Raw genomic sequence first — 99822 nt, forward strand, 5'->3', positions numbered from 1 at the left:
CTCCAGCATGAAGACCGCCGTGGCATAGGACATCGCCCAGTTTATGGTGGAGTAGCGCAGCCATAAAAATTGCCAGGCACAGAAGAGCCAGGCCAGGGCGAGCGTCGCCAGGGCCGCGGCGCGAGCGCGCCGGCCATCCGTTGCGGTGGCGAAAAGAATGGCAAGCGCTCCGGCAATGAAGACGAGCTGAAGCGGCCAGAGCCCCTGATTGTAGCGCTCGACAAGGCGAAAATAGACGCGCGGCGAAAACATAAGGAAATCCGCGAGCGTATAGGTCGCCCATTCCGACATCACGTCAAATCCGTATCACGCCGCGACAGGATCATGCTTCACAGCGCCTCCACATAGGCGGCCATGCGGCGGCGCAGCTTCTCGCCGGGCAGGATGCCGCTCGCAGCCTCCAGATTCTCCCGTACATGGTCGACGCGCGTCGTCGCCGGGATTGCGCAGGTGACCGCCGGATGCGAAATGATGAACTTCAGGAGAAACTGCGCCCAGCTGCGGGCGCCGGTTTCCGCAATCCAATCCGGCAACGGTTCGTCTTCGACCTGCCGGATCAGATCGCCTTGCCGGAAGGGCCGGTTGACGATCACGGCAATGCCCTTCTCCTGCGCCAGCGGCAAAATGCGCTCCTCCACCTCGCGGTCGAGGATATTGTAGGTGACCTGGACGAAATCGATCGGCTGGGTCGCCATGACCTGCTCGATCTCGCGGTGCCTGCGCCCTTCCGAGGTGGTGATGCCGACATAGCGCAGCCGGCCCGCCGCCTTCATGTCGAAGAGCGCGGGCAGGTGCTCCTCCCAGGAGACGAGATTGTGAACCTGCATGAGTTCGAATTTTTCGACGCCCCAGTAGTCCTTCGATGCCTCGATCTGGGCCGCGCCTCCGGCCGGGTCCGATATCCAGACCTTTTCCGCCGAGAAGAGCCGCTTCGGGTATCCGAGCTTGCCGAGACCGTAGCCGATCGTCGGCTGGGACGATCCGTACATCGGCGAGCAATCGATCATGCGACCGCCGCCTTCGAAAAAGGCGGCGATCACGGCGGCGCACTCGTCCAGCAGGACAGGATCGTCTCCGACATTGAAGGTGATCCAGGTGCCGAGGCCGACCAGCGGCAGCGGCTCTTCGCTTTTCGGTATAACGCGAGTCAGGGGGCGGGCAGCCCCGCCCGCCGCCAACCGTGGCACGAACGGCAGCGACACGCCGATGCCAAGCCCCTGAACGACTGCGCGCCGCGTGATGGTCATCGCTCGCCCCTACGGATCGAAGCTCTCAGCGACCTTTCGCGACCAACCGGACGCATGGTGCTGCGGGTTGGGCGGGATAATAACCTCTGCGGCGCTGTTCCGCAGCCACGAAGTCGTGAGCGGCGTCATCAACTCTCGCGATATGCCCGCTCGAGTGCGGCGATATCGAGCTTTACCATGCCGAGCATGACCTCCGTCACGCGCTTCGCTCTTTCGCGGTTCGCATCGGAAATCATCTCGCCGAGGACGCGGGGCACGATCTGCCAGGACAGGCCCCAGCGGTCCTTCAGCCATCCGCACTGTTCCGCTTTGCCGCCATTGTCGAGGAAGGCGTTCCAGATGCGGTCGATCTCTTCCTGGCTGTCGCAGGCGACCTGGATCGAGAAAGCGTGGTTGAAGGGATCGAAAGGACCGGCCTCGAGTGCGGTGAAATTCTGATCGTCAAGGGTGAATTCGATCACCTTGACGGTGCCCGGCGGGCCGCTGGGCGTTTCGGCGGGCAAGGTCGTGGTGGCGGACAGGGCGGAATTCGGGATCGTGGCCACGTAGAACTCGACCGCCTGTTGGGCGTTTTCCGGGAACCAGAGATGGGAGATGATCTTGGGCATGGAAGGATTTCCTTCGATAAGTGGACATTCTGTACGGCCCAAGGACGTTCGGGAGCCGCGGCTCCCGACGGACCGGTCAGAATATCTTCCACGCCTGCAGGGGGAAGAGCGGATAGAATGGGTGCAGTTTTCCGCCCGCATGCCGCTCCGGCCGCTTGAAGCATGATCGGGACTCAGGGACGAGGGAGGCTAGTTCCGGTGCGGGCTCCGCGGGACCGCGGCAGGTTCCAGTTCATTGATGCCGTCAGCGTGCTGATCGTTCGCAGGAGAGGCCTCGATTTCGAGATTGTGCTTTGCATGGCGCATGTGCTGCCATTCCTTCTCAAGGCGCAGGAATACGTCCGTCGGCATGAATTTTCGCTGCATTCGACCCTCCACACGGCTGCGTCAGTGAACACGCAAGGAGCTGCTTTGGTTCCCGCGGCAATTTGCAAATTGTAAAGAATACCGTTTCCGTTCTGCCAAGGATCGATACGGCTAGTCCCGACGCCGACCCAATAGGTGAACCCGCGCTGCTGCTGATCGGTTATGCGGCGGGGTCCACCTATCGCCCCTCGAAACTGGTGAGGCCGCCTCCTCAACAATATCCGGCGGGCGGCCTCAAGGCATACGCCTCAACCCGGATTTCACTCCCGGCGCGCGCTCGCGTCAAGGTTTAGCGTTTACTCAATTCGAGTTAGGAAAGATGTACCGGGCGCGTGTGCCTGCCGGGCAAGCCGAATGCGATACGGCCTATATGGTCTGCAGCGTCCAGGAGGTCGCGCCGGCGATCAGCCCCAGGGCGAGGGCAATCGCGATCGCATACCTCATCATCTTCATCCGTCGTGTCCGTTCGCCGGTCCAATCGTAGCTCATCATGCGCTCCGAGATGTGCAGCTCAAACGTTAAGATTGAACGCATTTTCTTAACAAAACGGAAACCAGGCGCTACCAGTTTTGAGTCCCGTTGATTGTAAGTTCCTGTCGGAGCGCCGTCCCGTTATCAAATTGTTAAGATTGCGTAATCGGCTTGCGCGTCCCCTTTCGGTAAAATAAGCGTAAAATTATATCAAAGTAAAGATGAATGTTCAGTGCCTGTATGCCTCGTGATTATTATTTAGGCTAAGAAGACAATTTACCATTATTTGAAAAATGCGTGGCCGCTTAACTATTCGCCGGCGTATTCAGTCTATATTTAGGGTGTCATTGCGGGCGTGAGAGCGATCGGGCATGTGCGGATTCGGCGGGTATCTTGGTTCAATACGGGACGGTAAACCCCTTCTCGAAAGGATGGCGGCCGCCATTGGCCACCGTGGGCCGGACGAGCGCGGGATATTCACGACCCCGGGGGCGGGCCTCGGCCACGTCCGGCTGTCCATTGTGGGGCTCGGCGACGGCCAGCAGCCGATGTCCGACCCGAGCGGCGAACTGACGATCGCTTTTAATGGCGAAATCTTCAACTATGTGGAGTTGCGCGATGAGTTGCGCGCCAAGGGACGCCGCTTCCGCACCGCCAGTGACACGGAGGTGATCCTCCATCTTTACGAGGAACTGGGCGAAGACTGTCTCTCTCTCCTCAACGGCGATTTCGCCTTTGCGATCTGGGACGCACGCCGGCGCCGGATGATGCTCGCGCGCGACCGTATGGGTGTGCGCCCGCTCTTCCACACCATGAGCGGTGGCACGCTCTATTTCGCATCCGAGGTAAAGGCGCTTCTGGAGGTTCCGGGCGTCTCCGCAGAGATCGACCCGATCGCACTCGACCAGATCTTCACGCTCTGGGCGCCGATCGCGCCGCGTACGCCCTTCCGTGACATCCTTGAGCTCGAACCCGGGCATCTGATGATCGCCGATCAGAACGGCGTCACCACACGGCCCTATTGGCAGCTCGACTATCCGGACCGGGACACGCGCTCCGTCTATACGAGGGAAAGCCACGCGGCCGAGGAACTGCGCGATCTGCTGACGGATGCGACGCGCATCCGCATGCGGGCCGACGTGCCCGTCGGGGCCTATCTTTCCGGAGGCCTCGATTCGTCCGTCATCTCGGCGCTGGCGGCCGGGATGACGCCGCAAGGCTTACGCACCTTCTCCGTGACTTTCGACAGCGTGGAACATGACGAAAGCGCATTCCAGGAGGAGATGGCAGCGGCACTCGGAACCGAGCACAGCGCTGTGGCGTGCGGCGCCGGCGACATCGCCGGAGACTTTCCCGATGTCATCCGTTTCACCGAGAAGCCGATCATCCGCACTGCGCCCGCGCCGCTTTACAAATTGTCGCGCCTGGTGCGCGAGGCGGGACTGAAAGTGGTACTGACGGGCGAGGGCGCCGACGAGGTCTTCGCCGGTTACGACATCTTCAAGGAGGCGCGCGTCCGCCGTTTCTGCGGCAGGCAACCCGGTTCGCGCAGCAGGCCGCATCTCTTCCGCAAGCTCTACCCCTATCTGCCCGGCCTCCAACAGCAGTCGGCCGAATATCTCGCCGCCTTTTTCGGCGCTGGCGACGTGGCGCTCGATGATCCGCTCTTCTCGCATCGGCCCCGCTTCAAAGGCACGGCGGCGACCAAGATGTTCTTCTCCGCGGACCTGCGCGCGGAACTCAAGGATTATGACGCGGCGGAAGAACTCGTCGGGCGGCTTCCCGCAGCCTTCGGCCGCTGGCACCCGCTGCATCAGGCCCAATATCTCGAAAGCCGTTTCCTGCTGCCCGGATACATTCTCTCCAGCCAGGGCGATCGCATGGCGATGGCGCACGGCATCGAGGGCCGTTTCCCGTTCCTCGACCACCGCCTCGTCGAATTCGCCGCCAGGCTGCCGCCCGAAATGAAGCTGAAGGGCCTCGTCGAGAAGCATGTTCTGCGCGAGGCGACGAAGGACCTGCTGCCGCCGGCGATCGGCCGGCGGACGAAGCAGCCCTATCGCGCCCCGGACAGCCACTCCTTCAGCGGAGCGGGCGAACTCGACTATGTGCGCTCGGCCATGAGCGGCGACGCGATCGCCGCCGGCGGGCTCTTCAACGCCAAAGCGGTGGCGAAGCTCTACGAGAAATGCCAGTCGCGCCCGGCCTCAGGGTTCCGCGACAATGCGGCCTTCGTTGGCATCCTGTCGACGCAGCTGTGGCTGCAGACATTCACCGGCCGCAGCCTTCGCAAGGCTGCGGCTGCGTAAAAACCATTGGAAGAAAGGATAGTGGAATGACACAGGCGATTAAGGACAGGGTCAGGGCATTCGTCATCGAGAACTTTCTCTTCGGCGACAGTGCATACGAACTCGCCGACGATGCTTCGCTGATCGAGAACGACATCATCGATTCGACCGGCGTTCTGGAGCTGGTGGCCTTCATCGAAGACGATTTCGGGATCGTGATGGCCGATGCGGATATCGTCCCGCAAAATCTCGACTCGCTCGCGCGGATTGCGGCTTTCATCGAAGCGAAAGCCGCCGTGCCGGTTTCGGCGTAGAGGGGAAAGGCGGGGGCATCATCATGCGGTTCGAGCAATTCCTTATCAGGAACGCCGCGGCCAACGGGGCAAAGACGGCGCTGATCACCGATCGCCGGCGGCTCAGCTATGCCGAACTCGACGATCTTTCAACACGCCTTGCCGCCGCTCTTGCTAAAAACGGCGTGAAGCCGAACGATCGGGTTCTGGTCTTTATGGACAATTGCTGGGAGGCGGCCGTCGCGATCTTCGCGATCCTGAAGGCCGGAGCGACCTTCAGCCCGATCAATGCATCGACCAAGGCGGACAAGCTTGCCTATATTGTCGCCGACTGCGAGGCGGCGGCTATCCTGACGCAGGCCAAGCTGATGCCGGTCGTTGCAGAGGCGCTGGCGCTTGCTCCGGGCCATGCGCCATTCGTCGCCTCGACCGCCGCGCCAGGCGCCCGCATCCCGGACGGTGCCGCGTCCTTCGAGGAATGCCTGACGGTTGCCCCCGCGCCAGTCCGCCACGGCGGCATCGACGTCGACCTCGGCATGCTGATCTATACCTCCGGCTCGACCGGCCGTCCCAAGGGCGTGATGATGACGCATCGCAACATCGATGCGGCCTCGGAATCGATCACCACCTATCTCCGCAATACGCCCGATGACGTCATCCTGAACGTACTGCCGCTCGCCTTCGACTACGGTCTCTACCAGTTGCTGATGTCGATCCGGCTCGGCGCAACGCTCGTGCTCGAAAAATCCTTTGCCTTCCCGCAGGCGATCTTCGACCGCATTCGGGCCGAGGGGGTCACCGGATTCCCGCTCGTGCCGACCATGGCGGCGATGATCCTGCAGATGCGCGATCTCGAACCCGGGTTCCTGCCGAGCCTTCGCTATATCTCCAACACGGCGGCGGCCCTCCCGCCGGCGCATATCGCTCGGCTGAGAGAGCTTTTCCCAAGTGCCCGGCTTTATTCCATGTATGGCCTGACCGAGTGCAAGCGCTGCACCTATCTGCCGCCGGAGGAACTCGACCGCCGTCCCGGCTCCGTCGGGATCGCGATACCGAACACCGAAGCGTTCGTGATCGACGACGAGGGAAACCGGGTACCGCCCGGTGTACCCGGCGAACTGGTCATTCGCGGCCCGCATGTGATGCAAGGCTACTGGCACAACGAAGCCGCGACCGAGCGCATGCTGCGCCAAGGCCCAAATCCATGGGAGAAAGTGCTTCACACCGGTGATCTGTTCCGTACCGATGAGGAGGGGTTCCTGTATTTCGTCGGACGCAAGGACGACATCATCAAGACGCGCGGCGAAAAGGTGGCTCCCAAGGAGGTCGAGACCGTGCTGCATGCGCATCCGGGAATTGCCGAGGCCGTGGTCATCGGTGTTCCCGATCCGGTGCTCGGGGCGGCGATCGGCGCTCTCGTCGTATTGTCGGACCCGACGCTGACGGAGAAGGACATCATCCGTCATTGCACCCGCCATCTCGAGGATTTCATGGTGCCGAAGATCGTAGAGTTCCGTACCGAGTTGCCGAAGACGGATACAGGAAAAGTCAGCCGCCGCCTTGCGGCCGAAACATTGGAGCCAGCAGAATGAATATCCGTCCGGACCAGAACGGGCTTGTCTTCTCGGCCGACACTTTGAAAATCGACGAAGCTGCGGAGACCGACCGTATCGTCGCCGGTTTGCGCGCTCAATTGCGCAGCCTGCGCAAACGCGGCCTCGTGCTCGGCCTTTCAGGCGGCATAGATTCGAGCGTCTCGGTTGCGCTGGCCGTACGCGCCGTCGGCGCGAAGAACGTCTTCTGTCTTTTCATGCCGGAGAACGATTCGGATCCGGAGAGCCTGCGCCTCGGCCGGCTGGTCGCCGAGACGTTCGGTGTCGAAGCGGTGGTCGAGGACATCGGACCGACGCTCGACGCCATGGGCTGCTATCGGCGGCGCGATGAATTCATTCGCGAGCTCGTCCCCGATTACGGGCCGGGCTGGGCGTCGAAGATCGTCATCGCCAATGCGCTCGAAGGCGAGGGCTACAACATCTCCTCGCTCGTGGTGCAGAATCCGGAGGGCAAGCAGATCAAGCTGCGTATGCCGCCTTCCGTCTATCTCGGCATCGTCGCCGCGACGAACATGAAGCAGCGTACCCGCAAGCAGATCGAATATTATCATGCTGACCGGCTGAACTTCGCCGTGCTCGGCACGCCGAACCGACTGGAATACGACCAGGGCTTCTTCGTCAAGAATGGCGATGGCGCGGCCGACGTCAAACCGATCGCCCATCTTTACAAGTCACAGGTCTACGCGCTTGCCGGGCATCTCGGTGTTCCCGAGGAAATCCGCCGCCGGCCGCCGACCACCGACACCTATTCGCTGGAGCAGACGCAGGAGGAGTTCTATTTCTCCCTGCCCTATGACCGCATGGACCTCTGCCTCTTCGGTCTTAACAACGGAATCGGCGCCGACGAGGTCGGACGCGCGGCAGATCTCAACGCTGCTCAGGTCGAGCGCGCCTGGGCGGACATCGCCGCCAAGCGCAAGGCGACCCGCTACCTGCATCTCGGCCCGCAACTCGTGCAGCCGGTCGAGGAGATCGAATAAGATTCCGATCGCACGCCCCGTCTCTAAACGGGGCGTGCGATCGGCCGGCCTATTGAGACGGTGCAGGCGTGGTCGGTGCCGGTGCCGGTTCCGTGGGCGCGGGCTCCGTCGCCGGAGGCGGTTCTGTCGCCGGGGGCGTTTCCGCTGTTCCTGGCATGAAGAATATGACCGCGAGAATGATGATCGCGAGGACGATGATGCCAATGATCACGTTTCGGTTCATGCTACTTCCTCCGCTGCTGACGACCATCTTCGATCGACATCACGACGGCGAGTAGAGACGCTGCCGTCCTGCGTTCAACCGGAGATGCGCCGTTAGCGTAGCATGAGTCTCGCCAAGCAATAACATACCAGCTGAGTTGGCTGGCTTTTCTGCCGGCTCGATGCTCTGCCGAGACCGGATGCGCAGCGTGCCGGCCGGTTTTTCATCGCCGAAAAACACCCTGCGGAATCGGAACTTCCGATCGCTGCCTGGGCGGTGCCATAGTTCGCGGGCGCATTGTTTCACAAAGGGAAGAAAGACCATGCTTGCCAGTGACCTCTCAGCGATCGGGCACAGACCTTTGGGACGCTCCGGCCTCTCCGCCGGACCGATCGGCCTCGGCTGTTGGGCGATCGGAGGCTTCTTCACCCTCGACGGGAAGCCGGATGGCTGGGGCAAGGTCGATGACGAACAGTCGATCCGCGCCATACATGCCGGGCTCGACATGGGTGCATCGCTGATCGACACCGCCGACGCTTATGGAACCGGCCACAGCGAGGAGGTCATCGGTCGGGCTCTGAAGGGGCGACGTGCCGACACTGTCGTCGCAACGAAGTTCGGATATACCCATGACCGCGCCAGACGCGCCCTCGTCGGCAAGGATGTCAGCCCTGGCTATATCGAACGGGCCTGCACGGCATCGCTCCGGCGTTTGGGCACCGGCCACATCGACCTCTATCAGATACATGTCGGCGACTTGACGCACGATCAGGCGGATGCCGCCGGCGAGACGCTCGAAAAGCTGGCGGAGAGGGGTGCCATCCGTTTCTGGGGCTGGAGCACAGACGACGCCGCCGGCGCGAAGCGGATGGTGAAGTTTCCGCATTTCGTTGCGGTTCAGCAGGAACTCAACGTTTTCACGGACGGGCCGGATATGCTGGCAATGTGCGAGAACAACGGTCTTGCGAGCCTGAACCGGTCACCACTGGCGATGGGATTTCTGACCGGCAAGTTCAGCCCTGAAATGCGCCTGCCTGACGACGACGTGCGCGCGGCAGGTCATAGCTGGGTGCGGTTCTTCGAGGACGGCCGACCGCGTGGCGACTATCTCGAGCGCCTTGCGGAGCTCAGAGAGCTGCTTCAGACCGGAGGCAGAACTTTGGCTCAAGGTGCGCTGGGGTGGCTGCTCGCCCGTTCGCCCAACACTTTCCCCATACCCGGCTTCAAGACGGAGACGCAGGTTCGCGAGAATCTGGCCGCGATGCAGATGGGGCCACTGCCGGCTGCAATAATGGCGGAGATCGATGCGCTTCTCCGCAGCCGACCGGCCGGCGGAGACCGCCCGCCACGCGGGCGGTGACCGGCAGCCGTTTACGGCAATTCGATCGATGTGGGCGTTCGCGATGGCGATCGGAACTCCATTCGAAAGTGTTGCCCTCCTGCAACGGAATTCACCCGCCGTCTGCAATTCGAAATTGCGTGCTTGCCGAAGCGCCGGTCTCGTGCCAAGATCAATTCATCCGCAATTCAAATCAGAGGAGGCGTAGGATGCATTCCAAGCTCGTGTTTGTGCGCCTCTGTGGCGGAACGGCTTCCGTGCCTTCGATGCGCACTGCATCTGGACTCAGCCTGCGCTGATTCGAGGCTCCAAGCCCGGATTTCCGCCATCTGGCACTTCTCAATTGACCTGACGTGATCGGCTGACGGAGCGGTTGTTCGCATTCCTGCGTTCCGCATCCTCACGTCTTTTTACCCTCGAAAGGACCTGGCTGCGTCATTGCGCCGGGACGGACAGTCATGCGTGAACCACAATCCATAGTTGTCGACCCCCTCGCGTCGACGGTTGATGAGCTCTACAGGAAATTCGGTGTCTGGAAGACCGCCCGCGCGCTGATGTCAGCCGCCTGGAGGCGCCGTCAGGCGAAAAACCAGATCTCCCACTTGTCGAATCGGATGCGCCGGGATGTCGGTCTTCCGGAGGAGGAAGAGGAGGTTCCTATCTGGGATATATGCGCCTTCATTCAGTCCAGGGCGGCACGTCCGGATTGACCTGCAGAGGCGGCAGGCGCCGTAAGAAGGTGCGAAAGGGAGAGGAACGCAGAGCTCCTCTCCCTTTCTGATGTCCCTCTTCCGGCCTCGTCAGCCCTGTGCAAGCTCCAGTCTTCAGCATTGCCTCCTAGAACTGGTCGCCGGTTCCGTCGAGTCTCCTTGCGGACAGGCGGTCTCGCGCGTGACGGAAATCTCCGACGTCATGCAGGGGTGAAACGGACCGAAGATCAGGCAAAGAAGGAGGCCCGGTTAACCATTTGTTAACCATGGCTCGCCTACATCTTGGCAACCAAAAATTAACGAAGATGACCAAAGTGCTAACAGACGCTCGCTCGATCCGCATCAAGGGCCGCTCCTTCCTGGCGCTGGTGCTTTCCCCGGAACTGCCGCTCGACTGGTGGCTCGGCCGGCTTGATGACCTCGCTTCGCGTTCGGCGGGCTTCTTCCTGGGGCGCCCGGTGGTGCTCGACGTGGCGGATCTCGAGATCGACCGGAAACAGTTGAAGAGTCTGCTGGAGGAGCTCGGTCAGCGCAATGTCAGGGTCATGGGGATCGAAGGCGGACGTCCCTCGCTTTTCGAGCCGGGAATGCCGCCTGCCATGAAGGGCGGCCGGCCGGCTCCCGATTTCGAGGTGCCCGAGGCGGATCCGGCCGATGCGCCCAAGGCCGGCAAGGGAAAAGCGGCTGCGCCGGTTACGACCGAGGACGTTCAGCCGGTTCGGGCGACGGCGTCGATCATCGTCAGGGAACCGGTTCGGTCCGGACAGTCGGTCATCTTCCCGGAAGGCGACGTGACGGTGATCGGCTCCGTTGCATCCGGCGCGGAGATCGTCGCAGGAGGTTCGGTCCATATCTACGGGACGCTCAGAGGGCGGGCGCTGGCAGGCTCGGTCGGAAACGCGTCTGCACGCATCTTCTGCCGCCGGCTCGAAGCGGAGCTGCTGGCTATCGACGGCGTCTACAAGACCGCCGAGGATATGGCGCCCAATCTGCGCGGGCAGTCGGTCCAGCTGTGGCTGGAAGGCGATTCGATCATGGCGGAAAGGTTGAACTGAGCCGGTCGCCGGCTGGATTTATCGAATTAGAGCGGGGATGCGGGCGGAAAACCGCCCACAGTTTCCTCCCGCTCTGACAACAGGAGCGGGAAGATGGCGAAAGTAGTTGTGGTCACATCTGGAAAGGGCGGCGTCGGCAAGACGACGTCAACTGCCGCACTGGGTGCGGCGCTGGCGCAGCGCAACGAGAAAACGGTCGTCGTCGATTTCGACGTCGGGCTGCGCAATCTCGACCTCGTCATGGGCGCCGAGCGCCGGGTCGTCTACGACCTCGTCAACGTGATCCAGGGCGACGCGAAGCTGCCGCAGGCGCTGATCCGAGACAAGCGGCTGGACACGCTCTTCCTGCTGCCGGCATCGCAGACCCGGGACAAGGACAGCCTGACCCCAGAGGGCGTCGAGCGGGTGATGGAAGAACTCAAGAAACATTTCGACTGGATCATTTGCGACAGCCCGGCCGGGATAGAGCGCGGCGCGACGCTCGCGATGCGCCACGCTGACCTGGCCGTCATCGTGACCAATCCGGAAGTCTCCTCCGTTCGCGACTCCGATCGCATCATCGGCCTGCTCGATGCCAAGACCGAAAGGGCAGAGCGCGGAGAGCGGGTGGAAAAGCATCTGCTCCTGACTCGCTACGATGCCGTTCGCGCCGAGCGCGGCGACATGCTCAAGGTCGATGACGTTCTCGAGATCCTGTCCATCCCGCTTATCGGTATCGTTCCCGAAAGCATGGACGTCCTCAAGGCTTCCAACCTCGGTGCCCCGGTGACGCTGGCCGACAGCCGCAGCGCTCCGGCACTCGCCTATCTCGACGCTGCGCGCCGGCTTGCGGGCGAAACGGTGCCGATGACCGTTCCGGGCGAGAAGCGCGGTTTTCTGGGCAAGATATTCGGACGGAGGGCAGCATGAGCATTTTCCGTTTCTTCAGCAAGCAGACCTCCGCGCCGACGGCGCGCGAGCGCCTGCAGGTGCTGCTGGCGCATGAGCGGGCGTCGGTCGGCCAATCGGATCTCGTGGCGGTGCTCCGGGAAGAAATTCTCGCCGTCATCGCCAAGCATGTCCAGGTCGACCGCGACAAGGTCAACGTCACGATGGAGCGCGGCGAGCACGTCACGACGCTCGAAGTCGACCTCGAGATCCCGATGAAGGCGGGCGTGCGGGCGGCCTGAGCCGGCCGTGCCGACCCCGCTGCAGCATCGCCGGCCTACCGGATTGCGCAATGGCAAGCCCATCTATATCCCTTTACTGCAGCCTCCTGTTCGGGAGGCTGCAGTACCGTTTTCGCCTGGGCATCGCGCCCTTTGCCGGACTTTGGTCCGAATCGCATCGGACGATCGTCCGACCGGCGAAAGCGAAACGTCTGAAACACCCCGATTGCAGTTGACGCACTGACCAGACCGTGAACAAAGATGGCGCAACAGCTGGCGGAAGCGAATGTCAGGCTTTCCCGGTGGACTGTTGTCGCGTCGGCGTCGATACCGACGATCGGTGATAGCGTCAAAGCGTTCGCGAAACCGCGAACGGACGCCGGCCGGTGAACCCTTCAGGAGGAGCGCGATGGTCACGCGTCGAAACTTTCTTGCAGCGCTATGCTGGGTTTCGGTCGGCCTTCCCGTTGCCGTGTCGCCCTATAAGATCGCCCTGTCAGGTTCGAGCCTCGAGCTGAGACCGCAATCCGCTCTCGCCAAAGGAGGCGGTAGTGGCGGTGGGCGCGGCGGCGGCGGTGGCGGAAACGGCGGTGGTGGCGGAAACGGCGGCGGTGGCGGCGGCGGAAACGGCAGAGGCGGCGGCTCGAACGGCAAGGGCGGCGGCAATGCGAATTCCGGCCGGGCAAGTGGAAAAGCAGCGACGGCGATAGAAAATGGCGGCTCCATTCTGCGCGTTCGCCACAGCGACGGCATGAGCGAAGTGATCGAAGGCGCGCGTTACATCATGAAGGATTCGCGCGGGCGCACGATCGTCAACCGGCGGGCAACGTCGGCCGACCGGAAACGGCTTCTGTCCTTCATTGACTGACGGGGCGCCAGTCGAGCGCGTCGCGCAGCACCATGGCCGCCTCCGTCCGGTTGGCGACGTCGAGCTTCGCCATGATCTGCGTCATGTGATGCTTTACGGTTTTTTCGTGCAGATCGAGCTTCCGGGCGATCTGCTTGTTGCTCATTCCCGAGGCGACGAGGTGAAGGACCTCCTGTTCCCGGCGCGTCAACTCGGCAACGAGGTTGGATTTGGTCGGAGCCGGATTGACCAGCTGTCCGGTCAGCAGCTTGGCGGAAAGGGTGGGCGCGACATAGCTCTCCCCTGAGGCGACCGTGCGAATGACCTCCGCCAGCGCCCTCGCGCCGATCCCCTTCAGAATGTAACCCTTCGCGCCTTCCTTGAGAGCCGCCGCGACGTCGTCATTTGCCTCGGAAACGGTAAGCATGACGATCTTCTGCGAGGGCGCGACGGTCAGGATCGCCGGAATAGCGGCGAGGCCGCCGCCCGGCATGGAGATGTCGAGCAGCATGACATCAGGGTCGAGGGTTTGCGCAATCGAGATCGCTTCGTCCCGCGACCCGCCTTCCGCGACGATCTCGAACCCGTCGATTTCCGACAGGCTCCGGGTCACACCCTCTCTGAACAAGGGGTGATCGTCGATCACGGCCACTCGAATTCCCGTCATCATGCCTGCTCCATTTCCTCAAAGCCGAGCGACATCCGAACGATGGTGCCCGGTGCGTTGGCGTCGATCTCAAAAACCCCGCCGAGGCTCTCGACCCGGCCCCTGAGCCCGGCGAGGCCGAGGCTCGTCGGCCGCACGTCGTCAGGGTTGAAACCCGGCCCGCCATCTGCGACCTCGACGGTGACCTTGTCACCGTTCGTGCTCTGCGTCACCCGTTGTGCGACACCGCCGCCGTGACGATAGGCATTGTTTAGCGCTTCCTGCACGAAACGGTATATGCAGATTTTCGCCGAAGCGGAAAGGCGCTTGGGCGGATCGGCCATCGACAGGTTCACGGCCGTTCCCGTTCTCTGCTCATGCGCGCGAACGCAACGCTCCAGAATTTCCTTCAGACTGGCGGTCTCTATCTGCGGCAGCACCAGTCCGCTGCACAGCGTCCTGATCTCGTTCATCGCCTCATCGAGGCTTCGCTTGATAGCGGCGATCTCGCGCTCGCGCAGTTCGGCGGGTGTCGAGGGGCTGACGAGCTTGTTGCTGTCCAGCCGGAGGGAAGCATAAGCTACGAGTTGCGCCGGTCCGTCATGCAGGTCGGCGCCGATCCGCCGCAACAGGGTCTCGTTCAGCGCGGTCGCTCGTTGGGATGCCTGGCGCAAGCGCCCACGCAGTACCTCGTTCTGCGCAAGCAGCGCCGAAAGTTCGTCGACGCGCTGCCCGAGCGCATGGCGCTGCTTCTCAATCGTTCTGCTGCCGCGCAGGACGATGGCCGAAAGCGCGATGAAAAACGCAAGCGTAAAGCCGGCAACAGCGATCCACGTGTGCAGCCGAGCCCGATTGAGGCTCTGTTCGAATTCGTCGGCAATCTCGTGGAATTCCGAGACGGCGACCACCTCTCCGGACCAGGGTTGGAGAACAGGATTGTAGATCTCGAGGAGAGGCGTGCTTGAGAGACGCTCCGTCTCGCCGTCGGCCTCGTCAAGAGGCCTGAAGCGGGCGACCATGTTACCATCGAACGCTGTCGTCAGTTCCGGTCCGAGTTCGAACTTCTGCCCGACCATGGCCTTTTCGCTTGAGTAGAGAACGGTGCCGTCGGCACGCCAGAGTCGGAACGAAGCGAGCCGATCGCCCAAGGCGCCCTGGCCAAGCGTTTCGTCAAGCGCCCGCGCGACCGAATCGTCGAGCACCTGCGTCGTTTGCATGTCGGGCAGGAGCGGCGCTATCACGCTGTCGACATAGAGTGCCGTGGTCGCCGCGGAGTTCCGCGTGACCGCTTCCTCTATCAGGCTCGTCACGAAGGCGCCGACGACAAGCATCGCGGCAACCGCTACCGAGCCGCCGATAAGCAGGAACTGTTTCGCCAGTGGCTGCGAGTTCCACCGTCTGATGAGGTCGTCGGCGCGCACGAGAAATCTCACGATGGCCCGCTCAATTCGTCGCCGGCACTGCTGCTTTGCTTGCAACCGCCAGATTAGCATCTCCGGCCGACCGGTCAACGCGTGCCATCCCTTACCCCTTGGTCATAGCGCATTTTTGGACTTTTGACGACTGCGCCCCCGGACCTAAGTCCAATCAACCAGCGCATTGGTCCGGGGACGGTGGAACCCGCCACAGTTGCACGCTATCGCTTAGCCAATTGAAGCAGAAGATCGGCCGGAGCAACAACGGCCGCGACATTCGATAGGAGGTCCTCATGCCTGTTTCCAAATTCGTTGGCCGAGGTCTTATTGCGCTGGCGCTCGCAGCTGTGCCCCTGGCGGGCATTGCGCCCGGTATGTCGGACATCGCCTTTGCCAAGGGCGGCAATGGCAACGGTGGGGGCAATGGCGGTGGCGGCAACGGTGGTGGTGGAGGCAATGGCGGCGGCCATGGCAAGAGCGGAAGCCACGGCAATAGCGGAAGCCACGCGAAGACCCGGTCCGATTCAGGCAGGTCGGGCGGTGAACGCGCGGGCACGCCGCGTTTCCTCCAGGATTTTTTCAAGCACGGCAGGAAGTCCGAAAGGGCGGCCACCGGCAAGTCCGGTAAGGCAGTCAAAGCAGTCAAGGCCACCGAAACGGCTGTCCCCACGCCGAAGCCTAAGAATCCGCAGGCCGAAACGGCTAAGCTGAGCTCGCTCGGCCGGAACTATCACGCCTACCTGAACTCGAACGATCCGCGGATGGCGGCCATCTCCGCCTATGCGATCGCCTATGCCGAGTTCGAGGCCGAATTCGGCTCCGACGTCATCCCGACCGATCCGGCTCTCAGCGACGAAGCGCTGCGCGAGGCGATTGCAAGCTTCACGAATGGCGGCGAAGTGACGGACGCAACATTGGCGGACGTCAAGGAAACGCTTGGCGTCGGACCGTCCGTTGGAAAGATAGACGATATTCGTGAGCACCTTCTCGACACGACGCCCGACGAGGACATCGCGATCGAAGACTGACCGAAGAGGCGCGTCGCCGGATGGAACATCTGAGAAGATTCGACCGCGTCGTCGGCGCCGTGACCCAGGCGATGCGGGAGGGGCGGATAGGCTTTTCCCTGCAGCAGGTCAATGCGGTCGACGATACCGGCGAGGTGCTCTATTCGGAATGCCTCGGCAGGCTCGTGGAGCGTGACGGAGCGGTCAGGACGAGCGAGGAATTCATTGCTTTTCTCGAAGGGTCGGGACGTGTTGCGTCATTCGATCGATACATGGTCGGTCTCGCATTCGAGTGGCTCGACTGCAATCCGTCAGGCGTACTGGGTTGCGATATCTCGGCCGCTAACATTCTCGACGAGAGCACTTGGTCGGAACTTTACGATCTGCTTTCGCGAAACCGGGAAATGGCTTCTCGCCTGGTTCTCGAAATAACGGAGTGCCTGCCGCTGGCGACTCTGCCGATGGCGGCGGAGTTCATCGACGGCGCACGATCACTGGGCTACAGAATCGCCTTGGACAGTTTCGGAACGGGTCACTCGACGCCGGAATCGCTGTTGTCCGTTCCCGTCGACATCGTGAAACTGGACGCATTCTTCATCGGCCGCGGCCAGGATCGGGGCAGGGGGTTCCTCCACCATTTGGTGGGGCTCGCTTCCTGCGTTGCGCCGACGGTGATCATCGAGGGCATCGAGACCTACGGACAGCTCGAAGCGGTCAAAAAGGCCGGCGCAACGCATGTGCAGGGCCTTCTTCTGTCCGAGCCGACGCTGCACCCCGTCTATTGCGGCCAGCCGGCGCCGCCGCCGGCCGCCATCCTCAGAACGCCGGGATGCCGGCAGTTGCATTCCTGAAGCGCGGGCGCACGCATTCGAATTCCTGCCCCGCGCTTGACGGCCCTTCAGGTCGGCGTTTGGAGAAACGCTTCCGCGCTGCGATTGCAGTTGTCAAACATGTGATCGACCGTGAGTTTAGTAAACGACGCGAGTCGGCTAATCGTCTCCGGGTGACCTCGGATTCTCTCTTCGTACCTGCTTGAGATGTTTAGCAAAATCCAATTACAAAGACGCACGCTTCTTCTGGGAGCGATCTCCGCAACCGCAGCAGTCGCTGGGTGCTCGACCTCTGCTCCGCGGGTGGAGCGCGTTCCCGCGCCGCGCCTGGTGAGCCGCCCGATGGGGCTGGCAAGCGATGCCGAACTGGAAGCCAGATATGCCGCCGTCGAAGATGGTGGACATTTAATTCCGGCGATCCCCTACAGGCAGATGGATCCGAAATACTTTCGTCAGCGGGTACCCGATCCGACCGGAGAACCGGCCGGAACGGTGGTCGTCGACACGCCCGGGCGGTTCCTGTACCTGATCGAACCCGGGGGGACGGCGATGCGCTACGGCGTCGGGATCGGCCGCGAGGGCTTCGCCTGGCAGGGCGAAGGGATCATACACTGGCGCCAGCCCTGGCCGCGCTGGAAACCGCCGGCCGAGATGATCGCGCGCAAGCCGGAGCTTGAAAAATATTCCGTTGCGAACGGCGGCATGGCCCCCGGCATCGACAATCCCCTGGGTGCCCGCGCGCTTTACATCTTCCAGAACGGGCAGGACACGCTCTACCGTCTGCACGGTACCCCCGAATGGGACTCGATCGGCAAGGCGGTCTCGTCTGGATGTGTTCGCCTGGTGAACCAGGACGTCATCGATCTTTACAAGCGTGTACCCTATCATGCGCCGATCGTCGTCTATCAGAAGCCGCTGCCTGCGCAGGCTCAGGTTTAAGACCGTCTGAAACTGCCGCCGATCAGCCGGCTCCAATGTTCCCCCGCAAGGCCGTTGATGAAACCCTGTGCGTGACGAAAGGCGTCGACGAGTTCTTCCTCGCGGGAGTGGACGACGGTCGAAGCAGCATGGATGAAGCCGATGCGGCGGCCCATCATGGCCTCCAGCAGCGCCGGTTGGGTTCGGCCGCGAACCGCCGCGGCGCCGCGGGCGGCCGCGTGCTCAATCAGGCAGTCGAGGATCGGCCCGGCCTGCCCCGGCAGGGCGAGAAGCTGGAGCACGCGGGCCGTTCCGCCGGGCTGCAGGTGGTAGAAAAAAGCTCCCACGGGCGCACCGCTTCGCGTTCTCACGGCCGCCAATACCGGTTCACCGAAGTCCGGCTTCTTCTCCGCGTCTTCGAGGATGTGATCGAGCTGTCCCTCTGCCCAGGCCGGCCGCACGGCAAATTGCCTGGTCAGCGGCGCGAAGAGCTCGGCAAAGCCATGCCGGTCGATGTCGGCGACCTCTAGCGACCCGCGTGTGGCGGCGGCCTCGGGTACGCCCGACCAGCGCAGCTCGCCGCGTCGCAACCTGCCGCGATGACGGCGGTCGAAGGCATGAGCCAGCGGCCGCAGTGCCCGGGCGGGGCCGAACCGGCTCGCGACGAGATCGAGGCCGAAGGATGCAGGCCTGATGACGCGCATCCAGTCCAGGCTGTATTGCGGCAGCACGACGCCACGCAGCTTCGTCCACATCTGCGTCGAAACTTCGCTCGCCGTTTCGCTGAAGGAAAGGTCCTGCGGTCCGGCAAGGAACGCTTTCAGCAGCCGCGCGCCGGCCATCGGATCGCTTTCGCGGCCGTCGACCATCAGCGAGCCGCAGATGGCGGCGCGCAATGGCCTGCCGCGATACGTCATTGCCAGAGTGTTTGCTCCGACGAAGCCGGAGATGCGGCCGTCATCGCTTCTATACACGAGCGGGCGGATTTCCAGGTCGTTACCCGGGGCATCGATATAGAGTTGCCGAAGATATTCGACGAACGCAGGCGGCGGCTCCTCCGTGCTGTTGCGGAAGACCTTCTGGAAGAGTCGCGCGACAGCCGGGATATCCTCGGCTGCGAGCGAACGGATGTCGCTCATCTGTCTGCCCCGTCAGCCGCAGCGTTTGCCGCTGCACCTCCCAGCCTGCGCGCGCATGCGACGCGCGGCCTGCCGGACGAATCCTCCGCGAATGTCACTGCCTCATAGGCCTTCGTTCGGGCGAGAAGGGCCGCGGCCTGGCGATCCTGTCCCTCACCGAACTCGAAGAGAAGCCAGCCGCCCGGTTTGAGGAAGGCGACGGCCTCGCGGATCAGCCGCTGATGGATGGATATGCCGTAGGGACCGCCGTCGAACGCCTCCCGCGGTTCGCTCGCGAGAAGGTGCGCGCTGTCGCCTTCGAGGCGGGATGTCGAAATATAGGGCGGGTTGCAGACGATCATGTCGACGGCGCCCGCGAGGCCTTCTCGCGCAAGGGCGGCGAAGAGGTCGCCCTGCCGGATGACGACCCGGTCGCCAAGCGAGAGGCGCTCGACATTGCGTCGCGCGAGCGCGACCGTGCTGTCGGTCAGGTCGGCGCCCCAGATACGCGCAAGCGATATCTCTGCGGCGATCCCCAGAGCGAGATTGCCGGAGCCGCAGCACATGTCGATCACTGCCGCCGGTCCGGTGCGCTCGCGCAGGATCGCTGCCGCGCTCCGGCCGAGGAGTTCCGTTTCTTCCCGCGGCACGAGCACGTCCGGTGCCAGTTCCAGCTCGATGCCCATGAATCGCACAAGCCGTGGCGCGCGACCTCCGGTCTGGCCGTCAATATGATTGTCGCCCTGCAGCACGAATGCTCCTTCGGTTGTCGGACTGGATGTCGATCCGGCTCACACTATCGCATGCAGGTAAACGGAAGCTGAAATACAAGTGCCTGACCGGACGGCAGAGCTGCAGGCGTACGTTAACCGGCCAATCATTTCTGCGTGCTAGCTTTCGCGGCGATCGGCGAGGGCGTCGGTGCAGATACGCAGCCCTGCGCCACCCCAAAGTCGAATTGTCAAGGCAGATCGGATGGCCCCGGAAGGTGTGACGGAACAGCGCGGATACAGACCATTCCTGCCGATGGTCATGTCCTATCTCGCTTCCGGCGGCAGTCTGGTTCTCGGTTCGGCGGCGCAGCTCCTTACCTTTGCCATCCTCGCACGCTGGCTCGGCGTCCACGAGTTCAGCGTTTTCGTCGCGATCACCGCAGTCGCCAACATCGCCGTCCATCTCTGCGGGCTCGGGGCGATGGAATGCCTGGTGCGTCGGGTCGCACGCGACCGCGCGATCTATCCGCAGATGCTCGGACACAATGTCATTTTCACGGTGGCGAGCGGGGCGGCGCTGGTCCTCCTGGGGGCGGCAGTCCTGCCGTTCTTCTTTACGCTTTCGCCGGACCCGGTGACGAACGCCGCCGTTATTACGCTGATGCTCGTCACCAATATCCTGCTGGTCCGGGTGATCGTTCTGACGGAGCAGATCTTCATCGCCCATACGGATTTTGCCTCGGCGAACAAGGTCGTCGTCGGCTTTGCGGCGGCGCGAACGGTCGCGGCGGCACTCGCCTGCATCGCCTTCGGCGTCACAAGCGTCGCCTCCTGGGCGGTGTGGCAGTTTCTCTGCCATGTCCTCGTTGCGCTCCTCTGCATGCGGGCAATCCGGGGACTTGGTGCGCCGCGCTACAGCATCGTACGGGAGGAAATTCCGCAGGGCCTTTATTTCAGCATTCCCTTCATTCTGCGTGCACTGCGTCAGAATGCCGACCTGCTTGTCTTGAGCCTCGTCACCACCGCCGAAATCGTCGCCAGCTACAGTGTCGCACGCCGCATGCTGGAGAGCAGCTACCTTTCGGTGGAAGCGCTAAACCGGCTTATCTATCCCGGCTCCGCAAGAGCTGCGGCGGCGGGGCTTCACCACGCGCTGCAGCGGGTGCGCAGGGTGCTCGCAGCCGCCACCCTCATCAGTCTCGGCGCGGCCACTGCCGTCTTCGTCCTGGCGCCGCTTCTGCCCTATCTCTTCGGCAACGAATATCTCTCGCTGGTCGGCTTCGTAAGAATCCTCTGCTGGGTCGTGGTACCGCTCGCGATGTGGTCCGTCGCCGTCGAAGCCCTCGGTGCCTCCGGCTACCATGCCGCCCGCGCGACGGTGATGGGGTTCGGCAGCGTTGCCGGTGCAGGTCTTGCGGCTTGGGCGAGCTGGTACGCACCTCCGACCGGCACATTCGTCTCCTTCTATGTGATCGAGATCGCGATGGTGGCCGCGTCATGGGGCGTATTCCTGCATTTCGTGCGGCGCGACCGGGTTCAGGCTGCACTCACCTTCGGCGCGAGCGGCGCATGAGGAGCAGCGAGCCGCAGGAAATTCGGATGGCAGAGGGGTTGTCGACCAATGCGGAGCGACGCGGTGGAGCGCGCGCCATGACGCCGGGTGACATTCCGGCGGTTGCTCGGCTCTTCAACAGGATTTTCCGCAAGCACGACCAGGCGCCCGGAGAGGATCTCCGCGGCTATCTCGAGACTGTCTTTTTCGGTAGTCCCCACTATTCTCCTGACCTCGGCAGCGTGGTGCACGAGAACGCGGCGAGCGGTATAGACAGCGCGATCCTCTCGGTGCCGATGGCGTTCATGGTCGAGGGCCGCCCGATCGTCGCGCGCCTTCTCTGCGCTTTCATGGCGGATGGAAAGGCCGGAGCGGTCGGGGCTGCGCGCCTCGCGCGCACCATGCGGGCGCCTCGCCAGGACATGTGCTTCTCGGACAATGCGTCGCCGGTCAGCGCCGACCACTGGGTCGCGGCAGGCGGCTTCGTCCTGCCGATCCAGAGCCTCGAATGGCAGCGTTCTTTTCTGCCTCTGACGGCGGCAGCAATCCTTGCGGGCACTCATTTCCCGATGGCGGGCTCGCCTGTCCTCGTCGGCGCCCTCAGGATTGTCGACCGCGCACTGCGCCGGCTGCGGCCCTCCATGCGGCCCAAGGCTCAGGGCGCGTGCCGGATCGAGCCGGCCAGCGCGGAGGAATTCCTGGAGTGCGCGGGCCCGATGCTGGAACGCTTTGCCGTCCGCCCGGCCTGGTCGCGATCCGAATTCGATTGGCTCATGCGGGTCGCTTCCATGAACCGGAATCTTGGGACGCTTCAGGGCAGGAAGATCGTTCTGGCGGACGGCCGCACGATCGGTGCCTTTCTCTTCTTCGGCAAGCAAGGCGCCGTGGCCACGGTGCTCAACCTCGTCTGCGAAGAGGGGCGCGAACTCGATGTCGCCGCGGCGACGTTCGCCCGGCTCGATGCGGAAGGCTACGCGCTGGCTGCCGGCATGGCTCAGCCGTTCCTGATGAACGCTATCTCGCGCCAGCGATGGCTGTCATTCCGGCACCGCGGCTACTTCTGCATGGTGACCCGCCATGCGGGCCTCAAGGAAGCGGCAGAGCGCAACGACATCTATGTCGGCGGCCTCGCCTCCGAGACCTGGAGCCGGCTGCTGACGGATTTTTAGCATTTCGTTGCCGTTGCAGGCGCTCGGCTTTTAAGAGTGCTCCTGAGGAAAGGCGCTTTTCCTGGACGTGCTCCAGCCGGTGCTGTTCAGCGGTGAAGGGAGGGCGCGGCTGGAGAAAACAGCAATCGTATGCCCAGGGCGATCATGACGCAGCCTGCGATGCGCTGCTGCCACGCCGCAAAGGCGCTGTTGTGCGACAGCCAGTTGCTGAACGCGCCGGAGGTCAGAGCCACCGTACCGAGGACCAGCAGCCCGGTGGCCTTCATCGTCGCTCCGAGGATGAGGAATTGCAGTGCCGGCGACCCGGCGGACGGCTCGACGAACTGCGGAAGCATCGCGAGCATGAAGGAAAGCGCCGCCGGATTCGTCAGATTGCAGATCATACCCTGCCGGAAAGGGCCGAGAAGCGACGCCGACATGGCGCGGCCCCGCGCTTCATGCAGAAGGGTTTTACTGCCCGCGGTCAGGAACCGTATCCCCGCATAGATCAGGTAGGCCGCTCCGATAAATTGCATGGCCTTGTAGAGCAGCGGCGATGACGCGACGACCGTGGCAAGGCCCATGGCAAGCAAGGGTATCTGGACAAAGCCCGCCGCGACGCATCCGAAAGCCGTTGCGAGCGCAGCCTGCCTGCCGTGGCCGATGCCGCGGCCGATGACGAGCATCATGTCCGGACCGACTCCGGACAATTGATAGGCGAGCACAGCGCCCAGAAATGCGGCATAGGTGGTCAGGTCGGGCATTCCTCAGGAACTGCGGAAGCGGATCGAAGTTCCCCGGCGGAAACGAATGCAGGACTGTGGAGCGCTTTGGAAAGAGTCCTGCCCGAAAGGTTACCGCCCGGACACTCGGCTTAACCGAAAATTCACCCTGCAAGCCCTAAATCTGCATGGGGAATGTTGCTTATGCGGAAATAAGCACCTTGGTGGCTCCAAGGGGATGGGGAAGAGCGGATGTATCGGCGCAGCGAGCCCGAGGGACAGGGCTTACGACGTGAACGGGCTTATCAGCGCCTTCGCTCGGGTGGAGGGTCGTTGCTCGACCTCGTGCCCGCGGTAGCGGAAGAGCCCGCTGCTCCCGAAGAAGTCGGCCCCGGGGAAGAGGCCAGGCCGACCGCCCGCGCAACCGAGATTCCCGCCGCCGTCCGTCACGCGCGCGCTCCTGAGGAGCAGCCTTCGCCCGTTGCCGATTTTTTCCCGCATCTCCACCTCATGGGCAGCATCGGGTTCGACGACATCTTTGTCTGGCTGCGCGACGGGGTCCGCTGGATTGCAATCGCGCTCATCCTCTCGGTTGCCGCCGCTTTCGCCTATGCCGTGACGGCGACACCGCGATACACGGTCTACACCGATCTCGTCGTGGACCCTTCCAATCTCAACGTCGTCAGCGATGATGTCTTTACGTCCAATCCGCAGCGCGACGCGCAATTGCTGGAAGTTGAGAGCAAGCTCAGGGTTCTGACGTCGCGCAACGTGCTCCAGCGCGTCATCGACGGGCTGCGGCTTGCGGACGACCCTGAATTCGTCAAGCCGTCGCCGCTCGACTGGCTGAAGGCGCTGATTTCTGCGCCGGACGGTAAGGCGGGCAAGGAACTGGCAGCCCTGCGGGCCTTATCGGAGAGGGTCGAGGCGCGGCGGGAGGAACGCTCCTTCGTGGTGGCGCTCGAAGTCTGGAGCGAGGAGTCTGCCAGGGCCGTCACCCTCTCGGACGCGATCGTGGAGGCTTTCGAGGCGGAACTGTTTCAGGCCGCGGCCGAGAGTGCCGGTCGGGTGGCGCAGAACCTGAATGCACGTCTCGATGAACTTCGCCGTAACGTCACCGAAGCGGAGAAGAAGGTCGAGGATTTCAGGCGCGATAACGGTCTGCAGTCCACCAATGGCGAGCTTGTCAGCAATCAGCTATCGGGCGAGCTCAATACCCAGGTTCTCGGCGCCCAGCAACGCTTCATCCAGGCGGAAACGCGTTACAAGCAGATGGGCGCTGCTGTCGCTTCGGGCCAAACCGCGAGCGCCTCGGTGTTCGAGTCGGCCAATATGACCAATCTGCGCCAGCAGTATAATGTCTTGCAGCAGCAGATCGGCTCCATGCAGCTCACCTATGGAGAGCGCCATCCGCGGCTGGTTGCCGCCCGCTCCGAGCGCACAGCGCTGGAAGCCGCAATGAAGGATGAAGCCCGGCGCATTCTGGAGCGCGCCAAGGCCGACTTCGACCGGGAGCAAGAGGCGCTCGATGCGCTCCGCGGCAAGGCGGATGACGAAAAGTCGAACGTCTTCACCGATAACGAGGCGCAGGTGCAGCTACGCGCTCTCGAACGTGACGCACGCAGCAAGGCGGCGATCTACGAGACGCATCTGGCCCGCGCCCAGCAGATCACCGAACGCCAGCAGATCGATACAACGAATATCCGCGTTATCTCGCGCGCCCTGCCGCCTAAATCACGCAGCTGGCCGCCGCGTACGCTGGTTCTCCTGGTCGGCGGCGCGGTCCTGGGTCTCGCCCTCGGCATCGCCGCCGCACTTGCCCGAGGCCTCTGGAGGTTCCTTCGCGGCAAAACGCATGCGGCTGCCTGAGGAGCCGGTGAGGATGAAGCGCGTGGGCGGTGGAGAGGTCGTGCCGACGAATGCGTTGCGGGCGCGTGTCGGCACCGTCCTGTTCATGGCGATATTCCTGTTCTTCTGGATATCCATCAATCCATTCGTGGACTTGACGGGCGAGGCGGTGCTGGACCCTTCCGCCGGCAATTCCAACCGGCTGAACCAGATCATCTCGCTCCTGCTTTTCGCCGCCATGCTCGGCTACGGTCTAACTCACCCGCTGCGGGAGACAATCCTGCAGCCGCGTGCACTGCTGGCGAGCCTTTTTTCCTGGTTCATCTTCGTTTCGGTGGTTTCGGCCCATCCGATGCTTGGCATCAAGGGCGTAATCCTCGCCGTGATGGTCACCGTAAATGCCAGCATCTGCCTGCTGCTGCCCGCCTCGGAACGCCACTTCGCCAAGATGCTCGGCATCGGCATTCTCATCATGCTGGGCGTCGCCTATTACGGCATCGTTTTCAAGCCGTTGCTCGCCGTTCACCAGGCTTCGGAACTGCGCGAGCCGATGAATGCCGGCCTCTGGCGCGGCCATTTCCCGCACAAGAACAGCGCTGCGGCCGCGATGGTGATCGCAGCCTTCATCGGCCTTTACGTCATGAACACCTGGTCGCGGTTCGCCGGGATCGTCATCGTCGCGTTTTCCTTCATGTTCCTCGTCAACACCGGGGGAAAGACATCGACGGCGATGCTGCCGGCCATCCTGCTGCTCGCCCTCCTATTCGAGAAGGTGCGCTTCCTTCGCCTGCCGATCGCAGTGGGCGGCGTTGGACTCTTCAATCTCTTCGCCGTTGGCTCCGCCGTCTTCACGCCGCTCGGCGAATTCGTCAACGGACTCGGTATCGATGCGACCTTCACCAATCGCGCCGATATCTGGCGCTTCGCCTTCGGTGCGCTGGCCGAACAGCCCGTCACGGGCTATGGTTTCAAGGCGTTCTGGCAGACGGAAGAACTCGTTTACAGCGGCGGCTCGGTCGAGACCTGGGCCGTGGCGGCCGCCAACGGCCACAATTCCTATGTCGACATTGCCTTGATGACGGGTTTCCCGGGGCTTGCTCTGACCCTGTTCTGGATCCTCTTTCTGCCTCTTCGAAACATTGCCCGCATCGCGCCGGAGCGCGAGCATACGCATCTGACGAGGCTGTTCGTCCGCATATGGCTCTACACCATCTTTAACGCCGGCCTCGAAAGTCTCTTCTTCGAGGGGGGGAGCCTTCTGTGGTTCACATTCATGGTCGCGCTGTACGGCCTTTCCCTGCAGTCCAGCGCGGAACTGACGGCAGCCCCGGCGCGCGCTCTTCAGGGGAGGGTAGTTCATGTTTGAGAGCCTGAGCAGGATCGGTCCGCTCGTCGACAGGCTTGCGAACCGGGCGATCTGGAAACTGGCGGGAGCCCGGCGTTCTTTGGAAGCCGACATTCCGCTCGTTTCCTTCACGTTCGACGATGTCCCCGACAGCGCACTTGGCGCAGGCGCAGCCATCCTCGAGAAGTATGGAGTCCGCGGCACCTTCTATATAGCGGGTGGGCTTGCCGGGCAGGTGGAGCCGGATCGAAGCCTGATCACGCCCGAAGGGTGCAGCGAACTGCTCGCCCGCGGGCATGAAATCGGCTGCCACACCTTCTCGCACCGGAGGGTGCGCGACATTGCCGGCCTTGGCTCCGATCTCGACCGCAATGCCGAGTACCTGAAGCATGTCGGCGTTTCTCCGGCTGCATCGAATTTCGCTTTCCCCTACAACGCTGCCTGGCCGTTGGCACGGGGCGAGCTCCGCCGCCGCTACCGGACCTGCCGGGCAGGGGGCGAGGATATCAACCGCGGTGCCGTCGACCCGATGATGCTCAAGGGCGTCGAGATCCGCCAGCCGGAGGGCGGAGCGCGCGCGCTGACGCGCTGGATAGACGATCTCGTTAAGCGTCCCGGCTGGCTGATCTTCTTCACGCACGACATCGCCGCGCAGCCCACGAATTATGGCTGCACCCCCGATACCTTCGACCATCTGGTCCGCTACGCCGTCGAAAACGGATGCTGCATCCTTCCCGTCGATAGCGCCGTCGACCGGATCGGCTGGTAAGGAGGCCAAGGTGACCGGAAAGCGCCTTCTTGCGATCAACAATTATTTCTACCGTCGCGGCGGAGCGGAGGCGGTCTTCTTCGACCATATGAGCATGTTCGGCGAGATCGGCTGGGACATCGTTCCCTTCGCCATGCAGCACGATCTCAACGAGGCGTCGCCCTGGTCGGACTATTTCGTCTCGGAGATAGAATACGGCCGCCGCACCGGTCTCCTGCGGAAGGCCGTGCAGGCGGCGAGCGTCGTCTATTCGCTTGAGGCGCAGCGCAATCTCGGCCGGCTCATCGAACGCGCACGGCCTTCGGTCGCCCATGCGCATAACGTTTATCATCACCTGTCGCCGGCGATCTTCTCGACGCTGAAAGCCGCCGGCATTCCGGTGGTGATGACGGTCCACGATCTGAAGCTCGCCTGCCCCTCCTACAAGATGCTCCGGGACGGCAGAGTATGCGAGGACTGTCGCGGCGGCAGGGTCTACAATGTCCTGCGCCATCGCTGCGTCAAGGGATCGGTGCCTTTGAGCGCCGTGGTGCTCGCGGAAACGGTGCTGCACCGCTTGCTCGGCCTTTATCGCGACAAGGTGGACCGGCTGGTCGTGCCAAGCCGCTTCTATCTGGAAAAGCTCGCCGAATGGGGCTGGCCGCGCGACAAGATGGTTCACATCGCCAACTTCGTCGATTTCACCGGTCTCTCCGGTGAATGGCAGGAGGGCGATTATTTTGCCTTTGCCGGCCGCCTGGCGCCGGAAAAGGGCCTCACGACCCTGATCAGGGCGGCGGCTTTGTCGAACCAGCGGCTGGTCATCGCCGGGACCGGTCCGGAAGAGCCCGCCCTTCGCCGCCTCGCGGCCGAGCTCAAGGCGGACGTGACCTTCGCCGGCTATCTCTCGGGCGAGAAGCTGCACAGGCTGATCGGCGAGTCCCGCGCGCTTGTGCTGCCGTCGGAATGGTACGAAAACGCCCCCATCAGCGTGCTCGAAACCTATGCGCTCCGGCGCCCTGTGATCGGCGCGGCGATCGGCGGGATTCCGGAGATGGTCCGGGAAGGCGAAACCGGATTGCTGGCGGCTCCGGGGGACGCCGGCGACCTCGCCAGAGCGTTGCGCGAAATGGCGGCACTTTCGCCGGCAGAACGCGCCCGCATGGGGGCGGCCGGCCGGTCCTGGGTCGCGAGCGAATTCTCCGCCGCCGCCTACCGCGAGAGGACGCTCGATCTTTATGGGGCGATCGGCGTAACCTGAGGCTTCTCCTCCGATCCTCATTCCGGTGACGCGGCACTGCTGGATGCCTGTGAGGAGCACAGGCATGCGTCCGTCCAGGCCACTTCGCAACTGTCGTCTGCCACCGTCTGATTATCGGTCAGATCTCTACGATTTTAATGACCTTCTTACCGGGATGGTAGGTGCTCTGCTCGTAAAAGATGCGAACTGGGTTATCGCTGGGGCGCAACACCATGAGCAGAAGATCGGGAATTTCCCGAGATCGTCCTTCGGCAGGGCCGAACGCCTCGGCAACGTCGAGCGGCGCAACGGCAAGTGTGCCTGCGGGCTTTTGTCGTGAAATGCCAGCCGACCGCCGCCGGGTCATGATGCTCGGGCTTCGTGGCATTCCGAACGTACAGGGCGGCGTCGAAAAGCACGTGGAGATGCTCGCAGGCCGGCTGACCGCGCATGGCTGGGAAGTCGAAGTCGTCGGGCGCCGGCGCTATCTTCCGGGTCGCGCGCCGCATTTCTGGAATGGAATCCGGGTCACTCCCCTCTGGTCTCCGCGTATGATGGCGCTCGAGGCTATCGTCCACACCTTTCTGGGCGTATGCATCGCGGCGCTGCGGCGCCCGGATATCCTGCACATCCATGCCGTCGGCCCGGCGCTCCTGGTGCCGCTCGCCCGGCTGATGCGCCTCAACGTCGTCGTCACCCACCATGGCTACGACTACGATCGGCAGAAATGGGGTGGCTTTGCCAAGAGCATGTTGCGAACCGGCGAACGCATGGGCATGCGGCTCGCTCAAGGCCGGATAGCGATCTCCAGGGAGATCGTCGAGACGATGGGCGAACGCTATCGCGTGCCGGTTGCTCTGGTGCCGAATGGTGTCGCGGTTTCGCGCTGTGACCAGGCAACCGGTATTCTCGGCGAATTCGGTCTGACGCGGCGGCGTTATATCCTGCTTGCGGCGCGCCTGGTTCCGGAAAAGCGGCAGATTGATCTTATCCGGGCATATGCAAAGCTCGAAAATTGCGGATTCGATCTCGTACTCGCGGGTGGGGCGGAATTCGTAAACGCTTACGAGGAGGAAGTAAGGACGCTCGCGAGCCGCGTGCCGGGCGTCGTCCTGACAGGGTTCCAGACCGGCGACCGCCTTGCGGAACTCTTCGCCAATGCTGCGCTCTTCGTCCTGCCGTCGAGCCACGAAGGTATGCCGATCGCGCTTCTGGAGGCGATGGCCTATGGTCTCCCGGTCCTGGCAAGCGACATCGTGGCCAACCGGCAGCTCGGCCTGCCCGCCGGCGACTATTTTCCTCTGGGCAATATCGATGCCCTTGCGTCCGCCATCGCCGAAAAGATCGCCAGTCCCCCCGACGAACAGGAAGCGCTGGCGCAAACCGCGCGCGTCGAGGCTGCCTATAGCTGGTCGAGCGTGGCGCTGAAAACGCTTGAAGTCTATCGGGCGGTGACAAAATGAATCTCAGGCGCGGCGCCTCCGTCCTCGCGTGGTCGCTTCTTGGCATCATCGCCTACTCCACGCTCACTCCGCTCGACCTGCGCCCGCACATGGGCGGTTCGGTGCAGCTCGAACGGTTCGGCGCATTCGGCCTTACGGGTCTCATGTTCGCGCTCGCCTATCCAAGACACGTGCTCGCCGTTCTGGCGGCCATGCTCGCGGCGGCGGGCGGGTTGGAACTCACCCAGATGCTTGCCGCCGACCGCCATGCGCGGTTGATCGACCTTTCGGTCAAAATGGCCGGTGCCAGCTGCGGCGTCGCCACCGGCTGGCTGCTTATCCGCCTTTGGCAACGATTTCAGCCTGGACCCGCAGGCACAAGCCAAAGCGCAAATCACCGCGGGTAGACATTCGCCACGCGATTCCGGAGGCCCTCTTGACCGTATCCATCATCATCAAGACATTGAATGAAGAGAAACGGATTGCCGCGACGATCGAGAGCGCGCTTGCAGCACTCACGCACACGGGCGGCGAGGTTATCATCGCCGATAGCGGCTCCTCCGACCGCACGGTCGATATCGCCTCGCGATACCCCGTCGTCATCGCCCAGATCGCCCCGCCCGCGCGACCGAGCTGCGGCATCGGCCCGCAGCTCGGCTTCCAGCATTCCCGCCATGATTACGTTTGTCTCATCGACGGCGACATGCTGCTCGACGCTGCCTTCCTCAGAGACGCCGTCCGCTTCCTGGCCGACCATCGGACCATGGCGGGGGTTACCGGACATGTGGAGGAGATGCATATCTCGAATCTCGAATTCGCGCGCCGCGTCAGCCGCAATGCGCCCGAGAACCGGACGGGTCCGATCGATCGCATGAATGGCGGCGGGCTCTACAGGCGCAGTGCCATCGAAGACGTCGGCTACCTCTCCGATCGGAACCTGCACGGCTACGAGGAATTCGATCTCGGCATTCGCCTCAGAAGTGCCGGCTGGGGACTTTACCGGCTCGACCGCCGTTTCGTCCAGCACTTCGGCCATACGGAAAATTCCTACCGGCTGCTCGTTCGCCGCTGGAAGACCAAATATCTCTATGGGATCGGCGAGCTCCTGCGCGCTTCTCTCGGCAAGCCATATTTCTTTCAGCTCCTGCAGGAACTGCCGGAGCTGAAGCTCTGGGCTCTCGTCTATCTCTGGTGGCTGGCCTGCCTCGGCCTGATCCTGCTGGTGCCTGATACGCTCCTGGCCCTCGCCGCCGTCTGCGCGAGTTTCGCCGTCGCCGTTCTCGCGGTCAGCTTCCGAAAGGGCGGCCTCAGCATGGGCCTCTATACGGTCGTCGCCTGGTTCTTCCATGCGGCCGCCCTTCCTGTTGGATTCCTGCGAAGCCGGCGGCTGCCTGCCGAGCCGATCGAAAGCACGATCCTCGGAAAACCTCCTCTCGGGAAATCTTCTCCAGGGGAACCGGCCCTCGGAAAAACCGCATGAGGAGACGATCGCTCGTCGCGGCGTTGCTTTGCACGTGGCTTGCCCCGGCCGCAAGTGCGTCCGAATGGGTGCCGGTTCGCGAGGTCTCGCTGGAAGTCCGCACCGGCAGTCCGCTTGATTTCTCGTCCCTTCTGCCGAACGCTTCGATCGATGCGGATCGTCGCCTCGTTGCAGGTCCGGATGGCCGGCTGGCCTTTGCCGGGGCGCCGGAACAGCCGGTCAGAATGCTATGCGCGTCGCTCGCCTGGAGCCCGGCTTCGGGTGGCTTCCCGGACCATGGCAGCGCCGACCGCTACGCACGCCAGCTTGCGATGCACGGATACAATATCGCCCGGCTGCATTTTGTCGATGCGAGCCTGATGTTCGGCAGGCAGAAGGATTTCGATTTCGATCCGGAGACGCTGGATCGGATCCATTATCTGCTGGCGGCGCTGAAGCGCAACGGAATCTATTGGATCATTGACGGGCTCTCGTCTCCGCGCGGCGCCTATGGCGGCCACGACGACCGATGGGATGCAAGCGGCGATCTCAAGCTCCGGCTGCATCTCGACGAAGATGCCTTTGCGCACTGGCGCAAGCTGCAGGAGAAGTTCCTCGCGAGCGTCAATCCCTATACGGGGACCGCAACCCTCCACGACGACGCGCTCGCACTCGTAATTCTTGCCAATGAAAACGGCGTCGAATTCGACAGCGTCGTGCATGAGCGGCCCGACAGGCCGGCCTATGACGAGGCGCTGGCGGATCCGTTCAACCGCTGGCTTTCGGCGCGCTACGGATCGACGGAAGCGCTCGCACGTGTCTGGGGGGATCTCGGCGGCGACGAGCGGCTCGAAGCGGGTTCGGTGAAGCTTCCGGCCAACCGCTACGCCGATGGTCCGCGGATGCGCGATCTTCAGGCCTTCTTCGTCGAGATCGAGCGCGCCTCCGCCGCGCGCATGAGCAAGGTTTTGCGCGATCTCGGCTATCGCGGGCTGATCAGCACCTACAACAATTGGCCGACGGTGCAGACCGCGCTTAGCCGGCGTGATCTCGACGCCGTGACGATGAACACCTATCACGATTGGGTCGGCGGCTATTCGCCGGGCAGCGCGCTGACGCAGGCGAGTTCGCTTGCCGACGGCGCCAACTACATGCGCATGATCGCCGCAGCGCGGTGGCTTGGAAAGCCTTTCATCGTCAGCGAATACGATCATCTCTTCTGGAACCGCTATCGTTACGAGGCGGGGCTGGCGATGCCGGCTTACGCCGCGCTCCAGGGCTGGGACGTACTTTGCCGCCACGGCCACGGACCGATCGTACTCGCCTATGGCGAACCCTTTGCGCACAAGAGGGCGATGCTCCCCTACGCAATCGCGCTCGACCCCGTGGCACGCGCCGGCGAGACGCTCGGCGCACTCGTCTTCCGGCGCGGCGATGTTGCGACCTCTGCGATCACAATCCCCTTCGCCGTTCGTGGAGAGGCGGATCTCGGAGAGGACATACAGGCCCGCGAGCCGGAACGGCTGACGGATCTGGCGCTTGTCGGGCGCATCGGCGTGCGTTCCATAGACAGCTTCGATGGGGAAACCGGTGTCGCGCAACCACGTGACCAGACCGCCGAAACGATCCTTGCTGCACTCCGCGGTGAAGGTGCGGTTGCGGCTGAAAACCGCACGGACATCGCAAACGGATTATACGAGAGCGATACAGGACAGATTGTTCTCGATCGCCGGGCGGGACAGCTCCGCGTCTCGACGCCCGCCACGGAAGCTGCCGCCTTCTCCTCTCTGCGCGAACCGATCGATCTCGGTTTCATGCGCATCCGAAGGGCGGACGGGAACGGGCTCGTGGCGCTTTCGGCCGTCGATGCTGACGGCACTCTTTCGGAAAGCCGGCGCCTGCTCTTGATCTTTGCAACCGATGCGCAGAACACCGGCATGGTCTTTCGCGACAGCGAAGAGAAAGTGATCGAAGATTTCGGCGCGCTGCCGGTGAGAATCCGAAAGGGCTATGTCGATCTCGAACTGTCGCGAACCGCTGCCAAGTGGAGCGTGTCGCCGGTCGGCCTCGACGGCACCGTCTATCCGCCGGTCGACAGCGGCAGCGGACGCGTTGCCTTCCGTCTCTCGAACGACACGCCCTACGGACCGACCCCCTATTTTCTTGTGGAGATGTAGGTTCAGCCGGGGAGGTTCCGATCTTGTCCGACGGGTTGTGCCCGCTCGTCGCCGGCGGGCTCGAGACTTTCGGGGCTCTTCGCTGCGGCATGCGGCGCCTCGCCGGCCGCGTGCGGCGACAGACCGGCGAGCTTGTGGCCCCGCTCGCGCAGCCACTGGAAAACGACATAGAGCGCCGGAATGATGAAGATCCCGAGGAGCGAAGCCGCGAGCATGCCGCCGGCGACGCCCGTGCCGACCGCGCGGCGGCTGAGCATGCCGGCGCCCTCGGCCGTGACGAGCGGGATCAGCCCGACGATGAAGGCGAAGCTCGTCATCATCACCGCGCGGAAACGGGTGCGCGCGCCCTCGACCGCGGCATCGGCGATGGGGACGCCTCTTTCCCGCTGGAATTTTGCGAATTCGACGATCAGGATCGCGTTCTTGGACGCGAGCGCGATCAATACGACGAGGCCGATCTGGGCATAGATGTCGAAGGAGAGACCGGCGATCAGCACAGCGACGAGCGCGCCGGCGACGCCGACGGACACCGAAAGCAGAACCGGTATCGGGATCGTCCAGCTTTCGTAAAGCGCCACGAGGAAGAGATAGGCAAAGAGCACGGCCAATGCCAGGATCACCGTCGTCTGACCGGCGGCCTCGAGCTCCTGCAGCGCCGTTCCCGTCCACTCGAAGCTGTAGCCCGGCGGCAGCGTCGCGGCGGAGACCTGTTCCATTGCTGCCAGCGCCTCGCCCGAGGAGACGCCGGGCGCCGGCTGTCCGTTGAGTGTGATCGAGCGGTAATTGTTGTAGCGCACGATCGACTGCGGCCCAACGATGTAGTCCACGCGCGCGACCGAGGCTACGGGCACCATCTCGCCCGAAGCGTTGCGTACATGCAGCCGGGAGATGTCATCGACCGCATCCCGGTCCGCCTCGGCCGCCTGCATCGTGACTCTCCAGCTCCGGCCGAAAAGATTGAAGTCGTTGACGTAATAGGATCCGAGCGTGCCCTGCAGGGTCGCGAAAAGATCGCTTACGGAGACTCCGAGCGCCTGCAGACGATCGCGGTCGAGATCGAGATAGAGCTGCGGCGAACTCGCCGAATAGGTGCTGAAGGTCGGCCCGAGCTCTGGGTTCTGATTGGCCGCCACCATCAGCCCGCCCGCCGTCGCGGCAAGCTCCGCCGGTGATCGGCCCTGCAGGTCAAGCAGCTGATATTCGAAGCCCGAGCCCGTGCCGAGACCGATGATCGGCGGCAGGTTGAAGGCGAAGATCTGGGCATTTCGGATGGCCGCGCCCTTGGCCATCACGGTGCCGATCGCGGTGTTGACCGAGGCGGATTCGGCCTGGCGTTCGGCGAAGGGCTTCATCGTGACAATGGCGAAGGCGCTGCTCGATTTGGCGATGCCGTCCAGGAAACTGTAGCCGGTCACGGTGGTGACGTTCGCCACGCCCTCGATGCCGCCGAGCATGGTTTCGACCTCGCGCACCACGGCGTCCGTCCGGTTGAAGGAGGCGCCTTCCGGAAGTCGGATTTCGGTGAAGAAAGCACCCTGGTCCTCGCTCGGCAGGAAGCCGGTGGGAACGATCCGGAACAGCCAGCCGCTGGCGCCGATCGCTATGGCGAGAAGGATGACGCCGATAACGGCTCTGCGCGCGATGCCTCCGGCGACATGGGCATAGCCGTTGCGGGTGCGATCGATGCCGCGCGAGATCCAGCCGAGGATGCCGCGCTTTGGGCCGTGATGCGGTTTCAGGAGGATTGCGCAAAGCGCCGGGCTGAGGGTCAACGCGTTGATCGCCGATATGACCATCGATACCGAAACGGCGACGGCGAATTGCTGGAAGAGCTGTCCGCTCAGGCCCGGAATGAAGGCGACCGGCACGAAGACCGAAAGAAGGACGAGCGTGATCGCGACGATCGCCCCGGTGATTTCGCCCATTGCGAGACGCGCCGCCTGCGCCGCGTTCATGCCGGGGTTTTCCTCCATCACCCGCTCGACGTTTTCCACCACCACGATGGCATCGTCGACGACGATGCCGATCGCGAGCACCAGCGCCAGAAGCGAAACCGTGTTCAGCGAAAAGCCCATCGCCAGTATGACGGCGAAGGTGCCGACGAGGGCGACCGGGACGGCGATCAGCGGAATGAGCGTGGCACGCCAGTTGCCGAGGAAGAGGAAGACGACGATGATGACGAGCGCGAAGGCCTCGAACAGCGTGTGCTCGACGTTCTCCACACTCGCCTGCACGAAATCGGATGTATCGTAGGAGATGGTGTAGGTGAGGCCCTCGGGGAATGCCGCGGCGAGGCGGTCCATCGCCTGTTGTACGCCCTCCGTGGCGGCGAGCGCATTGGCGCCCGGCGCCTGATAGGTGCCGATCATTGCCACCGGCTTGCCGTTGATGCGGGCGACGGAGTCCGAGCTCACCGAACCCAGCTCGACGCGCGCGACGTCGCGAATGCGAACGAAGGAGCCGTCCGCCTCGGCTCTCAGAACGACGTTCTCGAATTGAGCGGGATCCGTCAGCCGGCCCTGGGTCTGGATGTTCAACTGGAAAAGCGGGTCGTCCGTCATCGGCTGTGCGCCGACGCGGCCGATCGCAGCCTGGACGTTCTGCGTCTTCAGGGCGTTGATCACGTCCGTCGGCGTCAGCCCGAGATTGGTCAGGCGGTCGATGTCCAGGACGATCCGCATCGAATAGTCCTGAGCGCCGAACAGCGCTGCATCGCCGACTCCCGGTACGCGCTTTATCGTGTCGAGCACGTTGATCGTCGCGTAGTTCGAGAGAAACAGATTGTCGAACTCGTCATTCTCGCCATGAATGGCGATCACCTGCATCAGCGAAGAGGATTTCTTCTGGACACTCACGCCACTCTGCTTCACTTCGGCCGGCAGTACGGGTTCGGCAAGCGCGACGCGGTTCTGCACATTGACCGTGGCGATGTCCGGGTCGGTGCCGACCGCAAAGGTAACCGTCAGCGAGTAAGTCCCGTCGGCGCCGCTGGTCGATTTCATGTAGAGCATGTTGTCGACGCCGACGACCTTGCTCTCGATCGGTTGAGCGACCGTCGCCTCGACCACGTCCGCGCCTGCGCCCGGATAGCTTGCCGTCACGCTGACCTGCGGCGGGACGATGTCGGGAAACTGCGCGACCGGCAGCCTCGTCAGGGCGATCAGGCCCGCGAGCGTGAGCACGATGGAAATGACCGCGGCAAAGCGCGGGCGATCGATGAAGATTTCGGAGATCATCGGCTCAGCCACCCGTGGTCGTTGCGGCTACGGCGTCAACCACGATTCCCGGCCGCACCTTGCCCACGCCCTCCGTTATGACGTTCTCGCCCTCCTTCAGCCCCTTGGCTACGACGGCTTGGCCGCGGCTGGAGCGGCTTACCTCGACGCGACGAAGTTCCACCTTGGAATTGGCGTCGACCACCATGACGAAGGCGCCCTGCTGGTCGCGCTGAACCGCCTGTTGCGGTACGGCCAGCACGTCCTGCGGATCGGACTGTTGCAGAATGATCCGGACGAGCGTGCCGTCGAGAAGGATCCCGCCGGGATTGGGAAACTCGGCGCGGACCGTAACGGTGTCGGTGCCTTGCGAGACGGTGCTTGCGACGAAGTCTATCGTGCCTTGCTGCGGGTAATCGGTGCCGTTAGGAAGCGTGATGCTGACATGGGCGCCGCCGGAGATCTCACCCTTTTCGACGCGCTCGCGATAGGAGAAATAAAGGGACGTCGCGACGGGAAACTCGACATAGATCGGATCGAGACGCGTCAGCGTCACGAGCGGCCCGCTGTCCGGTGTGACGAGGGCGCCGACGTCGACCGTGGTCAGGCCGACCACGCCGTCGAAGGGCGCGATGATCTTCGTGTAGGAAAGATTGAGTTCGGCGTTCTGTCTGCTGCCCTTGAGGCGCAGGATATCGGCTTCGGCCTTTTTCAGCTGCGCATTCGCGGTGTCGAGCGTCGCCTGGGCAACCGTGTTGGTGGCAATGAGGCGCTGGGCCCGGTCACGCTCCAGCACGGCGAGGTCGCGCTGAGCCTCCGCTGCAGCGATCGAACCCTCGATTTCCTGCAGCGCGGCGCGATAGGCGCCGTCTTCCACCTGGTAAAGCAAGGCTCCGGCCGAGACGTTCTGCCCATCCTCGAAATTGACCTTTTCGAGGAAGCCGGACACACGGGCGCGAATGTCGACCTTCTGCACCGCAACGACCTTGCCGGTCAGATCGACGCTCTCGCGCAGGTCCATGATCTCGGCCGGCGCCACCGTGACGGCCGGAGGGGGCTGCTGCGCATGTGCCGTTGCCACCATAAGGCCGGTCGTCGCGACCACCCCGCATGAAAGGGCCGCGGCCAGAATTCTCCAAACGCGCATGCAATGCTCCCTCGAAGCGATGCTGGCCAACCGGGACCAGGCAGTGAGTGATGCGGGATCACAGCACTTTCCTCGATCCAAGTCACGCCTCAAATTCGCGCAACTTGAAATTGCTCCTGTTCTTTATGCCCCCCTTAGGAATTGCCGAACGGAAGGGATGCATGCGCCGGCGGCTACAGTATGAAATAGCCTTTCTGCATGGTCACGGCATCGTCGAGATGTATCGCGAAGTCCGCCTTCCTGTCGCCGTTGACGTCGCCGTAGACATAGGTGTCGGAGGCTTCCCTGCTATAGCGCAGTTCGCCCTTCTTCCCGCTGAAAGCGGCGGTGCCGACGAAGGCAAACGCCTGGTCGCCGGCAAGCGAGGTATTGGCATCTATCGTGGCGAGGTCGATCCTGTCGGCCTTCGCCGTGAAATCGAAAATGGTATCGCGCCCGGAGCGCGCGACGGTCGTATCCGAAAGCGCCTTGAACACGATTCGGTCGGCTCCGCTGCCCCCGGTCAGGCGGTCCGCACCCGAGCCGGCATAGAGCAGGTCGTTGCCGGCTTCGCCGAAGAGTTTGTCGTTGCCTATCCCGCCATAGAGCCGGTCGGAACCGGCGCCGCCATAGAGGACGTCGTTGCCGGCGTCGCCGTTCAGCAGGTCGCCGCCGCCGTAGCCCCAAAGCGTGTTCGCCGCCTGATTTCCCATGATCGAGTCCCCGGCCGAGCCCCCCTTGACGTTTTCGATCAACGAGCGCGCGTCGCCGCGGAAAAGCAGCGCATTGAAGACATTGCCGCTGGAAAACCCGTCGTTCGGGCCGCCGCCGAGCCAGGCGAGCTGGTCGATGCTGAAGGTCGAAGCCTTGCCCGGCCTCAGATCGATCTTGAGCGCAGTTTTATAGGCGCTGAGGTCGTAGGTGTCGTTGCCGCCGCCGTCCCATATGGTGGCGAAAATGCGGTTGTCGCCCGGCGTGATGGCGGCCGCGCCATTGACGAAAGTGACGCCGCTGCCGGGAGTCCATTTATAGACGGTGTTGCCGCCATTGGTCGTGAAATCGGCGCCGTAGATTGCCTGCAGCGCGGCGATGTCGGCCATCATGAAGGTCTGCGGCGCGCCGAACTGTTCGTAGGTGTACGAGCCCCCGACGGCGTCGCCGACAAAACTTCTGTAGGACATAACCGAATATTCGATCGAGTCGTATTTGGCGGGCGCGGCACCGTAGCCGTCCACTTCGTGGCTGTGCTTCAGGCCGAGCGCATGGCCGATTTCGTGCAGGTGGGTCTGCCATGCGTAATTGCCGGCCACCGGCTTGCGAAGATCGTCCGCCGTGCCGGCGAAGGCCGTACCGAACCAGACGTCTCCGCCGGCGGCACTGGCCTCGGGGAAATAGGCATAGGCGGTCTCCGCCAGCGCCGTCTGGGCCAGGCGGATGGTGGCGGTGCCGGCGCTGCCCTGCTTGAAGACGGCATTCGTGAAGCCTTCGACGGAAAAGCCGTCATCGGCGGACGAACCGAAGGACTGCTCCATGGCGAACAATGCGGCTTTCGTCTGAGCCGTCGAGACGGAAGCAAAGCCCCAGTATTTTTCCCAGCCATAGGCGTAGCTTCCGCTCCACTTCGGGAAAGAATAGGTAATCGTTCCCGACCAGGCGTAGCCGGTGAATAGCGTATCGGCGACGATGTTGCCGGTTGCTTTGACGAATTTAAGTGACTTGCCGGTACCGCTCATTTACGTTTCGCGTGATTTTTGAGACAACAGTTCAGTTGCTATCACAGGCAAGGCTTATACAAAAATAAGCGGAACGATAAATCCGGAGTCGGTTCGTGGAACTTCGCAGAACGGCGCAGCTGCTTGCCTTAACCTTCCTGGCGATGTCTCCGGCTCTGCCGTCCGGCGCGACGGAGGCGAGCGGAACGGAAATGCAAAAGCCCCCCGACTACGAACGAGCCGTGCGAGCGGAATTCGAGGCCGTAAAGGCGGAAAATACCGGGGAAGCGTATGAGCGCTTTATCCGCCGCCACCCCGGCCATCCCCTTGCCGCAGAGGCTCGCAAGGCGATATTGCGCCTGCGGGGCCGATGAGCCCCGTGTGACGGCGGCGTGCTTATCTGGACCGCAGCAGCATGCCGAACAGGTCGCGCGGGTCGTCGGGATCGGCGATCATGTCGAGATCCTGATAGAAATCGGTGCCGGATAGACGGTCGCGCACGTAGCGGAGCGCCGAAAAATCTTCGATCGCGAAGCCGACGCTGTCGAACAGGGTGATCTGGCGCGCGTCGCGCCGGCCCTGCACCTCGCCGGTGACGACCTTCCAGAGTTCGGTCACCGGAAAGTCCGGCGCCATCTGCTGGATCTCGCCCTCGACGCGGGTCTGCGGCGGATATTCGACGAAGACATCCGAGCGCTCGAGGATGTCACGGTGCAGTTCCGTCTTGCCCGGGCAGTCGCCGCCGATCGCATTGATGTGGACGCCGGTCCCTACCATGTTGTCGGTCAGGATCGTGGCAAACTGCTTGTCGGCAGTGCAGGTGGTGATGACGTCTGCGCCTTCGATCGCCTCCTGCGCGGACCGGCAGGATATGATTCTGAGACCCGACCCCTCGAGGTTGCGGGCGGCTTTCCCGGTCGCCCGGGGATCGATGTCGTAGAGGCGCACGGTGTCGATGCCGCAGACCGCCTTCATCGCCAGCGCCTGGAACTCTGCCTGGGCGCCGTTGCCGATCATCGCCATCGTGCGCGCCCCCTTCGGTGCCAGATGGCGCGCAGCCATTGCCGAGGTCGCTGCGGTCCTGAGGGCCGTCAGGATGGTCATCTCCGTCAGCAGCACCGGATAACCGGTCGAAACCTCGGCGAGAAGCCCGAATGCAGTCACGGTCTGCAGCCCTTCGGTGATGTTCTTCGGATGACCGTTGACGTATTTGAAGCTGTAGACCCTGCCGTCGGAGGTCGGCATCAGTTCGATCACGCCCTCGCGCGAGTGGCTGGCGACGCGGGGGGTCTTGTCGAAACTCTCCCATCGGCGGAAATCGGCCTCGATCGCATCCGTGAGTTCCGCCAGAACCGTCTCGATGCCGAGGTGATGGACGAGCCGCATCATGTTGTCGACACTGACGAAGGGCACCATGGCCTTGGCTGACGGAAGCAGAGAGAGCATAGGGGTTTCCTCTTCGCGGCGCTGGACTCGCTGTTTCTGGTTTCCCAAACAGGGTAGCGAACGCGCCCGCTGGTCGAAAGCGCAAACATGTGCTATTTCCACCATCGAATTAAGCAATTCTGTCAGCCGGATTGTACATATGAGCAGATCGGCAGCCGACGATGCGGTCATTGCGAAATACACGCCTGACGATCTCGACCGAAGGATTATCGCACATCTTCGCGCGGACGGCCGGGCGTCGCTTTCGAAGCTTTCCGATGCGCTCGGCGTGGCGCGCGGCACGGTGCAGAACCGCCTGGACCGCCTGCTGGAGACGGGGACCCTGCTCGGCTTCACGGTGCGCGTCAGGGAGGATTACGACGTCAACACCGTCCATGCGGTGATGATGATCGAAGTCGTGGGGAAGTCGACGACGCAGGTGATCCGCAGACTGCGCGGCATGCCCGAGATCTATACGCTGCATACGACCAACGGCAACTGGGATCTCGTTGCCAATATCCGGGCGGCGAACCTTTCCGAATTCGACCGGATCTTGCGCGAGGTGCGCATGATCGACGGCGTTGCCAACAGCGAGACCAGTCTTCTGTTGAGCAGCGTCTGATCCGCCGGAGCAGCCAGGCAGATCGTGACGCCGGCGGATGGTGACGATTGAAAGCCGGACTCATTCCCGTTAGGTTCCGCACGCGTTAGATGACTGATTTTCGGAGGGGCAGCTTGGGAGCGAGCGGTCGGATCTGTTTGCTGCTGGCCTTGCTGCTGCACGCGCCGGCGGCCGCCCGGGCGGAGTGGCAGGCGGTGGAAAGGGTCAAAACCTACACGGTAACCGGGCGGACCGGACCGGAGCTCTACGCTTCCATCGGGGAACGCGGACCGCAGGTGGGCGGTCTCGGGCGTGCGATTGCGCATACGAGCTTCGAACTTACCTGGAGGCGGAAATATGAGGAGCGCGACGGCGCCTGCGTGCTCGCCTCGGCGTTGCCGAAGCTCATCATCACCTACACGCTGCCGAAGCCCGCAGGGCCCCTTCCGGCGGATACCGAAACGCACTGGCAGGCCTTCATAACAGGTGTGAAAAAGCACGAGCTCGTACATGGCGATTTCATCAAGGAGATGGTGAGCGGCATCGAAGCGGCAACCGTGGGCCTCACGGTCACCGGAGATCCCGAATGCCGCAAGATCAAATCCGAGATGACGAAGCGGCTCGGCGAGCTCTCTCGCAGGCAAAGACAGAAAAGCCGCGAGTTCGACAAAGCCGAACTCAGCGACGGCGGCAATATTCACCAACTCATCCTCAATCTCGTCAACGGCGGCTGACAGGTGCGGCGAATTCGTTCCGTTGCGACCCTTGCGCGTCGCCAGGACGCGCGGCTGTAACGCGCACGCCCCAGCTTTGGCCGAAAGGCAACACCGCTTCGCAAAAGTAAGTTGTTGCCGAACCTGCCTCCGAATTGTCTCAATGCAACGAAACCGTGAGCCCGCCTGAGTGGCAGACATAGCCGCGGGACCTTCTTCCGCGGGCGCTGTCATCGCTGAATTTATTTCGGACGACTGGCCGGAATTCCTGCCCGTAACGGTTCGACAAGGAGAAGATGCATGAAAATGACTTTCGCCATGGCGCTTTCGGCGGTCTCGATCGCCCTTGCTGCTGGAGGCGCCGATGCCGCCGATCTCACCTATCCGGAACCGGCGCCCCCCGCGGTGCAGGATGCGCGCGGCGGGGTGAAGATCGGCTATCTGGAGTGCGATATCGGCGGCGGCGCAGGCTACGTGCTCGGATCGTCCAAGGAAGTCGAATGCGCTTTCCGGTCGCTGGGCGGCGACGTGATCGAGGATCGCTATACGGGCGAAATTCGCAAGCTCGGCGTGGATGTCGGCTTCACGATGCGCAGCCGTTTGATCTGGGCCGTATTCGCGCCGACGGCGGGCTATCATCACGGCTCTCTGAGCGGCATCTACAAGGGCGCGAGCGCCGAGGCGACCCTCGGCGCGGGTGTGGGCGCCAATGTGCTCGTCGGCGGCACTTCCGGTTCGATCCACCTGCAGACGGTCAGCGTCACCGGCCAGCTCGGCCTCAACGTCGCAGCCGCCGGCACGTCCATGACGCTCAATTCCGTCAATTGATATCGGCGCCGGCGCGGCCGTTACGCCGCGCCGGGTCCGATTTCCTGACCGACCTCCACAAGATCACCAGCATACCCGCCGTCATTGCCGCGAGACCGTACCAGGTGAGGGCATAGAAGAGGTGATTGTTGGGGAAGACGACGCGCGTCAGTCCGCCGACGGGAAGCCCGCCCGGATTCAGGCCAGCATCCGCGTCGACGAAATAGGGCGCAACCTCGGAGAGGCCCCGCACCGCCGCGATCGCGCTCACGTCGCGCGAATACCAGCGGTTTTCCCGGGGCCTGTTCGACTGGAGGAGCGAGCCGTTCGGTTCGTCCATGCGCATGAGGCCGGTGACGATCGTTGTGCCTTCGATCTGGCCTTCCCGCCGCGTCGATGCCTCACGCCTCTCCGTCGGGACGAAGCCGCGGTTCACGAGCACGGTCGTCCCGTCGGCAGCCGCAAGGGGCGTCATGACCCAATAGCCGGGGCCGCGTTCGGTTGCGGCATAGATCAGCGTTTCTTTCTCGTGGAGGAAGCGGCCCTGGAGAGTGACGTGCCGGTATTCGTCTTGCGCGGCATTGACGTTTGGCCAGTCGTTGCGGGGCGGCACAGGCACGGGTGCTGCGTGGACGCGCTCCTCGACACGGGCGATCAGGTCGAGCTTCCAGGAGAGGCGCTTGACTTGCCACGTGCCGAGCGCCGCAAAAGCCGAGATGAGCAGGAGGCCGAGGATGCTGAGGATCGCAAGTGAGAGCCGGGAGGGCTGTCGGGGTGCGGATTCGACTTGAGACTCTATCATGGCGAAGCCGTCAAAAACTCAACGGGTTACGCCCCTCCTCCGGCTGCCGCCACCGTCTCCCCGCTTAGCGGGGGGACGGTTAGGGTGAGGGGCGAAGTTCCAATTCACGGCATGTTCATCATCATTTCCGGGCTCATCGGCATCATGTTCGCGTTCAGATGATGCATGACCCAGAGAGAGCCGGAAAGCGCGATGGCGACGAGAAGGATCGTGAAGATCAGCGCCATCATCGTCCAGCCGCCCTCGGAGCGGGTGTTCATGTGCAGGAAGAAGATCATGTGGACGACGATCTGGACGGCGCCGAGCGCCATGATTATCGCCGCAGTGAGCATCGCGCTGTCGAGCACGTCGGCCATCACCAGCCAGAAAGGAATGGCGGTGAGAATGACGGAGAGGACGAAACCCGTGACGTAGCTCTTCAGCGTGGCGTGGCCGGCGTCGTGCCCATGGCTGTGGCCGTGATGGGCCTCGAAGGCGTCCTCATGCGAAGGGGCGTGCGTGCTCATCCGAGAACTCCCATCAGATAGACGAAGGAAAAGACGCCGATCCAGACGACGTCGAGGAAGTGCCAGAACATCGAAAGGCACATGAGCCGGCGCTTGTTTTCAGGTATGAGGCCGTGTTTTGCGACCTGCGCCATCAGCACGAACATCCAGACAATGCCGGCGGTCACGTGCAGGCCGTGCGTGCCGACGAGCGTGAAGAAGGAGGAGAGGAAGGCGCTGCGCTGCGGTCCGGCGCCTTCATGGATCAGATGCGCGAATTCGTAGAGCTCGAGCCCGACGAAGGCGATGCCGAAGAGTGCGGTGACCGCCATCCAGGCGAGCGTCGCTTTCTTCTCGTAGCGTTCCATCGCCAGCATGGCGAAGCCATAGGTGATCGAGGAGAACAGCAGCATCGACGTGTTCACTGCGACGAGCGGCAGGTCGAAGAGATCGGCGGGCGAGGGACCTGCGGCATAGTTGCGCCCGAGAACCGCATGGGTGGCAAAGAGTACCGCGAAAATCAGGCAGTCGCTCATCAGGTAGAGCCAGAAGCCGAGCATCGTGCTCCCTTCGGGGTGATGCTCCTCCTTCAGATAGAAGGTCGGCGCCTGTCCCTCATCAAGCGCGCGGTCGGTATGGAACTCGGTCATGCTTGCACCTCGGCGGCAAGCTCTTCAGTCCGCTTGCCCTCTGTGTCGGCGACGACGTTTGCGGGAATGTGGAAATCTCGGTCATAGTTGAAGGTGTGGCCGATGGCGATCGCCACCATGGTGACGAAGGAGAGGATCACCAGCCACCACATGTACCAGACCATGGCGAAGGCGAAGACGACGCTGATCGCCCCGAGGATGACGCCGGTGCCGGTGTTCTTCGGCATGTGGATGGGCTTGAAGCCGGTAAGCGGACGGCTGTGGCCGCGCTTCTTCATGTCCCACCAGGAATCCTGATCGTGGACGAGCGGCGTGAAGGCGAAGTTATAATCCGGTGGTGGCGAGGAGGTCGACCATTCGAGCGTGCGGCCGTCCCAGGGGTCGCCGGTCACGTCGCGCAGCTCTTCGCGCCTCACGAAGCTGACGACGAGCTGGATCAGCATCGACAGGATGCCGAGCGCGATCAGGAAGGCGCCGAAGGCGGCGATGACGAACCAGATCTGCAGCGACGGATCCTCGAACTGGCTGACGCGACGCGTGACACCCATGAGGCCGAGCACGTAGAGCGGCATGAAGGCGAAATAGAAGCCCGTCAGCCAGAACCAGAAGGACATCTTGCCCCAGAACGGATCGAGCCTGAATCCGAAGGCCTTCGGGAACCAGTAGACGACGCCCGCCATCAGGCCGAAGACCACGCCGCCGATGATGACGTTATGGAAGTGGGCGATGAGGAACAGCGAATTGTGCAGCACGAAATCGGCCGGCGGAACGGCGAGCAGAACGCCCGTCATGCCGCCGAGGACGAAGGTCACCATGAAACCGATCGTCCAGAGCATAGGCACCTCGTAGCGAATGCGGCCGCGATACATGGTGAAGAGCCAGTTGAACATCTTCGCCCCGGTCGGGATCGATATGATCATCGTGGTGATGCCGAAGAAGGCATTGACGCTGGCACCCGAACCCATGGTGAAGAAGTGGTGAAGCCAGACGATATAGGAGAGGATGGTGATGACGACAGTCGCATAGACCATCGAAGCATAGCCGAAGAGCCGCTTGCCGCAGAAGGTCGCGACCACCTCCGAGAAAATGCCGAAGGCCGGCAGGATCAGGATATAGACCTCCGGATGACCCCAGATCCAGATGAGGTTGACATACATCATCGGATTGCCGCCGAGATCGTTGGTGAAGAAGTTCGTGCCGGCATAGCGGTCGAGCGAAAGCAGCGCCAGCGTCGCGGTCAGCACCGGGAAGGTGGCGACGATCAGCACGTTGGTGCAGAGCGACGTCCAGGTGAAGACCGGCATCTTCATCATAGTCATGCCGGGGGCGCGCATCTTTACGATCGTGGCGATCAGATTGATGCCGGACAGCGTCGTTCCGATGCCGGCTATCTGCAGGCCCCAGATATAATAGTCGACGCCCACGCCGGGGCTGTAGTCCGCGCCGGACAGCGGCGGATAGGCAAGCCATCCCGTCCGCGCGAACTCGCCGACGAAGAGCGACAGCATGATGATGACCGCGCCGGCCGCCGTCATCCAGAAGCTGAAATTGTTGAGGAAGGGGAAGGAGACGTCGCGCGCGCCGATCTGCAGCGGCACGACGAAGTTCATCAGCCCCGTCACGAAAGGCATCGCCATGAACAAGATCATGATGACGCCATGTGCGGTGAAGACCTGGTCATAATGATGCGGCGGCAGGTAGCCTTCCGAACCGCCGAAGGCCATCGCCTGCTGCAGGCGCATCATGATCGCGTCGGAAAACCCGCGCAGCAGCATCACCAGCGCCAGGATGATGTACATGATGCCGATCTTCTTGTGGTCGACGCTCGTCAGCCAGTCGCGCCAGAGCGTCCCCCAGAAGCGGTAATAGGTGATGAGCCCGATCAGCGCGATGCCGCCGAGTGCGACGGCAAGAAAGGTCACGACGAGGATCGGCTCGTGATAGGGGATCGCATCGAGGGTCAGCCGGCCGAAGATGAGCTTCAGAAAATCTGGATCGGAGAACATGGGAAACCTGTTCAATCGTCAGCGCAAGGCGCCGTGTTCAATGGTTGAGCTGCGGCGGTGCCGGATCGCCGTCGTGATTCATGCCCGGCATCGAATGCCCCTCGTGCCCTCCCGCGGGCGTATCGTGCCGCATAGGCGCCTCGGCGCCGCCGGTGCCCTGCGGCTCCTGCTGGCTGCGGGCGGGCGTGCCCGTCGCTGGGTGGGTTGCGGCCGGTGCGCCTTCCACCAGGGAATGTCTGTTGTCGTATTCCAGCTTTTCCCGGTTCCCGGTGCTTTCCTTGCCGGCGCCGCCCATCATGTCGATGTGCATCATTTCCTGCATGCACATCTTGCCGGGCGTGACGCATAGATTGAGGATCGACCGATACAAGCCGTCCTCGACCGCGGCGTAATAGCGGACCGGCTCCCTTTCGCTCGGCTTTTCGAGCTTCAGATAGGCGTCACGGTTGAGCGCGGTTCCCTGCGCCTTCACCCGCGCCACCCATTCGTCGAAGCCCTGCCGGTCGAGCCCGTGGAACTTGAAGCGCATGTGGGAGAAGCCGTCGCCGCTGTAATTGGCCGAGAAGCCTTCATATTCGCCCGGTTTGTTGATCACCGCGTGGAGCTTCGTTTCCATGCCCGGCATCGCATAGATCTGGCCTGCGAGCGCCGGAATGTAGAAGGAGTTCATCACCGAGGAGGCGGTGATCTTGAAATGGATCGGCACGTCGACGGGCGCTGCGAGCTCGTTGACCGTCGCGACACCGAGGTCGGGATAGAAGAACAGCCATTTCCAGTCGAGCGCCACGACCTCGACGGTGAGCGGCTTGGCGTCCGCAGGTATCGCCCTTTCCGCATCCAGCCGGTCGAGCGGGCGATAGGGGTCGAGCTTATGCGTGCTGATCCAGGTGATCGCTCCGAGCGCGATGATGATCGCAAGCGGTGCCGACCAGATGACCACCTCGAGTGCCGTCGAATGGTGCCAATCCGGATCGTAGGCCGCGCTCGTGTTCGACCGCCGGTAGCGCCAGGCGAAGAAAAGCGTCAGGAAAACGACCGGGACGATGATCAGCAGCATGAGGATCGTCGATATGACGATCAGGTCCCGTTGCTGCGCAGCGATATCGCCGGAGGGCGACATCACCACCATGTCGCATCCCGCCATCAGGAGAAACAGCGGCAAAACGGCGAGGCGGCGGGAAAACTTCAACAGTTCTGGCACGGCTCGAAGCTCTATTTGTTTCGACGGCTCTGCGACTAAAGTAGAGTGGACGGGAAAGGTATGAGGTCGATGGTCGCACTGCAGCAATCCGCCGCAGGTGTTTCGCGGTGCAGCATCCCGCAGACAAGGAGGACGTGAAACGCATTATTTCGCGTTTCTCCCCTTGATATGAGCGGTTGATTGGTCAAGATCCCTCCAAGGGAGCCTTGCGCTCTCATCTTGAGAGTTCGAGCGGGTGCGGCGGAACACCGCGCATTCTCGGCCCGTGCGCGGGAGGCGTTTGATGAGCACTGCAATGCAACAGTCCCTGGGGCCGTCGTCCTCTTCGATGGAGCGCGATGCGCGGCGCATTCACGACGACACGCCCGTATCTCCCGGGAACATCGCCATCGGCGTCGTCATCGGCCGTGCAGCTGAATTCTTCGATTTCTTCGTATATGGCATCGCCTCGGTCGTCGTGTTTCCGCAGCTTTTCTTTCCGTTCGCGCCCGATCGGCTCACAGCCACGCTCTACTCCTTCGCCATTTTCGCGCTCGCCTTCGTGGCAAGGCCGATCGGTTCGCTGGTCTTCATGGCCATCGACCGGACTTACGGACGCGGCGTCAAGCTGACAATCGCTCTGTTCATCCTCGGCGGTTCGACCGCCTCGATTGCCTTCCTGCCGGGCTATGCGACGCTCGGCGCCTGGTCCATCCTGCTGCTTGCCGTCTTCCGCCTCGGGCAGGGATTTGCGCTTGGCGGCGCCTGGGACGGGCTCGCCTCGCTTCTCGCCCTGAACGCGCCGCAACGCCACCGCGGCTGGTACGCGATGATTCCGCAGCTGGGCGCGCCCTTAGGTTTCATGCTCGCCAGCGCTCTTTTTGCCTATTTCCTCGTTTCGGTCTCGGAAGAGGATTTTCTCACCTGGGGCTGGCGGTACCCGTTCTTCGTGGCCTTTGCGATCAATGTCGTTGCGCTGTTTACCCGCCTGCGGCTTGTCATGACGAAGGAATTCGGAACCCTGCTCGACCTTCACGAGCTTCAGGCAGCCCGGGTTACGGAAGTGCTCAAGGTAAATGGAGGCAACGTCCTGGTCGGCGCCTTCGTGCCTCTTGCCAGCTTCGCTCTCTTCCATCTGGTGACCGTGTTTCCGCTCAGCTGGGTGGAGATCTACACGGATCATGGCGCAAGTTCGTTCCTGATGGTGCAGTTCGTCGGGGCGGTCTGCGCCATTCTCGCCATCGTCGCTTCGGGGCTCATTGCCGATCGCGTCGGCCGCCGCAATCACCTGGGAATTTGCGCCGTGCTGATCGCGATTTTCAGCTTCGTCGCCCCGTTGCTGCTGCAGGCGGGCGCCGCCGGTCGCGACGTGTTCGTGATCGTCGGCTTCACGATTCTCGGCCTCTCCTTCGGCCAGGCCGCCGGAGCCGTCGCATCGCGCTTCGGCCAGGCCTACCGCTATACGGGAGCGGCACTCACCTCGGACCTGTCCTGGCTGATCGGCGCCGGCTTTGCGCCGCTGGTGGCACTCGGCTTGACCAGCCGCTTCGGGCTCGCTTTCGCGGGGTATTATCTCCTCTCCGGGGCCCTTTGCACGATTCTGGCTCTCATCTTCAGCAAAACCCTCGAGATCAACAACGAGTAGGACACCGTAAAGACGCAAGCCACGCCGCAACGGCGGCAGCCCCGCCGGGCTCGATGTTGGCCGTCTACGTGTTCACCTGAGATTCGGTTTCCCAAGGGTCGGGCGCCCTGGCTTCCGCTTGCCGGCCGCAATCGGTTGCGAGTGGGCAGTGGCGGCGGAACATAATCGGGTCTCGCCGGTTCCGGCAGCGACGCACGGTACGGGAGCAAACGGTTTCCCCATCGCCGTGAGTGCCAAGCACCGAAAGGAGAAAGGAGCCATGCCTGCAAAGTCGAAGGCGCAGCAGAAGGCCGCTGGCGCGGCTCTTGCCGCCAAACGAGGCGAGAAGAAGAAGAGCGAACTCAAGGGCGCCTCTCGAGGCATGGAAGAGTCCATGACCGAGAAGGAGCTGAAGGAAATGGCCTCGACAAAGCGCAAGGGCAAGAAGGAACACGTCTCGGACAAGTGACGCGGCTGTCGCGGCACCGCTTGCCGAACGCGCCGCCCCACGGTATTCCGGGCCCGAGGTATAATGTTTCCGGTTTACCTTCACGGTCGGAAGAATGTTTCAGCTTACGATGGCTGTAGTCCCTTCACGCCCGCCGTTTTGATGATTTACAGCGCCAAGCGGGAACAATATTCTGTAGCGAGATCCGGGTCGTGATTAAGGACGGGCGAATGAACGATAGCAGGGCTTCCGCGGATGTGGACGCGGAGAAAGCCGTTGACGAGCGGATTGCATCGCTTGTCGAGAAGATGCGCAAGGAAGCGGTACCAGAGCGACTTCTCGAACTGGCCCGGGAGCTGCAGAAAGCCCTTGACGAGCGGAAGCGCTGACCGCGGCACCCGGTCGGCTGACATGGATGCGCCCGTGGGTTCAGTTGAGCGGATTTCCATGCATTTGCGCCGTCAGTTCGTCGCGTGCCCGGCTGAGCCGGCTCTTGATCGTACCGATCGCGCAGTCACATATGTCAGCGGCTTCCTTATAGCTCATCCCGAATCCGGCAACGAGCACGAGGACTTCGCGGTGCTCTGGTGATAGAGCCCCAAGCGCGCTGCGTAACTCGCCGTTGAGAACGGACCACTCCTGCGACGGCGCGGTCGGGATCGGCAATTCGGCGCAATTGGTGCTGCCCGGGCTTTCGCGCGTGCGGATCTTGTACTGCGTGCGAAACGCATTGCGCATGATCGTGAACAGCCAGGACTTCAGGCTCGTGCCGGGCTCGAACTGTTCGATGCTTCTCAGCGCCCGGAGCAATGTCTCCTGTACGAGGTCGTCGGCCTCGAACGACGCTGACGTGAACGTTCGAGCGAACGCCCGCAGAGCGGGAATCAGATCGACGACTTGCTCCTCAAGCAGCGGTGATTGTTGCGATGCGTGACCGCCGATAGCAGGCATGTCGAATATTGCCCTTCTGCCTATGAAGATTTCACTAGGTGACGTTAGGAAATGCCTTTCCGGCTCTTTGGTTCCTAAGAGCCGGGGGATATTTCCCGGCTCCGCTTGAATCCGGCACCTGATCGTGCGGCGATTTATGCAGGAGGCAGGCCTTATGCAGGAGGCGGACCGGCGGCTTCGCCGCTCTGCCGCGGGAACCAAAAGCGGCATCACCAGTTTGAGTGGTCTAGGGACATCACGAGGTTGAGTGGAAGGAGAACTCCATGAAGAGAATTGCCTCTATGACTGCTGCCCTGCTTTTGACGATCGGTTCAACGGCAGTCGCGCAGACGGCAGTCGTGCTGCCCAGCGAAGTAAGAACTTATGTATTGGAGCAGAGTACGCCTTCTGTCGCCTACGAAGGTGAGATTGTCGTCGGGCAGCCGATTCCCGAAACGGTGGAGATCCACACGATTCCGGACCAGCCCGATTTTGCCTACGCAATCGTCAATGATCAGCGCGTTGTCGTGAATCCGAAGACGCACACGGTTGTGGAGATCCTGCAGTAGCGTTTGGAACTGTATGTTTCCCTGGCCGCATCCTGCGCCTCTATCCCCTGAACGAGCGTGGCGGTCCGCGCCGCCACGCCAGCCCTTGGGGGCAACATGGAAAACCAAAGCATAGAGTTTCGACTGGCGGCGCAACGGGAGATCCTTGTTGCCGTCCTTTCCGCGCTTTACCGCCATAAGGATATCTGGTCGGAGATCAACCGTGCCCTGGAAGAGGTCCCGATTGTTCAGGATCATGAAGAAGACCCCGGCGTCGTACCGTCGGAAGCCTTTGCCAGGCAGAACGCCATGACGACGGAAATCGCGTCCATCCTGCAGGATGCGAAGGCGCGGACGGATCTGGACCCCGAACCGCTTTGAGACGTCTGCCGGTGCGATTAGACCGGAACCCCTTCTGCCTTTCGTGCGTTAACCCAAAGGCTGCGTTTTCAGCCCCCGCATGTCCACGCAAGAGAAGGGAGCGTATCGTGCGCGTTCGACTGAAACAGAAGCGTCCGAAATTTGCCCGGCCGCCTGAAAATCCAAATCCGAAGAAATCTGGGCGGAATACCTGGCAACCTCAGGTTATTGTCCCTTACCGGGTCGACCTCACTCTCAAGAAGCAGGCGACGGATGAAGTGACAGTTCCGGCCTCGATCAACGGGAGGCTCATCGATGGCCGGCCATGAGGACAAGGTGGTCCGTGTTCGGGACGTGATGTCCCGGCAGGTTTTCACCGTTTCCCCCACCGACACCGCGCAATCCGTCGCCCGGCTGATGGCCGAGACGGGCGTCGGTGCGTTGCCGGTCGAGGCGCCGGGCGTTGGAACGATCCTCGGCATCGTCACGGATCGGGACATAGTCACGTCCGTCGTCGCTCAGGGTCTGTCCAGTTCGACCGCCGTGTTCGAGTTCATGACGGTGGCCGCAGAATCCTGCGAGGAGGACGACAGTCTCCTGCTTGCCGCGCAGAAGATGCACGATCTGCGGATCCGTCGTCTTGTCGTCGTCAACGGGAAGCGGCATGCAGCCGGCATCGTAGCTCTTGCGGATATCAGCAGGGTCAACCCGGAACTTGGCGGTCTCGTTCTCGAGGGAATCAACCGACCTGCCCCTGCAGATACCCGGCTTGAAGGAATGTCGACATGCTGACGCAGGACCGTCTTTGGAGCGAAGCGGTAATTCTGGAAGGGGGAAGCCGCGTCCTGAGGGTGCAAAGCACCCGCGATGCGTTTCTTTGCCTCAAGAACCATTGGCCGATTGCCGACGGAGACGCAAAGCGCGAAGCCTTTGCCGCGTGCGAGCGCGTAATCGAAGGGCATGACGAGCCCGATGCCGCCCGCGCCGCTTTCATCAAGGCTGCTGAGGAAGCGCAGTTCAGCGTACACTGCTGGACCGGGTGACCGACCCGGTCCGGGGCGGAAGCTGCTGGAGATCAGACCGTCACGGACGGCTGTCGGAGCGGTTTCGGGCTGCAGGCCGATAGCGTTCGGCGATTGCGATCTGGACTTCGGCCTGGAACGAGAGGACCTCGTTGCGGATCTCTTCCTCGCGAAGGCCCAATGCGGAAAGCTGCTGGGCGAGCCTCCGGCATTCGCTCTTCCAGTAGTGGATGGCAGCAGCCCCGTGTATCCGGTCCAGTTCGCGTGCGCAGCGGTCGACATCGCCCGCGCGCGCTGCCAAGGGAAACGCGACCACTTCGCCGCCCCGGACCATGGTTCGTTCGCCAAACTCAGCTGCCATCGAATCACCTTACGTTCGTCACCAGCCACGTCTATCGGCTAGATGGTTAACGAATCATTCGCCGCGATCGCCTGCCTGTCGCCGGAGGTTGTCGCTTCGGCCCGAGAAAAACCCCGGCGCGAACAACATTGTGCGGTGCCTCGGGAACAATCGGGCCGGGACACGGTTTGGCAGTCGGATCGTGTGGACAAGTTCCCTCTCCGCAAAGCCCCTACGGATCCACACGCTCCTCAACGATAACGAACAAAATATCGGGCTCCGCCGCCCCGGCGGGGCCCTTCCTGTCCGACTGGCTGGATTGTTTCACCGCACCGGTCCAGGATCTGACCCGTCGAAGGCGGACCAGGATTGTCTCGCTTCACCGGCTTGGTCTTGCCGATCGCCTGTGACGGTTTAGGCAGGGCAGCGCCAGCGTCCAAATATCTCCAGGGGCTATCGCAGCAGGCCCTGGCCACCGTCGATCCAGACGGGGCTCCCCGTCACGTGCCGGGCGCGCTCGGACGTCAGGAAACGGATGACCTCCGCCACGTCTTCGCTCCGCCCAGGCTGGCCGTCGTTGATAGGCACCTGCCCCTCCGGCCATTCGACGGGGATTGCCGTCTCGTTTTCGTGGCGCAGCTTGGTGTTGTCGCTGATGTTCGTCTCGATCTCACCGGGGCAAACCGCGTTGACGCGGATGTGGTGCTTGCCGAGCTCCAGCGCCAGTTGCTGGACGATCGCGACCTGTGCCGCCTTCGTGGCGGTATAGGCCGTGGCGCCCGGTGTCGTGAAAGTCCGGGTACCGTTGATCGACGAAACGATCACGATGGCGCCGCTTCCCCGTCGTTTCAGGTGGGGAACGGTCAAGTGCAGGGTGAGGAAAGTGCCGCGCAGATTGACGGCGATCGTCTCGTCCCATTCGAAAGGCTTCAGGTCGTCGATCGGAGCCCAGACCCCGTTGATCCCGGCATTGGCGACGACGATATCGAGTTGCCCGAATCTATCTACAAGGTCCCTGACTGCATTGCGCATCTGGAGCTCGTCGGAGACGTCCGCCTCGAGCGCGATGGCTTGACCTCCCGCCCGTACGATCTCGTCGGCGACTTCCTCCACCTCCGTGCGGGTGCGCCCGAGCGCGCCCACTTTCACTCCGTCTTCGGCGAGCGCAAGCGCGGTGGCTCGGCCAATGCCGGACCCGGCACCGGTGATCAAGGCAACGGGCGATTTCAGCCTCATGGCTTGCCGTTCTTCGCGCGGTCGGTCGGAATGGTGGAAACGGTAACGGATACGGGATCGCTGGCGGGAAACGTGTCCTCTAGACCCTCGTCGAGCTGTCTTTCCATTTCATCCGTGTCCTTCGCGCCGCGTGCGCTGCGGCGGATTTTCGAGCTATCCTGCGACTCCTCGATCGCGTTGCAATCGGCGCTTGCGAGCTCGCGCATGACGGCCTGCGCCTTTTCGACGGCATTGAGCCGGTTGAGGTTTGCGGCCGCGTCGTTGCGCATGGAAACGGAGACGATCTCGCCGCCTTCGCCAACGAATTCGACGGTGAAACCGGCTTTTCCGCCCTGTTCGGGAATAACCTGTGTACCAACGAGATGCATAAGTGCGCCTCCTCGCTCGCGCTGCGGCGCCTTATTGCGCCGCATCGTCTCTGCGGTTGCCCGCGGTTCGTCAGGCAAACGGATGCGGCGTGTTTTGGTTCCGCCGCTTAACTTCCGGGTCGCGGGCGCCGACCCATGACGTTAGAGACCTTCTCTCGAAGCGCGTTATCGTCTTCGTCATGCGCGTGCTGCTGGAGGATCTCGGCGAGGCGCTTCAACTCTTTCTCGTCCAGTTTTTCGATTCCGACATATCGGTTTTCCGCCGAGCTCGTGAGGATGAGCTCGTCGAGCTTCGCCTGAAGCGCCCGGCCGTCCCGATTCTGGGTATTCTGAAGGACGAAGACCATCAGGAAGGTGATGATCGTCGTGCCGGTATTGACGACGAGTTGCCACGTCTGAGAGAAGCCGAAGATCGGTCCTGTGAGGCCCCACAACACGACAGACACAAGGGCCAGAACGAAAACAGCGGGGCGCCCGGAATATTCCGCCACCGCGCTTGAAAACTTGCTGAAACCATTGGCCTTCGGCATTGCGCATCCCACGTTTGTTGATCCGCTGATCAACACGCTGGCGGGCGAAGAGTTCCCTTCAGGCGCCCACCGGGCAGATGGACAGACCTTGCCGCCGTTTCCAATCTCGGTGTTCCCCGGACCGGCTTCATCGCGGGCGCGCGTGCGCGGGTCCTGGCGCGCCATGGCCCCGGCCATGCGAGGCCAGGGTTCAACTCACGACATTGACCTGCGCCTCTTTCGCCGCAGCGACGAAGGCTGCCCGCGCGACATAGGCGGGGGAGTCGCGTTCGAGCACTGCCAGACAGATATCGATTGCCGCCTGGTAAGCCTTGCCGCGATTGACCGGCCACCGCTTGGTCAGCAACTCGACCGCTTGGCGGGTGTTCGACACCATGTGGATCTTCTGATCGTCGGGCATCCGCACCGGGACGCATTCATTCCAGGGGCCGGGGTCCATGACCTTCCTCCTGCAGTGGCACGACCGTCAGGAAGGCCTCCCGCAAAGCGGCAATAAAGGCGGCCCGTGCGTCTTCGGGCTTCTTTCTGCGCCTGAGCGCCGCATCGCAGGCACGTATGGCGCAGCCGTAATAGGCGCCGCCCCGCACCGGCCATTCGCTTCGCAGACAATGCATCGCGTCGAGCGGGCCGACAACCGTGCGGCATCTGCCGTCGAGCATGTTGATATTGACGGGCTTGCTCCAGGGAATCTCGTACATCGCTCCTCCTCGCCCACTCCGAGCCGCCCGGTGCGGCGCCGCATCCGCTCCGAAACTATCCGGTCCAACACGTCTTACCGCATGTGTCCATTAAAAGGGCGAAAACATGCAGGCAGAACAAAGCGCTACAGCGACCTCTTGCGCGCCCGGTAAGACGCCCAACGCTGCAGTCTAATGGCTACGGATCGAAATATGCGCCTCTTCCGCTGCCTTTATGAAGGCCCTGCGGGCCCTTTCGGTTTTAACTTTGCCTTCCAGAGCCTGAAGGCACACGCGCTTGGCTGCCGCCAGCGCCGGTCCGTCCCGGCGCGGCCAGCGCTGCAACAGGCATTCGACGGCCTCGCGCGTGCTTTTCACGTCGTGGTATTTGCCCTCGGCTCCGAGTTCCAATTCGACGCTCTTATCCCACCAGAAACAATGCATGACGCTCAGCCTCGCGGGTTGTTGCCGGTTGGAAATGAAACTGGGGAGAGGGGCTTTTGGTTCCGCCGCGAGCATGCGGCTACCCCTTGACGCAAGGCGCGGCATCGCTAAGTAAGAGGCGTCCCGTTCTTGGACATCGGAATTCGGGATGAACATTGGTGCCGGGCCCCTCTGGCGAGAGTTTACGGCGCTCTCGTGATGTCGGTACCGCCAGCAAATCACGCCGGCGGATATATAGCTACCATGAAAACTGCTCTCATGCCTTACGCATGTGCCAGTACGGCTATGCGTTTTTTTATCTCCGTACATCTCCCCTTTTCTAACGCTTCCACGGTGCGTGGAGGGGAGATTCGCCCATGACCGGAATCAGATCACAGGCAACATCCCTCGGTTACTTCAAATGGGCGTTCATCGTCACGGCCGGCGGACTTCTGCTTGGCGCCTGGCTGGGTTGGCAGTCGACCGGCACCCTCGGCGGAATGATGACGGTGTTCTTCATCTGCACCGTGCTCGCCGTCCTCGAAATCTCGCTGTCCTTCGACAACGCGATCGTCAATGCCAACAAGCTCAAGGATATGACCCCGGTCTGGCAACAGCGCTTCCTGACCTGGGGCATCATCATCGCCGTTTTCGGCATGCGTATCGTCTTTCCGCTGCTGATCGTGGTCATCGCCGCAAGTATCGGTCCGATCGATGCCGTCGTGCTCGCGGCGACCCGGCCGGAGGAATATTCCCGGATCATGCACGAGGCGCATCTGCCGATCGCCGCCTTCGGCGGTACGTTCCTGATGATGGTCGGCCTGACCTATTTCTTCGACCATGAGAAGGACATACACTGGATCGCATGGCTGGAGAGCCGGATGGCCCGCTTTGCGACCATCAAGGGCGTGGAGATCGCCTTCGTGCTTGCGCTCATACTCGGCTTTTCGAAGCTGCTCGAAGCGGAAGAAGCCGTGGTCTTCGTTCATGCCTGCGTCTACGGTCTCCTCACCTTCCTGGCCGTCGAGGTGGTGGGCGGCCTGCTCGACGCCTCGCAGCAGACGATGAGCGCTGCGGCGAAGGGGGGCTTCGGCGCTTTTCTCTATCTGGAAGTGCTCGACGCCAGCTTCTCCTTCGACGGGGTCATCGGCGCCTTCGCCTTGACCCAGAACCTTTTCGTCATCGCCATCGGGTTGGGTATCGGAGCGATGTACGTCCGCTCCATGACGATCATGCTGGTCGAAAAGGGAACGCTCAGTGAATACCGCTATCTGGAGCACGGCGCTTTCTACGCCATCCTGATCCTTTCCGTGGTCATGTATTTCCAAACGCTCTTCCACATTCCCGAGGTTATTACCGGCCTCGGGGGTGCTGGCCTCATCGGCCTTTCGCTCTGGTCTTCCATCCGGCACAACAGGCGGGAGATGGAGCAGGTTGAGGACGATACGCGCGGGCAGAGGCGCGCCGAGGCCTGAACCAGAACAGCGCCTTCGGCCAATCCGGCCGAAGGATCTGTCAGGACATTGAACGACCCGGCGGATGTTTCCGCCGGGTCGTTCCTGTTGTCGTGCTTCGCATTTTCTCCGCGCTGCCGGAAAACTGCCAAAATCCTAGGCAATTGGAGCCGCCCCCTGCCGGCCTCGATCCCTTGCGCTGCCGGTTGAAGAAATGACGCGGAGGAATGCTCTTGAACGCCAGTCCGAACGATCTTGCCCTGCTTGCGGTAATGCGCCGCTATTTTTCGCTGAAGGAGGAGGCGAGCGCCTTGAAGGGGCGGCTCGAGGCCGCCCGCAGGAGTGCTGGCGACGAGATCGACCGCTTCTATGACCCGCGCAGGAATGCGCCGCACGCGGAGGACATCCTGGCATGGCATCGGCTTCGGCGGGAAATGGAAGAACTGATGAGCCTCGCTGCGACGTGGGGGAAGGGCGGCAGCATCGACGGCTGCGCCTGGGCAGCGGCGGCCGAGCCCGCGCCCCCGCCGGAGGCCGGCGCGGCAATGGACTGATGGGCGGCGACCTCCGGAAACCGGCCGCCCGTTCAGCCGGAGTTTGTTCGTGGGTTTGGAAAGCAGAGAAGTTGCCGAGCCGCGAGGCGCCGGTTTCGCAGTGACTGGTGGTCAAGGAGGCAAGATTAGCGTAAATCATGGTATTTCGGGGGAACAACTTCTCCTTGCGATCTTTTCGAAGGATGAGCCTGCACGAGCCAGGCAACGGAACAGAAAGCCGTCGATGCGGATGGCTCCGGTGTTCGACGGCGGAGCAGGAGAGGAGCATCCCTATGCGCTTGCGACCCGATAACGAGATATCAGCCGGTGCCTGAGTTCATGGCTACATCCAAGGGCAGGAATATTGACCCAGCCTCCGCCCTGCGTGATTGCCGGACGGCCTTTATCGGCGTGGGCGTCGCCAGTGCGCTCGTCAACATTCTTTATCTCACCGGTTCGTTCTTCATGCTCGAAATCTACGACCGGATACTGCCGAGCCGCAGCATCCCGTCGCTGATTGCCCTCTCTCTTCTCGCGCTGCTGCTTTATGCCTTTCAGGGAGCCTTCGAACTCATTCGCGGACGGATGATGGTGCGAATCGCCGGCGCCCTCGACGAGAGCCTGAGCGGACGTATCTACCGGGCCATCGTCAAGGCGCCGTTGAAGCTCAGGATGCAGGGAGATGGACTTCAGGCGCTGCGCGACTTCGATCAGGTCCGGTCTTTTCTGTCGGGCGCCGGCCCGGCCGCGCTCTTCGACCTGCCGTGGCTGCCTTTCTACATTCTTATCTGTTTCCTCTTTCACCCGGTCATCGGATTGGTTGCGGTCGTCGGGGGGTTGATCCTGACGTTGCTCACCTATCTCACCAACCGCGGTACGCTGGCGCCTGCGAAGAAAGCATCGGAGGCCGGAGGTCTCCGCAACGCTTTCGCGCAGGCCTCTCAGCGCAATGCCGAGGTGGTGCATGCCATGGGCATGTCCGGGCGGCTGACGGCATTGTGGCAGCACCGCAATGCGGAATTCCGCGAGGAAAACCGGCGCACCTCCGACATCGGCAACGGTTACGGCGCGCTGTCGAAGGTCTTCCGCATGGCGCTGCAATCGGGCGTGCTGGCGGCCGGCGCGGTGCTGGTGATAAGGGGCGAGGCTTCGCCCGGCATCATCATTGCCGGCTCGATCCTCACCGCCCGGGCTCTCGCGCCCGTGGAACTCGCGATCGGAAACTGGCGCGGTCTCGTCGCGGCGCGTCAGAGCTGGCAACGACTCAAGGAGTTGCTGAAGGCACTGCCTGAAGCCGATGAGCCGCTTCAGCTTCCGAGCCCGCGCGAACGCCTCACCGTGGAAGGGCTGGCAAGCGGTCCCCCGGCGGCGCAGCGCCTCATCATCTCGGATGTGAGCTTTTCCGTCCGTGCGGGAAGTGCCGTGGGCGTTATCGGCCCGAGCGCTTCGGGGAAGTCGTCGCTCGCGCGTGCCATCCTCGGCATCTGGCCCGCCTATCGGGGTTCCGTCCGGCTCGACGGCGCGGCGCTCGACCAGTGGGACGTCGACGCCCTCGGCAAGCATATCGGCTACCTGCCGCAGGACGTGGAACTGTTCGCCGGGACGATAGCGCAGAACATCTGCCGCTTTGCCGAAGACGCGACGCCGGAGGCGATTGTCGCGGCCGCCAAGGCGGCCCGCGTCAACGATCTCATCCTTCGCCTTCCGAACGGCTATGACACCGAGATCGGCGACGGCGGCATGACGCTCTCGGCCGGCCAGCGTCAACGCGTGGCCCTGGCGAGAGCCCTCTACGGCGATCCTTTCCTCGTCGTTCTCGACGAGCCTAATTCCAATCTCGATGCAGAGGGCGAGCAGGCGCTCAGTGAAGCGATCATGAGCGTACGCAGCCGCGGGGGCATCGTCGTCGTCGTCGCCCACCGGCCGAGCGCGCTCGCAAGCGCCGATCTGGTGCTGATGATGAGCGACGGGCGCATGCAGGCATTCGGGCCGAAGGAGGAAGTTCTCGGCAAGGTTCTGCGCCCGCAGCAGGTGGAACGGCAAAATTCTCTGAAAGTCGTTGCAGAGGGGCAGGAGGCGAAGCAATGAGCGTCGGCCCGCAGCCGAAATCCGCAGCACGCCGGTCGCTCTCCCGCCACCTGGCTGGTGTCTGCGTCCTTGCACTCGCCCTCGTTGCCGGCGTCGGCGGCTGGGCGGCGACGACGGAACTGTCGAGCGCGATCGTTGCCGGCGGTGTCGTCGTCGTCGATGACAATGTCAAGAAAGTCCAGCACCTGACCGGCGGCATCGTCGGCGAACTTCTCGTCAAGGAAGGCGATCGGGTCGAGGCGGGCCAGGTGCTGATCCGACTCGACGGCACGACGGTCCGGGCCAATCTGGCGATCATCGAAAGCACGCTGGCACAGTTCTATGCCCGCCGCGCCCGGCTGCAGGCCGAGCGGATCGGCGCCGCATCCTTCGAAATCGAAGAGGATCTCGCTGAGTTCGTCCCTGGCACGGCGGCGGCGAAGCTCGTCGAGGGCGAGCAGAGGCTCTTTACGAGCCGCCGCTCGGCGCTTTTGGGCATGAAGGGCCAGCTCGAATCGCGCAAGGCGCAGCTCGCCGACGAGATCGAGGGGCTGACGGTCCAGTTGAACGCGATAGAAGATGCGCTGAACCTGATTGCAGAGGAGCTGACGGGGGTCGACTCGCTTTTCGGGCAGGGGCTCGTGCCGATGCAGCGGCTGACGACGCTGAAGCGCCAGCGGGCCGAGCTGGAGGGCGGGCGCGGCCGGCACATCGCCGCCCGGGCCCAGGCCCGCGGCAAGTCGAGCGAGATCGACCTGCAGATCCTGCAGCTCGACGAGGACCGGCGCACCGAGATCTCCAAGGAGCTGACGGACGTCGAGGCGAAGATCGCCGAATACGAGGAGCGCCGTACGGCCGCGACCGACCAGCTGCGGCGCCTCGACATCACTGCGCCGCTTCCCGGGCGCATCTACCAGCTCGCGGTCCACACGATCAACGGCGTCGTCAATCCGGGGGAAACATTGATGCTCGTCGTGCCGGAGGCCGACGACCTGACCGTCGAGGCGAAGGTAGCGACCCATGACATCGACCAGATCCGAGTCGGCCAACCGGTCGAAATCCGCTTCAGCGCCTTCAATCAGCGCACCACCCCCGAAGTCGAAGCGGAAGTCGTGACCGTCGCTCCGGACCTCGTCACGGACGAGCGCACCGGCGCCAGCTACTATCCGCTGCGCATCCGTCCGAAAGCGGAGAGCCTAGCAAAGCTTAAGGGCCTTTCGCTCTATCCGGGCATGCCGGCCGAGGTGTTCATCAAGATCGCCGACCGGACGGTGATCTCCTATCTGACCAAGCCCCTTACCGACCAGATGCGGCATGCCTTCCGCGAGGATTGAGGCGGGTGCGGCGCGGCAATTAAACTTTTCCTGGAAGTGCGTTCAGGCTGTTGAGATCAGGGATACCCGCCGCGGCTTGTTCGATCTCCTCGTCTCTGTGACAAGCACGGAAATGAGGGAGCGGAGAGATTGCAGTCCGATACGTTTCCCGCTCTAAAAACGCCGGTGCGACTGCGTCAGCGAAAGCGGATAGCGGGTCGGATGATAGGCCGCGGCGCTGATGTTTACGGTACGGTTGTGATTGTCATAGGCGATCTGATCGAGGGTCAGGACGGCTGCGGGCCGCTCGAGTTGGAGCAGCGCCGCTTCGAGCTCGGATGCAAGCCTCGCGCTCAATGTCGACTGCCCTCGCGTCGGGGCGATGCCGTAGCGGTTCTCGAATTCGCCGTAAAGCGACCTGTTCTCGACCGTCCAGTCGATGTCGAGAATGCCGGGCGTGAGCGAGGCTGAGAACCAATCACGCTGCACGACCACCGGCACGTCGTCGAGGAGGCGTAGCCTTTCCAGAAAGATCACTTCGGCGCCGGTCGGCAGTGAAAGCGGTCTTGCGACCTCCGCATCGGCCCGGACAATCTCCGCCCTGAGGAGCCGCATGCCGGGCTTGCGATTGTTCGCATGGGCCGTCTGCGTGAAGCTGCGAACCACTTCCAGTTCGTAAACCGGTGTGGGCTCGGCTACGTAGATACCCTTTCCGGGCCTCGTTTGCAGATAGCCGAGATTTTCGAGTTCCTTGATCGCCTGGCGCACGGTGATGCGACTGACGCCGTAGGTGGCCACGAGCTCCCGCTCAGAGGGAAGCTTGTCGTTTACCGCGAGTTCGCGCCGATCGATCATGCCTCTCAACAGGTTGCGCAGTTGCGCGTAAAGCGCATCCGGATGGTTGCGGTCGATCGGGCTTTCGTCCGGGAGGTTTGCTTCTCTTGCCATGTTCTTTGTTTCAGCCGCCAGTTTCCGGATGTTCTCTGCATTGCACCTGCCCGGACCGAAGACAAGTGCCGAGCGCTTATCGGTCCGCCGGCAGGCGCCGCTCACGTCCCGTGGTCACGGCGGTGGACATCGAAAGCGGTATCCGCATTGAATTGACATAACTGGTTATATCCAGTAGCGATACCACGATGGGAACGGCGGAGTAAAGAATGAAACTGACCTTGATCGGCGGCGGCGGAGTCCGGGCACCCCTTTTTGTCGGTTCGGCGCTCCGGCGAGCGGAAAGAAGCGGCCTGACCGAGATCTGCCTGCAGGATATCAATGAGCGGAAGCTCGAGCTCTTCGGGCGCGTAAGCCAGGAACTGGCCCGGCGCATGCAGTCCCCGGTCCGGATCACTATGGCGGTGGACGCCGAACGCGCCCTCGACGGAGCGAGCTACGTCGTTACCACGGTTCGCCCCGGTAACGAGGATGGGCGCATCAAGGACGAACGCATCGCGCTGGCCCATGGGGTGCTCGGCCAGGAAACGACCGGTCCCGGCGGCTTCGCCATGGCGCTTCGCAGCATTCCGGTCATACTGCAATATGCCGAGATCCTGAAGAAAGTCAGTCCGGATGCCTGGCTGTTCAACTTCACCAATCCGGCGGGGCTCGTAACTCAGGCGCTCCAAGACGCGGGCTATCATCGTACCGTTGGCATCTGCGATGGCGCGAACGGTGCGCAGGAGGCGCTGGCGCGTTGGCACAAGGTGCAGCAAAACGACGTTCGGTGCGAAGTCTATGGCCTCAACCATCTGTCCTTCACCAGGCGTGCGACGATCGGCGGCAAGGAAGTCCTTCAATCTCTGCTCGATGACGATCGCTTTCTTCGCTCCACCTCGCAGCGCATGTTCGATGCGAGCCTCATCAGAAGCCAGCGCAACTGGATCAACGAATATCTCTATTACTACTATTATGCGGAGAAGGCGGTAGAGGCGCTCAATGCCGATGCGCGCACGCGCGGCGAGGAGGTCAAGGACCTGAATGCGGCACTGATCACCCGGCTCGGCGCCATGGATATGGAGGCTGATGCTGATGGGGCGCTCGCGGCCTATTACGCCTACGAACGGCGTCGAAATGCCACCTATATGCATTACGCGCTGGCCGACGCCCCCAGTATGGAAGAGGCCGACCGGCTGGCCGGGAGCCTCGCCGCCGGGGAGGCGGGCGAGGAGGGCGAGGGCTATGCCGGCGTCGCTCTCAATCTGGTAGATGCGCTGCAGACCGGCAAACCCTGCTACAGCGGCCTGAACGTGCGCAACAATGGCGCAATAGAAGGCTTGCTGGACGATGATGTCGTCGAGGTGAGCTGTGTCGCCGACGGGGAAGGCATCCGACCGCTGCAGGTCGGTGCGATGCCGGAAACGCAGGCGCAGCTCGTCCATAATGTGAAGCGCTACGAGCGACTGGCCGTACGGGCCATCAGGCAACGCAGCCGCGATCTTGCGGTACAGGCACTCATGGCCCATCCCCTGGTGCTTTCCTATTCGCGCGCCGTGCCTCTGGTCGATGAATATCTGGCTGCACACGCTGAATTCGCGGGGGAATGGTCGTGAACGACGCCGGCTCTGGTTCCCGTTACGACGTGATGGTGGTCGGAGAGTATTACTTCGACCTGATCTTCCGCGGGCTCCCGGAAATTCCGAAGATCAGCGCCGACCTCTGGGCGGAGGAGTTCGAGTGCGTTCCAGGTGCCGCCTATTCGACGGCGCTGGCGTTGGCGCGCCTGGGAACGAGTGCCGGGTGGTGGTGCCAATTCGGCACTGACATCTTCAGTCGCATGATCGTCGAGCAAGCCCGCAGCGAGAATATCGACGATAGCCTCTTCATCCATCTCGACAGACCGCTGCGCCGCGTGAGTGCAGCCTTTTCCTTCGCGCATGATCGCGGTTTCATCAGCTACGCCGAAGAGCCGGATCCCCTGCCTGCGCCGGAAGATCTGGCGCGGCTCAGGCCGCGCATACTCCTTCTGCAGGGGTTTTCGCTGGACGAAGAGCGGCGGCGCCTGATCGAGGCGGCACGCGAACTCGGGATCACCGTCTGTTCCGACTGCCAGCATGTCGACTACCGGCTGTCTACGCCCGGAATGGAGGAGATGCTGGGACGGATCGACGTCTTTCTGCCGAACGCATTGGAGGCGATGGCCCTGACGGGCGAGGAGGACGTGGAAACTGCGCTGTCGTCGCTCGCCCGCTTCTGTCCGACCGTCGTGATCAAGTGCGGAGCGGATGGAGCGATCGCCTCATCCAAGGGTCGAACGACCCGTGTGCCGGCGCTTGCCGTCGAGGTCTTCGATACCACGGGCGCAGGCGACTGTTTCAATGCCGGCTTCGTTCACGGGCTGCTGACCGAACCCGCCATCGAGGGCGCGATCGAGCTCGGCGTGATCTGCGGCTCGCTGGCAGTGACGGGGTATGGCGGCCGCAACCTGCCTTTCAAAGAGGATCTGACGAAATATCGGCGGCGGGAGGCCGCGATATAGCTTGCGTTCACAAGAGAACAAATGAGGGAACGAACATGAAGCATATGTTGAAAACACTGGCAGGCATGACCGTCATCGCCGCTGCATCGGCCTTCCCCGCAAAAGCGGATACCGTGTCGATGTTCTGTTCGGCGACCGATTACGAACTTTGCGAGAAGGCCGTCCAGAATTGGACGAAAGAAACCGGGCACGAGGTGAAGCTCAACCGGATGCCGCAGAACCTCGACGACGCCATCCCGATCTATCAGCAACTGTTCGCGGCCCAGTCGTCCGACATGGACGTCCTCTATATCGACGTCATCTGGCTCGGTATGTTCAAGGATCATCTCCTCGATCTGACCTCTCTCGTACCCGAGAACGAGGTGACGGCGCATTTCGCCTCTGCCGCCGATGCGGCGCGCCTCGACGGCAAGCTCCTGTCGATGCCCTTCTACATCGACACGGGCCTCATGTTCTATCGCAAGGACCTTCTGGAGAAATACGGCAAGCAGCCGCCGAAGACCTGGGACGAGCTGACGGCGACAGCCAAGGAGATCCAGGACGCGGAGCGCAAGGCCGGCAGCCCGGACATCTGGGGCTATTCCTGGCAGGGCAGGAGCTATGAGGGCCTGACCTGCGATGCCCTGGAGTGGATCGCCTCGGCCGGCGGCGGCACCATTCTTTCCGACGACGGTGAGGTGACGATCAACAATCCGCAGACGGAGGCGGCGCTGACCCGCGCCCGCGGCTGGATCGGTACGATCTCGCCCGAGGGGGTCTTGAATTATGACGAGGAAAACTCGCGCGCCCTCTTCGAGAGCGGTAATGCCGTCTTCCACCGCAACTGGCCCTATGTCTGGGGAACCTCGCAGGCCGAGGGTGGCAAGCTTGTCGGCAAGGTCGGGGTGAGTGCGCTTCCCGTCGGTGCGGAAGGGCAGAAGTCGAGCGGCGCGCTCGGCACGGCCTATCTCGGCGTTTCCAAATATTCCAAGAAGCCGGAGCTTGCCGCTGAGCTGCTGCGCTATATGGTCGGCGCGGAAGACCAGAAGATGCGTGCGATCGAAGGCGGCTACAATCCAACCGTCGAGGCGCTGTACGAGGACGCCGACGTGCTGGCGAAGATCCCGTTCCTCGGCATGGCGAAAACCGCCTTCGAGGAATCGGTAGCACGTCCATCGGCTGCGACAGGCAAGAATTATAACCGTATCTCCCGCACCTTCTACCGGGCCGTTCACGACATCATCTCCGGCAAGGACGATGTCGCGAAGGAACTCGCCGATCTCGAGCGCCGCCTCGAGCGCGACGTGAAGGCGAAATGACGAGAGCGGCGCCCTCGCCCCGGCAGGGGGCGCCTCATCGACCCGGCTGCGTTGGACGCGCTGCCGCGAGAAGGTCTGGAAGGAAACGGAATGGCTTCGGTCTCCCTGAAGAATGTCAGCAAGACCTTCGGCACCTATGACGTGATCCGCTCCATCGATCTCGAGATCGAGGACGGGGAGTTCGTCGTCTTCGTCGGCCCATCCGGTTGCGGAAAGTCGACGCTTCTGCGACTGATCGCCGGTCTCGTGCCGGTTTCCGGCGGCGACGTCTTCATCGGCGGCGAGCAGGTGACGGACGTGCCGGCGTCGAAACGCGGGCTTGCCTTCGTCTTCCAGTCCTACGCGCTCTACCCGCATATGAATGTGGCGCGAAACATCGGCTTTGCGCTGGAAACGGCGCGGCTCGGCAAGGACGAAATCCGGCGCCGTGTCGCCAAGGTCGCGGACATGCTGAAGATCGACCACCTGCTCGAGCGTCGGCCGCGCCAGCTTTCCGGGGGCCAGCGGCAACGTGTGGCGATCGGGCGCGCGCTGGTCGGCCAACCGGAAGTCTTCCTCTTCGACGAGCCGCTTTCCAATCTCGATGCGGACTTGCGCATGGAAATGCGCTTCGAGATCGCCAAGCTGCACGGCGACGTCAAGACGACGATGGTCTATGTCACTCATGACCAGACGGAAGCGATGACGCTCGCCGACCGGATCGTCATTCTCAACCACGGGCAGATCGAGCAGGTGGGGCGGCCGCGCGAGCTATACGACCGCCCGGAAAATCGCTTCGTCGCCGGCTTCCTCGGGAGCCCGAGAATGAATTTTGCCCCGCTCGAGGCGACCGGTCCGGCCGCTCCGATTCTTAGGAGTGCTGGCGGTTTTGCCTATGCGGCCGAACTTGTTGCGGCCGATGGAAGGCCTGCGGAAATCGGCTTGCGGCCGGAGGCTTTGAAGCTTGTCGCTGCCGACACGAAAGGCGCGATCCGCGGGACCTTCGAGCGGATGGAGGACCTCGGCTATGAATATGTCTGCTATGTGCGGCTCACCGAGACTCTGGTCTGGACTGTTCGCTCGACGGGAAGTCCTCCGCGAATCGCCCCCTGTGATCCCGTCGGCCTGAGCTGGCAGCCGGAAAGCCTCTACCTCTTCGGGGAGGACGGCCGGCGCATCGACCACCGTGCGAGCGTTCCGCTGGCCCTTGGAGTCTCGTCATGAACGCCCAACGCCGGATGGAGCGCCAACAGCGCCGCACCGCATGGATCTTCCTGTTTCCGTTGCTGCTGACGCTCGTCGCGGTGGCGATATGGCCGCTCGCCCGCAGCGTTTTCTTCTCCTTCACCGATGCGTATCTCGACGCCCCTTCGGATTACGGGTTCGTGGGCTTCGAGAACTTCGTGACCGTCGCCGAAGATCCGGTGTTCTGGGGTGCGGTCAGGAACACGCTCGTCTTCACACTGGTATCCGTGGCGCTCGAGACGTTTCTCGGACTTGCAATCGCGTTGCTTCTGCACCGCGCCTTCCTCGGCCGTGGCATCGTGCGGGCGGCGATCCTCATCCCCTGGGCGATGCCGATGGTCGTCTCGGCGCGGATCTGGGAATGGATGCTCAACGATCAGTTCGGCCTGATCAACAAGCTTCTCGTCACATTGGGGGTCGTCGAAAAGGGCATCGCCTGGACGGCCGATCCTTCGTTGATCCTTGGGACGGTGATCTTCATCGATGTCTGGGTGACGACGCCGTTCATGGTGCTTCTCATTCTTGCCGGCCTGCAACTGATCCCCGAGGAAATCTACGAGGCAGCGGACGTCTCCGGGGTGCCGCACTGGAAGCGCTTCTGGTCCATAACCTTGCCGCTGGCGACACCGGCGATCGGGGTCGCGATACTCTTTCGTACGCTCGACGCACTTCGCATGTTCGACTTGAGCTACGTGCTGGCGGCCAACAACGAAAACACCATGACGATGTCGATCTATGCGCGCGACCAGCTCATCAGCTTCCAGGACCTCGGCCTCGGAGCCGCAGCTTCCACCTGGGTATTCATGATCATCGGACTGATCGCCATCGTCATCGTCGGGCTGCTGCGCCTCGATCGGGCGACGGATTGAAGGGGGTGCCGATGACCGCGAGCGCAGCCGCCACGAGACGCTATTCGAACGCAACCTACCGGACCTTGCGCCGCCTCAAGACGGCGGGGCTCTATGCGGGTGTCGCGGCCGTCCTCCTCTACATGCTTTTCCCCTATTACTGGGCGATCGTTTCCTCGACCAAGACGGGGCAGGCGCTCTACCAGTTCACCCTCATGCCCGCTCTCGATTTCAGCAACTACCGTCAGCTGTTCAACAATCCGGTATTCATGGGCGCCCTCGTGAACTCCGGCGTGGTCGCCCTGGTCAGTACGGCGATCTCTCTCGTCATCGGCATTCTTGCCGCTTACGCGCTCGGGCGCCTGCATTTCCCGCCGGGCCGAATCGTTCTGATCGCCGTTCTCATGATCTCTGTCTTCCCGCAAGTGGTGGTGCTTTCGGGGATGTTCGAGGTGATCGGATGGCTCGGTCTCTACAACCGGCCCTCGGCGCTGATCGTCTCCTATCTCATTCTTACTTTGCCGTTTACGACATGGATATTGACGAGTTTCATCCGTGATCTGCCCAGGGAACTGGAGGAGGCGGCGCTCGTCGACGGGTGTTCGCGGCTGCGCATCCTCACCCATGTGCTGCTGCCTCTGATGGGGCCTGCCATTGCCAGCACCGGTCTATTGTCGTTCATCCTTGCGTGGAACGAATTCCTCTTTGCTCTCACCTTCATCCTGACCGACGAAAACCGGACGGTTCCCGTCGCGATCGGGCTTCTGACCGGCAGCAGCCGCTATGAATATCCGTTCGGCCAGATCATGGCCGCGTCCGTCACGGTGACACTGCCGCTGCTCGTTCTCGTCCTGATCTTCCAGCGCAGGATCGTGGCGGGGCTGACGTCCGGTGCCGTCAAGGGGTGAGGACGACTGCCGCCGCGTACACCGGCATGTGCCAAAATTGGCATGATCTATTTTCGTGATTGGACTTCGCGACCGGTTGGAGTCAGGCTTATTCGGGCTGCAGCGCGGCGCGTGGTTAGACCCGCGAAGGTCGGTGTAGCACTTCGATTTGCTCCGTGTTCCTGACCCTGGATCGACAGGGCAGCGCGCTGCAAGTGGAAAATGGGGGACCAACTATCGTTAGAGTAGGAGGTCGCAATGAAGCACCAAGCAATCGAGCAGTTACAAGGCGTCGCCGAGGTCAAGCAGGACTTTCCGCGACGGACGTTATCGCGCAAGGAGCGCCTTGAGCGTTGGGCGGAGCTCCTCGAGCGTGATCCTCACAGACGCCTTTCGACGCTGCACGAGACGGAGTATCAGCCGGCGAGAGTCCGCGCGGCCATGCGCGGCGACGGTTCACCGATCTCCGTCGCTTTCGAAGATCCGGTTTTCCGGACCGCCGGGATGGAGAACGACAGTTACGGTGAGGCGAAACGTTTCTTCGAGCTGAGCGACGAGCAATTACATAAGGTCATCTGCTATTGCCATTTCGGCGCGACGGTCAGCGCATCGACCGCCGCCCGCCACATCCGCGCAATGCTTGTCGAGAAACAGCCAGGCCTGTTTGCTCGCTTGCGCCAGATGTTCGTCGGCTAGGGCAGGCGACGTTATATCGGAGGGTCGCGATCGAAGGCGGCCGCCGGAGGAGGCGGGCCGCAATGAGAGGGCTGTTCGCGCTCGCATTGCGGTGCTCCCATCGCCTCCGGCTGGCGGATTGCCTTGCGCGGCGTCCCTCATCCGCCGACGCCGGATGACCGCGCCGGAGCGGGACGGAAAAGTGTGCGCAGTTTTCCGCCCGCATCCCGCGTCTTGACCTGTTGGTGTCGATCGCGTTCCTGGTTTCGGTCGACGATCGAGGGCACGCTTCGCGCGGGACGGCGCCTGTCGGCCGCGCTTTTCGCTTCGTTCTCTAAAATCCTCTATGTTAAGGACTAGACGCGGCGCCGAAACGGCGATTCAGTCGGCGGGCACGAACGGAAACACTATGGCTCAAAGAGCAGGCAATGCGGATCTCCCGCTGCATGGCGGGCGCGTGCCGCGATGGCTCGGCGACCGCATGACGCGCCTCGGCGCGCTGGTCACCGAAGCAGTCGTTCATCATTACGGACGCGACGAGTTTCTAAGGCGGCTTGCCCATCCTTTCTGGTTCCAGTCTTTCGGTGCCGTCATGGGCATGGACTGGCATTCGTCCGGGATCACCACGAGCGTCATCGGTGCGCTGAAACGCGGCCTTGCCCCGCTTGCCGGCGAGTTGGGCATCCATGTCTGCGGCGGCCGGGGGCAGCACTCCCGCAAGACGCCGGGAGAGCTCATGACGATCGGCGATCGCGTCGGTTTCGATGGCGGTGCACTGGCGGAGGCGAGCCGCCTCGTCGCCAAGGTCGACAGCGCTGCCGTCCAGGACGGCTTCGATCTGTATCTGCATGGCTTCATCGTTACGGACGACGCCAGGTGGGTGGTCGTACAACAGGGCATGAACGGCGACCGGCGGCAGGCGCGACGCTATCACTGGCTGTCGGAGGGCCTGACAAGCTTCGTGGACGCGCCGCATAGCGCAATCGAAGGCCGGGGGCAGGGCGAGATCGTCAATCTTGCCGACAGACGCGCCGCTGCCTCGCGGATTGCACAACTCGATCTCCTTCATTCGCTCGGGCCCGACGGGCTCTTGCGCGAAGTCGCCTCGATCGAGTCGCGCACCGCTCCAACGGCGGCGCCGGCACAGCCGCTGCTGCCGCATCTCTTCATGCCCGCGCATCACGACGTTCGCGAAAGCGACGTCAATCTCCGGCGCCTTCACGGCAACTTCGCCGCCGCCGCCGACCGCGGTCCGGAGGATTTCAAGGATCTGCTCCTGGTGCCCGGAGTTGGTGCGCGGACCGTCAAGGCACTGGCGATGGTCGCCGAGGTGGTGCACGGTACGCCATGCAGGTTCTCGGATCCTGCCCGCTTTTCGCTCGCCCATGGCGGCAAGGACCGCCATCCCTTCCCGGTGCCGTTGAAGGTCTATGACGAGACGATCAGGATCATGAAGTCCGCGGTCAGCAAGGGCCGGCTTGGGCGCGAGGAAGAGCTTGCGGCGCTGAAGCGGCTCGATGAGCAGTCGCGCCGGCTGGAGCGCTACGTCACCGGCCCGGACCTCAAGGAGATCGTCGCGGGCGAATTCAGGGATTCCCCACGTCTCGGCGGGCGCAGCATATTCGGCTGGGAGCCGCCCGAGGACGAGGCAGCCATCTCGGAGCCAAGCGACCGCGTGCGGCGCTGAGGCGGAACAATCAGCGCGGCGATCGATTTACACAGCTAGGGCGGATGAGGGCACACTGCCGTTCCCTGCCGCTGGAGATGGCGCTTCGGATCCGGAGTCGCCACCGGCAATGCCAGTTCATGGAGCTTGCGATGACCGCTGCGATGACGACGATCGACCACGACACGATCCGCAATTGGATAGAAGCCCGCGAGGGGCAGCCGGCGCGCGTCAAGGGCGCGACCGAGGGCGGTGGAGGTCTCCTTCGCGTCGATTTCGGCAAACCCGAAGACACGCTGGAGAAGATTTCCTGGGATGAGTTCTTCAAGATTTTCGAACAGGAGAATCTGGCCTTCCTCCATCAGGACATGACCGACGACGGGCAGACCAGCCGCTTCTGTAAATTCATCCACCGGCACTGAACCGAAGAGCGGTATCGGAGGAAGACGAAAGAGCATTTGAGGCCGTCAACGCCATGCGGCGGAAAGGATCTCGCGATGCTTATCATCAAAAAGCCGAAGCCCGCGAGGGAAGGCCAGGAAGACTCCGTCCCGCCCGTTACCGGCCGAAAGCCGGTCCCTGCAAAGATCACGAGGCCCGCGACGGACGATTGTGAACGCCTCGACGACCCCAATTCGCTTTTCTGGCGCGGCGTCTGGATGACCGTATTCTAGTCTGGAGCGTTTGACTGTTTCATTGAAACAGTGAAACGCCTTCGAAACGATGCGCCTCCGCACGGAAGACCTTACGCAGGTTCTCTGGAAGTGCCCTAGAGGGCGCCGTCGTCAAGCGATTGCTCGATCTCCTCGAGACGCGCCGTCAAACGCTTGATCTCGTGCCGCTTCTCGGCGACCACGTCTCTCGCCGTCTCGAGCCTGTCCGGCACCGTACCGACGGCCGTGTGGGTCTCGGTCGCGATCGTATCGATTTCGGCCTGAAGCCGAGCGATCCGCTCGCGCAGTTCGCCGAGTTGGTTTCCGATCCCCGGTGCGCTCTTCCGACCTCCCTCCCATGCATCGATCGGCTCGTCGACGCTCGGTGGATCCAGCGGACGCGCGTCAACCGCCGGGCGCGGTTCTCCAAGCTTGTTCGTGTTCATGGCTTACCTCCCGTAAGCGTCATCAACTCCGGACCGCGGCCGATGTTCCGCCAGAGTTCTTCTATTCACGTATTTGAGGGAGCTACATGGAACTTCCCGCGACGGCCGTCGTTTCCTTCCCGCCAGTGGGAGGATTTCATGCATTCCGAAGAATACCTTGAGCTTCACTACGATCTGTTGAGCCACAGGGCGCTCCTGTCGTGTGGCCGCAGGGCGTATGTGCTGCCGGACATCTACGAGACCAAGGAAATGGCGCAGGCAGCGGCCCAGAAGTTCGCCTGGGAGACGCTCGGCCTGAAGGAGCGGACAGCGGGGGCCCGGACGGCCGCCGATCTGCCCGTATGGCTGCGCTGACGCCTGCGACGATTTCGGCCGCTTCCGGTGGAGCTGTCATTCGTCAGGCCCGCGCTTCGCATGGGACGCGGGTTGCCAGACCGTGACGGCAGGCCCCTCCGCGCCGAGGACGGGATCGAAGCGCGGCAGCGGTACCGAGTCGATCGCTTTGCGGTGATCGGCGGTCGCGGGGCTGCTCTGAATGTCGGCGTCCTGACCCGGCGGATAGCCGCCGACGACCAGAAAATCGCCGCTCGCCTCCTTCCGGCGGTGACCGGTCCCGGCCGGAAGGAGAATGACGTCGCCTGCTGCGACCTCGATCTCCTGACCGTCCGGCCCGCCGATCAGAAGTCGCGCCCGGCCCTCGGCAATCCCCAAAACCTCATGCGCGCCGCAATGGTAATGGTGATGGGCAAAAACGCCATCGCGCCAGAGGCCACGCCAACCGTTCGCGCGGAAACGTTCCTCGATCCGTGCCGCCGTATCACCGGTGACGTCGATCGCTTGACGATAGACGAGAACCGGCAGGCGCGGGTTGTTCGGTACGCCGCCGCTTTCGGCGAACATGAGCTCTTCGATCTTCATCGTTTTCTCCTCGGCAGGTGTTCTGTTTGGCCGCCGAATCGGAACGAATTCCGCTGCCGTATGTTTCCTCCCACAGTGCCGATTCAGGAAGTGGAGCAATTCCAGGAAAAGTGCGCAGCGGTTTTCCGTCCGGAATTGCGGCAGACAAAAAGGGCCAGCGCAATTCCAGGAAAAGTGCGCAGCGGTTTTCCGTTCGGAATTGCGGAGATGCTCTAGGTCGCAGCCTTTCTGCGGACATGGGAGCAAGGATGATGGGCAAAAAGCACAAGAACAAAAAGAAATGGTCGCAGGAGGTGACCGAACACAGCGATGCGCTGGACCTCGAGCCTGGAATCTTCAAGTCCGAGAAACCCGAGGAGATTGCGCAGTCGTTGAAGCAGTCGGCAGAGAAGAGCGATCGCCGCAAGTCAAATCCGTTCCGCTCTGCCATGTCGATGCTGACGTTTTATATCAACCGGGCGGGCGGTGGTTTGAGCCGCAGCCAGAGGGACGTGCTCGAAAGGGCGAAGAACGAGCTCAGAAAAGACTTCGGCCGCGAACCAAAATGAATGCCGACAAAGAAGGGGGCCATCATGCCATACAAGCTCTATTACTGGGATAGTATTCCCGGGCGCGGCGAATTCGTGCGGCTCGCGCTCGAGGAGGCCGGCGCGGATTACATCGACATCGCCCGCGAGCCAGGGGGCACGAATGAAATGCTGAAGCTGATGAAGGAGCCCGGCGGCGCCGCTGCTCCCTTCGCTCCCCCGTTCCTCGTCGACGGCAGCCTCGTCATATCTCACGTCGCCAACATCCTTTTCTACCTCGGGCCGAGGCTCGGCCTTGCGCCCGAGGACGAGGGACTTCGCACCGTTGCCAACGGCCTGCAGCTGACGATCACCGATTTTGTCGCGGAGATTCACGATACGTATCATCCCATCGCCGTGTCGCTTTATTACGAGGACCAGAAGCCGGAAGCGCTGAGGCGGTCGGCCGATTTCCTCTCCGAGCGCCTGCCGGTGTTCCTCGGCTATTTCGAACGCGTGCTCGCGCAGAATTCGAGTAGCCAACGGTACATGGTCGGCGATCGGCTGAGTTATGTGGACCTCTCGCTGTTTCAAGTGATCGAAGGTTTGCGCTACGCCTTTCCCAGGGCCATGGAGGCCTACGAAGCAAATATTCCCGGCCTGGTCGCCTTGCACGATGCCGTTCGCGCACTGCCAAGAATTCGCCGCTATCTCGCGTCGCAGCGGCGGCTTGCCTTCAATGAAGCCTGCGTCTTCCGCCACTACCCGGAACTCGACCGGCAGTCCTGACGATCAATCGATTCGAGCCGCCACCTTGGCGAGATCGTTGACGAAACGGGCGCGCTCCGCTTCGGGGTCGGCTCTGCCGCGGATTCTCAGGAGATAGGAGGGATGGATGGTTACGAGCACCGAGAAGCCTCCGGGCGCTGCCAGAAGCTCGCCCCGGTTTTTCGTGACGCCAACACCCCGCCCGAGCAGGGACATCAGCGCCGTGGCCCCCAGCGCGACGACGATCTCGGGGCGGAGTTCTTCGAGTTCCGCGCCGAGCCACCAGGCGCAAGCCTGGATCTCCCCGGCATTCGGCCGCGAATGCAGCCGGCGCTTGCCGCGCTGTTCGAATTTGAAGTGCTTGACGGCATTGGTCAAATAGCAGTCCAATCGGTCGATGCCGGCTTCGTGCAGGCATTCGTCGAGGATACGCCCCGCAGGCCCAACGAAGGGGCGCCCGGCAAGGTCCTCCCGATCACCCGGCTGTTCGCCGACGAGCACGACACGGGCGTCGACCGGGCCCTCGCCGAAGACCAGTTGCGTTGCGTTCTTGTAGAGGTCGCAGCGTTCGCAACCCTCGGCGCGCTGCCGCAGAGAGGCAATCGTCGGTGCCTCGGCGTGTTCGCCCGCAAGAGCCGGGCCGAGTTGCGCGGGTTGTTTCTGCATCATTCGTCGAAGATCTTTCCTCACTCCGTGTACTTGCTGCCGCCGACATCTAACCGTTCGGCACAATGCATGTTCCGTCCGCGAGCACTTCACCGTGCAATCGCGACGAGGATAGCCGGGCCGGCCAGTTCGCTGCCGTTAGCTGCCCCGCCGCCGGACGTCTCGCTCATAAAGATGGGCTGACCGCGGATTGCGGGAATGGGGTGCGTCTCCTGCGAAAGGTTGACGCGCAATTCCAGGCAGGCCTCCTCGAACTGCCAGTCGACGGCGACGGTCCCGTCCTCTGTCTCGAATGCCCGGCATTCCGGGACGGCGGTGGCGGTAATGAGCGGCACGATGTGCCGTTGCCGGATCTCTGCGAGTTCGCGCATAAGGGCAAGATGCCGCTCGCCGGCCGGGCTTGCCGCGCGGCTCCAGCGCAGCTTCGAGCCGGCAAAGACCTCCGGATCGAGCGGGTCGGGCAGGTCGTCGACGGTCTTGTCCTGCGGAATGCCTCCAAAATTTTCGGCCTCGTCCCGCCGTCCGAGCCGAATTGCCTCGGCGATTTTCCCCTGATAGTCCGAGAAGAAACAGAAGGGCTGCGTCTCGCCGTACTCCTCACCCATGAAGAGGAGCGGTATTTGCGGCGCGAGCATGTGCATGGCTGTGAGCACCCGTAGGCTGTCCTCCTTCACGAGCGAGGCAAGCCGCTCGCCGAAGGCGCGGTTGCCGATCTGGTCGTGGTTCTGGAGGAAATTCACCCGGCCTTGCGGTGGTACGCGGGCGCGGCTCCCTTCAGGGGAGAAATTATCCTCCTTTGCGGACACGGCAAAGCCTTCGGACAGCGCGTTGCGGATCTTGCCCCAGGAGTCGTCGGTGAAGGGACGATAGTGGCCCTTGGTTTCGCCGGTCACCACGACATGCAGAGCGTTGTGGAGGTCGTCGTTCCATGCCGCGTCGAAGAGCATGCGCGCGCCGCTCGCGTCACGCTGCAGAAGGCTTCTGCGGCGGTACGCGTCTTCCACCACCAGATGAATCCGGCGGTCGGCGAATGTTTCCCGTACTTCGCGCTCCAGCGCGACCAGAAAATGCGGCTTGCTCGTATCACGGATCTGTTCGGTCGCATCGAGGCGCAATCCGTCGAAACGGAAATCGCCGAGCCAGTAGAGCGCGTTCTCGATGAAATACCGCCGGACGGCTTCCTCTTCGAAGGCGATCGACGCGCCCCAGGGTGTCGGGCGGTCTTTGTTGAAGAAGCGACTCGCATATCGGGAAAGATAATTTCCCTCCGGCCCGAAGTGGTTATAGACCACGTCCAGCAGGACCGTCAGACCGAGCGAATGGGCCGCATCGACAAGCGCCTTCAGGTCATCCGGCTTCCCGTAGGCATTGTGCGGCGCATAGTGCAGCACGCCGTCGTAGCCCCAGCCCCGCGCGCCGGGGAATTGCGCGACGGGCATGATCTCGATCGCGGTGATCCCGGCCCCTGCCAGATGCGGCAAGCGCTCGATTGCGGCGCGAAATGTGCCCTCCCGCGTGAAGCAGCCGATATGCAGCTCCGAAATGACCGCCTCTTCCCAGGGCCTGCCGCGCCAGGAGGAGGTCTGCCATCGATATGACGCCTGATCGACGAGGATCGAGGGGCCCGAGGCGTCACGCTCCTGGGCCGACGAGGCGGGATCGGCCACCTCGGTTCCATCGGCAAGCCGGAAGCAATAGCTCTCGCCCGCTTTCGCCTCGAGCGCGATTTCGAACCAGCCTTCATCGAGCGGCCGCATCTCATGCGCGGTTCCGCTGAGGACGAGGTCGACGCTCCGCTCGTCGGGAGCCCACAACCGGAAGCGGCAGATATCGCCGTCGATGAAATTCGCGCCCCAACTCTCTCTGAAACACGTACGCGTCGAACCTGCTCGCATCGGATATGTCCCTCGGCTGAAAGGCGAGGAACTGGCGCGGGGCGGGAAAGTTCCCCGGGGCACCTGCGTCACAAGAGGAACAAATGCCTGCCCGTTGCGTTGCATCAAAGCTGCTGGGCAAGGCGGTAGAGGGCGCGACTGAATGACTCTGGCTTTTTCCGAACTCGATTTCATGAAACCCGAACTCGGGGCAGAATACACCGGGCAGGGGACGCATTTCGCCGTCTTCTCGGCTCATGCGGAAAAGATCGAGCTTTGTCTGTTTTCCGAAGACGGGCGAGACGAAACAGCGCGCATGCCGCTGCCGAAACGCGAGGGCGATATCTGGTCGGGTTACATCGAGGGTATCGGCCCCGGCACGCTCTACGGCTATCGCGCCCACGGACCTTACGATCCGCACAATGGCCACCGTTTCAATCCGAACAAGCTGCTGCTCGATCCCTACGCCAAGCTGGTCGCGGGCGAACTCATCTGGGACGATGCGCTCTTCGGGTACACGATCGGCAGCGCTGAGGGCGATCTTTCCTTCGACGAGCGCGACAGTGCCCCCTTCATGGTGAAGGGCGTCGTTCAGGACCCTACTTTCGATTGGGCGGGCGAAGAAGCGATCCGCCGTCCCTGGACGGAAACAATCATCTACGAAGCGCATGTCCGCGGCATGACCATGACACATCCCGGCGTGCCGGACGAGTTGCGCGGCACATTCCTTGGCATGGCAAGCGATCCGATCATCGAGCACCTTATGAAGCTCGGCGTTTCTGCGATCGAACTGTTGCCCGTCCAATATTTCCTCGACGACCGCTACCTGGTGGAGCGGAATCTCAGAAACTATTGGGGGTATCAGACGCTCGGTTTCTTCGCGCCCCACAGGCGCTATCTGAAGGGCGACCACATCACCGAATTCAAGACGATGGTGAAGCGGTTTCATGCCGCCGGCATCGAAGTTCTGATGGATGTGGTCTACAACCATACTGCCGAGGGCTCGGAACGCGGGCCGACCCTGAGCTTCCGCGGCCTCGACAACTTCAGCTATTACCGCCAGTCGCCGGAGAAGCCGCGCCACACCTACGACACGACCGGCACCGGCAACACGCTCAACGTTGCCCATCCCCTGGTGTTGCGCATGGTGCTCGACAGCCTGCGCTACTGGGTGGGCGTGATGCACATCGATGGCTTCCGCTTCGACCTCGCAAGCACGCTCGGCCGCGAATACATGGAATTCGATCGCGAAGGCGGCTTCTTCGACGCGATCCGGCAGGATCCTATCCTGGCAGGCGTGAAGCTGATCGCCGAGCCCTGGGACGTCGGCGAGGGCGGTTATCAGCTCGGCGGTTTTCCGCCGCCGTTTCGCGAGTGGAACGATCAGTTCCGTGACGACGTCCGGCGTTTCTGGAAGGGAGATGCGGGCATGATTCCGGTACTTGCCGAGCGCATTGTCGGCTCACCGGTGCAGTTCAGGCACTCGGATCGTGCTGCGACCTCGTCGATCAATCTGGTCAGCGCCCATGACGGCTTCACCCTGATGGACACGGTCTCCTATGGCGAAAAGCACAACGAAGCGAACGGCGAGGCGAATCGCGACGGCCACTCGGACAATCATTCCGACAACATGGGCGCCGAAGGCCCGACCGACAACAGGGAGATAGACGAGGCCCGCAGACGGCGGCGAGCGGCCATGCTCGCCACTCTGATGGTCAGCCAGGGCGTGCCGATGGTGCTCGGCGGCGACGAGCTGGGCAACAGCCAGCGGGGTAACAACAACGCCTATTGCCAGGATAACGAGATCGGCTGGCTCGACTGGAGCGGAGCGGATGATGGCTTTCTGGATTTCTGCCGCAAGCTCTTCGCCTTTCGCAAGGAATGTCCTGTCCTGCGCCAGGAACGGTTCCTCGACGGGAAGCCCGACGAGAGTGGACGCGTCGAGATCGCCTGGTACAAGGCGGATGGCAGTGCCATGGACGAGGACGCCTGGCACGATGGTGAGCTTCGGCTGATCTGCGCCTATATCTGCCGTGTAGCGCAGAGCGAGGCTCCGCCAGCCGGCGAGATCGTCCTCGTACTCAATGCCGGCGGAGATTGCGAGATAGTCCTTCCTCACGCGAACGGAACCACGCGCTGGCTACGCGTGCTCGACACGGCAGCCCAAGATCAATTCGGCACGCGCGCAAGCGTGAGCCGCGAGACCATCCCGGCGCAGAGCGTCGTCGCCTTCATTCCGCAGGAGGGGGGCAATGGCTAGAGCTACGTCGGTCGACGTGCTCGAATGTCCGCCTGCCGCGACCGCGAACGGTCTGTGGAATCCGTCGGACGCCGGCTTTTCATCGGAGCTAACGGGCCTCGTCTATGTCAGCGACAGCGAGCCGGGCATTCGGCGGCAAAGGCGCGGCCAGGGCTTCGTCTATCGCATGCCGGACGGCTCAACGGTCACCGATCCGTCGGTCAAGAGCCGTATAGCGTCGCTAGGCCTTCCACCCGCCTATGAGAACGTCTGGATCTGCCTGGACGAGCGCGGTCATCTTCAGGCCACGGGTTACGATGCGCGCGGCCGAAAACAATATCGGTATCACAGCGAATGGCAGGCTCTCAGGAGCGCCGACAAGTTCGCGCAACTGGTGGAATTCGGCAAGGCGTTGCCGAAGATACGCCGTACCGTACGGCGCCATATGCAGGGCGACGTGGAGAACATGCAAACCGTGCTCGCGGCGCTCGTGGCATTGCTGGACGAAGCCCATCTGCGTACTGGCAACCAGGCCTATGTGCAGGCCAACGGAAGCTATGGGGCGACGACCCTTCTGAAACGTCACCTCAGACTGGGGGATGGCTTCATAGAGCTTAAATTCACCGGAAAAGGCGGCAAGCGCGTTCAGCGACGACTCCGCCGTCCCAAGTTGCAGCGGCTGCTCGAAGAGATCGCCGACCTGCCGGGCAGACAGCTTTTCGTCTGGAAGGATGAAAACGACGCGCTGCGGCCGGTCGATTCCGGCCGGCTCAACCGGTATCTCACGGATATCGCCGGCACAGCCATTTCGGCAAAGACGTTCCGGACCTGGGCCGGCACACTGGCGGCGTTCACGGTGGCACGGACCTCGATCGAAAAGGGCGAATGGCCGACGATCAAACAGATGAGCGAAGCTGCTGCATCCGTTCTTCACAACACGCCCGCCATCAGCCGGAGCAGCTATATTCATCCGGATGTGCTGGCCCTTGCCGATAAATCGGCCACGATCTCCGCACGTCAGCTTCAGGCGCGGGGGCGGGCGGACAGCGAATTGCGCCTGGAGGAGCAGCGCCTGCTGAGCTTTCTTGCGCGCGCGGCGCGCCGGAAGGAAAGGCCGCCGGCCGGGCCGACTGTTGGAGTCAGCGTTTCCCGCTCACACTAGACGAAGGCCAAGCCTTGCGTCTCCCGTTGAAGGACGCCGCGCAAGCCTTTGCGCGAGCGTCCCGTTCGCGGGCTCAACTGAGATCGGTGAGGTTGGGGTTCTGCTGGATCGTGGTGGTATCCGCCGTCTCTATGCGCAGATTGTTTTGCACATTTGTGACCCCCGATACGTCTTCGGCACAATCCTCGGCACGGCGTTTTGCCCATTTCGAGCTTACCGATCCATTGAGCTGTACCTCGCCGTTCGCCACGCTCACCTCAATGTTGGAGGCGTCGAGAGCGCCGTCGTCGCTCAGGCGATCGCTGACATCTTCCTGGATTCGACCGTCGGTCCGCCGGTAGCCTTTCGGACCCTTGCCGCGGTGCCGGTCCATCTCGCGCCTGCGCTCGGCATCTTCGTCACCGAACCAGGAAGCCACCTCGTCGCCCGCGCGGTCGAGGAAATCGCGCTCGCGGCGGCCATAATCCCGCGTTTCGCCGTAGCCTCCATAGCCGCGGTAGCGTTCTTCGCCGCGATAGCCATAGCCGGGACCATGATAGTCCCTGAAATAACGTTCGCGACCCCTCCGGTCGTAGTCGTCGCCGCTCCAGCCTTGGCTTTCGCCGCGGTAGCCCCCGGTCGGCCAGGACATCGAGCTCTCGTAGTCGGCGCCGCGAGGCTCGACATCTTCATCGAAACGGCTGCGCGACCGGGCGCGATGGCGCTCGGAACCATAAGGGTCGCGGTGGCGTTCGTTCTCCCAATCGCGGCGCGCCCAATCGCGGCGCCCGTAGGGATCGTATCTGCCATAGTCCGGATGTCTGGGCATGGAATCTCTCCTGGCTTTTGCTTTTGCTGATGCTGGGCCAAACCCGCGATCCACCCAAAGGGTTCCGCGCCTCGCCTTGTTCCCGGCACCGGCAGCGGAACAATTGCGCGCGGTCGGGATTTTCTCGAATGAGGGGTTCGCCCCGCCTGTTCAAGGGAGACGAAAATGCCGAACCCGCGTCAGCCGGAGCCAGTGCCGGAGCCGCCGCCGCCGGAGTTGCCCCCGTGGTATCCCGAAACGCCGATCGAGGAACCCGATCCGGACCGTCTGCCGGACGAAGTTCCGGTGCCTAATCCGGACGAAAATCCGGAGCCGCCAAAGCACATATGAAGGCCTCCGCACGGGTGGAAGAGCGATCGGAACAAATGGGCGGTGGCGCCGTTTGAAATTCGCCATCAACGGAGTTCAGCGGCGAGGTCAGGGACATGGACGAGATAAGGGACAGGGACAGCGAACGGGAAGAGCTCATCAGGCGCAGAGCCTATGCGATCTGGGAGCAGGAGGGCCGGCCCGACGGTCAGCATCAGCGCCATTGGGAGCAGGCGGCCCGGGAAATGCAAGGACAGAGCGACGGGCAGACCAACGGGCAGACCAACGGGAGCAAGCGCGAGAAGCAGACCGCGGCGGAGACTGAGGCAGTTGCTTCCCCGGAAGCAGATTCGGCTGCTCGCCCGGGCAGCGAGCGCTGAGCGGCCGCCACGGCGGTATCGGTTTCCCCGAGCCGCCTATGCAACGTGAAGGAGAATTCAAATGCGTGTATCGGAGATCATGACCAGAGACGTTCATCTCGCAAGCCCAAACGACACGATAACGGCTGTCGCGCGGCAGATGGCGGAGAACGATATCGGTTTCATGCCGGTCGGGGACAGCGACCGCCTGATCGGCATGATAACGGACAGAGACATCGTGGTCCGCGGTGTCGCAGACGGTATGGACCCCCAGGCAAGGGTCGCCGACATCATGACCACGGACGTGAAATACTGCTTCGACGACGACGAGGTGGACGATGTCGCGCGTAACATGGGCGACATCCAGGTTCGACGGCTGCCCGTGGTAAACCATGACAAACGGTTGGTCGGCATCGTATCGCTTGCCGACGCCGCGCGTGAACAGCCGCAAATGGCCGGCACCGGCCTGAAGGGCGTGACAGAGCCCGGCGGGGCACACAACCAGTCCCATCGAAGCGGCTGACCGAGGCGTCGTTCGACACTGGGGGGCGCGTTGGCGCCCCCTTTCTCACTTCGAGCACGGGAGCCCACCATGGCGGTAAAGCACGAAAGCATACCGAGCCGGGCTGGTCTCGCCCCCGATACGGAGCCCGATGATCACGTCGCCGATGCGGGCGATGCAGGAAGTGGTGCGCCGTATCTCGGCGAGGCGGATCGGGCGCGCCCGGACCCGCCACAGCCGCAGCCACGCAATTACGGCTCCGGTGGCGGAAGGGCCGCAACGGAGCCCGCGACCGCAGAAACGGGCATCGAGGCGGACGACGCCACTGGCGGCGAATACTGGAACCGGGTTCTCGGCGACAATACGAGTGCCGGTACCGTGCGCTTCCTCGCTGCCGTGGGGCTGTTCGTTGTAATAGCCGCGGTGCTTTTCTGGCTCGTCGGCTGAAGAGCCCGGATCGTTTCGCTGGACGGTGGAACGATCCGGGTCTTTGAAGTTGCTCAATTCCGGAGGGAAAACCTTCGCGCGATTACTGCGGCTGCGGCTGCTGCGGCGTCGACGTCTGGAGCTTTTCCTGGACCTTCTGGGCGAGCGCCGGGTCGCTCTGCGCGGCCTTCAGGATCGTCGTGTATTCCTCCACCGACATGTTCGGCGAAGTCTCCACGGCCTTGACCATTTCCTGACTGGCTTCGTTCTGGAGCTTTGCCTTCGCGGCCTCGTCGGTGGTCGCGTCGATTTTCGTGGAGTATTCCTGCCTTACTTTGTCGACCTGAAGATAGGCGACTGCGAAGGCTTCGATCTTTTGTTCGCTGATCGGGGTGCTCGTGCCGCTGGCGTCGGGTTGGGTCTGTGTCGGCTGCGTCTGTTGCGCCTGTGCGAGTTCGAGTGCCGAAGCCGGGCTGAGAAGCATCAAGCTGGAAGCTGCAACGGTCAGCGATGCAACGAGTGTGTAGCGAGTAATCATGTTCTGTCCTCCATGACGTGCATGACTTGATCGGCAGCAATACCGCCTTGCTCATTCGCTCCGCCTTCGAAAAGAACGACGCAAGCGACTCGGGGAGCATGTAGCCCCCAAAGGTGCTCGGTGCGGCGACGAGGGGGCAATTTGCTGACCATTACGCGGCAGCTTTGTGGCTCGCAGCGGATGTGGCGGAAAGGCATATGCAATTGAAAAGGGCGCTCGACCCTTTCGGGGAGCGCCCTTCGACCCGGAGATGCGCACGCCGGCGGAGTGATCCGCGCGCTGGCTCTCGATGACGGGTAGTCGCTGAGAAATGGAAACTGCGGCGGCCTGTTTCAAGGGGCAACCTAGTACGTGACCGACGCCGCCAATCTCAGCCGTGAGCAGTGAACTTCAGGCCACCGGTTTGCTTGCGCGGATCGCAAAGCGATGCTGGCTTCTCCGAGCGAGGCCCTTGAGCAGACTCCAGTTCTTCGCCTGCATCCGGTGTATCTCTCCGAGATCGGTATCGACGGTTATGTCGGTGAAGCCCGCACCTTGCAGCAGCGCGACGACGGCATCGGCGCGCGCGCCTTGCGAGAAGTGGACGCGGGCAAGAATGCTGCGATGCGTCTCCAGCATCTCCTTGGGCTGAGACGGCGGCTCGGGTCTGAGAAGCCCGGCACGCTGGCCCCAGGCGTTGAGCGCGGAAAAGATCCGTTCGAGCCGGGTCGCGTTGACGAAATCGCCATCGACGATCAGCAACCTGCCGCCGGGCTTGAGCACGCGAAGCCATTCCCTGAAGGCTGTAGCCGGATCGACCAGCGTCCATACCAGATGCCTGTTGACGACCACGTCATAATGGTCGTCCGGCTCCATCGTATTTTCCGCGTCACCCATGTGAAAGGAAATATCGCGCCCACGGGTCTTCGCCTTTTGCCGCGCGCGTTCGAGCATCGGTTCGGCCCAGTCGATGCCGGTTACCCGGAAGCCGAGGTCGTCGAGGAGGTGCGAGACCACCCCGGTTCCGCTCGCAAGGTCGAGTGCCGGGCGTCCGGCTCCTTCTCCGAGATGGCGCAGGATGAGCCGATGCCAGGCGGCGCGTTCCTCTTCGGAAAAAATCTCGTGACCGGGAGAGAGATCGAAAGTGGCAGCGCGTTTCGACCAGTAAGCTTTGATTTCGTCGCGAAGATCATAGTTCGGCCGCGATGCCACGTCGCTCATTTTCGGTCCCGGTCTCTTCTGTTTGGAAGCGTTCTAAAAGATATATGTTGACTGGTAAAGTCATGAAATATTAGAACGCACCGAATTTCGAAGGAGCAGGGAACGATGAGGTTTTTCAACAAGGTGGCCGCTGCCGCTGCGGGTTTCTACGTGCTTGTTTCGAGCGCCGCGTTCGCCGACGCCGTGAAGGTGACTGACGTCACCGGTCGCGAGGTTGAGGTCAACGTGCCGGTCGAGCATGTGATCCTCGGAGAGGGGCGCCAGATCTATTTCGTCGGCGCTCTCGACAAGGACGAACCGTTCAAGCGCGTCGTCGGCTGGCGCGACGATCTCGCCAAGGCCGACCCGGAAACCTACGCCGCCTACCTCGAGAAGTATCCCGACATTGCCAAGCTGCCGGCCTTCGGCGGGATGAAGGACGGAACCTTCGACATCGAGCAGGCGGTGGCACTGAAGCCCGACGTCATGCTGATGAATGTCGACGCCAAAACGGCGACGGAGGAGGCGGGCTATATCGAGAAGCTCGAAAAGGTCGGCATCCCGCTCGTCTATGTCGATTTCCGCGAAAAGCCGATGGAAAATACCGAACCGAGCATGCGCCTCATCGGCAAGCTCTTCGGCAAGGAGGACAAGGCCGAGGAATTCATCCGCTTCCGCGCCGACAGCATCGCCAAGGTGACCGATGTCCTCGCCAAGGCCGATCCGAAAAAGCCGCTCGTCTTCATGGAGCGCGCCGGCGGTTATTCGGATGACTGCTGCATGTCCTTCGGCAACGAGAACTTCGGCAAGATGGTCGAATTCGCAGGCGGCGTGAACATGGCGAAGGAGATCATTCCCGGCACCTTCGGGACGGTCAATCCGGAGCAGGTCATCGCTTCCGATCCGGACCAGATCATCATCACGGGGGGCAACTGGGAAGGCTATGTGCCCGGCGGGGCCTGGGTCGGCGTCGGCTATGGCGCGGACGAGAAGGAAGCCCGGCGCAAGCTCGAAGGCCTGACCAAGCGGCCGGCTTTCACCGGCGTGAAAGCGGTCAAGGACGGCAACGTGCATGCCATCTGGCACCAGTTCTACAACAATCCCTATCAGTTCGTCGCCATTCAGCAGATGGCAAAGTGGCTCCACCCGGATCTCTTCAAAGATCTCGATCCGGAGGCGACGTTCAAGGAACTGCACGAGCGTTTCCTGCCGTTGCCGTACAAGAGCGGCTATTTCGTTTCCCTGAATGCCAGCCAATAAGGCTCCGGTCGGAGGGCGAAAGCCCTCCGATCTTCTGTTCGCGAGGTTCGAATGCGGGTTCTGAAAAACGTCCTTCCTGCGCTTGTCGCTCTCGTTGTGGCCGCTGGGCCTGCGATCGCAGCCGAAGTCACCGACGTTACCGGGCGTAAGATCGAGGTCGAGCTCCCTGCCAGGCGGATCCTGCTCGGGGAGGCGCGTCAGATCCATGTCGCGGCAGCGCTCAAGGGCGAACACGTCTTCGACACCGTCGTCGGTTGGCGCGACGACCTCATCAAGAAGGATCCGGACTCCTATGCCGGTTACGTGGAGCGCTTCCCGGAGATCGATAAGCTCCCCCGGTTCGGCTACATTCCAAGCGGCGATTTCAGCCTCGAAGCGGCGATTGCTCTTAAGCCCGATGTGCTGACGCTCAATCTCGAAGCCGAAGACGCGGTCGAAGAGTCGGGCTTCATCGAGAAGGCGGCCGCCGCCGGCATCGCCGTCGTCTTTCTCGACTTCCGCGTGGACCCGGCGAAGAACAGCGAGAAGTCCGTCGAAATCCTGGGCCAGCTCTTCGGCGCGCAGGCGAGGGCGAGCGAGTTCATAGAGTATCGCCGTGCGCAGATCGCCGTCGTCACCGAGCGCCTGGCCAAGGCCGGCGCGGTCGAGCGGCCCAAGGTCTTCATCGAGCGTTCGCCGGGGATCACTGGCGAAACGGTGTGCTGCCGCACCTTCGGTCCGGCGAATTTCGGCGAAATGGTAGAAAAGGCCGGCGGCCACAATATCGGTTCCGACGTGTTCACGACCACCTTCGGCGATCTCAATCCCGAGCAGCTCGTGGTGGCAAATCCGGATCATGTGATCGTCACCGGCAGCAACTGGTCGGCAGAGTCCGACCTGAACCAGTTCGTGAGCGTCGGACGCGGCGCTGATCCGGCAGCAGCTCGGGAGAGGCTGAATGGCCTGATGCAGCGGCCCGCTTTTACGACGCTCGAGGCGGTGAAGGCGGGCAGGGTGCATGCCGCCTGGCATCAGTTCTACGGAGCGCCCTACGAGTTTGTTCCGATCCAGCAATTCGCCAAATGGTTTCATCCGGATCTTTTTGCGGATATCGATCCGGACCGGACCTTCCGTGAATTTCACCAGAAATTTCTTCCGGTCTCCTACCGGCCGGGCTATTTCGTCTCGCTGAACGACGGAGAGGAATGATGGCCGCAATCGCCGAGGAAATAGCAGGCATCGAGGGGCGCGGGCGTTATCGCGCCCTCGTCTTTCGCCGGCTCGTCATGTTGTCGGCTCTTGTTGTCGCACTGTTTGTCTCGGTCGCCGTCGACATGGCGCTCGGCCCCGCCAATTATCCGCTTTCCGATGTCCTGACGGCGTTGTTCGATGCCGAGACCGCAGGCGACCAGCTTCGCGTCGTGATCTGGGACATACGCATGCCGATCGCCCTGATGGCGGTGACTGTCGGCGCCTCGCTGTCTCTGGCCGGCGCGCAGATGCAGACGATCTTGGCCAATCCGCTGGCGAGCCCTTTCACGCTCGGCATTTCGGCCGCGGCCGGCTTCGGCGCAGCGCTGGGGCTCGTCGCAGGCGTCGCCGTGTTCCCGGTCGCGGTTCAGTACATGGTGCCGGTCAACGCTTTCCTGATGGCGATGGTGGCGGCGCTCTTCATCCATTTCGCGTCCACGATGCGTGGCGTCACCGTCGAGACGATCGTCCTGCTCGGCATCGCGCTCGTCTTCACCTTCAATGCGGCGCTGTCGCTGCTCGAATACCTTGCTTCCGAACAGGCGCTGGCGGCGGTCGTGTTCTGGACCATGGGAAGCCTCACCAAAGCAACCTGGCCGAAGGTCTGGGTTACCGGCGCCGTGCTGCTCATTGCGGTGCCGGTCTTCGCGCGCCGCGCCTGGGCACTGACCGCGCTGCGCCTCGGCGACGACAAGGCGGCAAGTTTCGGCATCAATGTCCGGCGGCTCAGGCTCGAAACGATGCTGACGGTCAGCCTGCTTGCGGCGATCCCGGTTTCCTTCGTCGGCACGATCGGTTTTGTCGGCCTCGTCGGGCCGCATATCGCCCGCATGCTCGTCGGCGAAGACCAGCGCTTCTTCCTGCCCGCCTCCGTGCTTTGCGGCGCTCTGCTGCTCTCCGTCACCTCGGTCGTCAGCAAGATGATCATCCCCGGTGCGGTGCTGCCGATCGGCATCATCACCGCGCTCGTCGGCGTCCCCTTCTTCTTCGTGCTGATCTTCACCAACAGGAAGCGCGCATGGTAAGCCTCGCCCTCAAGGATGTCGGTGCCACCTATGGCCGGCGCGTCGTTCTCTCCGATATCAATACCGGTACTCTGAAAGGCGGGCAGCTAACCGCCGTCATCGGCCCGAACGCGGCCGGAAAGTCGACACTGTTCAAGCGGATCGCCGGGCTTGCCGCCGGTCCCGGCCTCGTCCACCTCTCCGATACGGCAAAGGGGCCGGAAGCGATCTGCTACATGCCGCAGGACACCGGCGCGAATGCCGTCCTGACCGTCTATGAGTCTGTCCTCCTTTCCGCCAAACAGGGCTCGGGCTGGAAGGTGAAGGACGGCGAACTGGCAGAGATCGATCGCGTGCTCGCGGCGCTCAAGATCAATGATCTGGCCTTCCGCGGCCTCGGCGAGCTCTCCGGGGGACAGCGCCAGCTCGTTTCGATCGCACAGGCGCTCGTGCGCAAGCCGGAGATCCTGCTGATGGACGAGCCGACTTCGGCGCTCGACCTTTTCCGCCAGATCGAGGTGCTCGGCTTCATGAAGCGCCTCGCCGCTCAATCCGGCATGGCGGTGCTGATTGCACTGCATGACCTGAATCATGCGCTTCGCTATTGCGAAGATACCATCGTGATCAGCGGCGGCTCGGTCGTCGCAAGCGGCGCGACGCACACGGTCGTCACTGCCGACATGCTGAAATCCGTCTACCGCGTCGAGGCGCGGGTCGAGGCCTGCTCCCGCGGCCGGCCCGTCGTCATCGTCGACGATTCCATAGCACTCGGGTGAAGCACCGCCGCTCCGGATCCGTCCTCAAGCGGAGATGGGGGCGAAGGCGCGATCGCGCTCCGACATCTGGGTCACTTCGAGCGGCCAGGCAATGGCAAGCCGCGGATCGAGCGGATTGAGCCCGCCTTCCGCTTCCGGCGCGTAGGCTTTGTCGTGCAGGTAGACGAGTTCGCAATTCTCGCTCAGCGTCTGGAAGCCGTGGGCGAACCCGCCGGGGATCATCATCGAGCGGGCATTCTCGGCGCTCAGGATCTCACCATGCCATTGCAGATACGTGGGTGAATCAGGCCGGATATCGACTGCGACGTCGAATACCGCGCCCGCCAGGCACGAAACGAACTTCGCCTCATCGTGGGGCGGCCGCTGGAAGTGCAGGCCGCGGATCGTACCCTTCGCTCGCGTCAGGGTGTGGTTGATCTGCGCGATCGCTCCGTCGATGCCGAAGTCGCGCAATTCGTCGCGGCAGAAGAAGCGTGAAAAGAAGCCGCGTTCGTCGCCGGCTTGCTTTCGCTCTATGACCGCAAGGCCGGCGAGAGGCGTAGGGAGACGATTGAAGCGCGGCATGAATTCCTCGAGACAGCATTTTCCGACCGATGCTTCTTGCACGATCCGGCGTTGACGCGGCAAGCACTAACTGGAAAAGAGGGAACTGAGGCAGTCCTCAGGTGCCGGTGAAATCCGGGCGTTGGAAATATCGGAGTCATCATGATCGAGGTGCACCCCTCGGCTAAGATCAGCCCGCTCTGCGACATCGAGGATTCCGTGCGTGGGACGCGGATCGTCGTCGCGGAAGCATCGGTCATCGACAGCTTCGTCAAGATCAAACCGGCGGGCGGTGCCGGCGATCTCACGGTCGGCCGGTTCTGCTATATCAACAGCGGCTGCGTCTTCTATACCGGCAATGGCATAAGCATCGCCGACAATGTGCTGATCGCCGCCAATTGCACCTTCGCTCCGGTCAATCACGCCTACCGCGAGCGGGATAAGCTGATCCGGGAACAGGGTTTCCTGCCGAGCCGCGGCGGCATTGTCATCGAGGACGATGTCTGGATCGGGGCGAACTCGGTGATCCTGGACGGCGCCCTGTTGCGCAAGGGCTGTGTCATTGCTGCCGGATCCATCGTGCGCGGCGAGGTCGAAGCCTATACCATATGGGGCGGAAACCCGCTCAGGCGCCTGGGGACAAGGTCGTGATGTTCACGGTTTTCGGGGGATCCGGCTTCATCGGAAGCAATCTCGTCCGCCGATTGCGCGCTCGCGGTGCCGAGGTGCATGTTCCCTCCCGCGGCGACGTGCCTGCGGCCGGTCAGGATCTCGGCCATGTCATCTATGCCATCGGGCTTACGGCCGATTTCCGGACCCGGCCGTTCGATACGATCGAAGCGCATGTCTCGCTCGCAGCCAGGCTCCTGCGCGAGAATGCGTTTTCATCCTTCCTCTATCTCTCGTCCACCAGGGTCTACGCCGGCAGCGAGGACACGCGCGAGGATGCCCGGCTCTCGGCCACGCCTCTCGATCCTTCGGATCTCTACAATCTCTCCAAATTGACGGGGGAGGCGATCTGTCTCGCCTCCGGCCGCAAGACGGTGCGGGTCGCCCGGCTGTCGAATGTCGTCGGACCTGGCGAGGCGAAGTCGGACACGTTCCTCGGCGCGCTGTGCCGCGAGGCGGGCAACGGCCAGATTCAGCTTCGGACCGCACTTGCTTCGAGCAAGGACTATATATGGATCGACGACGCCGTGGACGTCCTCCTGCGGATCGCACAGGAAGGCCGCCATTCCGTCTACAACGTCGCAAGCGGCCGTCAGACGAGCCACGCGGAGTGGTGCGCCGCCATCCAGTCCCGGGCGAAGTGCTCCGTTGCGGTGGATGAGGATGCGCCGACCGTCTCATTCGCGCCGATCTCAACCGATCGGATTAAGGACGAATTCGCTTTTGCCGCAGCACCTGTGCTAGAGCGCATCGCAGAAATCCTGGGCGAGGGAGAATCGGAATCCGGTTCCCACCCGCGGCCAACCACAAGAAGCAGGATCTGACATGGACCCTATCGAACAATTCCGCAGCGAGCGGGCGGCCGCTATCGACGGCTACGGCTGCGACGGCGATTTCCAGGCGCTCTCGAACCAATGGCGCGAAGCTTCGATGGCGAAGCGCTACGTTTATAACTTCGACTGGCTCGGGCGCCCGATCATCCAGTATCCGCAGGATATGGTGGCGATGCAGGAGATGATCTGGGCGACACGGCCGGATCTGGTGATCGAGACGGGCATCGCCCATGGCGGCTCGCTGATTATGAGCGCCTCGCTGCTCGCAATGCTCGACATGTGCGACGCGATCGAGGCGGGCGTTTCCTTCGACCCCAGCCGGTCCAGGCGCAAGGTCATCGGCATCGACATCGACATCCGCGCCCACAACCGCGCGGCGATCGAAAGTCATCCGATGGCGAGCCGCATCCAGATGTTCCAGGGATCGTCCATCGACCCGGACATCGTGGCGCAGGTGCGTGAGGCCTCGGTCGGCTACAAGCGGGTCATGCTATGCCTCGATTCCATGCATACCCACGCGCATGTGCTTGCCGAACTCGAGGCCTATGCGCCGCTCGTGACGGCCGGCTGCTACTGCGTGGTCTTCGATACGCTGGTCGAGGAGATGCCCGCGGGCTTCTTCGACGACCGCCCCTGGGACGTCGGCGACAATCCGAAGACGGCGGTGCATGCGTATTTGAAGTCCCATCCTGAATTCGAGATCGACCGGTCGGTTCAGAACAAATTGATGGTGACCGTTGCGCCGGATGGGTTTTTGAGGAGGCTTTGAAAGTCGGATCGGGGCCGAGGAGTCCTCGGGACATGAGGAGCCTTGGAAGAACTGAAAGGGGCCCGCCCGCGATCGCGGTGGTCCCCTTTTGTTAGGAGCGCTCGCAGCGTAACCTCCTTCAGGCAACCCGGCCCGGGCGGGCGAGCGTCGGATCGACTCGGTTACAGCGCCGCGCGTCCTGTCAGATGTGCAAAGATCGCTATAACGCTTTGATCTGCGGCATGTTTTTGCCCTTACGAATGCAGCAGCGTAGCGCCGAGGCATTCCCGCAGGTTCTCTACTATCTCCGCGATCCAGGCATCATTCATCAACTCGAGCGGCGCGTTGAACGAAACGGCAACATTCACTTCGTATTGGCTACGGCGTGGGATCGGCAAGCCGATGCCACCTTCGCCGGGCAAATAATACCCCATATTGACCGCATAGCCGCGACAGCGCGCCTGGCTCACGAGTTCTGCTACGACGCCGGAATCAACGTGTCGCAGCGATGGGTGAGTTGTGTAACGCTCTGAATTGGCGGCGATAATCTGGGCCGCGTTCTCCTCTGGCAACATCGAGAGCAGGGCCACGCTTCCTGCGGCTACGCCCATGGGCACGCGCGCGCCCACGCCCATCGTGAACTGCCTCCGCGTCGAGCGGCTGACCATTTCGGCGCAAACGGCATCGACCCCTGCCTGCACCATCAGATAAATCGTGAACCCGGTGCGCCGGGCGAATTCAGTCATGCCGGGTCGGATCAGTTGGATTTGGGATTCCAGCCGCTCCTGTCGTTTGGCCAGCATCTCTATTGCCGGACCCAGACGGTAGTGGCCGTAGCGCCCTGCGGCCTCGGCGAAACCCTTCTGCAGCAGCGCGGCAATGCTCCGGTGAGCGGCCGATTTCGCGCAACCCGTTCTCCGTGCGATTTCGGCCAAGCTCAGTCCTTCCGACCCGGCGTCTCCGAGAACAATCAGTATCTCCAGCGCCCTCTCCGCGTTGAGAGAGGAAGCGACGTTGCTCGACATGATGCCACCTTTTCCTTTTGTTCTTATAATCGGAACATTATTCTCAAATCTGTCTCGATTAAAGGAATTTGTTGACAGGCTTGGCGAAAGCCAGCATCGTGCCCGCAAGGAAACGGAGTTTTCCGGACAGGTGAGGAGGCTGTCGTTCACCGGTTTCCTGTGCCCGATACGGCGCAGGCGTCGGCTGGATATGCTTTTGTCAGGCGCCTCCATCCAGTCCGGGGTCTGACGAAGGGCGAGTGGATGCTGCCATTTCTGATCAAGCGCCTCGGGTTTGCTGTCCTGACCCTGTTTAGCGTGCTTACCTTGGTTTTTCTGATCGTGAGGGTCCTGCCCGGAGACCCGGCGCTGGTCATTCTTGGAGATCAGGCAAGCCCCGCCAGCATCGCGGCTCTGCATGCGCGGCTTGGCCTCGACCAGCCCGTGCTCGTGCAATACGGCCAGTTCCTCCTGCAAGCGGTACAAGGCGATCTCGGCAAGTCAATGGTGACCGGGCGTCCGGTCTCGGAAGAAATACTCACGGTCTTGCCGTACACCATGGAACTGACAATCGCCGCGCTTGCGCTCGGGGTGCTGTTGGGCGTCCCCGCCGGCGTCTGGGCTGCCGTAAAGCGCAATCGCCTCCCGGATTATTTTTTGCGGTTCGTCTCACTGCTGGGCCTTTCGTTGCCGGCCTTCGTCGCGGCAATCGTGCTGCTGATGGTCTTTGCCATCCAGTTCCGCTGGTTTCCCGTCATCAGCGCAGGCACGGGCGAAACAATAGGCGACCGGCTTCGGCAAATGGCTCTGCCTACGCTGGCGCTCGCGCTGATCATGATGGCTTACATCACGCGCGTGACCCGCTCAGCCATGCTGGAGGTGCTCAACCAGGATTTCGTGCGCACTGCGCGCGCCAAGGGCGCCAGCCCCGCCGCTGTCGTGTGGAAGCATGCCCTCGGGAACTGCATGATTCCCATCACCACGGTCGTTGGGCTCTATCTCGGCATTTTGATCGGCAATTCGGTTCTGACCGAGATCGTGTTCTCGCGGCCCGGCTTGGGCAAGCTGATCCTGACTGCGCTGACGCAGCGGGACTACACGCTGCTTCAGGGCATGATTGTCGTCTACACGCTGATGGTCGTCGTCGTGAACCTGCTGACCGACCTGACCTATGGCTTTCTTGATCCGAGGGTTCAGTACAAATGACCGACGCCACCGTCACGCCCTCGCAACCGATCAAGCGCAGAAGCGCGTTTCGCGATTTTGCCGCACAATTGAACGCCTCGACATGGATCGGCATAGCCATTGTGGTAGCGCTGGTTCTCGCCGCATTCTTCGCGCCGCAACTGGCGACGCACGATCCTGCACGTCAGAACATCATGAACCAGTTGGCCGAGCCAGGCTCACAGTTCTGGCTGGGCGCAGACCAGTTCGGTCGAGACATCTGGTCGCGGATCGTCTACGGCGCCCGTTATTCGCTCACCATCGGCTTCTTCGCCATTCTGACTGCGCTGGTGGTCGGCACGCTGATCGGCATGATCGCCGGTTATGTCGGCGGCCGCATCGACATCATCTTCATGCAGATCATGGATGTGGTGCTGGCCTTCCCCTCGCTCATTCTCGGCCTCGCGCTCGTTGCGTTGATGGGCGCCACGCTGACCAACATCGTCATCGCAATCGCATTCACGGCGACACCGGCCTTCGCTCGCATCGCCCGGGCCGGCGTCATCACACAGCGTGACCGCGAGTATGTGCAGGCATGTCGGGCGATGGGGTTCTCAGGACCGAGAATACTCTTCAGGCACATCATGCCGGCGATCTTGCCGGAGGTGATGGTCATGGCTTCGCTGTGGATGGCCACTGCCGTACGCACCGAAGCCTCCTTAGCGTTCATTGGGTTGGGGCTGGCGCCGCCCACCCCGACCTGGGGCGGGATGGTGCGCGACGGTTTCGACAACATCCTGAGTTCCTTCCATCTCGCGCTCGTCCCCAGCGTAGCGATTCTGCTTCTGGTCCTTGCATTCAACCTGATCGGTGACGGCCTGCGCGACGCTATCGACCCCCGCCTGAAGGATGCCTCGTGATGGAGAAGAACCCTGTCGTCTCGGTACGTCATCTCAGCGTTTCCTTCGGCCGCACGACGGTCGTTCACGATCTCAATTTCGAGATCGCCGCAGGGAGCACTCTGGCGCTGGTGGGAGAATCCGGTTCCGGAAAATCCGTGACTTCGCTTGCGATAATGCGGCTTTTGCCCGAGCGCGTCGCACGAGCAGAAGGGTCGATCATACTTGATAACCGTGACCTTCTGACACTGACCGAACCGGAAATGCGTCGGGTGCGCGGCGGGCGGATCAGCATGATCTTTCAGGAGCCGATGACGTCGCTGAACCCGGTCCAGCGCGTGGGCGACCAGTTGGCCGAGGTAATCCGCATTCATAAGGGGCTCAGCGGCAATGCGCTGAAGGAAGCCGTACTGGACATGCTGCGGAAGGTGCGCATCCCCGACCCGGAAGCGCGGATGCACCAATATCCACACACCTTCTCCGGCGGAATGCGGCAGCGGGTGATGATCGCCATGGCTCTGTCTTGCGATCCGGCGCTGATCATCGCCGACGAGCCAACTACGGCACTTGATGTGACGGTTCAGGCCCAGACACTGGCCCTGTTGAAAGACCTCCAGCGCGAGACAGGCGCTGCGGTCCTGTTCATCACGCACGACATGGGTGTTGTGGCCGAGTTGGCCGACAACGTGCTGGTCATGCGTCGGGGCCGCGAAATCGAGAGCGGAACTGTCCATGAAGTCTTTTCCAACCCGAAAGACGCCTATACCCGCAGTTTGATAGAGGCCGCTCCCAGTCTCGTGGGAAAACTCAGCGAGTTCAGCGTTCCTGCTCGGCCGGTGGAGGGCGTGCCGGCGTCGTTCACCCGCGAAACGCCTGTGCTCGAGGTAAACGACCTCACCGTGCGCTTTCCGGTCCGCAGCGGTTTCTTCGGCCGTCTGACCGGTATGGTGCATGCGGTCGAACGTGCATCCCTGGCCATAACGAAGGGCAAGACGCTTGGTCTGGTGGGGGAATCGGGCTCCGGCAAATCGACGATCGGCAAGGCAATCATAAACCTAGCTCCGATCGCTTCCGGCGATGTCCGGGTTTCTGGACGGCGGGTGGACTATGACGACCCGCAGAGCCTCGCGCGAATGCGGCGCGATGTGCAGATGATATTCCAGGATCCCTATGGTTCGCTGGATGCCCGGCAGACAATCGGCTCTGCAATTATCGAGCCTATGCAAGTCCATGGGCTCGCCAAAGGCGCCGAAGCCTTCGAGAAGATGCAATGGCTGTTGGAGCGGGTCGGCCTGGATCCAGCGCGCGCCTCGAGCCTGCCGCACGAGTTTTCGGGCGGCCAGCGACAGCGAATCTGCATCGCGCGCGCTCTGGCGATGTCGCCGAAGCTCATCATAGCCGACGAAGCGGTCTCGGCGCTCGATGTGGCGATCAAAGCTCAGATCATCGACTTGATGATCGATCTGCAGAAGGAATTTGGCGTCTCCTATCTGTTCATCAGCCACGATATGGCCGCGGTGGAGCGGATCTGCGATCGCGTGGCCGTCATGTATTTCGGGGAGATCGTCGAGATCGGCAAGACCGAGGACGTCGTCGGCCGACCGGGGCACGAATATACCAGGCGCTTGCTGGCGGCCATCCCGATCACCCACCCTGACCAGCGCGGCCGGCGTTCTCCACAGGGCGTGGACGTTACCCAGCCGCGCAGTCCCATCAAGCCTCTCCGGTACCAGGCGCCGGCCCCGCTCTGGAGCATGGCCTCCGATGGGCACTTCATCCGCAGCGCAACCTGACCCACCCAGAAGGACTCATCGACTTGCACACGATCGAAGAGCTTGCAGCCTTTGTCGCCGGCTGTTCTGCGGCAGATATACAGGAACAGGCGCGTGAAGCTGCTTCACTTCTCCTGGCCGACCTGTTGGCTGCGACGGCCGCTGGTTTGCACTCACCGCTTGCGGCGGCGGCACGTGCAGCCGCGGTCGATCTATACGGACCCGGATCGGCCACAATCTGGCTGACCGACATCAGTCTGTCGCCCGCCGGAGCGGCCATGGCTAATGCCGCGGCGGCGAGTGCTCTTGACATCGACGACGGTCACCGCGGTGCTGCCGGTCATGCCGGAGCGGGCGTTATTCCCGCGGCTCTGGCCGTGGGGCAGGCGCTTGGCTCGAGCGACGAGCAGATCATAAGCGCAATCGTACTTGGCTATGATGTCGCCCTGCGTGTGGCCTCGTCTCGTCCGACCTCGACCATCGATACCTACAGCAGTGGCCGCTGGGTGGGCTACGGAGCTGCTGCCGCGGCCGGGCGCCTGCTGGGCTTGACCGCCGAGCAGCTTGCAAATGCGATGGCCATTGCAGGCGCCGAGGGGCCCATAGGTTTCCCGACGGGCAGTTCAAAGTATCAAGGCACCACGGTGAAGGAAGTAATTCCCCCAGCCGTAACGGCGGGCCTGACTGGTGCCTATCGCGCGCGCGCCGGAGCGACCGGGCCGCTCGACCTTCTGGACAGGTCCTCGCATTTCGACCGCGAAATCGTGACCGGCGGACTCGGACAAAGCTGGTGGCTGCAGCAGTGTTACCTCAAACCCTATGCTTGCTGCCGGTACATGCACGCTGCGATCGACGCTGTTCTGCAGTTGCGCCAGCCCGGCAGGACAATACGCAGTTTTCGAATAGAGACGTTCCCGCAAGGGCTGAAGCTCTCGAATTCGCGGGCGCCGAAGACGCTCGAAGCCGGGCAGTACAGCTTTTATTTCAGCTGCGCCCTGGCTGCCCTGTACGGACCATCGGCCCTTCAGCCTGTCGATGCGGCCCGATTGACCGATCCGGACGTGCTTGATCTCGCCGGCCGCATCGAGCTGGTCGCGCATGAGGATTTCGCGGAGTCTTTCCCCAAAAGGACGCCCTGCCGCGTGATCATCGATCAGGGTGACGGTCCGCAGACCGCCACAGTCCTTCATCCGCTGGGCGACGTTGCCAACCCCATGTCACGCGATCAGGTGGCGGAGAAATTCCGCAAGATCGGCGCCGTGAGCATCGATTCCGTTTGGCTGAACGACATTCTCCCGGCGCTCGACGGGATACTGGACCATGGTTTCGGGCCGCTTTTCTCTGCGCTGAACCCCCGTCGCCAGTCCGATCCGATTAAAGGAAACATCATGCTCATCAAGGAGGTAGCGCAATGATGCATTTTAGGTTCCCGAGAGCATTGGCTTTGGCTGCGATCTTGGCTGGCGGCGCGCTTGCTCCGCTGCCGGCGGTCGCCGCGAAGACGGAGCTCACGCTCGGCGCCGCAGCTGCAGACATCGGCAATCTCGATCCGCATTATTCGGCGAGCACCACTGACCGCACGCTGGTGGCCTGGATCTTTGGCGGCCTGGTCCGCTTCGCTCCCGGCACAACCGACCCCGCCCGGATCGAGCCCGACCTGGCCGAGAGTTGGGAATCCAGCCCGGATAAGCTGGTTTGGACCTTCAAACTGCGCAAGGGGGTGCAATTTCATCACAATTATGGCGAAGTGACCGCCGAGGACGTCGTATTCAGCCTGCAGAAAGCGGCGGATCCCGAACGTTCGGCATTCGCCACTGACTACGCCTCCTTCGACAAGATCGAGGCTGTTGATCCCTATACCGTGCGCATCACGCTGAAGAACGCCATTCCAAGCGTGCTGGGCCCATTGGCGAACTATGCCGGCGGCTTCATCATCAGCAAGAAGGCCTACGAAGAACGCGGTGAGAGCTTCTCTCGCAGTCCGGTAGGATTCGGGCCCTTTCAACTCGATTCGATCGAGCCTGGCGTAGCCGTGCACTTCACGGCCCATAAGGACTATTTCCGCGGGGCTCCGAAGTTGACGAAGGTAACGTATCGCTTCCTCAATGCCGCGGCTGCCCGGGACCTAGCCTTCCTTGCCGGTGAAGTCGACGCGGCCACCGGACTTGCCGATCCGAACTGGCTGAAGCGCACCCTGGCGGTCGATGGAACCACCGTGGACATCTTCGACCCAGCCGAACTTACCGTGCTGCACATCAATACCAAGAATGCGCCGTTCGACGACATTCGGGTACGCCGCGCCCTGGCCTATGCCATGGATCCCAGCCGTATCGCCGAATACCGCGGCACCGAATTCACCCGGGTCGGAAAGTCGGTCATTCCGTCGAACAATCTCGGTTACACCGAGGAC

107 protein-coding genes (1 of these 107 running past the window's edge) are annotated in these 99822 nt (G+C 62.6%); 69 read left to right on the forward strand and 38 right to left on the reverse strand.

Annotation, left to right across the window (positions count from 1 at the left end; translation table 11 throughout):
* The 5 genes from SINAR_RS0107240 to SINAR_RS1000000138165 form a co-directional block, all read right to left on the reverse strand.
* Positions 1 to 291, reverse strand: the start of a protein-coding gene (locus tag SINAR_RS0107240; protein WP_027998476.1) for a DUF6064 family protein. The gene continues 366 nt to the left of window position 1, outside the view; only the first 291 of its 657 coding nucleotides appear in the window; its start codon is at positions 289 to 291; its stop codon lies beyond the left edge, outside the window.
* Positions 292 to 329: 38 nt separating this feature from the next.
* Positions 330 to 1247, reverse strand: a complete 918-nt coding sequence (locus tag SINAR_RS0107245; RefSeq protein ID WP_027998477.1) for an aldo/keto reductase — start codon at positions 1245 to 1247, stop codon at positions 330 to 332.
* A 128-nt stretch (positions 1248 to 1375) separates the two neighbouring features.
* Positions 1376 to 1855 (reverse strand): VOC family protein, encoded by a 480-nt coding sequence (locus SINAR_RS0107250; protein WP_027998478.1) that lies wholly within the window; start codon positions 1853 to 1855, stop codon positions 1376 to 1378.
* Between the two features lie 189 nt (positions 1856 to 2044).
* Positions 2045 to 2221 (reverse strand): hypothetical protein, encoded by a 177-nt coding sequence (locus SINAR_RS1000000137305; RefSeq protein WP_167333581.1) that lies wholly within the window; start codon positions 2219 to 2221, stop codon positions 2045 to 2047.
* Between the two features lie 366 nt (positions 2222 to 2587).
* Positions 2588 to 2710 (reverse strand): hypothetical protein, encoded by a 123-nt coding sequence (locus SINAR_RS1000000138165; protein WP_150851991.1) that lies wholly within the window; start codon positions 2708 to 2710, stop codon positions 2588 to 2590.
* A gap of 353 nt (positions 2711 to 3063) precedes the next feature.
* On the opposite strand from SINAR_RS1000000138165, the gene asnB reads away from it, so the two are divergent.
* The 10 genes from asnB (at position 3064) to SINAR_RS1000000137510 (ending at position 13188) form a co-directional block, all read left to right on the forward strand.
* Positions 3064 to 5001 (forward strand): asparagine synthase (glutamine-hydrolyzing), encoded by a 1938-nt coding sequence (asnB, locus tag SINAR_RS0107265; protein WP_027998479.1) that lies wholly within the window; start codon positions 3064 to 3066, stop codon positions 4999 to 5001.
* Positions 5002 to 5027: 26 nt separating this feature from the next.
* Complete coding sequence (locus SINAR_RS0107270) at positions 5028 to 5294, forward strand: acyl carrier protein (RefSeq protein ID WP_027998480.1); 267 nt, start codon at positions 5028 to 5030, stop codon at positions 5292 to 5294.
* Positions 5295 to 5317: 23 nt separating this feature from the next.
* Positions 5318 to 6865 (forward strand): class I adenylate-forming enzyme family protein, encoded by a 1548-nt coding sequence (locus SINAR_RS0107275; RefSeq protein ID WP_027998481.1) that lies wholly within the window; start codon positions 5318 to 5320, stop codon positions 6863 to 6865.
* The gene (nadE, locus tag SINAR_RS0107280; RefSeq protein ID WP_027998482.1) at positions 6862 to 7866 is read left to right on the forward strand and encodes an NAD(+) synthase; all 1005 of its coding nucleotides are present in this window, start codon (positions 6862 to 6864) and stop codon (positions 7864 to 7866) included. Before SINAR_RS0107275 ends, nadE begins: the two co-directional genes overlap by 4 nt.
* Positions 7867 to 8390: 524 nt before the next feature.
* Positions 8391 to 9428, forward strand: coding sequence for an aldo/keto reductase (locus SINAR_RS0107290; RefSeq protein WP_027998483.1), 1038 nt, complete (start codon positions 8391 to 8393; stop codon positions 9426 to 9428).
* A 437-nt stretch (positions 9429 to 9865) separates the two neighbouring features.
* Entirely contained in the window at positions 9866 to 10117 is a 252-nt protein-coding gene (locus SINAR_RS1000000137685) for a YjiS-like domain-containing protein (RefSeq protein WP_027998484.1), read from the forward strand.
* Between the two features lie 305 nt (positions 10118 to 10422).
* On the forward strand, positions 10423 to 11172 hold the full coding sequence (minC, locus tag SINAR_RS0107300) for a septum site-determining protein MinC (RefSeq protein WP_027998485.1): 750 nt from the start codon (positions 10423 to 10425) through the stop codon (positions 11170 to 11172).
* A 93-nt stretch (positions 11173 to 11265) separates the two neighbouring features.
* Positions 11266 to 12081: a septum site-determining protein MinD gene (gene minD, locus SINAR_RS0107305; RefSeq protein WP_027998486.1), complete on the forward strand. Its 816-nt coding sequence runs from the start codon at positions 11266 to 11268 to the stop codon at positions 12079 to 12081.
* Positions 12078 to 12341, forward strand: coding sequence for a cell division topological specificity factor MinE (gene minE, locus SINAR_RS0107310; protein WP_027998487.1), 264 nt, complete (start codon positions 12078 to 12080; stop codon positions 12339 to 12341). Before minD ends, minE begins: the two co-directional genes overlap by 4 nt.
* 388 nt (positions 12342 to 12729) lie before the next feature.
* On the forward strand, positions 12730 to 13188 hold the full coding sequence (locus tag SINAR_RS1000000137510) for a hypothetical protein (protein WP_027998488.1): 459 nt from the start codon (positions 12730 to 12732) through the stop codon (positions 13186 to 13188).
* Here the strand turns inward: SINAR_RS1000000137510 and SINAR_RS0107320 are convergent.
* A complete protein-coding gene (locus SINAR_RS0107320; RefSeq protein ID WP_027998489.1) occupies positions 13178 to 13837 on the reverse strand; it encodes a LuxR C-terminal-related transcriptional regulator in 660 nt (219 codons plus the stop codon). The genes SINAR_RS1000000137510 and SINAR_RS0107320 overlap by 11 nt on opposite strands.
* Positions 13834 to 15246 carry a sensor histidine kinase gene (locus SINAR_RS0107325; protein WP_027998490.1) on the reverse strand — a complete coding sequence of 471 codons (1413 nt, stop codon included), beginning with the start codon at positions 15244 to 15246 and terminating at the stop codon, positions 13834 to 13836. The genes SINAR_RS0107320 and SINAR_RS0107325 overlap by 4 nt, the downstream gene beginning before the upstream one ends.
* Before the next feature lie 275 nt (positions 15247 to 15521).
* Here SINAR_RS0107325 and SINAR_RS0107330 point away from each other — a divergent pair, with 275 nt between their 5' ends.
* From SINAR_RS0107330 to SINAR_RS0107340, 3 genes are all read left to right on the forward strand, one after another.
* Positions 15522 to 16256: a hypothetical protein gene (locus tag SINAR_RS0107330; RefSeq protein WP_027998491.1), complete on the forward strand. Its 735-nt coding sequence runs from the start codon at positions 15522 to 15524 to the stop codon at positions 16254 to 16256.
* A 20-nt stretch (positions 16257 to 16276) separates the two neighbouring features.
* Positions 16277 to 17086 carry an EAL domain-containing protein gene (locus SINAR_RS0107335; RefSeq protein WP_027998492.1) on the forward strand — a complete coding sequence of 270 codons (810 nt, stop codon included), beginning with the start codon at positions 16277 to 16279 and terminating at the stop codon, positions 17084 to 17086.
* A gap of 186 nt (positions 17087 to 17272) precedes the next feature.
* Entirely contained in the window at positions 17273 to 18004 is a 732-nt protein-coding gene (locus SINAR_RS0107340) for a L,D-transpeptidase (protein ID WP_027998493.1), read from the forward strand.
* Here the strand turns inward: SINAR_RS0107340 and SINAR_RS0107345 are convergent.
* Both SINAR_RS0107345 and SINAR_RS0107350 read right to left on the reverse strand, forming a co-directional pair.
* Positions 18001 to 19122, reverse strand: a complete 1122-nt coding sequence (locus SINAR_RS0107345; RefSeq protein WP_027998494.1) for a GNAT family protein — start codon at positions 19120 to 19122, stop codon at positions 18001 to 18003. The two genes, SINAR_RS0107340 and SINAR_RS0107345, sit on opposite strands and share 4 nt — an antisense overlap.
* Positions 19119 to 19853, reverse strand: coding sequence for a N5-glutamine methyltransferase family protein (locus SINAR_RS0107350; RefSeq protein WP_027998495.1), 735 nt, complete (start codon positions 19851 to 19853; stop codon positions 19119 to 19121). Before SINAR_RS0107350 ends, SINAR_RS0107345 begins: the two co-directional genes overlap by 4 nt.
* Before the next feature lie 223 nt (positions 19854 to 20076).
* Here SINAR_RS0107350 and SINAR_RS0107355 point away from each other — a divergent pair, with 223 nt between their 5' ends.
* Together SINAR_RS0107355 and SINAR_RS0107360 are read left to right on the forward strand one after the other, a co-directional pair.
* Entirely contained in the window at positions 20077 to 21387 is a 1311-nt protein-coding gene (locus tag SINAR_RS0107355) for a lipopolysaccharide biosynthesis protein (protein ID WP_027998496.1), read from the forward strand.
* Positions 21388 to 21413: 26 nt separating this feature from the next.
* Entirely contained in the window at positions 21414 to 22535 is a 1122-nt protein-coding gene (locus tag SINAR_RS0107360) for a hypothetical protein (protein ID WP_027998497.1), read from the forward strand.
* Between the two features lie 86 nt (positions 22536 to 22621).
* Here SINAR_RS0107360 and SINAR_RS0107365 read toward each other — a convergent pair whose 3' ends face one another.
* Positions 22622 to 23278, reverse strand: a complete 657-nt coding sequence (locus SINAR_RS0107365; RefSeq protein ID WP_027998498.1) for a LysE family translocator — start codon at positions 23276 to 23278, stop codon at positions 22622 to 22624.
* A gap of 210 nt (positions 23279 to 23488) precedes the next feature.
* Between SINAR_RS0107365 and SINAR_RS0107370 the strand changes: the two genes are divergently transcribed.
* Genes SINAR_RS0107370 through SINAR_RS0107385 form a run of 4 tightly spaced genes read left to right on the forward strand, consistent with a single transcriptional unit; the run spans position 23489 to position 28438 of the window.
* A complete protein-coding gene (locus SINAR_RS0107370) occupies positions 23489 to 25105 on the forward strand; it encodes a GumC family protein (RefSeq protein ID WP_033057036.1) in 1617 nt (538 codons plus the stop codon).
* 13 nt (positions 25106 to 25118) lie between these two features.
* Positions 25119 to 26450 carry an O-antigen ligase family protein gene (locus SINAR_RS0107375; RefSeq protein ID WP_027998500.1) on the forward strand — a complete coding sequence of 444 codons (1332 nt, stop codon included), beginning with the start codon at positions 25119 to 25121 and terminating at the stop codon, positions 26448 to 26450.
* A complete protein-coding gene (locus SINAR_RS0107380; protein ID WP_027998501.1) occupies positions 26443 to 27198 on the forward strand; it encodes a polysaccharide deacetylase family protein in 756 nt (251 codons plus the stop codon). Before SINAR_RS0107375 ends, SINAR_RS0107380 begins: the two co-directional genes overlap by 8 nt.
* Positions 27199 to 27208: 10 nt before the next feature.
* Entirely contained in the window at positions 27209 to 28438 is a 1230-nt protein-coding gene (locus tag SINAR_RS0107385; protein WP_027998502.1) for a glycosyltransferase family 4 protein, read from the forward strand.
* Positions 28439 to 28556: 118 nt separating this feature from the next.
* Here SINAR_RS0107385 and SINAR_RS1000000137690 read toward each other — a convergent pair whose 3' ends face one another.
* The gene (locus tag SINAR_RS1000000137690) at positions 28557 to 28784 is read right to left on the reverse strand and encodes a hypothetical protein (RefSeq protein WP_033057039.1); all 228 of its coding nucleotides are present in this window, start codon (positions 28782 to 28784) and stop codon (positions 28557 to 28559) included.
* On the opposite strand from SINAR_RS1000000137690, the gene SINAR_RS0107395 reads away from it, so the two are divergent.
* Genes SINAR_RS0107395 through SINAR_RS0107410 form a run of 4 tightly spaced genes read left to right on the forward strand, consistent with a single transcriptional unit; the run spans position 28759 to position 33495 of the window.
* On the forward strand, positions 28759 to 29880 hold the full coding sequence (locus SINAR_RS0107395; RefSeq protein ID WP_033057040.1) for a glycosyltransferase family 4 protein: 1122 nt from the start codon (positions 28759 to 28761) through the stop codon (positions 29878 to 29880). The two genes, SINAR_RS1000000137690 and SINAR_RS0107395, sit on opposite strands and share 26 nt — an antisense overlap.
* Positions 29877 to 30266, forward strand: a complete 390-nt coding sequence (locus SINAR_RS0107400) for a hypothetical protein (RefSeq protein WP_027998504.1) — start codon at positions 29877 to 29879, stop codon at positions 30264 to 30266. The genes SINAR_RS0107395 and SINAR_RS0107400 overlap by 4 nt, the downstream gene beginning before the upstream one ends.
* Positions 30267 to 30295: 29 nt before the next feature.
* Complete coding sequence (locus SINAR_RS0107405; protein WP_027998505.1) at positions 30296 to 31339, forward strand: glycosyltransferase family 2 protein; 1044 nt, start codon at positions 30296 to 30298, stop codon at positions 31337 to 31339.
* On the forward strand, positions 31336 to 33495 hold the full coding sequence (locus SINAR_RS0107410) for a hypothetical protein (protein ID WP_027998506.1): 2160 nt from the start codon (positions 31336 to 31338) through the stop codon (positions 33493 to 33495). Before SINAR_RS0107405 ends, SINAR_RS0107410 begins: the two co-directional genes overlap by 4 nt.
* Positions 33496 to 33497: 2 nt before the next feature.
* On the opposite strand, the gene SINAR_RS0107415 is transcribed toward SINAR_RS0107410, so the two are convergent.
* The 3 genes from SINAR_RS0107415 to SINAR_RS0107425 form a co-directional block, all read right to left on the reverse strand.
* Positions 33498 to 36731, reverse strand: a complete 3234-nt coding sequence (locus SINAR_RS0107415; RefSeq protein ID WP_027998507.1) for an efflux RND transporter permease subunit — start codon at positions 36729 to 36731, stop codon at positions 33498 to 33500.
* Between the two features lie 4 nt (positions 36732 to 36735).
* The gene (locus SINAR_RS0107420) at positions 36736 to 37857 is read right to left on the reverse strand and encodes an efflux RND transporter periplasmic adaptor subunit (protein WP_027998508.1); all 1122 of its coding nucleotides are present in this window, start codon (positions 37855 to 37857) and stop codon (positions 36736 to 36738) included.
* 173 nt (positions 37858 to 38030) lie between these two features.
* Complete coding sequence (locus tag SINAR_RS0107425) at positions 38031 to 39569, reverse strand: M10 family metallopeptidase C-terminal domain-containing protein (RefSeq protein WP_027998509.1); 1539 nt, start codon at positions 39567 to 39569, stop codon at positions 38031 to 38033.
* A gap of 95 nt (positions 39570 to 39664) precedes the next feature.
* Here SINAR_RS0107425 and SINAR_RS0107430 point away from each other — a divergent pair, with 95 nt between their 5' ends.
* The gene (locus tag SINAR_RS0107430) at positions 39665 to 39922 is read left to right on the forward strand and encodes a hypothetical protein (RefSeq protein WP_033057042.1); all 258 of its coding nucleotides are present in this window, start codon (positions 39665 to 39667) and stop codon (positions 39920 to 39922) included.
* A gap of 22 nt (positions 39923 to 39944) precedes the next feature.
* Here the strand turns inward: SINAR_RS0107430 and ocd are convergent, their stop codons facing one another.
* Positions 39945 to 40994 (reverse strand): ornithine cyclodeaminase, encoded by a 1050-nt coding sequence (ocd, locus tag SINAR_RS0107435; protein ID WP_027998511.1) that lies wholly within the window; start codon positions 40992 to 40994, stop codon positions 39945 to 39947.
* A gap of 139 nt (positions 40995 to 41133) precedes the next feature.
* On the opposite strand from ocd, the gene SINAR_RS0107440 reads away from it, so the two are divergent.
* The 3 genes from SINAR_RS0107440 (at position 41134) to SINAR_RS0107450 (ending at position 43115) form a co-directional block, all read left to right on the forward strand.
* Positions 41134 to 41595 (forward strand): Lrp/AsnC family transcriptional regulator, encoded by a 462-nt coding sequence (locus SINAR_RS0107440; RefSeq protein ID WP_027998512.1) that lies wholly within the window; start codon positions 41134 to 41136, stop codon positions 41593 to 41595.
* Between the two features lie 89 nt (positions 41596 to 41684).
* Positions 41685 to 42308 (forward strand): DUF922 domain-containing Zn-dependent protease, encoded by a 624-nt coding sequence (locus SINAR_RS0107445; RefSeq protein ID WP_027998513.1) that lies wholly within the window; start codon positions 41685 to 41687, stop codon positions 42306 to 42308.
* A 279-nt stretch (positions 42309 to 42587) separates the two neighbouring features.
* Positions 42588 to 43115 carry a DUF992 domain-containing protein gene (locus tag SINAR_RS0107450; RefSeq protein ID WP_027998514.1) on the forward strand — a complete coding sequence of 176 codons (528 nt, stop codon included), beginning with the start codon at positions 42588 to 42590 and terminating at the stop codon, positions 43113 to 43115.
* On the opposite strand, the gene SINAR_RS0107455 is transcribed toward SINAR_RS0107450, so the two are convergent.
* The 5 genes from SINAR_RS0107455 to cyoA all read right to left on the reverse strand — a co-directional run bounded on the left by SINAR_RS0107455 (position 43108) and on the right by cyoA (position 48238).
* Complete coding sequence (locus SINAR_RS0107455) at positions 43108 to 43896, reverse strand: SURF1 family protein (RefSeq protein WP_027998515.1); 789 nt, start codon at positions 43894 to 43896, stop codon at positions 43108 to 43110. The two genes, SINAR_RS0107450 and SINAR_RS0107455, sit on opposite strands and share 8 nt — an antisense overlap.
* Before the next feature lie 104 nt (positions 43897 to 44000).
* Positions 44001 to 44402: a cytochrome o ubiquinol oxidase subunit IV gene (cyoD, locus tag SINAR_RS0107460; protein ID WP_027998516.1), complete on the reverse strand. Its 402-nt coding sequence runs from the start codon at positions 44400 to 44402 to the stop codon at positions 44001 to 44003.
* Positions 44399 to 45031: a cytochrome o ubiquinol oxidase subunit III gene (gene cyoC / locus SINAR_RS0107465; protein ID WP_027998517.1), complete on the reverse strand. Its 633-nt coding sequence runs from the start codon at positions 45029 to 45031 to the stop codon at positions 44399 to 44401. Before cyoC ends, cyoD begins: the two co-directional genes overlap by 4 nt.
* Positions 45028 to 47037: a cytochrome o ubiquinol oxidase subunit I gene (gene cyoB, locus SINAR_RS0107470; RefSeq protein WP_027998518.1), complete on the reverse strand. Its 2010-nt coding sequence runs from the start codon at positions 47035 to 47037 to the stop codon at positions 45028 to 45030. Before cyoB ends, cyoC begins: the two co-directional genes overlap by 4 nt.
* Before the next feature lie 37 nt (positions 47038 to 47074).
* Positions 47075 to 48238 (reverse strand): ubiquinol oxidase subunit II, encoded by a 1164-nt coding sequence (cyoA, locus tag SINAR_RS0107475; protein WP_027998519.1) that lies wholly within the window; start codon positions 48236 to 48238, stop codon positions 47075 to 47077.
* A gap of 283 nt (positions 48239 to 48521) precedes the next feature.
* Here cyoA and SINAR_RS0107480 point away from each other — a divergent pair, with 283 nt between their 5' ends.
* From SINAR_RS0107480 to SINAR_RS1000000137315, 3 genes are all read left to right on the forward strand, one after another.
* Complete coding sequence (locus SINAR_RS0107480) at positions 48522 to 49862, forward strand: MFS transporter (RefSeq protein WP_027998520.1); 1341 nt, start codon at positions 48522 to 48524, stop codon at positions 49860 to 49862.
* Between the two features lie 259 nt (positions 49863 to 50121).
* Positions 50122 to 50310: a DUF3008 family protein gene (locus SINAR_RS0107485; protein ID WP_027998521.1), complete on the forward strand. Its 189-nt coding sequence runs from the start codon at positions 50122 to 50124 to the stop codon at positions 50308 to 50310.
* Between the two features lie 209 nt (positions 50311 to 50519).
* Positions 50520 to 50678, forward strand: coding sequence for a hypothetical protein (locus tag SINAR_RS1000000137315; protein ID WP_167333582.1), 159 nt, complete (start codon positions 50520 to 50522; stop codon positions 50676 to 50678).
* Positions 50679 to 50718: 40 nt separating this feature from the next.
* On the opposite strand, the gene SINAR_RS0107495 is transcribed toward SINAR_RS1000000137315, so the two are convergent.
* Positions 50719 to 51240 (reverse strand): sigma-70 family RNA polymerase sigma factor, encoded by a 522-nt coding sequence (locus SINAR_RS0107495; protein WP_027998523.1) that lies wholly within the window; start codon positions 51238 to 51240, stop codon positions 50719 to 50721.
* Positions 51241 to 51503: 263 nt separating this feature from the next.
* Between SINAR_RS0107495 and SINAR_RS0107500 the strand changes: the two genes are divergently transcribed.
* The 4 genes from SINAR_RS0107500 (at position 51504) to SINAR_RS0107515 (ending at position 53170) form a co-directional block, all read left to right on the forward strand.
* Positions 51504 to 51788, forward strand: a complete 285-nt coding sequence (locus tag SINAR_RS0107500) for a DUF1236 domain-containing protein (RefSeq protein WP_027998524.1) — start codon at positions 51504 to 51506, stop codon at positions 51786 to 51788.
* Positions 51789 to 51884: 96 nt separating this feature from the next.
* Positions 51885 to 52148, forward strand: coding sequence for a hypothetical protein (locus tag SINAR_RS0107505; RefSeq protein WP_027998525.1), 264 nt, complete (start codon positions 51885 to 51887; stop codon positions 52146 to 52148).
* A gap of 294 nt (positions 52149 to 52442) precedes the next feature.
* Positions 52443 to 52919, forward strand: coding sequence for a CBS domain-containing protein (locus tag SINAR_RS0107510; protein WP_027998526.1), 477 nt, complete (start codon positions 52443 to 52445; stop codon positions 52917 to 52919).
* Positions 52913 to 53170, forward strand: a complete 258-nt coding sequence (locus SINAR_RS0107515; protein ID WP_027998527.1) for a DUF982 domain-containing protein — start codon at positions 52913 to 52915, stop codon at positions 53168 to 53170. Before SINAR_RS0107510 ends, SINAR_RS0107515 begins: the two co-directional genes overlap by 7 nt.
* A gap of 40 nt (positions 53171 to 53210) precedes the next feature.
* On the opposite strand, the gene SINAR_RS0107520 is transcribed toward SINAR_RS0107515, so the two are convergent.
* The 7 genes from SINAR_RS0107520 to SINAR_RS0107550 all read right to left on the reverse strand — a co-directional run bounded on the left by SINAR_RS0107520 (position 53211) and on the right by SINAR_RS0107550 (position 56744).
* Positions 53211 to 53510 carry a DUF6074 family protein gene (locus SINAR_RS0107520; RefSeq protein WP_027998528.1) on the reverse strand — a complete coding sequence of 100 codons (300 nt, stop codon included), beginning with the start codon at positions 53508 to 53510 and terminating at the stop codon, positions 53211 to 53213.
* Positions 53511 to 53942: 432 nt separating this feature from the next.
* Complete coding sequence (locus tag SINAR_RS0107525; protein WP_027998529.1) at positions 53943 to 54725, reverse strand: SDR family oxidoreductase; 783 nt, start codon at positions 54723 to 54725, stop codon at positions 53943 to 53945.
* Positions 54722 to 55093 carry a hypothetical protein gene (locus SINAR_RS0107530; protein WP_027998530.1) on the reverse strand — a complete coding sequence of 124 codons (372 nt, stop codon included), beginning with the start codon at positions 55091 to 55093 and terminating at the stop codon, positions 54722 to 54724. The genes SINAR_RS0107525 and SINAR_RS0107530 overlap by 4 nt, the downstream gene beginning before the upstream one ends.
* 107 nt (positions 55094 to 55200) lie before the next feature.
* Positions 55201 to 55623, reverse strand: coding sequence for a low affinity iron permease family protein (locus SINAR_RS0107535; protein ID WP_027998531.1), 423 nt, complete (start codon positions 55621 to 55623; stop codon positions 55201 to 55203).
* Between the two features lie 190 nt (positions 55624 to 55813).
* Positions 55814 to 56062 (reverse strand): DUF982 domain-containing protein, encoded by a 249-nt coding sequence (locus SINAR_RS0107540; RefSeq protein ID WP_027998532.1) that lies wholly within the window; start codon positions 56060 to 56062, stop codon positions 55814 to 55816.
* The gene (locus SINAR_RS0107545) at positions 56040 to 56321 is read right to left on the reverse strand and encodes a DUF982 domain-containing protein (RefSeq protein ID WP_027998533.1); all 282 of its coding nucleotides are present in this window, start codon (positions 56319 to 56321) and stop codon (positions 56040 to 56042) included. Before SINAR_RS0107545 ends, SINAR_RS0107540 begins: the two co-directional genes overlap by 23 nt.
* A 171-nt stretch (positions 56322 to 56492) precedes the next feature.
* The gene (locus SINAR_RS0107550; protein WP_027998534.1) at positions 56493 to 56744 is read right to left on the reverse strand and encodes a DUF982 domain-containing protein; all 252 of its coding nucleotides are present in this window, start codon (positions 56742 to 56744) and stop codon (positions 56493 to 56495) included.
* Positions 56745 to 57100: 356 nt separating this feature from the next.
* On the opposite strand from SINAR_RS0107550, the gene SINAR_RS0107555 reads away from it, so the two are divergent.
* From SINAR_RS0107555 to SINAR_RS0107570, 4 genes are all read left to right on the forward strand, one after another.
* Positions 57101 to 58198 (forward strand): DUF475 domain-containing protein, encoded by a 1098-nt coding sequence (locus tag SINAR_RS0107555; RefSeq protein ID WP_027998535.1) that lies wholly within the window; start codon positions 57101 to 57103, stop codon positions 58196 to 58198.
* Positions 58199 to 58404: 206 nt separating this feature from the next.
* A complete protein-coding gene (locus SINAR_RS0107560; protein WP_033057044.1) occupies positions 58405 to 58731 on the forward strand; it encodes a hypothetical protein in 327 nt (108 codons plus the stop codon).
* Positions 58732 to 59049: 318 nt separating this feature from the next.
* Positions 59050 to 60798 (forward strand): type I secretion system permease/ATPase, encoded by a 1749-nt coding sequence (locus SINAR_RS0107565; protein WP_027998537.1) that lies wholly within the window; start codon positions 59050 to 59052, stop codon positions 60796 to 60798.
* On the forward strand, positions 60795 to 62111 hold the full coding sequence (locus SINAR_RS0107570) for an HlyD family type I secretion periplasmic adaptor subunit (RefSeq protein ID WP_027998538.1): 1317 nt from the start codon (positions 60795 to 60797) through the stop codon (positions 62109 to 62111). The genes SINAR_RS0107565 and SINAR_RS0107570 overlap by 4 nt, the downstream gene beginning before the upstream one ends.
* A 153-nt stretch (positions 62112 to 62264) precedes the next feature.
* Here SINAR_RS0107570 and SINAR_RS0107575 read toward each other — a convergent pair whose 3' ends face one another.
* A complete protein-coding gene (locus SINAR_RS0107575) occupies positions 62265 to 63038 on the reverse strand; it encodes a GntR family transcriptional regulator (RefSeq protein WP_027998539.1) in 774 nt (257 codons plus the stop codon).
* Positions 63039 to 63247: 209 nt separating this feature from the next.
* On the opposite strand from SINAR_RS0107575, the gene SINAR_RS0107580 reads away from it, so the two are divergent.
* The 10 genes from SINAR_RS0107580 to SINAR_RS1000000137320 all read left to right on the forward strand — a co-directional run bounded on the left by SINAR_RS0107580 (position 63248) and on the right by SINAR_RS1000000137320 (position 72831).
* Positions 63248 to 64633: a family 4 glycosyl hydrolase gene (locus SINAR_RS0107580; RefSeq protein WP_027998540.1), complete on the forward strand. Its 1386-nt coding sequence runs from the start codon at positions 63248 to 63250 to the stop codon at positions 64631 to 64633.
* A complete protein-coding gene (locus SINAR_RS0107585) occupies positions 64624 to 65559 on the forward strand; it encodes a carbohydrate kinase family protein (RefSeq protein WP_027998541.1) in 936 nt (311 codons plus the stop codon). The genes SINAR_RS0107580 and SINAR_RS0107585 overlap by 10 nt, the downstream gene beginning before the upstream one ends.
* Before the next feature lie 35 nt (positions 65560 to 65594).
* A complete protein-coding gene (locus SINAR_RS0107590; protein WP_027998542.1) occupies positions 65595 to 66857 on the forward strand; it encodes an ABC transporter substrate-binding protein in 1263 nt (420 codons plus the stop codon).
* A gap of 90 nt (positions 66858 to 66947) precedes the next feature.
* Positions 66948 to 68060, forward strand: a complete 1113-nt coding sequence (locus SINAR_RS0107595; protein ID WP_027998543.1) for an ABC transporter ATP-binding protein — start codon at positions 66948 to 66950, stop codon at positions 68058 to 68060.
* Entirely contained in the window at positions 68057 to 68950 is an 894-nt protein-coding gene (locus SINAR_RS0107600) for a carbohydrate ABC transporter permease (protein ID WP_027998544.1), read from the forward strand. Before SINAR_RS0107595 ends, SINAR_RS0107600 begins: the two co-directional genes overlap by 4 nt.
* 11 nt (positions 68951 to 68961) lie before the next feature.
* Positions 68962 to 69837 (forward strand): carbohydrate ABC transporter permease, encoded by an 876-nt coding sequence (locus SINAR_RS0107605; protein WP_027998545.1) that lies wholly within the window; start codon positions 68962 to 68964, stop codon positions 69835 to 69837.
* 237 nt (positions 69838 to 70074) lie between these two features.
* Positions 70075 to 70512 (forward strand): hypothetical protein, encoded by a 438-nt coding sequence (locus SINAR_RS0107610; protein WP_027998546.1) that lies wholly within the window; start codon positions 70075 to 70077, stop codon positions 70510 to 70512.
* Positions 70513 to 70900: 388 nt separating this feature from the next.
* Complete coding sequence (locus SINAR_RS0107615) at positions 70901 to 72178, forward strand: DUF763 domain-containing protein (protein ID WP_027998547.1); 1278 nt, start codon at positions 70901 to 70903, stop codon at positions 72176 to 72178.
* A gap of 131 nt (positions 72179 to 72309) precedes the next feature.
* A complete protein-coding gene (locus tag SINAR_RS0107620; protein WP_150824003.1) occupies positions 72310 to 72579 on the forward strand; it encodes a hypothetical protein in 270 nt (89 codons plus the stop codon).
* Between the two features lie 75 nt (positions 72580 to 72654).
* Positions 72655 to 72831, forward strand: coding sequence for a hypothetical protein (locus SINAR_RS1000000137320; RefSeq protein ID WP_167333583.1), 177 nt, complete (start codon positions 72655 to 72657; stop codon positions 72829 to 72831).
* 95 nt (positions 72832 to 72926) lie between these two features.
* Here the strand turns inward: SINAR_RS1000000137320 and SINAR_RS0107630 are convergent, their stop codons facing one another.
* Complete coding sequence (locus tag SINAR_RS0107630) at positions 72927 to 73256, reverse strand: hypothetical protein (RefSeq protein WP_027998549.1); 330 nt, start codon at positions 73254 to 73256, stop codon at positions 72927 to 72929.
* A 138-nt stretch (positions 73257 to 73394) separates the two neighbouring features.
* On the opposite strand from SINAR_RS0107630, the gene SINAR_RS0107635 reads away from it, so the two are divergent.
* Positions 73395 to 73610, forward strand: coding sequence for a hypothetical protein (locus SINAR_RS0107635; protein ID WP_027998550.1), 216 nt, complete (start codon positions 73395 to 73397; stop codon positions 73608 to 73610).
* Between the two features lie 36 nt (positions 73611 to 73646).
* Here SINAR_RS0107635 and SINAR_RS0107640 read toward each other — a convergent pair whose 3' ends face one another.
* Positions 73647 to 74174 carry a cupin domain-containing protein gene (locus SINAR_RS0107640; protein WP_027998551.1) on the reverse strand — a complete coding sequence of 176 codons (528 nt, stop codon included), beginning with the start codon at positions 74172 to 74174 and terminating at the stop codon, positions 73647 to 73649.
* A gap of 251 nt (positions 74175 to 74425) precedes the next feature.
* Here SINAR_RS0107640 and SINAR_RS0107645 point away from each other — a divergent pair, with 251 nt between their 5' ends.
* Both SINAR_RS0107645 and SINAR_RS0107650 read left to right on the forward strand, forming a co-directional pair.
* Positions 74426 to 74722, forward strand: a complete 297-nt coding sequence (locus SINAR_RS0107645) for a DUF3175 domain-containing protein (RefSeq protein ID WP_027998552.1) — start codon at positions 74426 to 74428, stop codon at positions 74720 to 74722.
* 24 nt (positions 74723 to 74746) lie between these two features.
* On the forward strand, positions 74747 to 75469 hold the full coding sequence (locus SINAR_RS0107650) for a glutathione S-transferase (RefSeq protein WP_027998553.1): 723 nt from the start codon (positions 74747 to 74749) through the stop codon (positions 75467 to 75469).
* Positions 75470 to 75472: 3 nt separating this feature from the next.
* Here SINAR_RS0107650 and SINAR_RS0107655 read toward each other — a convergent pair whose 3' ends face one another.
* Both SINAR_RS0107655 and treZ read right to left on the reverse strand, forming a co-directional pair.
* Positions 75473 to 76114: a UdgX family uracil-DNA binding protein gene (locus SINAR_RS0107655; RefSeq protein WP_027998554.1), complete on the reverse strand. Its 642-nt coding sequence runs from the start codon at positions 76112 to 76114 to the stop codon at positions 75473 to 75475.
* Positions 76115 to 76203: 89 nt separating this feature from the next.
* Positions 76204 to 78009 carry a malto-oligosyltrehalose trehalohydrolase gene (gene treZ / locus SINAR_RS0107660; protein ID WP_027998555.1) on the reverse strand — a complete coding sequence of 602 codons (1806 nt, stop codon included), beginning with the start codon at positions 78007 to 78009 and terminating at the stop codon, positions 76204 to 76206.
* A 142-nt stretch (positions 78010 to 78151) separates the two neighbouring features.
* Here treZ and glgX point away from each other — a divergent pair, with 142 nt between their 5' ends.
* Both glgX and SINAR_RS0107670 read left to right on the forward strand, forming a co-directional pair.
* Positions 78152 to 80248, forward strand: coding sequence for a glycogen debranching protein GlgX (glgX, locus tag SINAR_RS0107665; RefSeq protein WP_027998556.1), 2097 nt, complete (start codon positions 78152 to 78154; stop codon positions 80246 to 80248).
* On the forward strand, positions 80241 to 81389 hold the full coding sequence (locus tag SINAR_RS0107670; RefSeq protein ID WP_027998557.1) for a DNA topoisomerase IB: 1149 nt from the start codon (positions 80241 to 80243) through the stop codon (positions 81387 to 81389). Before glgX ends, SINAR_RS0107670 begins: the two co-directional genes overlap by 8 nt.
* A 73-nt stretch (positions 81390 to 81462) precedes the next feature.
* On the opposite strand, the gene SINAR_RS01000000133125 is transcribed toward SINAR_RS0107670, so the two are convergent.
* Positions 81463 to 82197, reverse strand: coding sequence for a BON domain-containing protein (locus SINAR_RS01000000133125; RefSeq protein ID WP_033057046.1), 735 nt, complete (start codon positions 82195 to 82197; stop codon positions 81463 to 81465).
* Between the two features lie 165 nt (positions 82198 to 82362).
* On the opposite strand from SINAR_RS01000000133125, the gene SINAR_RS1000000136490 reads away from it, so the two are divergent.
* The 4 genes from SINAR_RS1000000136490 to SINAR_RS0107695 all read left to right on the forward strand — a co-directional run bounded on the left by SINAR_RS1000000136490 (position 82363) and on the right by SINAR_RS0107695 (position 83814).
* Positions 82363 to 82527: a hypothetical protein gene (locus SINAR_RS1000000136490; RefSeq protein ID WP_150824004.1), complete on the forward strand. Its 165-nt coding sequence runs from the start codon at positions 82363 to 82365 to the stop codon at positions 82525 to 82527.
* 95 nt (positions 82528 to 82622) lie between these two features.
* Positions 82623 to 82886 carry a DUF2934 domain-containing protein gene (locus SINAR_RS0107685; RefSeq protein ID WP_027998558.1) on the forward strand — a complete coding sequence of 88 codons (264 nt, stop codon included), beginning with the start codon at positions 82623 to 82625 and terminating at the stop codon, positions 82884 to 82886.
* Between the two features lie 61 nt (positions 82887 to 82947).
* Positions 82948 to 83388: a CBS domain-containing protein gene (locus SINAR_RS0107690; protein WP_027998559.1), complete on the forward strand. Its 441-nt coding sequence runs from the start codon at positions 82948 to 82950 to the stop codon at positions 83386 to 83388.
* A gap of 69 nt (positions 83389 to 83457) precedes the next feature.
* Positions 83458 to 83814: a hypothetical protein gene (locus tag SINAR_RS0107695; protein WP_027998560.1), complete on the forward strand. Its 357-nt coding sequence runs from the start codon at positions 83458 to 83460 to the stop codon at positions 83812 to 83814.
* A gap of 82 nt (positions 83815 to 83896) precedes the next feature.
* Here SINAR_RS0107695 and SINAR_RS0107700 read toward each other — a convergent pair whose 3' ends face one another.
* Both SINAR_RS0107700 and SINAR_RS0107705 read right to left on the reverse strand, forming a co-directional pair.
* Positions 83897 to 84331 (reverse strand): DUF4168 domain-containing protein, encoded by a 435-nt coding sequence (locus tag SINAR_RS0107700; protein WP_027998561.1) that lies wholly within the window; start codon positions 84329 to 84331, stop codon positions 83897 to 83899.
* Between the two features lie 390 nt (positions 84332 to 84721).
* Complete coding sequence (locus SINAR_RS0107705) at positions 84722 to 85531, reverse strand: class I SAM-dependent methyltransferase (protein ID WP_027998562.1); 810 nt, start codon at positions 85529 to 85531, stop codon at positions 84722 to 84724.
* 105 nt (positions 85532 to 85636) lie between these two features.
* Here SINAR_RS0107705 and SINAR_RS0107710 point away from each other — a divergent pair, with 105 nt between their 5' ends.
* Genes SINAR_RS0107710 through SINAR_RS0107725 form a run of 4 tightly spaced genes read left to right on the forward strand, consistent with a single transcriptional unit; the run spans position 85637 to position 89780 of the window.
* On the forward strand, positions 85637 to 86770 hold the full coding sequence (locus tag SINAR_RS0107710; RefSeq protein WP_027998563.1) for an ABC transporter substrate-binding protein: 1134 nt from the start codon (positions 85637 to 85639) through the stop codon (positions 86768 to 86770).
* A gap of 51 nt (positions 86771 to 86821) precedes the next feature.
* Positions 86822 to 87958 carry an ABC transporter substrate-binding protein gene (locus SINAR_RS0107715; RefSeq protein ID WP_027998564.1) on the forward strand — a complete coding sequence of 379 codons (1137 nt, stop codon included), beginning with the start codon at positions 86822 to 86824 and terminating at the stop codon, positions 87956 to 87958.
* Positions 87955 to 89025, forward strand: coding sequence for a FecCD family ABC transporter permease (locus SINAR_RS0107720; protein WP_033057049.1), 1071 nt, complete (start codon positions 87955 to 87957; stop codon positions 89023 to 89025). The genes SINAR_RS0107715 and SINAR_RS0107720 overlap by 4 nt, the downstream gene beginning before the upstream one ends.
* The gene (locus SINAR_RS0107725) at positions 89019 to 89780 is read left to right on the forward strand and encodes an ABC transporter ATP-binding protein (protein WP_027998566.1); all 762 of its coding nucleotides are present in this window, start codon (positions 89019 to 89021) and stop codon (positions 89778 to 89780) included. Before SINAR_RS0107720 ends, SINAR_RS0107725 begins: the two co-directional genes overlap by 7 nt.
* Positions 89781 to 89804: 24 nt before the next feature.
* Here SINAR_RS0107725 and rfbC read toward each other — a convergent pair whose 3' ends face one another.
* A complete protein-coding gene (gene rfbC, locus SINAR_RS0107730; RefSeq protein WP_027998567.1) occupies positions 89805 to 90344 on the reverse strand; it encodes a dTDP-4-dehydrorhamnose 3,5-epimerase in 540 nt (179 codons plus the stop codon).
* A 141-nt stretch (positions 90345 to 90485) separates the two neighbouring features.
* On the opposite strand from rfbC, the gene SINAR_RS0107735 reads away from it, so the two are divergent.
* Genes SINAR_RS0107735 through SINAR_RS0107745 form a run of 3 tightly spaced genes read left to right on the forward strand, consistent with a single transcriptional unit; the run spans position 90486 to position 92594 of the window.
* Positions 90486 to 90974, forward strand: a complete 489-nt coding sequence (locus SINAR_RS0107735; RefSeq protein ID WP_027998568.1) for an acyltransferase — start codon at positions 90486 to 90488, stop codon at positions 90972 to 90974.
* Positions 90974 to 91816, forward strand: a complete 843-nt coding sequence (locus SINAR_RS0107740; RefSeq protein ID WP_027998569.1) for an NAD-dependent epimerase/dehydratase family protein — start codon at positions 90974 to 90976, stop codon at positions 91814 to 91816. Before SINAR_RS0107735 ends, SINAR_RS0107740 begins: the two co-directional genes overlap by 1 nt.
* A gap of 1 nt (position 91817) precedes the next feature.
* Positions 91818 to 92594 carry a cephalosporin hydroxylase family protein gene (locus tag SINAR_RS0107745; protein WP_027998570.1) on the forward strand — a complete coding sequence of 259 codons (777 nt, stop codon included), beginning with the start codon at positions 91818 to 91820 and terminating at the stop codon, positions 92592 to 92594.
* Between the two features lie 233 nt (positions 92595 to 92827).
* Here SINAR_RS0107745 and SINAR_RS0107750 read toward each other — a convergent pair whose 3' ends face one another.
* Entirely contained in the window at positions 92828 to 93598 is a 771-nt protein-coding gene (locus SINAR_RS0107750) for an IclR family transcriptional regulator (RefSeq protein WP_027998571.1), read from the reverse strand.
* Positions 93599 to 93841: 243 nt separating this feature from the next.
* Between SINAR_RS0107750 and SINAR_RS0107755 the strand changes: the two genes are divergently transcribed.
* The 5 genes from SINAR_RS0107755 to SINAR_RS0107775 all read left to right on the forward strand — a co-directional run.
* Complete coding sequence (locus tag SINAR_RS0107755) at positions 93842 to 94783, forward strand: ABC transporter permease (RefSeq protein ID WP_027998572.1); 942 nt, start codon at positions 93842 to 93844, stop codon at positions 94781 to 94783.
* On the forward strand, positions 94780 to 95661 hold the full coding sequence (locus SINAR_RS0107760) for an ABC transporter permease (protein ID WP_027998573.1): 882 nt from the start codon (positions 94780 to 94782) through the stop codon (positions 95659 to 95661). The genes SINAR_RS0107755 and SINAR_RS0107760 overlap by 4 nt, the downstream gene beginning before the upstream one ends.
* The gene (locus SINAR_RS0107765; RefSeq protein ID WP_027998574.1) at positions 95661 to 97433 is read left to right on the forward strand and encodes an ABC transporter ATP-binding protein; all 1773 of its coding nucleotides are present in this window, start codon (positions 95661 to 95663) and stop codon (positions 97431 to 97433) included. Before SINAR_RS0107760 ends, SINAR_RS0107765 begins: the two co-directional genes overlap by 1 nt.
* Positions 97434 to 97456: 23 nt before the next feature.
* Positions 97457 to 98827, forward strand: a complete 1371-nt coding sequence (locus tag SINAR_RS0107770; RefSeq protein WP_027998575.1) for an MmgE/PrpD family protein — start codon at positions 97457 to 97459, stop codon at positions 98825 to 98827.
* Positions 98824 to 99822: ABC transporter substrate-binding protein (locus SINAR_RS0107775; protein WP_033057144.1), on the forward strand; the 999-nt coding region annotated here is incomplete at its 3' end. The genes SINAR_RS0107770 and SINAR_RS0107775, both read left to right, overlap by 4 nt.

Origin of the sequence: Sinorhizobium arboris LMG 14919 (assembly GCF_000427465.1) — a bacterium.
Classification (GTDB): domain Bacteria; phylum Pseudomonadota; class Alphaproteobacteria; order Rhizobiales; family Rhizobiaceae; genus Sinorhizobium; species Sinorhizobium arboris.

Excerpts from the sequence above, each read along its gene's own strand:
- SINAR_RS0107245 (WP_027998477.1), bottom strand. The coding sequence starts at position 1,247 with ATGACCATCACGCGGCGCGCAGTCGTTCAGGGGCTTGGCATCGGCGTG.
- SINAR_RS0107250 (WP_027998478.1), bottom strand. The coding sequence starts at position 1,855 with ATGCCCAAGATCATCTCCCATCTCTGGTTCCCGGAAAACGCCCAACAG.
- SINAR_RS1000000137305 (WP_167333581.1), bottom strand. The coding sequence starts at position 2,221 with ATGCAGCGAAAATTCATGCCGACGGACGTATTCCTGCGCCTTGAGAAG.
- SINAR_RS1000000138165 (WP_150851991.1), bottom strand. The coding sequence starts at position 2,710 with ATGAGCTACGATTGGACCGGCGAACGGACACGACGGATGAAGATGATG.
- asnB (WP_027998479.1), top strand. The coding sequence starts at position 3,064 with ATGTGCGGATTCGGCGGGTATCTTGGTTCAATACGGGACGGTAAACCC.
- SINAR_RS0107270 (WP_027998480.1), top strand. The coding sequence starts at position 5,028 with ATGACACAGGCGATTAAGGACAGGGTCAGGGCATTCGTCATCGAGAAC.
- SINAR_RS0107275 (WP_027998481.1), top strand. The coding sequence starts at position 5,318 with ATGCGGTTCGAGCAATTCCTTATCAGGAACGCCGCGGCCAACGGGGCA.
- nadE (WP_027998482.1), top strand. The coding sequence starts at position 6,862 with ATGAATATCCGTCCGGACCAGAACGGGCTTGTCTTCTCGGCCGACACT.
- SINAR_RS0107290 (WP_027998483.1), top strand. The coding sequence starts at position 8,391 with ATGCTTGCCAGTGACCTCTCAGCGATCGGGCACAGACCTTTGGGACGC.
- SINAR_RS1000000137685 (WP_027998484.1), top strand. The coding sequence starts at position 9,866 with ATGCGTGAACCACAATCCATAGTTGTCGACCCCCTCGCGTCGACGGTT.
- minC (WP_027998485.1), top strand. The coding sequence starts at position 10,423 with ATGACCAAAGTGCTAACAGACGCTCGCTCGATCCGCATCAAGGGCCGC.
- minD (WP_027998486.1), top strand. The coding sequence starts at position 11,266 with ATGGCGAAAGTAGTTGTGGTCACATCTGGAAAGGGCGGCGTCGGCAAG.
- minE (WP_027998487.1), top strand. The coding sequence starts at position 12,078 with ATGAGCATTTTCCGTTTCTTCAGCAAGCAGACCTCCGCGCCGACGGCG.
- SINAR_RS1000000137510 (WP_027998488.1), top strand. The coding sequence starts at position 12,730 with ATGGTCACGCGTCGAAACTTTCTTGCAGCGCTATGCTGGGTTTCGGTC.
- SINAR_RS0107320 (WP_027998489.1), bottom strand. The coding sequence starts at position 13,837 with ATGATGACGGGAATTCGAGTGGCCGTGATCGACGATCACCCCTTGTTC.
- SINAR_RS0107330 (WP_027998491.1), top strand. The coding sequence starts at position 15,522 with ATGCCTGTTTCCAAATTCGTTGGCCGAGGTCTTATTGCGCTGGCGCTC.
- SINAR_RS0107335 (WP_027998492.1), top strand. The coding sequence starts at position 16,277 with ATGGAACATCTGAGAAGATTCGACCGCGTCGTCGGCGCCGTGACCCAG.
- SINAR_RS0107340 (WP_027998493.1), top strand. The coding sequence starts at position 17,273 with ATGTTTAGCAAAATCCAATTACAAAGACGCACGCTTCTTCTGGGAGCG.
- SINAR_RS0107345 (WP_027998494.1), bottom strand. The coding sequence starts at position 19,122 with ATGAGCGACATCCGTTCGCTCGCAGCCGAGGATATCCCGGCTGTCGCG.
- SINAR_RS0107355 (WP_027998496.1), top strand. The coding sequence starts at position 20,077 with ATGGCCCCGGAAGGTGTGACGGAACAGCGCGGATACAGACCATTCCTG.
- SINAR_RS0107360 (WP_027998497.1), top strand. The coding sequence starts at position 21,414 with ATGGCAGAGGGGTTGTCGACCAATGCGGAGCGACGCGGTGGAGCGCGC.
- SINAR_RS0107365 (WP_027998498.1), bottom strand. The coding sequence starts at position 23,278 with ATGCCCGACCTGACCACCTATGCCGCATTTCTGGGCGCTGTGCTCGCC.
- SINAR_RS0107370 (WP_033057036.1), top strand. The coding sequence starts at position 23,489 with ATGTATCGGCGCAGCGAGCCCGAGGGACAGGGCTTACGACGTGAACGG.
- SINAR_RS0107375 (WP_027998500.1), top strand. The coding sequence starts at position 25,119 with ATGAAGCGCGTGGGCGGTGGAGAGGTCGTGCCGACGAATGCGTTGCGG.
- SINAR_RS0107380 (WP_027998501.1), top strand. The coding sequence starts at position 26,443 with ATGTTTGAGAGCCTGAGCAGGATCGGTCCGCTCGTCGACAGGCTTGCG.
- SINAR_RS0107395 (WP_033057040.1), top strand. The coding sequence starts at position 28,759 with ATGCCAGCCGACCGCCGCCGGGTCATGATGCTCGGGCTTCGTGGCATT.
- SINAR_RS1000000137690 (WP_033057039.1), bottom strand. The coding sequence starts at position 28,784 with ATGACCCGGCGGCGGTCGGCTGGCATTTCACGACAAAAGCCCGCAGGC.
- SINAR_RS0107400 (WP_027998504.1), top strand. The coding sequence starts at position 29,877 with ATGAATCTCAGGCGCGGCGCCTCCGTCCTCGCGTGGTCGCTTCTTGGC.
- SINAR_RS0107410 (WP_027998506.1), top strand. The coding sequence starts at position 31,336 with ATGAGGAGACGATCGCTCGTCGCGGCGTTGCTTTGCACGTGGCTTGCC.
- SINAR_RS0107415 (WP_027998507.1), bottom strand. The coding sequence starts at position 36,731 with ATGATCTCCGAAATCTTCATCGATCGCCCGCGCTTTGCCGCGGTCATT.
- SINAR_RS0107420 (WP_027998508.1), bottom strand. The coding sequence starts at position 37,857 with ATGCGCGTTTGGAGAATTCTGGCCGCGGCCCTTTCATGCGGGGTGGTC.
- SINAR_RS0107425 (WP_027998509.1), bottom strand. The coding sequence starts at position 39,569 with ATGAGCGGTACCGGCAAGTCACTTAAATTCGTCAAAGCAACCGGCAAC.
- ocd (WP_027998511.1), bottom strand. The coding sequence starts at position 40,994 with ATGCTCTCTCTGCTTCCGTCAGCCAAGGCCATGGTGCCCTTCGTCAGT.
- SINAR_RS0107440 (WP_027998512.1), top strand. The coding sequence starts at position 41,134 with ATGAGCAGATCGGCAGCCGACGATGCGGTCATTGCGAAATACACGCCT.
- SINAR_RS0107445 (WP_027998513.1), top strand. The coding sequence starts at position 41,685 with ATGACTGATTTTCGGAGGGGCAGCTTGGGAGCGAGCGGTCGGATCTGT.
- SINAR_RS0107450 (WP_027998514.1), top strand. The coding sequence starts at position 42,588 with ATGAAAATGACTTTCGCCATGGCGCTTTCGGCGGTCTCGATCGCCCTT.
- SINAR_RS0107455 (WP_027998515.1), bottom strand. The coding sequence starts at position 43,896 with ATGATAGAGTCTCAAGTCGAATCCGCACCCCGACAGCCCTCCCGGCTC.
- cyoD (WP_027998516.1), bottom strand. The coding sequence starts at position 44,402 with ATGAGCACGCACGCCCCTTCGCATGAGGACGCCTTCGAGGCCCATCAC.
- cyoC (WP_027998517.1), bottom strand. The coding sequence starts at position 45,031 with ATGACCGAGTTCCATACCGACCGCGCGCTTGATGAGGGACAGGCGCCG.
- cyoB (WP_027998518.1), bottom strand. The coding sequence starts at position 47,037 with ATGTTCTCCGATCCAGATTTTCTGAAGCTCATCTTCGGCCGGCTGACC.
- SINAR_RS0107480 (WP_027998520.1), top strand. The coding sequence starts at position 48,522 with ATGAGCACTGCAATGCAACAGTCCCTGGGGCCGTCGTCCTCTTCGATG.
- SINAR_RS0107485 (WP_027998521.1), top strand. The coding sequence starts at position 50,122 with ATGCCTGCAAAGTCGAAGGCGCAGCAGAAGGCCGCTGGCGCGGCTCTT.
- SINAR_RS1000000137315 (WP_167333582.1), top strand. The coding sequence starts at position 50,520 with ATGAACGATAGCAGGGCTTCCGCGGATGTGGACGCGGAGAAAGCCGTT.
- SINAR_RS0107495 (WP_027998523.1), bottom strand. The coding sequence starts at position 51,240 with ATGCCTGCTATCGGCGGTCACGCATCGCAACAATCACCGCTGCTTGAG.
- SINAR_RS0107500 (WP_027998524.1), top strand. The coding sequence starts at position 51,504 with ATGAAGAGAATTGCCTCTATGACTGCTGCCCTGCTTTTGACGATCGGT.
- SINAR_RS0107505 (WP_027998525.1), top strand. The coding sequence starts at position 51,885 with ATGGAAAACCAAAGCATAGAGTTTCGACTGGCGGCGCAACGGGAGATC.
- SINAR_RS0107510 (WP_027998526.1), top strand. The coding sequence starts at position 52,443 with ATGGCCGGCCATGAGGACAAGGTGGTCCGTGTTCGGGACGTGATGTCC.
- SINAR_RS0107515 (WP_027998527.1), top strand. The coding sequence starts at position 52,913 with ATGCTGACGCAGGACCGTCTTTGGAGCGAAGCGGTAATTCTGGAAGGG.
- SINAR_RS0107520 (WP_027998528.1), bottom strand. The coding sequence starts at position 53,510 with ATGGCAGCTGAGTTTGGCGAACGAACCATGGTCCGGGGCGGCGAAGTG.
- SINAR_RS0107525 (WP_027998529.1), bottom strand. The coding sequence starts at position 54,725 with ATGAGGCTGAAATCGCCCGTTGCCTTGATCACCGGTGCCGGGTCCGGC.
- SINAR_RS0107530 (WP_027998530.1), bottom strand. The coding sequence starts at position 55,093 with ATGCATCTCGTTGGTACACAGGTTATTCCCGAACAGGGCGGAAAAGCC.
- SINAR_RS0107535 (WP_027998531.1), bottom strand. The coding sequence starts at position 55,623 with ATGCCGAAGGCCAATGGTTTCAGCAAGTTTTCAAGCGCGGTGGCGGAA.
- SINAR_RS0107540 (WP_027998532.1), bottom strand. The coding sequence starts at position 56,062 with ATGGACCCCGGCCCCTGGAATGAATGCGTCCCGGTGCGGATGCCCGAC.
- SINAR_RS0107545 (WP_027998533.1), bottom strand. The coding sequence starts at position 56,321 with ATGTACGAGATTCCCTGGAGCAAGCCCGTCAATATCAACATGCTCGAC.
- SINAR_RS0107550 (WP_027998534.1), bottom strand. The coding sequence starts at position 56,744 with ATGCATTGTTTCTGGTGGGATAAGAGCGTCGAATTGGAACTCGGAGCC.
- SINAR_RS0107555 (WP_027998535.1), top strand. The coding sequence starts at position 57,101 with ATGACCGGAATCAGATCACAGGCAACATCCCTCGGTTACTTCAAATGG.
- SINAR_RS0107560 (WP_033057044.1), top strand. The coding sequence starts at position 58,405 with ATGCTCTTGAACGCCAGTCCGAACGATCTTGCCCTGCTTGCGGTAATG.
- SINAR_RS0107565 (WP_027998537.1), top strand. The coding sequence starts at position 59,050 with ATGGCTACATCCAAGGGCAGGAATATTGACCCAGCCTCCGCCCTGCGT.
- SINAR_RS0107570 (WP_027998538.1), top strand. The coding sequence starts at position 60,795 with ATGAGCGTCGGCCCGCAGCCGAAATCCGCAGCACGCCGGTCGCTCTCC.
- SINAR_RS0107575 (WP_027998539.1), bottom strand. The coding sequence starts at position 63,038 with ATGGCAAGAGAAGCAAACCTCCCGGACGAAAGCCCGATCGACCGCAAC.
- SINAR_RS0107580 (WP_027998540.1), top strand. The coding sequence starts at position 63,248 with ATGAAACTGACCTTGATCGGCGGCGGCGGAGTCCGGGCACCCCTTTTT.
- SINAR_RS0107585 (WP_027998541.1), top strand. The coding sequence starts at position 64,624 with ATGGTCGTGAACGACGCCGGCTCTGGTTCCCGTTACGACGTGATGGTG.
- SINAR_RS0107590 (WP_027998542.1), top strand. The coding sequence starts at position 65,595 with ATGAAGCATATGTTGAAAACACTGGCAGGCATGACCGTCATCGCCGCT.
- SINAR_RS0107595 (WP_027998543.1), top strand. The coding sequence starts at position 66,948 with ATGGCTTCGGTCTCCCTGAAGAATGTCAGCAAGACCTTCGGCACCTAT.
- SINAR_RS0107600 (WP_027998544.1), top strand. The coding sequence starts at position 68,057 with ATGAACGCCCAACGCCGGATGGAGCGCCAACAGCGCCGCACCGCATGG.
- SINAR_RS0107605 (WP_027998545.1), top strand. The coding sequence starts at position 68,962 with ATGACCGCGAGCGCAGCCGCCACGAGACGCTATTCGAACGCAACCTAC.
- SINAR_RS0107610 (WP_027998546.1), top strand. The coding sequence starts at position 70,075 with ATGAAGCACCAAGCAATCGAGCAGTTACAAGGCGTCGCCGAGGTCAAG.
- SINAR_RS0107615 (WP_027998547.1), top strand. The coding sequence starts at position 70,901 with ATGGCTCAAAGAGCAGGCAATGCGGATCTCCCGCTGCATGGCGGGCGC.
- SINAR_RS0107620 (WP_150824003.1), top strand. The coding sequence starts at position 72,310 with ATGACCGCTGCGATGACGACGATCGACCACGACACGATCCGCAATTGG.
- SINAR_RS1000000137320 (WP_167333583.1), top strand. The coding sequence starts at position 72,655 with ATGCTTATCATCAAAAAGCCGAAGCCCGCGAGGGAAGGCCAGGAAGAC.
- SINAR_RS0107630 (WP_027998549.1), bottom strand. The coding sequence starts at position 73,256 with ATGAACACGAACAAGCTTGGAGAACCGCGCCCGGCGGTTGACGCGCGT.
- SINAR_RS0107635 (WP_027998550.1), top strand. The coding sequence starts at position 73,395 with ATGCATTCCGAAGAATACCTTGAGCTTCACTACGATCTGTTGAGCCAC.
- SINAR_RS0107640 (WP_027998551.1), bottom strand. The coding sequence starts at position 74,174 with ATGAAGATCGAAGAGCTCATGTTCGCCGAAAGCGGCGGCGTACCGAAC.
- SINAR_RS0107645 (WP_027998552.1), top strand. The coding sequence starts at position 74,426 with ATGGGCAAAAAGCACAAGAACAAAAAGAAATGGTCGCAGGAGGTGACC.
- SINAR_RS0107650 (WP_027998553.1), top strand. The coding sequence starts at position 74,747 with ATGCCATACAAGCTCTATTACTGGGATAGTATTCCCGGGCGCGGCGAA.
- SINAR_RS0107655 (WP_027998554.1), bottom strand. The coding sequence starts at position 76,114 with ATGCAGAAACAACCCGCGCAACTCGGCCCGGCTCTTGCGGGCGAACAC.
- treZ (WP_027998555.1), bottom strand. The coding sequence starts at position 78,009 with ATGCGAGCAGGTTCGACGCGTACGTGTTTCAGAGAGAGTTGGGGCGCG.
- glgX (WP_027998556.1), top strand. The coding sequence starts at position 78,152 with ATGACTCTGGCTTTTTCCGAACTCGATTTCATGAAACCCGAACTCGGG.
- SINAR_RS0107670 (WP_027998557.1), top strand. The coding sequence starts at position 80,241 with ATGGCTAGAGCTACGTCGGTCGACGTGCTCGAATGTCCGCCTGCCGCG.
- SINAR_RS01000000133125 (WP_033057046.1), bottom strand. The coding sequence starts at position 82,197 with ATGCCCAGACATCCGGACTATGGCAGATACGATCCCTACGGGCGCCGC.
- SINAR_RS1000000136490 (WP_150824004.1), top strand. The coding sequence starts at position 82,363 with ATGCCGAACCCGCGTCAGCCGGAGCCAGTGCCGGAGCCGCCGCCGCCG.
- SINAR_RS0107685 (WP_027998558.1), top strand. The coding sequence starts at position 82,623 with ATGGACGAGATAAGGGACAGGGACAGCGAACGGGAAGAGCTCATCAGG.
- SINAR_RS0107690 (WP_027998559.1), top strand. The coding sequence starts at position 82,948 with ATGCGTGTATCGGAGATCATGACCAGAGACGTTCATCTCGCAAGCCCA.
- SINAR_RS0107695 (WP_027998560.1), top strand. The coding sequence starts at position 83,458 with ATGGCGGTAAAGCACGAAAGCATACCGAGCCGGGCTGGTCTCGCCCCC.
- SINAR_RS0107700 (WP_027998561.1), bottom strand. The coding sequence starts at position 84,331 with ATGATTACTCGCTACACACTCGTTGCATCGCTGACCGTTGCAGCTTCC.
- SINAR_RS0107705 (WP_027998562.1), bottom strand. The coding sequence starts at position 85,531 with ATGAGCGACGTGGCATCGCGGCCGAACTATGATCTTCGCGACGAAATC.
- SINAR_RS0107710 (WP_027998563.1), top strand. The coding sequence starts at position 85,637 with ATGAGGTTTTTCAACAAGGTGGCCGCTGCCGCTGCGGGTTTCTACGTG.
- SINAR_RS0107715 (WP_027998564.1), top strand. The coding sequence starts at position 86,822 with ATGCGGGTTCTGAAAAACGTCCTTCCTGCGCTTGTCGCTCTCGTTGTG.
- SINAR_RS0107720 (WP_033057049.1), top strand. The coding sequence starts at position 87,955 with ATGATGGCCGCAATCGCCGAGGAAATAGCAGGCATCGAGGGGCGCGGG.
- SINAR_RS0107725 (WP_027998566.1), top strand. The coding sequence starts at position 89,019 with ATGGTAAGCCTCGCCCTCAAGGATGTCGGTGCCACCTATGGCCGGCGC.
- rfbC (WP_027998567.1), bottom strand. The coding sequence starts at position 90,344 with ATGCCGCGCTTCAATCGTCTCCCTACGCCTCTCGCCGGCCTTGCGGTC.
- SINAR_RS0107735 (WP_027998568.1), top strand. The coding sequence starts at position 90,486 with ATGATCGAGGTGCACCCCTCGGCTAAGATCAGCCCGCTCTGCGACATC.
- SINAR_RS0107740 (WP_027998569.1), top strand. The coding sequence starts at position 90,974 with ATGTTCACGGTTTTCGGGGGATCCGGCTTCATCGGAAGCAATCTCGTC.
- SINAR_RS0107745 (WP_027998570.1), top strand. The coding sequence starts at position 91,818 with ATGGACCCTATCGAACAATTCCGCAGCGAGCGGGCGGCCGCTATCGAC.
- SINAR_RS0107750 (WP_027998571.1), bottom strand. The coding sequence starts at position 93,598 with ATGTCGAGCAACGTCGCTTCCTCTCTCAACGCGGAGAGGGCGCTGGAG.
- SINAR_RS0107755 (WP_027998572.1), top strand. The coding sequence starts at position 93,842 with ATGCTGCCATTTCTGATCAAGCGCCTCGGGTTTGCTGTCCTGACCCTG.
- SINAR_RS0107760 (WP_027998573.1), top strand. The coding sequence starts at position 94,780 with ATGACCGACGCCACCGTCACGCCCTCGCAACCGATCAAGCGCAGAAGC.
- SINAR_RS0107765 (WP_027998574.1), top strand. The coding sequence starts at position 95,661 with ATGGAGAAGAACCCTGTCGTCTCGGTACGTCATCTCAGCGTTTCCTTC.